General features: G+C 66.8%; 96 protein-coding genes and 1 riboswitch (1 of these 97 cut by a window edge). Of the genes, 44 read left to right on the top strand and 52 right to left on the bottom strand.

Features of this window, described 5'->3' with window-relative positions; genetic code table 11:
* Window positions 1–216: 216 nt before the first annotated feature.
* The 4 genes from DI041_RS07750 to rnfB all read left to right on the top strand — a co-directional run bounded on the left by DI041_RS07750 (window position 217) and on the right by rnfB (window position 3,950).
* Window positions 217–660, top strand: coding sequence for a DUF2147 domain-containing protein (locus DI041_RS07750; RefSeq protein ID WP_136640082.1), 444 nt, complete (start codon window positions 217–219; stop codon window positions 658–660).
* Window positions 661–762: 102 nt separating this feature from the next.
* Entirely contained in the window at window positions 763–2,844 is a 2,082-nt protein-coding gene (metG, locus tag DI041_RS07745) for a methionine--tRNA ligase (RefSeq protein ID WP_136640083.1), read from the top strand.
* A gap of 76 nt (window positions 2,845–2,920) precedes the next feature.
* Entirely contained in the window at window positions 2,921–3,511 is a 591-nt protein-coding gene (locus DI041_RS07740) for an HAD family hydrolase (RefSeq protein ID WP_046985603.1), read from the top strand.
* 25 nt (window positions 3,512–3,536) lie between these two features.
* Window positions 3,537–3,950: an Rnf electron transport complex subunit RnfB gene (rnfB, locus tag DI041_RS07735; protein ID WP_046985602.1), complete on the top strand. Its 414-nt coding sequence runs from the start codon at window positions 3,537–3,539 to the stop codon at window positions 3,948–3,950.
* A gap of 53 nt (window positions 3,951–4,003) precedes the next feature.
* Here the strand turns inward: rnfB and DI041_RS07730 are convergent, their stop codons facing one another.
* On the bottom strand, window positions 4,004–4,351 hold the full coding sequence (locus tag DI041_RS07730; RefSeq protein ID WP_005418155.1) for a RidA family protein: 348 nt from the start codon (window positions 4,349–4,351) through the stop codon (window positions 4,004–4,006).
* Between the two features lie 192 nt (window positions 4,352–4,543).
* Between DI041_RS07730 and mprF the strand changes: the two genes are divergently transcribed.
* Window positions 4,544–7,108, top strand: coding sequence for a bifunctional lysylphosphatidylglycerol flippase/synthetase MprF (gene mprF / locus DI041_RS07725; protein WP_046985601.1), 2,565 nt, complete (start codon window positions 4,544–4,546; stop codon window positions 7,106–7,108).
* Window positions 7,109–7,278: 170 nt separating this feature from the next.
* Here mprF and DI041_RS07720 read toward each other — a convergent pair whose 3' ends face one another.
* The 4 genes from DI041_RS07720 to DI041_RS07705 form a co-directional block, all read right to left on the bottom strand.
* The gene (locus tag DI041_RS07720; protein ID WP_046985600.1) at window positions 7,279–8,625 is read right to left on the bottom strand and encodes a virulence factor family protein; all 1,347 of its coding nucleotides are present in this window, start codon (window positions 8,623–8,625) and stop codon (window positions 7,279–7,281) included.
* 78 nt (window positions 8,626–8,703) lie between these two features.
* Entirely contained in the window at window positions 8,704–9,321 is a 618-nt protein-coding gene (locus DI041_RS07715) for a DUF998 domain-containing protein (protein WP_136639564.1), read from the bottom strand.
* Window positions 9,318–9,491, bottom strand: a complete 174-nt coding sequence (locus DI041_RS07710; RefSeq protein ID WP_046985606.1) for an oxidoreductase-like domain-containing protein — start codon at window positions 9,489–9,491, stop codon at window positions 9,318–9,320. Before DI041_RS07710 ends, DI041_RS07715 begins: the two co-directional genes overlap by 4 nt.
* Window positions 9,492–9,540: 49 nt before the next feature.
* Window positions 9,541–10,143 (bottom strand): HD domain-containing protein, encoded by a 603-nt coding sequence (locus DI041_RS07705; RefSeq protein ID WP_136639566.1) that lies wholly within the window; start codon window positions 10,141–10,143, stop codon window positions 9,541–9,543.
* A 229-nt stretch (window positions 10,144–10,372) separates the two neighbouring features.
* Between DI041_RS07705 and DI041_RS07700 the strand changes: the two genes are divergently transcribed.
* The gene (locus DI041_RS07700) at window positions 10,373–11,515 is read left to right on the top strand and encodes a transglutaminase domain-containing protein (protein WP_136639567.1); all 1,143 of its coding nucleotides are present in this window, start codon (window positions 10,373–10,375) and stop codon (window positions 11,513–11,515) included.
* A 7-nt stretch (window positions 11,516–11,522) separates the two neighbouring features.
* Here the strand turns inward: DI041_RS07700 and DI041_RS07695 are convergent, their stop codons facing one another.
* Entirely contained in the window at window positions 11,523–11,858 is a 336-nt protein-coding gene (locus tag DI041_RS07695) for a zinc ribbon domain-containing protein YjdM (protein WP_046985596.1), read from the bottom strand.
* A 180-nt stretch (window positions 11,859–12,038) separates the two neighbouring features.
* Between DI041_RS07695 and DI041_RS07690 the strand changes: the two genes are divergently transcribed.
* The 3 genes from DI041_RS07690 (at window position 12,039) to DI041_RS07680 (ending at window position 14,118) form a co-directional block, all read left to right on the top strand.
* On the top strand, window positions 12,039–13,400 hold the full coding sequence (locus DI041_RS07690) for an Hsp70 family protein (protein WP_136639568.1): 1,362 nt from the start codon (window positions 12,039–12,041) through the stop codon (window positions 13,398–13,400).
* A 230-nt stretch (window positions 13,401–13,630) separates the two neighbouring features.
* Window positions 13,631–13,924 carry a YkgJ family cysteine cluster protein gene (locus DI041_RS07685; RefSeq protein WP_050559906.1) on the top strand — a complete coding sequence of 98 codons (294 nt, stop codon included), beginning with the start codon at window positions 13,631–13,633 and terminating at the stop codon, window positions 13,922–13,924.
* A gap of 11 nt (window positions 13,925–13,935) precedes the next feature.
* Complete coding sequence (locus DI041_RS07680; RefSeq protein ID WP_012511788.1) at window positions 13,936–14,118, top strand: hypothetical protein; 183 nt, start codon at window positions 13,936–13,938, stop codon at window positions 14,116–14,118.
* A gap of 49 nt (window positions 14,119–14,167) precedes the next feature.
* Here the strand turns inward: DI041_RS07680 and DI041_RS07675 are convergent, their stop codons facing one another.
* The 3 genes from DI041_RS07675 to DI041_RS07665 are packed head-to-tail and all read right to left on the bottom strand — an operon-like array spanning window position 14,168 to window position 16,175.
* Window positions 14,168–15,049, bottom strand: coding sequence for a DUF4097 family beta strand repeat-containing protein (locus DI041_RS07675; RefSeq protein ID WP_136639569.1), 882 nt, complete (start codon window positions 15,047–15,049; stop codon window positions 14,168–14,170).
* An 11-nt stretch (window positions 15,050–15,060) separates the two neighbouring features.
* Entirely contained in the window at window positions 15,061–15,600 is a 540-nt protein-coding gene (locus DI041_RS07670; protein ID WP_136639570.1) for a hypothetical protein, read from the bottom strand.
* The gene (locus tag DI041_RS07665) at window positions 15,597–16,175 is read right to left on the bottom strand and encodes an RNA polymerase sigma factor (protein WP_019337006.1); all 579 of its coding nucleotides are present in this window, start codon (window positions 16,173–16,175) and stop codon (window positions 15,597–15,599) included. The genes DI041_RS07670 and DI041_RS07665 overlap by 4 nt, the downstream gene beginning before the upstream one ends.
* Window positions 16,176–16,300: 125 nt before the next feature.
* Here DI041_RS07665 and DI041_RS07660 point away from each other — a divergent pair, with 125 nt between their 5' ends.
* A complete protein-coding gene (locus DI041_RS07660) occupies window positions 16,301–16,480 on the top strand; it encodes a hypothetical protein (RefSeq protein WP_046988612.1) in 180 nt (59 codons plus the stop codon).
* Between the two features lie 35 nt (window positions 16,481–16,515).
* Window positions 16,516–17,109, top strand: a complete 594-nt coding sequence (locus DI041_RS07655; protein ID WP_136639571.1) for a mechanosensitive ion channel family protein — start codon at window positions 16,516–16,518, stop codon at window positions 17,107–17,109.
* 535 nt (window positions 17,110–17,644) lie between these two features.
* Here the strand turns inward: DI041_RS07655 and DI041_RS07650 are convergent.
* The gene (locus tag DI041_RS07650; protein WP_046985823.1) at window positions 17,645–17,908 is read right to left on the bottom strand and encodes a DksA/TraR family C4-type zinc finger protein; all 264 of its coding nucleotides are present in this window, start codon (window positions 17,906–17,908) and stop codon (window positions 17,645–17,647) included.
* 160 nt (window positions 17,909–18,068) lie between these two features.
* Window positions 18,069–18,626 carry a DUF2058 domain-containing protein gene (locus DI041_RS07645; protein ID WP_046985821.1) on the bottom strand — a complete coding sequence of 186 codons (558 nt, stop codon included), beginning with the start codon at window positions 18,624–18,626 and terminating at the stop codon, window positions 18,069–18,071.
* Between the two features lie 61 nt (window positions 18,627–18,687).
* Here DI041_RS07645 and DI041_RS07640 point away from each other — a divergent pair, with 61 nt between their 5' ends.
* The 3 genes from DI041_RS07640 (at window position 18,688) to DI041_RS07630 (ending at window position 21,671) form a co-directional block, all read left to right on the top strand.
* Window positions 18,688–19,188 carry a M48 family metallopeptidase gene (locus tag DI041_RS07640; protein ID WP_136639572.1) on the top strand — a complete coding sequence of 167 codons (501 nt, stop codon included), beginning with the start codon at window positions 18,688–18,690 and terminating at the stop codon, window positions 19,186–19,188.
* Between the two features lie 47 nt (window positions 19,189–19,235).
* On the top strand, window positions 19,236–19,934 hold the full coding sequence (locus DI041_RS07635) for an RNA pseudouridine synthase (protein ID WP_012511794.1): 699 nt from the start codon (window positions 19,236–19,238) through the stop codon (window positions 19,932–19,934).
* A 147-nt stretch (window positions 19,935–20,081) separates the two neighbouring features.
* Window positions 20,082–21,671, top strand: a complete 1,590-nt coding sequence (locus DI041_RS07630; protein WP_046985818.1) for a phospholipase D family protein — start codon at window positions 20,082–20,084, stop codon at window positions 21,669–21,671.
* Window positions 21,672–21,674: 3 nt separating this feature from the next.
* On the opposite strand, the gene DI041_RS07625 is transcribed toward DI041_RS07630, so the two are convergent.
* Window positions 21,675–22,751, bottom strand: a complete 1,077-nt coding sequence (locus tag DI041_RS07625; protein WP_136639573.1) for an HDOD domain-containing protein — start codon at window positions 22,749–22,751, stop codon at window positions 21,675–21,677.
* A 278-nt stretch (window positions 22,752–23,029) separates the two neighbouring features.
* Between DI041_RS07625 and DI041_RS07620 the strand changes: the two genes are divergently transcribed.
* Entirely contained in the window at window positions 23,030–24,127 is a 1,098-nt protein-coding gene (locus DI041_RS07620; RefSeq protein WP_004153019.1) for a Glu/Leu/Phe/Val dehydrogenase dimerization domain-containing protein, read from the top strand.
* A 44-nt stretch (window positions 24,128–24,171) separates the two neighbouring features.
* Here the strand turns inward: DI041_RS07620 and DI041_RS07615 are convergent, their stop codons facing one another.
* Window positions 24,172–27,015, bottom strand: a complete 2,844-nt coding sequence (locus DI041_RS07615) for an autotransporter serine protease (protein ID WP_136639574.1) — start codon at window positions 27,013–27,015, stop codon at window positions 24,172–24,174.
* Window positions 27,016–27,198: 183 nt separating this feature from the next.
* Between DI041_RS07615 and DI041_RS07610 the strand changes: the two genes are divergently transcribed.
* The 3 genes from DI041_RS07610 to DI041_RS07600 all read left to right on the top strand — a co-directional run bounded on the left by DI041_RS07610 (window position 27,199) and on the right by DI041_RS07600 (window position 29,408).
* Window positions 27,199–28,374: a thiolase family protein gene (locus tag DI041_RS07610; protein ID WP_012511797.1), complete on the top strand. Its 1,176-nt coding sequence runs from the start codon at window positions 27,199–27,201 to the stop codon at window positions 28,372–28,374.
* A gap of 124 nt (window positions 28,375–28,498) precedes the next feature.
* Window positions 28,499–28,840, top strand: coding sequence for a hypothetical protein (locus tag DI041_RS07605; protein WP_004153024.1), 342 nt, complete (start codon window positions 28,499–28,501; stop codon window positions 28,838–28,840).
* 157 nt (window positions 28,841–28,997) lie between these two features.
* Window positions 28,998–29,408 carry a hypothetical protein gene (locus DI041_RS07600; RefSeq protein ID WP_046985815.1) on the top strand — a complete coding sequence of 137 codons (411 nt, stop codon included), beginning with the start codon at window positions 28,998–29,000 and terminating at the stop codon, window positions 29,406–29,408.
* Between the two features lie 279 nt (window positions 29,409–29,687).
* Here DI041_RS07600 and DI041_RS07595 read toward each other — a convergent pair whose 3' ends face one another.
* Window positions 29,688–31,325, bottom strand: coding sequence for an acyl-CoA dehydrogenase family protein (locus DI041_RS07595; RefSeq protein ID WP_136639575.1), 1,638 nt, complete (start codon window positions 31,323–31,325; stop codon window positions 29,688–29,690).
* Between the two features lie 113 nt (window positions 31,326–31,438).
* On the opposite strand from DI041_RS07595, the gene DI041_RS07590 reads away from it, so the two are divergent.
* The 4 genes from DI041_RS07590 to pdeM are packed head-to-tail and all read left to right on the top strand — an operon-like array spanning window position 31,439 to window position 37,128.
* Window positions 31,439–32,437, top strand: coding sequence for a ligase-associated DNA damage response exonuclease (locus DI041_RS07590; protein WP_046985813.1), 999 nt, complete (start codon window positions 31,439–31,441; stop codon window positions 32,435–32,437).
* On the top strand, window positions 32,434–34,041 hold the full coding sequence (locus DI041_RS07585) for an ATP-dependent DNA ligase (RefSeq protein ID WP_136639576.1): 1,608 nt from the start codon (window positions 32,434–32,436) through the stop codon (window positions 34,039–34,041). Before DI041_RS07590 ends, DI041_RS07585 begins: the two co-directional genes overlap by 4 nt.
* On the top strand, window positions 34,038–36,497 hold the full coding sequence (locus tag DI041_RS07580) for a ligase-associated DNA damage response DEXH box helicase (RefSeq protein ID WP_136639577.1): 2,460 nt from the start codon (window positions 34,038–34,040) through the stop codon (window positions 36,495–36,497). Before DI041_RS07585 ends, DI041_RS07580 begins: the two co-directional genes overlap by 4 nt.
* A complete protein-coding gene (gene pdeM, locus DI041_RS07575) occupies window positions 36,487–37,128 on the top strand; it encodes a ligase-associated DNA damage response endonuclease PdeM (protein WP_046985810.1) in 642 nt (213 codons plus the stop codon). The genes DI041_RS07580 and pdeM overlap by 11 nt, the downstream gene beginning before the upstream one ends.
* A gap of 1 nt (window position 37,129) precedes the next feature.
* On the opposite strand, the gene DI041_RS07570 is transcribed toward pdeM, so the two are convergent.
* From DI041_RS07570 to rlmD, 9 genes are all read right to left on the bottom strand, one after another.
* On the bottom strand, window positions 37,130–37,399 hold the full coding sequence (locus DI041_RS07570) for a hypothetical protein (protein ID WP_012511801.1): 270 nt from the start codon (window positions 37,397–37,399) through the stop codon (window positions 37,130–37,132).
* Between the two features lie 182 nt (window positions 37,400–37,581).
* Entirely contained in the window at window positions 37,582–38,850 is a 1,269-nt protein-coding gene (locus DI041_RS07565) for an FAD-dependent oxidoreductase (protein WP_046985808.1), read from the bottom strand.
* A 101-nt stretch (window positions 38,851–38,951) separates the two neighbouring features.
* On the bottom strand, window positions 38,952–39,158 hold the full coding sequence (locus DI041_RS07560; RefSeq protein ID WP_005410590.1) for a cold-shock protein: 207 nt from the start codon (window positions 39,156–39,158) through the stop codon (window positions 38,952–38,954).
* An 88-nt stretch (window positions 39,159–39,246) separates the two neighbouring features.
* Window positions 39,247–39,993: an S-methyl-5'-thioinosine phosphorylase gene (locus DI041_RS07555; RefSeq protein WP_046985807.1), complete on the bottom strand. Its 747-nt coding sequence runs from the start codon at window positions 39,991–39,993 to the stop codon at window positions 39,247–39,249.
* Window positions 39,994–40,075: 82 nt separating this feature from the next.
* Window positions 40,076–40,630 (bottom strand): hypoxanthine-guanine phosphoribosyltransferase, encoded by a 555-nt coding sequence (locus DI041_RS07550; protein ID WP_006382796.1) that lies wholly within the window; start codon window positions 40,628–40,630, stop codon window positions 40,076–40,078.
* Entirely contained in the window at window positions 40,630–41,637 is a 1,008-nt protein-coding gene (gene nagZ / locus DI041_RS07545; RefSeq protein WP_046985806.1) for a beta-N-acetylhexosaminidase, read from the bottom strand. Before nagZ ends, DI041_RS07550 begins: the two co-directional genes overlap by 1 nt.
* 162 nt (window positions 41,638–41,799) lie before the next feature.
* Entirely contained in the window at window positions 41,800–42,495 is a 696-nt protein-coding gene (locus DI041_RS07540) for a DsbA family oxidoreductase (protein WP_136639578.1), read from the bottom strand.
* Between the two features lie 112 nt (window positions 42,496–42,607).
* Window positions 42,608–43,093 (bottom strand): CYTH domain-containing protein, encoded by a 486-nt coding sequence (locus DI041_RS07535; protein WP_046985805.1) that lies wholly within the window; start codon window positions 43,091–43,093, stop codon window positions 42,608–42,610.
* Between the two features lie 33 nt (window positions 43,094–43,126).
* On the bottom strand, window positions 43,127–44,461 hold the full coding sequence (rlmD, locus tag DI041_RS07530; protein WP_136639579.1) for a 23S rRNA (uracil(1939)-C(5))-methyltransferase RlmD: 1,335 nt from the start codon (window positions 44,459–44,461) through the stop codon (window positions 43,127–43,129).
* A gap of 127 nt (window positions 44,462–44,588) precedes the next feature.
* Between rlmD and DI041_RS07525 the strand changes: the two genes are divergently transcribed.
* The gene (locus tag DI041_RS07525) at window positions 44,589–45,317 is read left to right on the top strand and encodes a response regulator (RefSeq protein ID WP_046985822.1); all 729 of its coding nucleotides are present in this window, start codon (window positions 44,589–44,591) and stop codon (window positions 45,315–45,317) included.
* 39 nt (window positions 45,318–45,356) lie between these two features.
* On the opposite strand, the gene recO is transcribed toward DI041_RS07525, so the two are convergent.
* The 9 genes from recO to rpoE form a co-directional block, all read right to left on the bottom strand.
* Window positions 45,357–46,076, bottom strand: a complete 720-nt coding sequence (recO, locus tag DI041_RS07520) for a DNA repair protein RecO (RefSeq protein ID WP_136639580.1) — start codon at window positions 46,074–46,076, stop codon at window positions 45,357–45,359.
* Window positions 46,077–46,094: 18 nt separating this feature from the next.
* Window positions 46,095–46,991, bottom strand: a complete 897-nt coding sequence (gene era / locus DI041_RS07515) for a GTPase Era (RefSeq protein WP_006382863.1) — start codon at window positions 46,989–46,991, stop codon at window positions 46,095–46,097.
* Window positions 46,988–47,668 carry a ribonuclease III gene (gene rnc, locus DI041_RS07510; RefSeq protein WP_046985803.1) on the bottom strand — a complete coding sequence of 227 codons (681 nt, stop codon included), beginning with the start codon at window positions 47,666–47,668 and terminating at the stop codon, window positions 46,988–46,990. The genes era and rnc overlap by 4 nt, the downstream gene beginning before the upstream one ends.
* Entirely contained in the window at window positions 47,658–48,041 is a 384-nt protein-coding gene (locus tag DI041_RS07505; RefSeq protein ID WP_006382889.1) for a DUF4845 domain-containing protein, read from the bottom strand. Before DI041_RS07505 ends, rnc begins: the two co-directional genes overlap by 11 nt.
* 52 nt (window positions 48,042–48,093) lie before the next feature.
* Window positions 48,094–48,888 (bottom strand): signal peptidase I, encoded by a 795-nt coding sequence (gene lepB, locus DI041_RS07500; RefSeq protein ID WP_006382890.1) that lies wholly within the window; start codon window positions 48,886–48,888, stop codon window positions 48,094–48,096.
* Between the two features lie 54 nt (window positions 48,889–48,942).
* Entirely contained in the window at window positions 48,943–50,736 is a 1,794-nt protein-coding gene (lepA, locus tag DI041_RS07495; RefSeq protein WP_046985802.1) for a translation elongation factor 4, read from the bottom strand.
* Window positions 50,737–50,916: 180 nt separating this feature from the next.
* Window positions 50,917–52,452, bottom strand: coding sequence for a DegQ family serine endoprotease (locus DI041_RS07490; RefSeq protein ID WP_136639582.1), 1,536 nt, complete (start codon window positions 52,450–52,452; stop codon window positions 50,917–50,919).
* Between the two features lie 74 nt (window positions 52,453–52,526).
* Window positions 52,527–53,408 (bottom strand): sigma-E factor negative regulatory protein, encoded by an 882-nt coding sequence (locus DI041_RS07485; protein WP_046985801.1) that lies wholly within the window; start codon window positions 53,406–53,408, stop codon window positions 52,527–52,529.
* Window positions 53,405–54,025 (bottom strand): RNA polymerase sigma factor RpoE, encoded by a 621-nt coding sequence (gene rpoE / locus DI041_RS07480; protein WP_006383094.1) that lies wholly within the window; start codon window positions 54,023–54,025, stop codon window positions 53,405–53,407. Before rpoE ends, DI041_RS07485 begins: the two co-directional genes overlap by 4 nt.
* A gap of 234 nt (window positions 54,026–54,259) precedes the next feature.
* Between rpoE and DI041_RS07475 the strand changes: the two genes are divergently transcribed.
* From DI041_RS07475 to DI041_RS07460, 4 genes are all read left to right on the top strand, one after another.
* Window positions 54,260–56,323 (top strand): 3-hydroxyacyl-CoA dehydrogenase NAD-binding domain-containing protein, encoded by a 2,064-nt coding sequence (locus DI041_RS07475; protein ID WP_136639583.1) that lies wholly within the window; start codon window positions 54,260–54,262, stop codon window positions 56,321–56,323.
* A 644-nt stretch (window positions 56,324–56,967) separates the two neighbouring features.
* On the top strand, window positions 56,968–57,831 hold the full coding sequence (locus tag DI041_RS07470) for a pirin family protein (RefSeq protein WP_136639996.1): 864 nt from the start codon (window positions 56,968–56,970) through the stop codon (window positions 57,829–57,831).
* A gap of 124 nt (window positions 57,832–57,955) precedes the next feature.
* Complete coding sequence (aqpZ, locus tag DI041_RS07465) at window positions 57,956–58,675, top strand: aquaporin Z (protein ID WP_136639984.1); 720 nt, start codon at window positions 57,956–57,958, stop codon at window positions 58,673–58,675.
* A gap of 196 nt (window positions 58,676–58,871) precedes the next feature.
* Entirely contained in the window at window positions 58,872–59,330 is a 459-nt protein-coding gene (locus tag DI041_RS07460) for a hypothetical protein (RefSeq protein ID WP_136639985.1), read from the top strand.
* 83 nt (window positions 59,331–59,413) lie between these two features.
* Here the strand turns inward: DI041_RS07460 and DI041_RS07455 are convergent, their stop codons facing one another.
* Window positions 59,414–60,265, bottom strand: coding sequence for a pirin family protein (locus DI041_RS07455; protein ID WP_136639986.1), 852 nt, complete (start codon window positions 60,263–60,265; stop codon window positions 59,414–59,416).
* A 215-nt stretch (window positions 60,266–60,480) separates the two neighbouring features.
* On the opposite strand from DI041_RS07455, the gene DI041_RS07445 reads away from it, so the two are divergent.
* The gene (locus DI041_RS07445) at window positions 60,481–62,562 is read left to right on the top strand and encodes a carbon starvation CstA family protein (RefSeq protein WP_136639988.1); all 2,082 of its coding nucleotides are present in this window, start codon (window positions 60,481–60,483) and stop codon (window positions 62,560–62,562) included.
* Complete coding sequence (locus DI041_RS07440) at window positions 62,562–62,786, top strand: YbdD/YjiX family protein (RefSeq protein WP_006383180.1); 225 nt, start codon at window positions 62,562–62,564, stop codon at window positions 62,784–62,786. The genes DI041_RS07445 and DI041_RS07440 overlap by 1 nt, the downstream gene beginning before the upstream one ends.
* Before the next feature lie 367 nt (window positions 62,787–63,153).
* On the opposite strand, the gene DI041_RS07435 is transcribed toward DI041_RS07440, so the two are convergent.
* A complete protein-coding gene (locus DI041_RS07435) occupies window positions 63,154–64,404 on the bottom strand; it encodes a DUF819 family protein (RefSeq protein ID WP_136639989.1) in 1,251 nt (416 codons plus the stop codon).
* A gap of 134 nt (window positions 64,405–64,538) precedes the next feature.
* Here DI041_RS07435 and DI041_RS07430 point away from each other — a divergent pair, with 134 nt between their 5' ends.
* Window positions 64,539–64,949, top strand: a complete 411-nt coding sequence (locus DI041_RS07430; protein WP_136639990.1) for a VOC family protein — start codon at window positions 64,539–64,541, stop codon at window positions 64,947–64,949.
* 103 nt (window positions 64,950–65,052) lie between these two features.
* On the opposite strand, the gene DI041_RS07425 is transcribed toward DI041_RS07430, so the two are convergent.
* Window positions 65,053–66,336 carry a sensor histidine kinase gene (locus tag DI041_RS07425; RefSeq protein ID WP_136639991.1) on the bottom strand — a complete coding sequence of 428 codons (1,284 nt, stop codon included), beginning with the start codon at window positions 66,334–66,336 and terminating at the stop codon, window positions 65,053–65,055.
* Entirely contained in the window at window positions 66,323–67,036 is a 714-nt protein-coding gene (locus tag DI041_RS07420) for a response regulator transcription factor (protein ID WP_136639992.1), read from the bottom strand. Before DI041_RS07420 ends, DI041_RS07425 begins: the two co-directional genes overlap by 14 nt.
* Before the next feature lie 112 nt (window positions 67,037–67,148).
* Here DI041_RS07420 and DI041_RS07415 point away from each other — a divergent pair, with 112 nt between their 5' ends.
* The 4 genes from DI041_RS07415 (at window position 67,149) to DI041_RS07395 (ending at window position 73,967) form a co-directional block, all read left to right on the top strand.
* Window positions 67,149–68,870, top strand: a complete 1,722-nt coding sequence (locus DI041_RS07415; RefSeq protein ID WP_428710404.1) for an ArnT family glycosyltransferase — start codon at window positions 67,149–67,151, stop codon at window positions 68,868–68,870.
* A 111-nt stretch (window positions 68,871–68,981) separates the two neighbouring features.
* Window positions 68,982–69,749, top strand: a complete 768-nt coding sequence (locus DI041_RS07410; RefSeq protein ID WP_136639994.1) for a phosphatase PAP2 family protein — start codon at window positions 68,982–68,984, stop codon at window positions 69,747–69,749.
* Window positions 69,746–71,395, top strand: coding sequence for a phosphoethanolamine transferase (locus DI041_RS07405; protein ID WP_136639995.1), 1,650 nt, complete (start codon window positions 69,746–69,748; stop codon window positions 71,393–71,395). Before DI041_RS07410 ends, DI041_RS07405 begins: the two co-directional genes overlap by 4 nt.
* 607 nt (window positions 71,396–72,002) lie before the next feature.
* Complete coding sequence (locus DI041_RS07395) at window positions 72,003–73,967, top strand: M2 family metallopeptidase (protein ID WP_125895308.1); 1,965 nt, start codon at window positions 72,003–72,005, stop codon at window positions 73,965–73,967.
* Window positions 73,968–74,086: 119 nt separating this feature from the next.
* Here DI041_RS07395 and DI041_RS07390 read toward each other — a convergent pair whose 3' ends face one another.
* The 3 genes from DI041_RS07390 to DI041_RS07380 all read right to left on the bottom strand — a co-directional run bounded on the left by DI041_RS07390 (window position 74,087) and on the right by DI041_RS07380 (window position 76,815).
* On the bottom strand, window positions 74,087–74,479 hold the full coding sequence (locus DI041_RS07390) for a hypothetical protein (protein WP_046985107.1): 393 nt from the start codon (window positions 74,477–74,479) through the stop codon (window positions 74,087–74,089).
* Window positions 74,480–74,549: 70 nt separating this feature from the next.
* Window positions 74,550–75,446: a siderophore-interacting protein gene (locus tag DI041_RS07385; protein WP_046985106.1), complete on the bottom strand. Its 897-nt coding sequence runs from the start codon at window positions 75,444–75,446 to the stop codon at window positions 74,550–74,552.
* A gap of 142 nt (window positions 75,447–75,588) precedes the next feature.
* A complete protein-coding gene (locus DI041_RS07380) occupies window positions 75,589–76,815 on the bottom strand; it encodes a multidrug effflux MFS transporter (protein ID WP_136639059.1) in 1,227 nt (408 codons plus the stop codon).
* Window positions 76,816–77,113: 298 nt separating this feature from the next.
* Window positions 77,114–77,216, top strand: a riboswitch (glycine riboswitch).
* A gap of 62 nt (window positions 77,217–77,278) precedes the next feature.
* Here DI041_RS07380 and gcvP point away from each other — a divergent pair.
* On the top strand, window positions 77,279–80,146 hold the full coding sequence (gene gcvP, locus DI041_RS07375; RefSeq protein WP_046985105.1) for an aminomethyl-transferring glycine dehydrogenase: 2,868 nt from the start codon (window positions 77,279–77,281) through the stop codon (window positions 80,144–80,146).
* Between the two features lie 92 nt (window positions 80,147–80,238).
* On the opposite strand, the gene DI041_RS07370 is transcribed toward gcvP, so the two are convergent.
* The 3 genes from DI041_RS07370 to DI041_RS07360 form a co-directional block, all read right to left on the bottom strand.
* A complete protein-coding gene (locus DI041_RS07370) occupies window positions 80,239–80,649 on the bottom strand; it encodes a VOC family protein (RefSeq protein ID WP_046985104.1) in 411 nt (136 codons plus the stop codon).
* Between the two features lie 103 nt (window positions 80,650–80,752).
* Window positions 80,753–82,120 (bottom strand): amino acid permease, encoded by a 1,368-nt coding sequence (locus DI041_RS07365; RefSeq protein ID WP_136639060.1) that lies wholly within the window; start codon window positions 82,118–82,120, stop codon window positions 80,753–80,755.
* Between the two features lie 81 nt (window positions 82,121–82,201).
* On the bottom strand, window positions 82,202–82,924 hold the full coding sequence (locus DI041_RS07360; protein ID WP_136639061.1) for an AraC family transcriptional regulator: 723 nt from the start codon (window positions 82,922–82,924) through the stop codon (window positions 82,202–82,204).
* Window positions 82,925–83,041: 117 nt separating this feature from the next.
* Between DI041_RS07360 and DI041_RS07355 the strand changes: the two genes are divergently transcribed.
* Window positions 83,042–85,138 (top strand): catalase, encoded by a 2,097-nt coding sequence (locus DI041_RS07355; protein ID WP_136639062.1) that lies wholly within the window; start codon window positions 83,042–83,044, stop codon window positions 85,136–85,138.
* 21 nt (window positions 85,139–85,159) lie between these two features.
* On the top strand, window positions 85,160–85,651 hold the full coding sequence (locus DI041_RS07350; RefSeq protein WP_136639063.1) for a histone H1-like repetitive region-containing protein: 492 nt from the start codon (window positions 85,160–85,162) through the stop codon (window positions 85,649–85,651).
* A gap of 107 nt (window positions 85,652–85,758) precedes the next feature.
* Here DI041_RS07350 and DI041_RS07345 read toward each other — a convergent pair whose 3' ends face one another.
* On the bottom strand, window positions 85,759–86,052 hold the full coding sequence (locus tag DI041_RS07345; protein ID WP_136639064.1) for a hypothetical protein: 294 nt from the start codon (window positions 86,050–86,052) through the stop codon (window positions 85,759–85,761).
* Between the two features lie 336 nt (window positions 86,053–86,388).
* Here DI041_RS07345 and DI041_RS21425 point away from each other — a divergent pair, with 336 nt between their 5' ends.
* Window positions 86,389–87,012, top strand: coding sequence for a hypothetical protein (locus DI041_RS21425; RefSeq protein WP_136639065.1), 624 nt, complete (start codon window positions 86,389–86,391; stop codon window positions 87,010–87,012).
* A 47-nt stretch (window positions 87,013–87,059) separates the two neighbouring features.
* Here DI041_RS21425 and DI041_RS07335 read toward each other — a convergent pair whose 3' ends face one another.
* Window positions 87,060–89,186 carry a methyl-accepting chemotaxis protein gene (locus DI041_RS07335; RefSeq protein ID WP_136639066.1) on the bottom strand — a complete coding sequence of 709 codons (2,127 nt, stop codon included), beginning with the start codon at window positions 89,184–89,186 and terminating at the stop codon, window positions 87,060–87,062.
* 233 nt (window positions 89,187–89,419) lie between these two features.
* Between DI041_RS07335 and DI041_RS07330 the strand changes: the two genes are divergently transcribed.
* The gene (locus DI041_RS07330; RefSeq protein WP_136639067.1) at window positions 89,420–90,385 is read left to right on the top strand and encodes a L,D-transpeptidase family protein; all 966 of its coding nucleotides are present in this window, start codon (window positions 89,420–89,422) and stop codon (window positions 90,383–90,385) included.
* Between the two features lie 4 nt (window positions 90,386–90,389).
* The gene (locus tag DI041_RS07325; RefSeq protein ID WP_136639068.1) at window positions 90,390–91,046 is read left to right on the top strand and encodes a M23 family metallopeptidase; all 657 of its coding nucleotides are present in this window, start codon (window positions 90,390–90,392) and stop codon (window positions 91,044–91,046) included.
* A 30-nt stretch (window positions 91,047–91,076) separates the two neighbouring features.
* Here the strand turns inward: DI041_RS07325 and DI041_RS07320 are convergent, their stop codons facing one another.
* The 5 genes from DI041_RS07320 to hflK form a co-directional block, all read right to left on the bottom strand.
* Window positions 91,077–91,715 carry a hypothetical protein gene (locus DI041_RS07320; RefSeq protein WP_136639069.1) on the bottom strand — a complete coding sequence of 213 codons (639 nt, stop codon included), beginning with the start codon at window positions 91,713–91,715 and terminating at the stop codon, window positions 91,077–91,079.
* Between the two features lie 161 nt (window positions 91,716–91,876).
* Window positions 91,877–93,169: an adenylosuccinate synthase gene (locus DI041_RS07315; protein ID WP_025877044.1), complete on the bottom strand. Its 1,293-nt coding sequence runs from the start codon at window positions 93,167–93,169 to the stop codon at window positions 91,877–91,879.
* Window positions 93,170–93,493: 324 nt separating this feature from the next.
* Entirely contained in the window at window positions 93,494–93,679 is a 186-nt protein-coding gene (locus DI041_RS07310) for a DUF2065 domain-containing protein (RefSeq protein ID WP_005410640.1), read from the bottom strand.
* A gap of 67 nt (window positions 93,680–93,746) precedes the next feature.
* On the bottom strand, window positions 93,747–94,610 hold the full coding sequence (gene hflC / locus DI041_RS07305; RefSeq protein WP_010482785.1) for a protease modulator HflC: 864 nt from the start codon (window positions 94,608–94,610) through the stop codon (window positions 93,747–93,749).
* Window positions 94,607–95,740: an FtsH protease activity modulator HflK gene (gene hflK / locus DI041_RS07300; protein ID WP_136639070.1), complete on the bottom strand. Its 1,134-nt coding sequence runs from the start codon at window positions 95,738–95,740 to the stop codon at window positions 94,607–94,609. Before hflK ends, hflC begins: the two co-directional genes overlap by 4 nt.
* 153 nt (window positions 95,741–95,893) lie before the next feature.
* On the opposite strand from hflK, the gene DI041_RS07295 reads away from it, so the two are divergent.
* Together DI041_RS07295 and pilH are read left to right on the top strand one after the other, a co-directional pair.
* Window positions 95,894–96,889: a YhdH/YhfP family quinone oxidoreductase gene (locus DI041_RS07295; protein WP_136639071.1), complete on the top strand. Its 996-nt coding sequence runs from the start codon at window positions 95,894–95,896 to the stop codon at window positions 96,887–96,889.
* Window positions 96,890–96,977: 88 nt separating this feature from the next.
* Complete coding sequence (gene pilH / locus DI041_RS07290; RefSeq protein WP_005410644.1) at window positions 96,978–97,349, top strand: twitching motility response regulator PilH; 372 nt, start codon at window positions 96,978–96,980, stop codon at window positions 97,347–97,349.
* 187 nt (window positions 97,350–97,536) lie between these two features.
* On the opposite strand, the gene DI041_RS07285 is transcribed toward pilH, so the two are convergent.
* Entirely contained in the window at window positions 97,537–98,424 is an 888-nt protein-coding gene (locus tag DI041_RS07285; RefSeq protein ID WP_046985089.1) for a DnaJ C-terminal domain-containing protein, read from the bottom strand.
* 261 nt (window positions 98,425–98,685) lie between these two features.
* On the opposite strand from DI041_RS07285, the gene DI041_RS07280 reads away from it, so the two are divergent.
* Together DI041_RS07280 and DI041_RS07275 are read left to right on the top strand one after the other, a co-directional pair.
* Complete coding sequence (locus tag DI041_RS07280) at window positions 98,686–99,168, top strand: peroxiredoxin (RefSeq protein ID WP_046985088.1); 483 nt, start codon at window positions 98,686–98,688, stop codon at window positions 99,166–99,168.
* Window positions 99,169–99,197: 29 nt separating this feature from the next.
* Window positions 99,198–99,773, top strand: coding sequence for a ferritin-like domain-containing protein (locus DI041_RS07275; protein WP_046985087.1), 576 nt, complete (start codon window positions 99,198–99,200; stop codon window positions 99,771–99,773).
* Between the two features lie 113 nt (window positions 99,774–99,886).
* Here the strand turns inward: DI041_RS07275 and pbpC are convergent, their stop codons facing one another.
* Both pbpC and DI041_RS07265 read right to left on the bottom strand, forming a co-directional pair.
* Complete coding sequence (gene pbpC, locus DI041_RS07270) at window positions 99,887–102,268, bottom strand: penicillin-binding protein 1C (protein ID WP_136639072.1); 2,382 nt, start codon at window positions 102,266–102,268, stop codon at window positions 99,887–99,889.
* Window positions 102,269–102,317: 49 nt separating this feature from the next.
* Window positions 102,318–102,405 carry the end of an alpha-2-macroglobulin family protein gene (locus DI041_RS07265; RefSeq protein ID WP_136639073.1) on the bottom strand. 4,820 nt of this gene lie beyond the right edge of the window, so only the last 88 of its 4,908 coding nucleotides appear in the window; its start codon lies off the right edge, out of view; its stop codon occupies window positions 102,318–102,320.

Raw genomic sequence — 102,405 nt, 5'->3', positions numbered from 1 at the left:
CCCATGGATGGGTTTACGGCGTCCCCCGCAACCGGACCCACCCCGCCACCGCACGGAATGCACGCCGTTGCCGTTGCCGTCGCCGTTGCTGTTGCCGTTGCGGGTGCGGGTGCCGGGTGCAACCCGGCCAAAGCCCCCCCTTCCCCATACCCCGCCGAATGGGTATACAGTCGAACCATACCGGCACCGTGCCGGAATGAACCCTGGGAGGGGACCATGCGCAAGACCTTCAAGACCCTGCTGCTGGCACTGCCGCTGTGCCTGGCCGCCCTGTCGGCGCAGGCCGCCGACAGCGCCGCCGGCCGCTGGAAGACCATCGACGACAAGACCGGCAAGGTGAAGTCGATCGTCGAGATCACCCAGGCCGCCAATGGCACGCTGTCCGGCAAGGTGGTCGACATCCTGCACTCGGACAAGGGCCCGAACCCGGTCTGCGACGGCTGTGAAGGTGCCAACAAGAACAAGCCGGTGAAGGGCATGACCATCCTCTGGAACCTGAAGGCCGACGGCGCCAACAAGTGGTCCGGCGGCACCATCCTCGACCCGGCCAACGGCAAGACCTACAAGTCGAAGATGGAGCTGCAGGCCGGCGGCACCAAGCTGGACGTGTCCGGCTGCATCGCCTTCATCTGCCGCGCGCAGACCTGGCAGCGCGAGTAAGCGCCACGTCCCCCGCTTCACACCCGTGACCCGGCCCCGGCCGGGTCACCTCGTTGCGGGCATGCGATACTCTGCGGTTCCCCTCGGCTTCACCCCGCGACCATGACCCGTACCGCGCTCGTCACCACCGCCCTGCCCTACGCCAACGGCCCGCTGCACCTGGGCCACCTGGTCGGCTACATCCAGGCCGATATCTGGGTACGCGCGCGGCGAATGAGCGGCGGCAAGGCCTGGTTCGTCTGCGCCGACGACACCCACGGCACGCCGATCATGCTGGCCGCGGAAAAGGCCGGGGTCACCCCGGAAACCTTCATCGCCAACATCCAGGCCAGCCACGAACGTGACTTCGCCGCCTTCGGCGTGGCCTTCGACCATTACGACTCGACCAATTCGGCAGCCAACAAGGCACTGACCGAGCAGTTCTACCTGAAGCTGGAAGCAGCCGGCCACATCAGTCGCCGCTCGGTGGCGCAGTTCTACGACCCGGCCAAGGGAATGTTCCTGCCCGACCGCTACGTGAAGGGCATCTGCCCGAATTGCGGCAGCGCCGACCAGTACGGCGACAACTGCGAAGTCTGCGGCGCCACCTATGCGCCGACCGACCTGAAGGAGCCGCGCTCGGTCATCTCTGGCGCCACACCGGAAATGCGCGATTCGGAGCATTTCTTCTTCGAGGTCGGCCACTTCGATGCGTTCCTGCGCGAATGGCTGGCCGGCGATGTCGCCCTGCCGGGCGTGAAGGCCAAGCTGGGTGAGTGGCTCAATGCCGAAGGTGGCCTGCGCGCGTGGGACATCTCGCGCGATGCGCCGTATTTCGGCTTCGAGATTCCCGGCCAGCCGGGCAAGTACTTCTACGTCTGGCTGGACGCACCGATCGGCTACCTGTCCAGCTTCCAGACCATGTGCGGCAGGATCGGCGAAGACTTCGAGGCGCACCTGCGCGCCGACACCAGCACCGAGCTGCACCACTTCCTCGGCAAGGACATCGTCAACTTCCACGGCCTGTTCTGGCCGGCGGTGCTGCATGGCACCGGCCACCGCGCGCCAACCCGCCTGCACGTCAACGGCTACCTGACCGTGGACGGTGCCAAGATGAGCAAATCGCGCGGCACCTTCGTAATGGCGCGTACGTTCCTCGATGCCGGCCTGGAACCGGAAGCGCTGCGTTATTACTTCGCGGCGAAGTCCGGTGGCGGCGTCGACGACCTCGACCTGAACCTGGGTGACTTCATCGCGCGCGTCAATGCGGACCTGGTCGGCAAGTTCGTCAACCTCGCCAGCCGCTGTGCCGGTTTCATCAGCAAGCGTTTCGACGGCCTGCTGGCTGCGCAGCTGCCCGACGCGGCCCAGTACCAGCGCTTCGTCGATGGCCTGGCACCGATCCGAGAAGCGTACGAGCGCAACGACCCGGCCGCCGCCATCCGCCTGACCATGACGCTGGCCGACGAAGCCAACCGCTATATCGATGATGTAAAGCCGTGGGTGATCGCCAAGCAGGAAGGCGCCGATGCGCAGCTGCAGGCCGTGTGCAGCCAGGGCCTGAACCTGTTCCGCGTGCTGGTCACCGCACTCAAGCCGGTGTTGCCGGCCACCGCCGCACAGGCCGAAACCTTCCTGGCCGCACAGGTGAACGACTGGACCGAACTGGCGCAGCCGCTGCTGGGCCATCGCATCGCCGATTACACCCCGCTGTTCACCCGTATCGACCCGAAGAAGATTGACGCCATGATCGACGCCTCCAAGGACACCCTGCAGACCACCGCCGCTGCAGCCCCCACCGCCAAGAGCGAAGCTGCCAAGCCCGCCGCGCCTGTCGCCGCCAAACCCGAAGCGAACAACGCCGATGCACCGGCCACGATCGGCATCGACGACTTCGCCAAGCTCGATCTGCGCATTGGCAAGGTGCTGGCGTGCGAGTTCGTGGAAGGTTCGGACAAGCTGCTGCGCTTCGAACTGGACGCCGGCGAACTGGGCAAGCGCCAGATCTTCTCCGGCATCCGCGGCAGCTATGGCGAGCCGGAAAAGCTGGTCGGCCGCAGCGTGGTGTTCATCGCCAATCTGGCCCCGCGCAAGATGCGCTTCGGCCTGAGCGAAGGCATGATCCTGTCGGCCGGTTTCGACGGCGGCGCACTGGCGCTGCTGGACGCCGACAGCGGCGCACAGCCGGGCATGCCGGTCCGCTGATGCCCGCGGCGGGCGTGGCCTATGGCCGCGCCCGCCGGCACCGGCCCGGGGAAGCAACGCGATGGGAGGCAACGCAATGGAACTGGCGCTGTTCGACTTCGACCACACCGTGACCACCTGCGATACCTATGGCCGCTTCCTGCGCCGCGTCGCCACGGCCGAACAGCTGGCACAGGCATGGTGGAAGATCGGCCCGTGGCTGGCTGCGTACAAGCTGAAGCTGATCTCGGCAGAACGTATCCGCGCACGCGTCACCCGCCTGGCCTTCAGCGACCGTCATAGCGATGACATCACCACGCTGGCAGCCGGTTTCTCGCGTGATGTGCTGCCCGAAGTGGTGCGGCCGGAGATGCTGGAGCAGATCCGCTGGCACAAGGAACAGCAGCACACCGTGGTGATCGTGTCCGGTTCGCTGGACCTGTACCTGAAGCCGTGGTGCGAACAGCTGGGCCTGCAGTTGATCTGCAACCGGCTGGAAAGCCAGGACGGCCGCCTGACCGGCCGTTATGCGGGCGGCGACTGCGGCCCGCGCAAGGTCGAGCACATCCGCCGCCAGTTCGATCTGTCGCGCTACGTACGCATCCATGCCTACGGTGACAGTTCCGAAGACAAACCGATGCTGGCGCTGGCGCACGAGCGCTGGTTCCGTGGCAAACCCCTGAAGTAACCCCAACGCGCAGCCTTCGCCACGCATGAGCCTGACCCCGCCCTTGACCGAACGCCTCGACCGCCTGCTGCCGCAGACCCAATGCGGGCAATGCGGCTACGACGGCTGCCGCCCGTATGCGCAGGCGATGGCACGTGGCGAAGCCGGCGTGGACCGCTGCCCCCCCGGAGGCGACGCAGGCGCGCGCGCGTTGGCGCAGGTGCTGGGTGTGCCTGCGGCTGCGTTCGACCGCACGCGCGGCGAACACAAGGCGCCGCAGGTGGCATTGATCGTGGAAGCCGACTGCATCGGCTGCACCAAGTGCATCCAGGCCTGCCCGGTGGATGCCATTGTCGGCGGTGCCAAGTACATGCACACGGTGATCGCCGATCTGTGCACCGGCTGCGAGCTCTGCATCCCGCCGTGTCCGGTGGACTGCATCGAGCTGGTGCGCCTGTAACAGGGGGTCAGATCCCTTTTCCTTCGGAAAAGGGATCTGACCCCGTTCAATGATTACGGTACGGCCGCCGTCACCACGATCTCGACCTTCCACTCGGCGTGGGCCAGCTTGGCTTCGAACGTTGCGCGGGCCGGCGTTGCACCCTCGACCACCCACTCGTCCCACGCCTTGTTCATGCCATCGAAATCGGCGATGTCGGCGAGGAAGACTTCCGCACGCAGCACGTGCTGGCGATCACTGGCCACCAGCGCCAGCAGCTTGTCGATCTCGGCCAGCACCTGCCGGGTCTGCCCGGTGATGTCCTGGCTGGTGTCTTCCGGAATCTGGCCGGAGAGATAGGCGACCTTGTTGTACACGGTCATTTCGGACATGCGCGGTCCGACGTCGTAACGCTCCATCATGGGCGTGGCTCCTGCGGGTGATCAGGCCTGCATTGTCCTCCAAACCAGCCAACGGTGGGTGCATGGACGCTTTCCACGCAATGCCACTACCGGCCCATGACAGTTCTGCTGGTCAAATGCCAGCGACAGGCGCACGATGCGCCACGCCCGCGTTGACACCGCCCTCGCCCCTGCTGCCGCACCCTTGCGCCGATGACCGCCCCCTCCGATTCCATCGCTCCCCCTTCCACGCCCACCTGGAAGCGGGTGGCCACCATCGTCATCCCGCTGCTGATCCTGGCACTGGCCCTGCATGGCCTGGCCGGTGAGTTCGACGAGCATGGCTACCGTGCCATCCGCCAGGCCTTCCGCCAGCTCAGCGGTACCCAGATCGCGCTTACCGTGGTACTCGGCCTGGCCAGCTATGCCTGCCTGATCGGCTTCGACGCCATCGGCCTGCGCCGCAGCGGCATCCGCGTGCATCCGGCGCGCATCGGCATCACGGCTTTCCTCGCGCACACCCTCGGCCAGACCGTGGGCTTTGCCGCACTGACCGGCGGCGCCGTGCGCCTGCGCGGCTACCGCAGCGCCGGCCTGGACCTGGCGCAGATCGGCCAGGTGGTGCTGATGAGTACGCTCGGTTTCGTGTTCGGTGCGTGGCTGTTGATCAGCGTGGCGTTGTGCATGGAGCCTGCAGCGGCGGCATTGGCGTTGCCGTTGAATCCAGACGCGGTGCGCGTGGTCGGCGTGGCCGCCCTGCTCGCATTTGTGGGAACCGTGTTGCTGGTCGGCCGCGAGGGACGGCAGTTCAGCGTGTTCGGCCATGCACTCTGGTTGCCCGACCGCCGCACCATGCTGGGTGTCACCGTACTCAGCGTCATCGAGCTGGTGCTGGCCAGTGCTGCGTTCTATGTGCTGCTGCCCGACTCCACGCCCACCGGCCTGCCCGGCTTCGTCGGCCTGTACCTGGTGGCGGTGCTGGCCGGCCTGGTCTCGACCGTGCCGGCGGGCCTGGGCGTGTTCGAGTGGAGCCTGCTGAAGCTGCTGCCACAGGTAGCCCCGGCAGCGGTGCTGGCCGCAGCGCTGATCTACCGCGTCACCTACTACGTGCTGCCACTACTGCTGGCCACCCTGCTTGCCCTCGCGCCCGCGCTGCGGCAACCGCTGCAGGCCAGTGCTGGGGCAACCCGTGCCGGCTGGAACGCGCTGCGCCCATGGCTGCCGCAGATCATCGCGCTGGCGGTGTTCAGCATCGGTGCCGCGCTGGTCATTGACGGCACGCTGCCAACACCACGTCGTCATCTGGTCGGCGCCTCGCTGCCGATCCTGGAAACCTCGCACCTGATCGGCAGTCTCAGCGGTGTCGCCCTGCTGCTGATCGGACAAGGCCTGGCCAGGCGCAGCCACGCCGCGTGGATGCTGGCGATGGCGGTGTGCGTGATCACCCCGTTGCCGTTGTGGCTGCGCGGTGGCCAGCTGCTGATCGCGGTTTCTGCGCTGCTGGTGGCGATGGCGCTGTGGGCCGCACGCCGCGAGTTCTACCGCCAGGGCGCACTGCTCGATGAAGCCTGGTCATGGCCATGGCTGCGCAACCTCGGCCTGGTGCTGGTGGCGGTCACCTGGCTGCTGTTCTTCACCTACAGCCACGTCGAGTACCAGAACGAGCTGTGGTGGCAGTTCGCAGTGTCGGGCAATGCACCGCGCGCACTGCGTGCGTTGCTGGTGGTCGCGATCGCGCTGGTGATGTTCGGCCTGGCGCGATTGCTGCACAGCACGCGCAGCCCACTGCAACCCGCCGACGAGGCTACGTTGCAGTCACTGGCACCCGTGCTGGCTGGCGCCACTGATACCCAGGCCTGCCTGGTCCTGACTGCCGACAAGGCGGTTCTGCGTGATGAGGCCAAGCAGGGCTTCGTGATGATGCAGCGCTATGGCGGTTCGCTGATCGCGATGGGCGATCCGGTCGGTCCGCCGGACGTGGCGCGCGCCTTGATCTGGCGCTTCCGCGAGGAAGCCGACCGGCTCGGGCTGCGGCCGGTGTTCTACCAGGTCGGTGAAACCTATTGGCAGACCTATCTCGACCTCGGCCTGGGACTGGTCAAGCTGGGCGAAGAAGCGATGGTGCCGCTGCATGATTTCGGGCTGGAGGGACGCGAGCGTGCCGACCTGCGCCAGGCCTGGAACCGCGGCAAGCGCAGCGGCCTGTCCTTCCGCGTGGCATCGGTGGAAGAGATCCCAAGCCTGCTGCCGCGCCTGCACGCGATCTCCAACGCATGGTTGGAAGACAAGGCCGGCGATGAGAAGGGCTTCTCGCTCGGTAGTTACGACCCGGATTACCTGGTCCGCTTCCCGGTGGCACTGGTCGAAGCCGAGGGCCAGATCGTGGCCTTCGCCAACCTGTGGCAGGCACCGGCCGGTGCCGAGCTGTCGGTGGACCTGATGCGCCACGTCAACGAAGCTCCGAAGGGCACGATGGACTTCCTCTTCATCGAGCTGTTCCTGTGGGGCCGCGCACAAGGTTATGCGCGTTTCTCGCTGGGCATGGCGCCGTTGTCCGGGCTGGCCCAGCATCGACTGGCCGGGCGCTGGAACCGGCTGGCCGGTCTGCTGGCGCGGCACGGCGAGCGCTTCTACGGGTTCAGTGGCCTGCGCCGATTCAAGTCCAAGTTCGACCCGCAATGGCGGCCGCGTTATCTGGCCGCACCCGGTGGCATGCACCTGCCCGCCGCGCTGCTCGATGCCACGCGGCTGATCTCGCTGGACCCACGGCGGAATTGAGGCCGCTATCCGCCGGGCATGGCCCGGCGCTACTTGCCACCCGGTAGGTGTCGACCTTGGTCGACACGCTCGACGCTACATGCGCCCGGTAGGTGTCGACCTTGGTCGACACGCTCATCCCCGAGGCGCCCTCAGCCCCAGCGCCGACCAAGGTCAGCATCTACCAAGCGCTACATACCGCCCTTCAGGATCACTTCGGCGAGGCGGTCATAATCGCCACCGAAATGGTGATCGCCGGGCAGCTTTACCTTCTTCACACCATCATTGGCCGGCAGATCCGGGCACAGTGCGTCTTCGTCCTTGTCGCCATACACGCACACGGTCTTGGCTGCCGGCAACCTGGCCACTTCCGGTGCGATCGGCAGGCCGTCGCCACCACCGCCCAGCCAGTTGCTGACGTGGAACTCGAAGTCGGCCTTCTTCCCGACCGACAGCAGCACGATACGATCCAGCGAGTCGCGCGTACTGGCATCGAGCTGGTTGATGGTGGCCGGCAGTACGTCGGCGCCCTGCGAGAAGCCGATCAACATCACCTTGTCGCGATGCCACTGGGTGCGGTAGTGGTCGATGATCTTCTGCAGGTCACCGGCAAAGCCCTTCGGCGTCCGCTCGCTCCAGAAGTAGCGCAGCGAATCGATGCCGACTACTGCCACGCCCTGCTCGTTGAGCGCAGACGCAACGTCCTTGTCCAGGCCGGCCCAGCCGCCGTCACCGGAGACGAACACCGCCAGCGTGTCACCGTTGCCGGAGGCCGGCACTTCCACTACTGGCAACCCCTTCAGCACAGCTGGTGGCGGGGCCAGGCTGATGCCCGCCTGTGCGCCAATCACCCGCGCCGCAGCCACCAGGCCCGGTGATGCATCACCACGTGTGGTGCGCTTGAACTCGCGCGCCATCGCGACCTGCTGCACGAACGCGCTGGCCTGGCCAACCTTGCAGCCGCGGTCGCCAGCGGCGCTCAACCACGGGAAATTCAGTTCGGCCGGTTGCAGCGCGTTGTGCTTGACCCCATCGCCGCAGACCATGCGCTGATGGTTGTGGTCCGGGCAGAAGCCAGTGGTCAGCAGGCCGGCGAACACCTGGGTGTCGGCCTGCGCCGCCAGCGTGTAGGCCATCTCGGCACCTTCGCCATCGCCGCCGACCAGCGGCAGGTGGTAGCCGGGCAGATGCAGGGAAGCCTGCAGCCAGCGCGAGAAATTCTCCACATCGCCGGAGCCGAACGAACAGGTCGGATCACCTTCGCGCTTGAGCACCCCGCGCAGGTGCGCGATGTCCACCGCCGCAACCAGCGCGCCGTCTGCACGCAGGGCCTCGATCGGCAGGCGGCTGGTGTCGCCACCGGCGGCGGGCTCATGGAACCAGATCACCACACGCTGCGGCGTGCCGGCCGGCATGTGCACCGGGATCTGCTCGAAGCGCCCATGACTGAACTGCTGTGCGGTGACCGCCGCTGTCGCCGGCAGTGCAGCCAGCGCCAGTACCACTCCCATTGCCCTGCCCAGCCCTGCATGCTTCATGTCGCAACCCCGGTGGAATGCGCACACGATACGCCGCTGCCGCGTGCACGGCATGTACCGGCGCAGTCCGTTGGGGATTCAGTCGGCTGCGGCCTGACGGCCGCGGCGGTACAGCGCCAGGGCCAAGTACAGCAGCCAGCCCACGATCACCGCGATCACCACCTTCTGCCCCAGCCCGCGCGGCGGCCCGGCGCGCCACAACACATGCAGCCACAGCAGCACGAAGGCCAGCCAGGCCCAGCCCCAGAGCAGGCCGGCGGCGGTCTTCCAGCCCGGTTCGCGGCGCAGGTACCAGGCCTGCAGCAGCATGCCGACGCTGGCGCACAGGAACGCGGTATTGGCCGCCAGCCCATGGATGAAAGGGGCCAGCAGCGGTGTTGCCTCGGGCAACCAGCTGTCACCGATGGCGACCGTGGCCAGGCCCAGCGCGGACACCGTGAACAACAACGGCGCCGCCGAACTGCGCCGTGGGCCGATGCTGCCGCGATACAACGCGATGCCCAGCACGGCGATCGCCAGCGCGAGCAGGCAGTACGCACTTCGCAGCAGCAGCCCCCACGGTCCGTGCAGGTAGAGGCTGAGCGTTGCCCGCACCCAGTCCAGGTCGGTGCGTGCGAACTGGGTCCACAACGCTGTGGCCACGAACAGCAGCAATGCCGCCATCGCCAGCAGCGCCGCAGGCCGCATGCGGCTCATGGCGTCGCCTCCGGATGCCGCGCCTTCCACTCGGCCAGCGCCTTGCGATAGCGCTGCAGCTCGTCGGCATACAGGTCGAGTACGCACAGCGGGCAGCCACTGCCACAGCATTCGTTGGGACCGGGTTCTTCCGGCGGCACGGGGCGGGGATCGGGATCAGTGACGGACACGGTGGCAAACGGCAATCGGTGGAAACAGGCCCCAGTGTAACGGGCGGGCTCAGGCGCCCAACTGGCGGCGCAGGTTTTCACGGGCCGCTGCGTCCAGGCGCTGGTGGAAGAATTCGCTGAGGAAGATGCGCGGCGCGCGCAGCAGGCCCTGCAGGAATCGACGCCGGCCGGCACGATACAGGAAGCCTGGCACCACGCCCTTGTACTCCTCGGCCACACCGCGGTCGTAGGCCGTGAACACCGGTTCCGGCGCGGCCAGGATCGCCATGTCGCAGTCCAGGAACAAGGCCGCTTCGGCGTCGACATCGTCCGGCCCCAGCGCGCCATGGCGTGCGGTCAGCAGGATCAGCTGCTCCACCCGGGCCACATCGACGCCGGCCAGTTCTGGCGCCTGCGCGATGGCCTGCACCGCCAGCTGCGCCGAACGCGCCTCGTTGTCCTTGCGCCCGGCCTGGTAGACCGCATCGTGGTAGAGCACGCCCAGATAGACCTCGGCCGGTTGCTGCCAGCCCGGGCCCTCGGCCACCTCCTGGCAGTGCTGCAGCACCGCGCGCACATGGCCGAAGTGGTGGTAGGTCCGTGGCGGCGTTGCATAGCTGTCCTGCAGCGCCTGCCACTGCGCCGGTGCAAGCGTCAGCGGAGAGAAGTCCATACCCGGATCATCACGCCTGTGCTGGCACCGGGCAAGCTGGCGGTTTTTTCACCACACCCTCACGACGCTTGCCAGGCGCGGCCTGGACGCGGTTGTCCACAGCTTTGTCGAGCGCTGGTCCACACCGGTTGTGGATGGATGGCGCTGCCGACCAACGGTGACGCCGGCGGCCTCCTCGCGGGTCTACACTCGCCGCAGGCGGGAGCGCCCGCCGCTGTCGGGAGCCGTCATGTACCATCCTGCCGCTCGCTTCCTGTTCCTCGCACTGGCCACGCTGGCAGCGCCGCCCACGCTTGCATTGGGCCCCGCCGGGGCCGATGCCACCGCGATCACCGCCTCCCCCACCATTCCGTCGCCGCAGCAGGTATCGGCGATCCCCGCTGAGATGCGCGAGATGCTGCGCACGCAGGTGATCAATCGCGGCTACTCGCGTGAGCAACGCCTGCAGGGACTGGTGGAGATGATCTTCGACCGCCACGGCATGGACCTGCAGTACGACGCCGACGCGACCCTCACCGTCAGCGAGATCTGGCAGCAGCGTCGTGCCAACTGCCTGGCCTTCACCCTGATGTTCGTTGCGCTGGCACGCGAGGCCGGCATCCAGGCGCGCGTGCAGGAAGTGGGCCAGGTGGTGTCCTGGTACCAGGACCAGGCGCAGGGACTGGTTTACAGCGTGGGCCACGTCAATGCCGGGGTTGGATTCGGCGGGCGCTTCGCCACCGTCGACCTGGACCGCAACGTGCTGTACGACCGCCACGGCCCGCAACCGATCAGTCAGGCGCGTGCGCTGGCGCATTTCTACAACAACCGCGGCGCCGAACGCATGGCCGCTGGCGACATTCCCGGCGCGCGTGCGTTCTACGCGGCCGCGCTGGGCCAGGACAGTAGTTTTGCCGCCACCTGGAACAATCTGGGCGTGCTGGAAAACCGCAGCGGCGATGTCGCTGCGGCGCGCCGTTCACTGGAAATGGCCCTGCGCCTGGATGGCCGCCATGACGCCGCGTTGAACAACGCCAGTGCGCTGTACCGCAAGCTGGGGCTGGTGGCCCAGGCGCAGGTGCTGGAACGGCGCCTGCAGTGGGTCCAGCGCGAAGATCCATTCGCCCAGTACATGCTCGGCGCCAAGGCCGAACGCGCGGGCCAGCTGGATGCGGCGATCCGTTATTACCGGCAGGCAGTACGCCTGTACGACACCGCGCACCAGTTCCACTTCGGGTTGGCGCGGGTGTATTTCCTGGCCGGCCAGCTCAGGCGCGCCGACCGTGAACTGCTGCGTGCGCAGGAACTCGGCGGAGCCCCCGAGCAGGCGCGCTACCAGGCCAAGCTGGACAGCCTGGCCCGCTGGCGCGCGCAGCAGCAGGCCCGGCGCTGATCGGCGGTCAGGCCTTCTTGAGGAAGCAGGTCTTCAGGACCAGTCCCTTGATCTTGTCCGAATTGCCTTCGATGTGCTCGGCATCATCCTCGACCAGGCGGATGTTGCGGATCACGGTGCCCTGCTTCAGCGGAATCGAGGAGCCCTTGACCTTCAGGTCCTTGATCACCGTAACGGTATCGCCGGCCTGCAGGGTGTTGCCGTTGCTGTCACGCACGACCAGGGTCGAACCGGAACCTTCTTCGGCGGTCCACTCGAAGCCACAGTCGGCGCAGATCCACAGCGCGCCATCGGCATAGGTGTTTTCCAGGGTGCACTGCGGGCAGGCGGGAACAGAAGACATCGGCAAGTACCTCGAAATGAATCAACAGCCTGCATTGTAACCGCCCGGCCTTTTTTCCCATTTCCACGGGTGGTGCCTGAGGGTGCCCCGGTCCAGCCCGGCCCGCGAGGACGCAGGAACTTGCAGTCGGCCGCGAACTGCAGCAGAGTGCGCGGCCCCTGATCGTCCCCGGAACCCCCCATGCGCCTCGGCATCGACTTCGGTACCAGCAACTCCGCCGCCGCCATCGTGCGTGACGGTGAACTGCTGCCGATCCGCTTCGGTGACGCCGAGCAGTTCCGCACCAGCGTGTACTTCCCCGGCGTGGTCCCCGACCCGGACGACTTCCAGCTCGATGACGGCCAGGAACACCAGCTGCAGCAGATGATCGACAGCGCCGCGCGCGCGGCCCGCGCCGCTGGCCAGGAACGCACGCCGCAGGCGCTGCGTCGCGAAGCCCTGCGCGCCCTGCGTCGCGAATGGATGGAAGCGCGCGCCGGCAAGGAACGCAGTGCCAATGACCTGCTGCAGAACGCGATCTACGGCGATGAAGCGCTGGAAGCCTATTTCGAGGAACACGAGGGCAACCTGGTGCAGAGCCCGAAGTCGATGCTGGGCTACAACCTGCACCCGCGCGCGAAGCAGACCATCACCGGTATCGCCGCGCACATCCTCGAACACATCCGGCTGACCGCCAGCGCCCAGCTCGGCCAGCCGCTGCGCGCCGCCCTGCTTGGCCGCCCGGTGCAGTTCCGCAGCTCGATCGGCGCTGCAGGCAACGACCAGGCGTTGGACATCCTGCGCGAGGCGGCCACCCAGGCCGGCTTCGACCAGATCGATTTCCTCGAAGAACCTGCGGCGGCGGCCATGCACTACCACGCCGAAAGCCGTGAGCGGCACCAGGCGGTGATCGTCGACATCGGCGGTGGTACCACCGACATCGCCCACGCCGAAGTTGGTGGTGAAACCGCTCCGCGCATCCACCGCGCCTGGGGCATCGCACGTGGCGGTACCGACATCGACCTGGCGCTGAGCCTGTCCGGCTACATGCCGCTGTTCGGCCGCGGCATCACCCGTGTGCCCGCCCACCATTACGTGGAAGCGGCCACTGTGCAGGACATGACCCGCCAGCGCGACTTCCGCCAGCACAACTACGACCACGTCGACGCGCCGTGGGGCGCGCGCCTGCAGGCACTGCAGGACACCGGCAACACGGCCCGCCTGTACCGCGATGTCGAGCGCGCCAAGATCGCGCTCAGTACCAGCAGCGAGCACCGCAGCACGCTTGACTACATTGCCCGCGACTTGCACGCCGACAGCAGCGCCGATGGCCTGGCCGCCGCCGCGCATGGCTACCTGGAGCAGATCCGGGAACTGCTGGCCCAGGTCCGCAATGACATTGGCGGCGACCCGGATGCGGTGTTCCTGACCGGCGGCATGTCCCGCGCAGGCTACCTCCGCAAGGCGGTGGCCGAGGCCTTCCCGGGTGCCCGCATGGTCCATGGCGAACCCTCGCTGGGCGTGGTCCAGGGCCTGGCGCTGGCGGCAGCCAGCCAGGATTAACAAAACGTTACGCGGTCTGCGCTACCCTTGGCCGGCTAGAAAACCGCTGCACCGTCCACTGGCCTCGCCGGTGTGTGTACCCATGGTGCAGCCTGGCCCGCCCAGCGGGCCTGGCGACCATGCCCTCTGGCTCGATCATGGTCCGCGTACTACCCGAGCCGCCATCGAGACCCGCTTTGGGCACCCGCCAGGCCCCTGTGGCCGTACAACCTGACGCTGAACCAGCACCCATCGACTGCCGCCGTTGTGACGCGGTCTGTTGCCGGTTGCCGGTCCTGCTGCAGCCCGGCGACCACGTGCCCGGCCAGTTCCTGTCGCGCGACACCCACGGCCGTGCCGTGATGGCGCGCAACGAAGAAGGCTGGTGCGCGGCAATCGATCCGTATCACCTGCGCTGCACGATCTATTCGCAGCGCCCGGCGATCTGCCGCCAGTTCTCGATGGGCGGCGACGACTGCCGCCGCGAGCGGCAGGACTACCTGCGCCAGGCCGAGTCCTGCGCGCTTTCCTCCCCTTCCACCTGACAGGAGCCACCATGCCCCGCAAGGCAAAGACCCCCGCGAAGGCCAGCAACAGCATCCGCAGTGAACGCAAGGGCGCATCCGCCAGCACCGTGGTCAGCAGCGACTCGATCGCTTCGGACCTGGCCGCGTTCCGCAAGAGCGGTGGCAAGATCGAAGTTCTCGGTACCACCTGGGCGCTGAAGAAAGCCAGCTGACCCTCCCCCGACCGCGGCGGCGCTGCCGCCGCGGCCTGCCGGACCGCGCTCAGCGATCCAGGCGTACCTGCACGCTGCCCGAGTGCGACTGGATGCGGATGTCACCATCACCGCCGCCCAGCCGGGTGTCCAGGCGGCTGCCCGGCCCATAGCGCGGCCGCTCGACGTCACCGGCGTCACTGTTGATCGAACCACTGAAGCTGTTCACCGACAGCTGTGCCGACACCGTGCGCGGCAGGCGCAGGTTGACCGATGCACTCACCGATTCGACATTGATGCGGCCACCCGGCGCCAGTCCGGCCGCGGCCAGGTCGATGCTGCCCGACACGGTTTCCACCGCCAGGCGCTGCACCCGCCCCGCATCGACGTCGACCCGACCCGATACGGTCTGCGCACCGATATCACCGGACACGCCGCCGCCCGCTTCGATGCGACCGCTGACCGTGTTCACGTCCAGTCTCGGCGTCTGCAGGCGAGCATTGACGCTGCCACTGACCGTATTGAGCTTGCTGTCGCCACTGCGCCCTGACGCGCTCAGGCTGCCGCTGACGGTGTCGGCCTGCAGCCGGCGAACATCGATGCCGCTGATCTCCTGACTGGCGCTGACCGTGCTCAACAGCAGCTCCACCGAGCGTGGCACATTCAGCACCAGCGTGGCGCCACCGCTGTTGTTGCGGCGCGGGTATTCGATCTCCCAGCGCACGCGGTTTGCACTCTTTTCCTGGCGCAGCTGCAGGCCATCGCTGAGCGTGCCGGTGAGCTGCACGTCGTTGCGGTCCCAGCCGCGCACGGTCACCTTGCCGGCTACGTTGCTCAGCTCGATACGGCCGCCCGGCGCCAGGTTGTGGCGCTCGTCGATCCGCGTATCGGCCAGCGCCACGGCGGGCACCAGCAACAGGGCGGCGCAGCAGGTCATCAGGATTCGGGTCATGGGGGATCTCCTCAGGTCGTCAAGCCGGACTCGGCGGCATAGGCCGCCTGCCGGGTCAGTTCCAGCCGCAGCGCGTAGGTACGCTTGAGCTGGCCAAGCAGGTGCGGGGCGCGCGGGTCCTGCGCCAGTGCGGCACGGATCTGCGCCGCACTTTCATCCAGTTCGTGCAGGGCTGGCTGCCATTCCGGCGCCCGTCCATCGGGCAGCGAAGCGACGGCCTGCTGGTACTGCTCGGTCATTGCCGCCGCCTGCAGCTGCAGCGCTGACTGTGCCGGCATCGGCGCATCCAACTGCGCATGGCGCCACGGCACCACCGCGTAGAGCGCCAGACTGGCGGCCAGTGCAGCCCCCACCGGCAACCACCACCGGCGACGTGGGCGCAGCGGCAGGGCCACCACGTTGTCGGCCGGCGTGGGGTCCACGGGCGCTTCGCGCGGCGGCAACTGCGCCGACAGGCGCGCCCAGCCATCGGTGGGTACGCTGCGTTCGGCTGGCAGCGCGCGCAGGCGTGCCAGCAGGTCGTGGTCGGAATCGTGGTCGCGTGTACTCATGTCATGTCTCCCAGCCGTGCGCGCAACAAGCCGCGCGCACGATGCAACTGTGCTTTGGAACTGCCGACGGCCATCTGCAGCTGTTCGGCGATTTCCTGGTGTTTCCAGCCTTCGATGTCGTGCAGTACCAGTACCGCACGTGCCCGTGGTGGCAGCGTCGACAGCGCCCGTTCGAGGTCGCGTTCGGTGCCGGCGCAGCGGTCGTGTACCGCCAGTTCCTGCAAGCCTCCGTCCACTTCGTCGAGACTGTCGTGATCCTGCCCGGCAGCACGCCCACGCAGTTCCATCAGCGCGGCGTTGACGCCCAGGCGATGCAGCCAGGTCGACAGGCTGCTTTCGAAGCGGAACCCCGGCAGCGCCTTCCACGCCTGCAGGAACGCTTCCTGCAATGCGTCTTCGGCGCGTGCCTGCTGGCCGCCACACAGCCGCCACAGCACAGCAAATACACGGGGCGCATGGCGCCGGTACAGCAGTTCATAGGCAGCGGTATCGCCGGCGGCCGCTGCCCGCACCAGGGCGGGTTCGTCGACGGCGTCGTTGGCGGCAGGCAGCGCGGGCATGGTGGTGTCGAGCATATCGCTTGGATGCACCGGCCCGGGAAAAGGTTTAAGGCAATCGACCGCCAACGCGATGCAACCTTTTCGGCGGCTGCTGCATCCATGGTAGGTCCTTCATGAAAATGCCGTCCGGGAGCCCTGCCATGTCCAGCCCATCCTGCGCCGCCCTGCTGGTGATCGCCGCCTGCGTTGTGCTGCAGGCACTGGGCCTGTCACTGCAGCTGCGTGCGGACAACGGACGCGCCTGCCTGCAGCAGCATCGCCAGGAGCTGGTCTGCCTGGCCTGGACACCCACGGTCGAATCGCCGGCACGCGCCGGGTAACATCAGCGTTTGTTACCGCCACCTGTTGTCGTCCCATGATGTTGTCGCTGAAGGATCACCTGCCCCCCTGGACCTACCCCTGGCTGCATGACGTGGGTATCGCCGTGAAGATCCTGCTGACCCTGCTTGCCGCCTGGCTGGTCAGGGTGCTGGCACGGCGCCTGATCCGCCGCTTCGCCGAGCACTACACACTGCCGCCGGAGATGGCGATGGGCGCGCGCCGGATCAGCAGTTTCGTGGTCTATTTCAGCGCGCTGCTGTACATCCTCAGCCTGCTGGGCGCGTCACCTTCGGTGCTGTGGACTGCGTTCACCGGTTTCGCTGCCGTGGGCGCGGTGGCCTTCTTCGCGGCCTGGAGCGTGCTGTCCAACATTTTCTGCACGCTGCTGATCTTCACCACCCGCCCGTTCCGCCTGCACGATTACATCGAAGTACTGGAGAACGGCGAGAAGCCGGGCCTGAAGGGCCGGGTGATCGACGTGAACCTGATCTACACCACGCTGCAGGAAACCGGCGACGGCCACGAGGGCACGGTGCTGCAGCTGCCGAACAACCTGTTCTTCCAGCGCACGGTGCGCCGCTGGCGTGACCCGGCACAGGCCCCCGGTGGCATCCAGGGCGACGGCTGAGGGTGGTTTTCGGCAGGGCTGCGCCCTGCACCCGCTACGAGCTGGGGCAACAGCACCAGCAACAGCCGAAGCAACAGCAAAAGCTGGCTTCCTGTGGGATGACGGGGTGGGTCCGGTGGCGGGAGACGCCGTAAACCCATCCATGGGGGCTTGGCCGCGGCATCCATGCCGCGGACACTCCCGCCACCGGCCCCACCCCGCCTTCGACAGATTTCCGCGATCTGCCGGGACGGCACGGGGTCGGATCCCGTTGCTACGCAACGGGCTCTGACCCCAATTTGACTATCGATATCTGACAGATTTCATCCATGCATGGCGTGGATCTATCAGATCCAGGAAATCTGTCAGAGGTGGGACGGTGTGGGTAGGCAGGACCGTTGGCGCCATGGATGGCGCCATCGAGCCCCCATGGATGGGTTTACGGCGTGTCCTGCCTACCCACACCGTCCCGCCATCCCACTGAATGCCAGCTGTTGCTGTTGCCCTGGCTTGAAGCATCTGCGGGTGCAGGGCTGCAAGCCCTGCCGAACAACCTTTACCTCAACTGGCTGTCCTTGCTGCCGCGCCGGTTGTAGCCACTGTGCGCCTGCTCTTCGTCGTGCGCCTGCTGGCACGCCACGCACAGACGTACACCAGGCACGGCCTGGCGCCGCGCCAACGGGATCGGCGCGTCGCACTCCTCACAGTGCTCCAGACCCGGGCCCTCACGCAGCTGGCGCCGCGCGCGGGCAATCGCATCGTCAACCGTGGCATCGATCTGGTCCTGGACCGCGCCGTCTCCCGCCCAACCGGTGGCCATGGCCATCCTCCGCACGTGTGTCGCCTGATATGGGGACGATACACCGCGCAGTAAACGGTAGCGCCGGGCCATTCCCGGCGGGCCTTCAGCAAGCTGAGCAGAAGGCAGACGGCCCGGATCAGGTCGATCGCGACTTAATCCCCTCCGTCCCCTTTCTTGCTTACCAGACCAGGTCGTCCGGCACCTGGAACTGGGCGTAGTAGGCATCGTCTTCAGCGTTGCCGGTGGAGATCTCGGAGGTCGAGCCCTGCTGGCCGTGATCGACGATGATCGCTTCCGGGGCACGTTCACGCACCTTTTCGGCGGCAGCGCGCGGCAGCAACGCGTAGCCCTCGCCGTGGGCGACGATGACCAGCACGCCCACCGACAGCGCCTTGCGCAGCTTGGGGTCGATCAACAGGGTGCGGATCGCCGCACCGTCGCTGAAGCGGTACTCGTCGTCGCCCTTGTGGGGCACGGCATGGGCGCTGATGATCTGTTTGGCCTGGGCTTTCTGTTCAGCCTGCTTGGCCTGGGCATTGCGCTCGGCCGCCAGCGCGCGATCGCGCTCGATCTTCTCCGCGCGGGCACGTTCAGCCTCACGCTGGACCTCGGCCGAGGTCGATTCGGCCTTGCCTTGGCGGGCCTTGGCCTGCGCGCTCGCGGCGGCGCTGGCCTGCGACTTCTTGGCCAGGCCGGCCTTGAGCAATTGTTCCTGCAGCGCGTTGGGCTTTGCCATGGTCGATGCGTACCGCGTGTAATCTGGAGGCCCCATTCTACCGACGCCCCGCCGCCCCTGCATGGCAGTCCTGAAGTACCTCACCGGCTATCCCGAACCCCTGGTCGCCCAGGTCAGCGAACTGCTGGCGCAGGGCAAGCTCGGCCCCTGGCTGCAGCAGCGCTATCCCGATCCGCATGAAGTGCGCAGCGACCGCCAGCTGTACGATTACACGCAGGACATGAAGGACCGCTACCTGCGCAAATCGGTGCCGCTCAACAAGGTCTGCTACGACAATACGCTGGAAGTCATCAAGCACGCACTGGGCACCCACACCGCCATTTCCCGCATACACGGTGGCCGCCTCAAGGCCAGCCGCGAGATCCGCATCGCCACCGTGTTCCGGCAGGCGCCTGCCGCATTCCTGCGCATGATCGTGGTGCACGAACTGGCCCATCTGAAGGAGGCCGACCACAACAAGGCCTTCTACCAGCTGTGCCAGTATATGGAGCCGGATTACCTGCAGCTGGAGTTCGATACCCGCCTGTACCTGACCGAGCTGGCCAACCGCGGCCAGCGCTGAACCGGCGTTGCGGCTACACTGCGCGCCCCCTGCCTGACCTTTCCGCCATGGAACCGACCCGTCTCGACAAACGCCTGTCCGCCCTGCTCGGCATCCCGCGCGGTGAAGCCCGGCGCTACATCGAAGGCGGCTGGGTCAGCGTCAATGGCGAGGTGGTCGAGCAGCCGCAGCGCCCGGTCGACGAGAGCGCGGTGATCGTGGTGGCCGAACAGGCCAGCGATGACAAGGCCGAGCGGGTCACCATGCTGCTGCACAAGCCTGCTGGCGTGGCGGCCGAAGCGCTGTGTGCGTTGATCAGCAGCGACAGCCGCAGTGAACTTGATGCCAGCGGTACCCGCCCGTTGCAGCGCCATTTCCATGGACTGCAGCTGGCTGCCGCGCTTCCGGCCAGCGACAGCGGCCTGGTGGTGGTCAGCCAGGATCCGGCGACGCTCGCCCACCTGCAGCGCAATCTCGGCCGCACCGAGCAGGAGTACCTGATCGAAGTGGCTGAAGGCGGACCCGAACGCGGGCCCTGGTTGATGGCGCGGCTGCAGCACGAATCCGGTGGGGCCAAGGTCAGCTGGCAGAGTGAGCAGCGCCTGCGCTTCGCCGGCAAGGGCCTGACGGCCAAGGGCCTGCGCGTGGCAGTCGGCGCCGCGGGGCTGCAGGTTGCCGCAGTGCGCCGCTTGCGCATCGGCCGCGTGGCGCTGGGGCCGCTGCCGCCGGGGCAGTGGCGCTACCTGGGCAGCGACGAGCGGTTCTGAGGCCGTCCAGGGTCGGATCCCCTGCCGCAGGCAAGGGCTCTGCCCCTTCACCCTCGGGGTCGGATCCCTTTCCGCGGGAAAGGGCTCTGACCCCATCCACGCATGGCGTGGATCTACGGCGACAGGTCTGTTGGCTTTCATCCACGCATGGCGTGGATCTACCATCGGGGCATGAGCCCTCCCAAGCCCCTGTGGCGACGCCTGCTGCGCGTCGCTGCGATCCTCCTCGCAATCCTGTTGCTGCTGGTCCTGTCCGGCCTGCTGCTGGCCGACCACCTCACCCCGCAGGCGCGTGGCGTGCCCTCGCAGGTGCTGCCACTGCAGCCGGCGCAGACCCGTATCGACCAGCAGATCGGGCCGCTGCAGGCGGCCCATCCCGGGCAATCCGGCGTGGCCTTCCTCAGCGATGGCATGGACGCCTTCGCGGCGCGCGCGATGATCACCTCGCATGCGGGACGCAGCCTCGACCTGCAGTACTACATCTGGCACGACGACCTGATCGGCCACCTGATGGCCAAGGCGCTGTACGACGCCGCCGAGCGCGGTGTGCGCGTGCGGATCCTGCTCGACGACATGAACGCCAAGGACAAGGACGCGCTGATGATGGCGCTCGATGCGCATCCGAACATCGAGATCCGCCTGTACAACCCGTTCCGCAACCGCAGCGGCATCGCGCGTACGCTGGAGCTGGTGCAGCGCGCTTTCAGCGTGAACCACCGCATGCACAACAAAAGCTGGATCGCAGACGGCCGCATCGCGATCGTCGGTGGCCGCAACATCGGCGAGGAATACTTCAGCGCGCGCGACGACGTGAACTTCCAGGACCTGGACCTGGTGGTGGCCGGGCCCGCCGTGCAGCAGGCCAACCAGATCTTCGACGACTACTGGAACAGCAGCGCGGCCATCCCGATTTCCGCGCTGGCGTCATACAGCGATGAACAGCTGCGACAGCTGGTACGGCAGTCGGACCTGGATGCGATGCATGCCAAGGCGCAGCCCTATCTGCAGCGTGTGGCCGACTCGCGCCGCCTGCAGCGGCCCAGCCCTGAGCCGCTGCACTGGAGCGCGAACGTACGCATCGCTTCCGATCCACCGATGAAGCACCGCGACGATGATCGCCGCGGCTGGCTGGTCAGCACGCTCAGTGAGGAACTGCGCAGCACCCGTCGCAGTGCATTGCTGATCTCGCCGTACTTCGTGCCTGGCGTGGAAGGCGTGGAGGGTTTGGCGGCAATGGCTGCGCGCGGTGCGCAGGTCGGCGTGGTCACCAACTCACTGGCCGCCAACGACGTGGCGGCGGTACACGGTGGCTACATGGGCTATCGCGTGCCGTTGCTGAAGGCCGGCGTGCAGCTGTACGAGCTGAAGGCGCATGGCCAGCTGGATACCAGCCTGTTCGGCAGCAGCGGTGCCAGCCTGCACACCAAGGCGTTCGTGGTCGATGACCGCCGCGGCTTCGTCGGCTCGTTCAACCTCGACCCGCGCTCGGCCTTCCTCAATACCGAGATGGGCGTGTTGTTCGACGACCCAGTGCTGGGGGCGCAGCTGCGCGATGAATACCTGCGCCTGGCCAGCCCCGAACACAGCTGGTGGCTGGCACTGGGCCGGAACGATGCGCTGCGCTGGCTGCAACGGCAGCCGCCGCCGCACTGGGTCGAAGCCGAACCCGGTGCCAGCCTAGGCAAGCGCTGGACCGCGCGGGTGATCAGCTGGCTGCCGGTGGAATCGCAGCTGTAGCGCTCAGGGTGCCGTTCCGGCCTCATCCTGTGCGGCTTCATCCAGCGTTTCCACGCTGCGGCCGTGCAGGCGCCGCCAGATCCAGCGCAGCGCATGCGGTGGTGCCGACGGCAGTTGTTCAAGCAGGGCCAGCATGCGGCCCTGGCTGGCATGGCCATGCCGGCACAACAGGCTGGCCGCAGCCGCCGCGCTGGCCAGGCGGAGGCTGTCGGCCAGTGGTCCGTCCGCCTCCGGCGCCAGCGCCTGGTGCACCGGCTCGGGCAGTTCCCATGCCGCTGCCACGCGCTGTGCCAACGGCAGCGACCACTGCTGCAGCAGCTGCAGGGCCAGCGCCGGCTCCACAGCTTCTCCGCGTGCCTGGGCTTCCTGCAGCAGCTGGCGCATCACCAGCGCCGCACCCAGCCCCTGCACCAGACCCAGCCACTGTGCGGCGAAGGCATCACCGAAGGTGACCGTGCGCGCGTGGTCGGCAGCCGCGCGCGAAGCCAGCAGCGCGTGCTCCCAGATGATCGTGCTGAACTGCGGGAACGCATCGCACTGCATCTGCATCACCGGCTGCACCAGCACTGCACTGATGATCTGCCGCACGCCTTCGGTACCGACCAGGGTCACCGCCCGCTGCAGACTCTCCACCGGTCGCTCGTGCACTTTGTAGGCCGGGCTGTTGGCGATGCGCAGCAAATTGCCGGTCAGCACCGGGTCCTGGCCGATGATCGCGGCCATTACCCGTGCCGAGGCGGCATCGTCGTTCACGGTCTGGATCAATTGCGGCAGCAGCTGCGGACGGCGTGGAAGCTGCCGGGTGGCCCAGTCGCGGTCCTGCAGCGCGCGTGCCACCGCTTCCCCCAACGCCGGATCCTGCACCGGCGCCGGCTCACCGGCCAGCCGAGGGTAGAGCGCCAGCGCATGCAGGCCGCGCTGCAGATGTGCCGCGATCTCCGCCGATGGCAGGGCTTCACCCTGCAGGCTGGCAGCTGCCGCCGCCACTGCCTGTCGCGATACAGCCGCCAAGCGGGACGGTGCGGCCCCGGTCGAGCGCGCCAGCCAGCCGCGCAGCGATCGCCACCAGGCCGGCGTCATCGCCGCCCGCCCTGTCGTTGTGGTGCCCGTGCCGTCACTGACTGCCCTGCCTCTTCACACGAATCCGGCTACCCGCCGTCGTCGCAGCATCGGCCGCACTTTCATCTTCTTTAACCGGAAGGCTGCCGATGTCGACGGCACCGGCCGGGGGAATGGACTAGAATGGCGCCGCGCGACCCGTCCCCCTGCACCGACGACGTCGCTTTTTTTGTTTTGGGACCCTACCGTTCACTGGCCGTTCGCTGCAGTTCGCCGCTGTTCGCGCCATCGGAGACGCCATGCTATTCGAAACCCTCGCCACCACCGGCCACGAACAGGTGGTGTTCTGCCACAACCACGACGCCGGCCTGCAGGCGATCATCGCCATCCACAACACCACCCTGGGCCCGGCCCTGGGCGGCGTGCGCATGCGTCCCTACGCCAGCACCGACGAGGCACTGGCTGACGTGCTGCGGCTGAGCCGGACGATGACCTACAAGAATGCGCTGGCCGGCCTCAACGTGGGTGGCGGCAAGGCCGTGATCATCGGCGACCCGAAGGTGGACAAGACCGAAGTTCTGTTCCGTGCCTTCGGCCGCTATGTCGATTCGCTCGGTGGGCGCTACATCACCGCCGAGGACGTCGGCACCGACGTCAACGACATGGAGAACATCTACCTGGAGAGCCAGTTCGTGACCGGCGTTCACCAGGTCCATGGCGGCTCCGGCGATCCGGCGCCCTTCACCGCCTACGGTGCGCTGCAGGCGCTGATGGCGGCGATGCGCTTCAAGTTCGGCCATGAGGAAGTGGGCAAGACCAGCATCGCGGTGCAGGGCCTGGGCCACATCGGCATGGAACTGGTGAAGCTGCTGCGCGATCGCGGAGCCAAGCTGTATGTCACCGATCTGGACAGCGCGCTGGTTGATCGCGCGGTCAGCGATTTCGGCGCCGAAGCAGTCAAGCCGGACGAGATCCACGAGGTGAACGCCGATGTGTTCGCACCGTGCGCACTGGAAGGCGCCATCAATGCCGACACCCTGCCGCGGATCAAGGCGAAGATCATCTGCGGTACCGCCAACAACCAGCTGTCGAGCCTGGAAATCGGCGATGAGCTGCACGCGCGCGGCATCCTGTATGCGCCGGACTATGCGGTCAACGCCGGCGGCGTGATGAACGTGTCGCTGGAGATCGATGGCTACAACCGCGAACGCGCGATGCGCCTGATCCGCAGCATCTACCACAACCTCACCCGCATCTTCGAACTGTCGCAGCGCGAGAACATCGCGCCGCAGCGGGCGGCCGACCGCATCGCCGAGAGCCGCATCCTGTCGATCGGCAAGCTGAAGATGCCGCTCGGCCGCAGCACCCCGCGCCTGGGCAACCTGCGCGGCGGCTGAGCCTGCCGTGGTCGCGCCGGGCATTCCCCGGCGCGACCCGATCCTCAGAAGCCGGTGCTGTAGCGCAACGCGGCCTGCCGCGCATCATTGCCACCCACGCGCTGGTCGAAGCCCAGGCTCAGGCGTCCATTGCGGCCCCACCACGATTCCAGCGCCACACCGAACAGCGCACTGCCGCGCGGCGCATCCCAGCCGGCCAGTGGCGCCCAGGCATCGACGCCGACGAAACTGGCCTGCCAGTCCGCGTCGCGTCCATCCAAGCGCTGCTGCCATTCGGCGTGACCACGCAGGGTCCAGCGTCCCCACCCGCGTTCACCACGCAGGCCGGCCAGCATCTGGCTGCGTTGCACGCGGTTGGCATCACCGCGCAGGCCGAAGCCGAACCCGCCCAGCTCGTTGAACGCATCAGTATCGACGCGGGTGCTGCTGGCCCCCAGATACGGCGTCAACGATGCCCCTGCGCGACCGAAGCGATAACCGCCTTCGACACTGGCACTGCTGAAACGGCCGCCGTAGCGTGCAGACACGCCATACGCGCCAGCGCCCAGCAGCAGCTGGCGGTCCAGCGCGCGGGTGAACTGGCCGCTGCCGAACTGGGCCAGCGCGTAACCACGCCCGAGGTTCCAGCCGGCATACAGCTGCGCCTGTGCCTGCCGGTCGCGGCCGCGATCACCACCGAAGCTGCTGCCACCGTTGCTGCGGGTCTCGCCGAAGGCCACGCCCATCAAGCCGTTGCGGCCCAGCGGCAGATCCTGGCCCGCCATCCAGCCACGGCTGTCGGCGGTATTGCCGGCGAAGCTGCCCTGCCCGGCCTCGCCCAGCGCGCTCTGCCAGGTGCCGCGCAGCCGCGGTGCCGCCTGCACGCGATCGAAGCGCTCGGCGATCGCGCGCCGCGACATGTCGATGCTGTCGAACGTCGCCGCCTCGGCCCGCGCATGCGCCTGCCCGGACAGGCTCTGCAGGCTGTCGGCGAGACCCTGCTGGCCACCGCCGGTCCACTGCAGCGCAGCGGCTGCCGCACCGAACTGCGATCCCTGCAGGCCGGGATTGCCATCGAGCACAGCGAATGCGCCTTGCACGCGCTGCGCGGCCGCCTGCGCCGAGGTACTCAGTCCACTGGCCGCGGCAGTGACGCTGACCTGGGTCAGGTTCAACCAGGCGTTGTTGCTGTCATAGCCATAAGTGGATGACACCAGGGAGAGTCCCTGCAGACCGGTAGACGTGGCCGGGGTGCTGAAGGTGCCGCTCAGGCTGCCCGCCGCATGGATCAGATCCTGGCGGGCGCCGTTCTGCGGCACGTAGCCGGTGACCATGCCGTGCACGCGTACGCCGCCGTCGATCTTCGCGTTGCCGGTGACCTGCAGCGCATTGGCGCCGAGAGCGATCATCAGCTGCGCACCGGCCTGCTGGGTGTAATTGCCCTCGATGGTGCCGGTGGTATTAGCGGTGGTGAGGAACACACTGCTGCCGTTGGTCACGTCCCCGATCACCCGTGGCGTGCCACCGTTGAACTGCAGCCCAGTGGAGTCCGGATCGGGCTGGCCGAGAATGGTCACGTTGGAGCGGATGACGCCGCCGTTCTGCAGCGACAGGATGCCGCGCTCGATGCGGGTGGCGCCGGCATAGCTGTTGTTGCCGACCAGCACCAGCTTGCCGCCGCCCTGCTTGACCAGGCCACCGCCGCCGGTGATGTCATTGCTCCAGATCGAATTGGTCGAGCCCGCATCCACGTTGGCGACCACATCACCCCAGTCGAAGCGGCCGGGACCGTTGATCGCACGACCGATGTCGAGCAGACCGTAGCCAAACACCGGGTCCACGCCGGGCGCGCCGATGTCCTTGGCGGTGCCCAGCAGGGTCTGCCGTACAAGGTTGTTGTCGAAGTATGGGAAGCGCTGCCAGACCAGTGCGGCAGCGCCGGAAATCAATGGCGCCGCGAACGAGGTGCCGTAGTTCCAGTAGTAGCTGCCGCCACCGGCATCGGGATAGACCGCGCTGCCCGGTGCCGCCAGGCAATAGCGTGCGGCCTGCCCACAGGCATTGGCGTAGCTGGCCAGAGTACCGGGCGCATAGGGATCCACGGCGGTGGCCACCAGCCAGCCGCGCTCCAGATCGGCCGCGGGCAGTGAACCGGCCACGCCCTTCTGGCTGGGCAGCGCGGCCAGGCTGCTCGGCTCGCTGCGACCATCGTTGCCAGCGGCGAACACCACCAGGCCACCGTGACTGATCACGAACGGCCGGTACTCGGCAGCCACCTGCGCAGTGGTCGGCAGGTCGGTCCAGTACAGGCCGCCCCATGAGTTGTTCATCACCTTCACGTTGTAGCTGATCAGGTCCTGGTGGACCTGGGCCACGCCCAGCGGGCCGCTGAAGGAATTGCCCTGGCCACTGCCGTCATCGGTCGGTGGCTTGTCGGAAATGATCCGTGCCGACACGATCTGGGCGCCCGGCGCGATCCCCCCCGGCCACGACCCCACCGCTGCGCCGGCGGCCAGGCTGGCCACCGCGGTGCCATGGCCGACCACGTCGTCAACGCCCAGATTGTTCCTGGCCGGATCGATGTAGTTGAAGTTGGCCAGCACCCGTCCATTCAGCGCCACCGCATTGCGCTGCACGCCCGAGTCAACGATACCGATGCGCACACCCTGGCCAGTCAGTCCGGCGGCCTGTGCGGCACGCGCGTTGGTGACTGCCAGATGCGCATCGAAGGTCGGCTCCTGCGGTTTGGCCGGCGGCGGCGTGGTCGGTGGCGGCGTGGTCGGTGGCGGCACGGGGGGAGCAGGCGGATCGATGCGCACATTGCTGCCGCCACCACCTCCACCACAAGCGGTCAGCGCCAGCGCCAGCGCGGTTGCCAGGACAGACCTCATCATCGTCGTGCGTTCCATCGATTCCTTCCCATGAACGTTGGCCTGCCTTGATCCTGGCAGGCATGCGGCGGCGCCCAGCGGCGGCCCTCCCCGACCCTCTATACTTGGGCCGACCCCCACGCAGTCTGCCGGGAAACCGGGACGCTTCCAACGGCCCCCGGTCTCCTTTCCGAACATTGCTTACGCATCAACGAGATTGCCATGTCCAACATCGTCATCGCCGCCGCCAAGCGCACCGCCATCGGCTCCTTCCTCGGCCAGTTCACCGGTGTGCCGACCCCGACCCTCGGCGCGGCCGCCATCGCCGCCGCCCTGGAGCAGTCGGGTGTCCCGGCCAGCGACGTTTCTGAAGTCCTGATGGGCTGCGTGCTGCCGGCCAACCTCGGCCAGGCGCCCGCCCGCCAGGCCGCGATCGCTGCCGGCATCCCGCTGTCGGTCGGTGCCACCACCCTCAACAAGGTATGCGGCTCGGGCATGAAGACCATCATGCTCGGCCATGACCTGATCAAGGCCGGTTCGGCCCGCATCGTCGTCGCCGGCGGCATGGAATCGATGTCCAACGCGCCGCACATGCTGCCCAACTCGCGCACCGGTAACCGCTTCGGCAACTTCCAGGCGGTCGATCACATGGCCCACGATGGGCTGGTCAACGCATACGACGGCAAGGCGATGGGTGAGTTCGCCGAATGTGCGGTGGACAAGTACCAGTTCAGCCGCGAAGAGCAGGACGCCTACGCCATCGAATCGGTCAAGCGCGCGCAGGCCGCACAGGCCAACGGTGCGTTCGCCGATGAAATCGTCGCGGTGAAGGTCGCCACCCGCAAGGGCGAGGTTGAGGTCGCCACCGACGAGCAGCCGGGCCGTTCGGACATCGCCAAGATCCCGACCCTGCGTCCGGCCTTCAAGAAGGACGGCAGCGTGACCGCCGCCAGCTCCTCCAGCATCTCCGATGGCGCTGCTGCAGTGGTCCTGTTGACTGAGGAAGACGCCGCGGCGCGCGGCATCACGCCGCTGGCCCGCATCGTCGGCCACGCGACCCATTCGCAGGAACCGGAGTGGTTCACCACCGCCCCGATCGGCGCGCTGCACACGCTGCTGGACAAGACCGGCTGGTCGCTGGACCAGGTCGACCTGTTCGAAATCAACGAGGCTTTTGCCGTGGTCGCAATGGCGCCGATGCGCGAACTGGGCATCCCGCACGACAAGCTCAACGTGAATGGCGGTGCCTGCGCTTTGGGCCATCCCATCGGTGCCTCCGGCGCACGCCTGGTGGTGACCCTGGTCAACGCCCTGCGCACGCGCGGTGGCAAGCGCGGCATTGCCACCCTGTGCATCGGCGGCGGCGAAGCAACCGCAATCGCCATCGAATTGATTTAAAAAGATTTAACGATGATTTCGCAAAAATGAATGCGGGATCGCTTGACACCCAATCTTGGCTTGTCATCATGTTGTCGGCGCGCAGCATGCGCGTTGCCTAATTCTAACGACGAGGATTTACACAATGAGCATCAACAAGCTGCTGGTCGCGATGTCCCTGGCTCTGGCCCTGGCCGCCTGCTCGAAGCAGGAAGCTGCCCAGGACGCCGCTGCTTCGGCCAACGAAGCCGCCACCGAAGCCCAGGCTGCTGCCGACCAGGCCGCCGCTGCTGGCGCCCAGACCGCCGACGCTGCCCAGCAGGCCGCTGACACCGCCGCCACCGCTGCTGACGCTTCGGTTGACGCTGCTGCCCAGGCTGGCGCTGCTGCCACCGACGCCGCTGCCGGCGCCGCTGCTGACGCTGCCAAGGCTGCTGAAGGCACCGCTGAGAAGGCCAAGGACGCTGCTGAAGAAGCCAAGAAGTAATAACTTCTTTCTTCACGCTGTTCTGGAAAAGCCGCTGGTTCGCCAGCGGCTTTTTCTTTTCCCGAATGCGCGCGACTGAGCCGCTGCATCGCGACCCCGTCTTCACAACGGCATGAATAGGCTGGCGTCCCCATCCATTGCAGTACCGGAGACCGCCATGAAGATTCGTCCGATCACCACCACCCTGCTGGCCGCCTCCCTGCTGCTGGCCCTGGCCGCCTGCAAGGGCCCGGAAGCCGAACAGGCCAAGCAGGACGCACAGCAGGCCGCCGACAGCGCTGGCGCTGCCGCCCGCGACGCCGTCGACAAGGCTGCGGCTGCCACCCGCGAAGCCGCCGACAAGACCGCCGCCGCCTCCGAGCAGGCCGCCGCCGATACCCAGCAGGCGCTGGACAAGGCAGCAGACGCTACCGCCAACGCTGCCGACAAGGCCAAGGACGCTGCAACCGACGCCGCCGCACACGCCAGCGACGCCACCGCCAACGCCGCGCAGAAGGTTGCCGACAAGGCCCGCGATGTCGCCAACGACGCGAAGACCAACGCGGCCAAGGAAGAAGCCAAGCACTAAGCCCTACCGGCAGCCGAGCATCGACTCGGCGCTACAGGAAAAGCCGCGGCATTGCCGCGGCTTTTCTGCTTTTCGCTCTCCGCTCTTTCTGTTGATTCCGTGGTGGACGGCACGGAAACCGCCCAAGGACGCGCGGGTGGGCTGCGCAGGGGTGTCCGCGGCATGGATGCCGCGGCCAAGCCCCCAAGGACGGGTTCACGGCGTCCCCTGCGCAACCCACTCGCGCGGCCACCGCCGATATCAGCGCCCACCACGAGGGGCTCCGCCGTTGGCCACCTCCTACGGCAGCGCACGCGCCAGCATCGCCGACAGATCCAGCCCCATCGGCAGCGTCCCGAACGCCAGCCCGTGCTCCCCTTCCAACCGGCTGCGTACGAATGCCTCCGCCATCGGGCTGCGCGCACGCAGCAGCAGCGCGGCCTGCAGCAGCAGCGCAGTGCGCTCGCAGAACAGCCGCGCCTGCGACTCGTCCGGCGGCGCCGCCGCTGCCCAGCGCTGCAATGCCGCTGCATAGCGCGCATCCCGGTCGGCCACCGACGCCAGTTCCGTGCGCAGCGCCTCCAGCGCCTCCGGCTCACGCGCCAACGCGCGCAGTACGTCCAGGCACTGGATGTTGCCGCTGCCCTCCCAGATCGAATTCAACGGCGCCTGCCGGTACAAGCGCGGCAGCATCGACTCTTCCACATAGCCCGCGCCACCCAGGCATTCCTGCGCCTCGTTGACGAAGCCCGCCGCACGCTTGCAGACCCAGTACTTGCCCAGCGCCGTACCCACCCGCGCCAGCGCCGCCTCATTGGCGTCCACACCGGCACGGTCCACTGCACGCGCGATGCGCATCGACAGCACCGTGGCCGCCTCCGACTCCAGCGCCAGGTCGGCCAGCACGTTGGCCATCAGCGGGTGCTCCACCAGCAGCTTGCCGAACGTGCGCCGATGGCGTGCATGGTGCAGCGCCTGCGACAAGGCCATGCGCATCTCCGCCGCCGCGCCCAGCATGCAGTCCAGGCGGGTCATCATCACCATGCCGATGATGGTGGCCACGCCGCGCCCCTCCTCGCCCACGCGCCATGCCTGCGCACCGCAGAACTCGACCTCGCTGGACGCGTTGGCCCAGTCACCGAGCTTGTCCTTCAGCCGCATCAACCGGAACGCATTGCGGTCGCCATCGGCCAGCCGGCGCGGCATCAGCAGGCAGGTCAATCCCCCCGACGCTTGTGCCAGCACCAGGAAGCCATCGCACATCGGTGCCGAAAAGAACCACTTGTGGCCAACCAGCCGGTAACGCTCGCCATCGATCGGTTCGGCCCGCGTGCTGTTGGCACGCACATCCGAACCGCCCTGCTTCTCGGTCATGCCCATGCCGAGGGTAATGCCGGCCTTGTCCGTTGCCGGTACATCGCGCGGGTCGTAGACCGGCGCGGCGGCCTTGCGCGCCCACTCGGCCAGGTGCGGCTGCGACTGCAGCACCGCCACCGCTGCGTGGGTCATGGTCAGTGGGCAACTGGTGCCGGCCTCGGCCTGGTGGTGCAGGTAGCTCAGCGCCGCCCGCGCGACATGTGCGCCGGGCTGTGGCTCGTGCCAGGACAATCCAGCGACGCCGTGCGACTTCGCCGTACCCATCAGCTGGTGATAGGCCGGATGGAACTCCACCGTATCGATGCGGTGGCCCTGCGCATCGTGCGTGCGCAGGCGCGGGCGATCGCGGTTGGCATCGAAGCCGAGCCGGTACAGCTCATCACCGGCCAGCGCGCCGTACACCGCCAACCGCGGCGCGAAGCTGCCGGCGCCTTCGCGTTGCACCGCCTCCATCAACGCCACATCGTCGGTCCACAGCTGGCGGCCGGCAAACGGGGGTGGCTGGTTGAGCACCACATGGGTTTCGAAGGGCGCATTGCTGCTGAAGCTCGGTCCACTCATCCGGTCCATCCTGGCGGCAAGAAGTGTGCGTCCCGATTGTGCCGCATCGCCCGCCAAGCCCGCGTTCAGGCCGATTCTCACCCCGTGCACGAAGCGCGCGCCACAGTGATCGCATGGCAGGCAACGACGATCTGGTGGTACTGCGCCCGGAAGGGCTGTACTGCGCCGCGGGTGATTTCCATATCGATCCCTGGCGGCCGGTGCCGCGCGCGGTCATCACCCATGGCCATGGCGACCACGCCCGCCCGGGCATGGGCGAATACCACTGCAGCAAAGGCAGCCTGCCGATCCTGCGCTGGCGGCTCGGTGATGTACCGGTGCAGGCGCATGCCGAAGGTGTGCCCTTCCAGCTCGGCCGGGTGCAGGTGTCGCTGCATCCGGCCGGCCATGTACTCGGTTCGTCGCAGGTGCGCATCGATGACGGCGAGCAGGTCTGGGTAGCCTCCGGCGATTACAAGCGCCAGCCTGATCCCACCTGCACGCCGTTCGAAGTGGTGCGCTGCGATACCTTCATCACCGAGGCCACCTTTGCCTTGCCGATCTATCGCTGGCCGGACACCCCCGCAGTCGCTGCAGAGATCGTCGCCTGGCGCCGCGAATGCGAGCAGCGCGGCGAGGCCGCGATCCTGCTCTGCTATGCCCTCGGCAAGGCGCAGCGGGTGCTGGCTGAACTGCTGCCGCTGGATGATCGCCCGGTTTGGCTGCACGGCGCCATCGCCAATGGCGTGGCGGTCTACCGGCAGGCCGGCGTACCGATGCTGGAGACGCTCGCCGTGGCCGAACAGGGCCGCCAGCCGGACGCGGCGGGCCAGTTGATCCTCGCCCCGCCCTCGGCCGCGGGCACACCATGGATGCGCCGCTTCGGCCGCCACCAGCTGGGTTTCGCCTCGGGCTGGATGCAACTGCGTGGCAACCGTCGTCGCCGCAATGTCGATCGCGGTTTCGTCATTTCCGACCACGCCGATTGGCCCGCACTGCTGCAGACCATCGAACAGACCGGCGCGCAGCGGGTAATCGCCACCCATGGCAATACCGACGCATTGATTCCCTACCTGCGCGAGCGCGGCGTGGCTGCCGAAGCCTTCCGTACCGATTTCGGGAGCGAGGAATGAAGGCCTTCGCCGCGCTCTACCAGCGCCTGGACCGCAGCACCGCGACACTGGACAAGCGTGCGGCGCTGGTCGACTACTTCCGCCATGCACGTGCGCATGATGCGGCGTGGGCGCTGTACCTGCTCAGCGGCGGCAAGGTAGGCGGCGCACGCCGCAAGATCGCCGCCAGTGGCGAACTGCGCGCCTGGATTGCCGAAGAATCGGCGCTGCCACCGTGGCTGGTCGAAGACAGCTATGCCCAGGTCGGAGACCTGGCCGAGACACTGACCCTGCTGCTGGATGATCCAGCGCAGCCTTCGCTCGACCGGCCATTGGCCGAATGGATCGAACAGCACCTCCTGGCGGTGGCCAACCAGCCCGAACCGGTACGCCGCGAGGCGGTGGTCTCGGGCTGGCAGCAGCTGTGCAGCCGCGAACGCCTGGTGTTCAACAAACTGCTCACCGGCGCCCTGCGCGTGGGTGTTTCGCAGCGTCTGGTGCAGCAGGCGCTGGCCGAATGGTCCGGCCTGGACATCGCGCGCATCGCCCAGCGCATGCTCGGCGCCTGGGTGCCCTCACCCGGGCTGCTGGGCCAGCTGTTGTCGCCGGACGAGCTGCCACTGGACCGGCAACAGCCCTACCCGTTCTTCCTCGCCTCGCCACTGGAAGGCACTCCCGGCGATCGCCTCGGTCCCGTCGACGACTGGCTGCTGGAATGGAAATGGGATGGCATCCGCCTGCAACTGCTGCGCCGGCGTGGCGAAGTGGCACTGTGGTCACGCGGCGAGGAGCGCCTGGACGGCCGCTTCCCCGAGATCGAACAGGCGGCGATGAGCCTCCCCGATGGCTGCGTACTGGACGGCGAGCTGCTGGCCTGGGATGAGGCCACCGGCCTGCCGCGCGCCTTCACCGCGCTGCAGACCCGCATCCAACGGCGCAAGCCCGGTACGGCGACGTTGCGCAACACACCGGTACGGGTGCTGGCCTACGACCTGCTTGAACAGGAGGGCGCGGATCTGCGCGGACTGCCGTTGCAGCAACGGCGCATGCGCCTCGCCGAAGTCATCGGCGCACTGGGCGACACGCGTATCCAGCTCTCGCCCGAAGTTCCCGCCGATGACTGGTCGCAGGCTGCAGCACTGCGGGAAGCAGCACGCGAGCGTGGTGTCGAAGGATTGATGGTGAAGCGGCGCGCATCGGCTTACCAGTCCGGACGACGACGCGGCGACTGGTGGAAATGGAAAGTCGATCCACTCACCATCGATGCCGTGCTGTTGTACGCGCAGGCTGGACACGGGCGGCGCAGCACGCTGTACACCGACTACACCTTCGGGGTATGGGACGGCGACACGCTGGTGCCGGTAGCCAAGGCCTATTCGGGTCTGGACGACAAGGAGATCCTGGCTCTCGATCGCTGGATCCGCGCCAACACGCGCGAGCGCTTCGGGCCTGTGCGCAGCGTGCGCGCCGAACAGGTATTCGAACTCGGGTTCGAAGCGGTCAACCGCAGCAGCCGGCACAAGTCCGGGATCGCCGTGCGTTTTCCGCGCATCCTGCGCTGGCGGCACGACAAACCGGCCAGTGAGGCCGACCAGCTGGCCAGCCTGCAGGCGCTGGCGCGATGACCCGCAGCCAGGCGCTGCGCCGGCTGGAAGACTGGTTCGCGACGCGAGGCTGGCGCTCACTGCCGTTCCAGCGCGCGATGTGGCGGCATTACCTGGCAGGAGAATCCGGCCTGCTGCACACACCCACCGGCAGCGGCAAGACGCTGGCGATGTTCGGCGGCCCCTTGCTGCAGGCGATGATCGATCCGCAGCCGGCTCCCCGCCGCGCCAGTGCGGTGCGTCCGCTGCAGGTGCTGTGGGTCACGCCTTTGCGCGCATTGGCCAGCGATACCGCCCACGCACTGCAGACCGTGGTCGATGGACTGGGACTGGGCTGGCGCGTCGGGCTGCGCAGTGGCGACGCCAGCAGCCGCGAACGCCGACAGGCACGCGAGGGTCGCGTCGATGTGCTGGTGACTACGCCGGAATCATTGGCGCTGCTGCTGAGCTATCCGGATACGCTGCCGCGCATGCGCCAGCTGCGCTGCGTGGTGGTGGACGAATGGCATGAACTGCTGGGCAACAAGCGCGGCGTGCTGCTGCAGTTGGACCTGGCGGTGCTGCGCGACGCCGCCCCCGCGCTGCAGCTGTGGGAGCTGTCGGCCACGCTGGGCAATCTTGCCCAGGCGCGCGACGTGCTGCTGCCCGACCGTCCGGACGCACCGATCGTGCAAGGCGTCCGCCCGCGCCCGATCACGGTACGCAGCCTGCTGCCCGAACCAGGAGAACGTTTTCCGTGGGCCGGGCATCTTGGCCTTGCACAGCTGCCGCGTGTGCTGGACGCGCTGATGCAGGCGCGCAGCAGCCTGTTATTCACCAACACCCGCGCGCAGGCCGAACTGTGGCACCAGGCGTTGGCCGCGGTCTGGCCGGAAGATCCACACACGTTGGCGCTGCACCACGGCTCGCTGGATCCGGTGCTGCGCCAGCAGGTCGAGGAAGGACTGCGCGCCGGCGCATTGCGCTGCGTGGTCGCCACGTCCAGCCTCGACCTTGGCGTGGATTTTCCAGAGGTCGAACAGGTGCTGCAGCTCGGCAGCCCTAAGGGCGTGGCACGCCTGCGCCAACGCGCAGGCCGCGCGCGCCATCGTCCCGGTGCCAGCGGCACCGTCCTGTGCATTCCCAGCCACGCGCTGGAACTGGCCGAGTACGCAGCCGTGCGCCGCGCGTTGCGTGAAGGCGTGGTCGAAGCACGGCGACCGCCGACACTGTCGCTGGATGTACTGGCCCAGCATGCGGTCAGCCGCGCGCTCGCCGGCGGCTTCGACAGCGATGCGTTGCTGGCGCAGGTACGTCGCACCCATGCCTTCGCCGCGCTTGCTGATGATCAGTGGCAGGCGGTGCTGACATTCATCGTGCAGGGCGGCCAGGCGTTGGCCCAGTACCCCGATTTCCACAAGGTCGTGCAGGACGCCGATGGCCACTACCGAATGCATGATCGCCGCCAGGCGCTGCGCCACCGGTTGTCAATCGGCACCATCAGCAGCGATGGCAGCGTTCGCGTGCAGTTCCTGCGCGGCGGAGGCCTGGGCGCGGTGGAGGAACAGTTCGCCAGCCGTCTGCGCCGCGGTGATCGTTTCCAGTTCGCGGGCCGCCTGCTTGAGCTGGTGCAGCTGCGCGACATGACCGCCTTCGTGCGGCTGGCGCGCGGAGCTGGCGACGGCGTTGTGCCGCGCTGGCAGGGTGGCCAACTGCCGTTGTCGATGGCGCTCGGGCACGAACTGGAAGCGGTCCTGTCAGGGGCCGACGCGAGTGCCGAATCACGCTGGCTGGCACCGCTGCTGGCACTGCAGGAGCAACTGTCCGCACTTCCGGGGCAGGACCGCCTGCTGGTGGAGGAGGTGCGGCGCCGCGAGGGCCAGTTCCTGTTCGTGTTTCCGTTTGCCGGCCGTCACGTTCACGAGGCACTGGCCGCACTGCTGGCACTGCGCATCACGCGCCGGCAGCGCAACAGCATCGGCTATGCGGTGAACGACCACGGCCTGGTGCTGGCACCGGCACAGGCGGTCGATCTGGACGCGCAGCAGTGGCTGGCCCTGTTCACCACCGATCAACTGCTCGATGACCTGCGTGCAGCGGTGAACCTCGGTGAGCTGGCGCGTCGGCAGTTCCGCGGCATCGCGCGCGTGGCCGGCCTGCTGGTGCCGAGCCTGCCAGGCGGCATGCCGCGTTCGCTGCGCCAGCTGCAGGCCTCGGCGGGCCTGCTGTACGACGTGCTGCGCGAGCACGATCCCGACCATCTGCTGCTGGCATTGGCCGAACACGAAGTGTTGCACGACAGCCTGGACCTTCCCGGACTGCAGCAGGTACTGGCGAGGATCGGCACGAAGTCCCTTTTGGTGCAGCGCCCTTCATCACTCACGCCTTTGGGGTTCCCGCTGTGGGCCGAGCGGCTGCGCGGGCAGTTCAGCAACGAAGACTGGCGGACCCGCGTGCAGCGCGCCGCACACCAGCTGGAACGCCGCCATGGCCGATGAACTTCCGCTACTGCTGGCCGGCGAGCCGATGATTATTGCCGGCACGCGCGCACTGTACTGGCCAGCGCGGCAGGCGCTGCTGATCGCCGACCTGCACCTGGGCAAGGCTGATGTGTTCCGCCGCGCGGGAATCGCGCTGCCGAGCGGCGGCACTTCGGAAGACCTGCAACGACTGCAGGTGTTGCTGGACGAGCATGCCTGTCGCGAACTGTGGATTCTCGGCGACATCCTGCATGGGCCAGCGCATCGCGCAGCGTGGTACCAGCAGTGGCTGGGCTGGCGCGAACGGAATGCCGGGCTGGAGGTGCATGTGCTGCGCGGCAATCACGACCGTCAGCTGCCGCACGCCCAACTGCAGGTGCAGATCCACGAGGAAGCGCGACTGCCGCCATTCCTGCTCCGCCATGAACCAACACCGGATGCGGCGTTGCACGTGATCGCGGGGCATCTGCATCCGCAGGTTGCATTGCCTTCGCTGCGCCGGCGCTTTCCCGCCTTCTGGCTGCGCGAGCGGATCACGGTCCTGCCCGCGTTCTCCGCGTTCACCGCTGGCATCGTTCCTGCACCGGCACGCGGCGAGCGCATGCTGGCCTGCGTGGAAGGCAGCCTGGTGCAACTGCCAGCGCCGTGACTCAGGCCGGGCGGATGTCCAGCTCCTGCATCACGCGGAAATCCGGCGTGTCATCGTCACGCCGCCGCGGCAGTGCCCGGATCGCCGCAAGCATCTCCTGCGCACAGGCGCGGATACGCGCGTGATGCTCCTGCGATGCGTGGCTGATCAGGCTGCCGACATGGAACTCGAACACGTCCTCCAGTACGTCGGGCTGGTCCTCGTGCAGCATCTGCAGCAGACCGCGCAGCTTGCAGATTTCCGATTCCAGCTCTTCGACCGCGAACAACATGGCGTCCTCCTCTTCAACATCGGGCGGCACATCCGGGCCGCAACAGGCTGCAACGGCAGGACCGCCCGGGCCACGCGCGATGTTGATCACGGAAAGGAAAACGGGCGACGCGACGTTTGCGTGCTCCCTTCTTGTCGCATATCCGCGGTGAGGCAACCGTTAATTCACGTGACGACGCGGCTTCACGCGAGTGCTTTTGCCGTGCTGATGCGGTGTGGCTCGGCAACATCGGCCAGTGCATCGATGAAGGCGGGATCGAGTGCCAGCGAACCGAACCAGCCGTGCTGGGTGCCGCTGAGCACACGCAGCATGTGCCCACGGCCACCGGGCAGGCGCCCCATCGGTCCCAGCAGCACGTCGCGTGCCTTCGCCCACACATCACGATCGGATTGGAACAGCGGCGTCAGCCAGCGGCTCCAGCGCTGGTATACGGCCACGTGCGCTCGCCGCTGCGCCTGGTAGGCCTGCAGCGCGATCGCACCGCCGCCGTGCGCGCGCAGCGCATCACGCAGCGCCAACGCATCCAGCAGCGCCATGTTCACGCCCTGCCCCAGTTGCGGGCTCATCGCATGCGCGGCGTCACCGGCCAGCACCATCCGGCCGTGATGCCAGCGCGTCATCACCGCATCGCGATAGACCGCGCGCGCCAGCTGTCCGGCGCCCTGCAGATGCGCGAAGCGCGCACTGGCCTGCGGCCACAGCGTGTGCAGTTCATCCAGCCAGGGGGCCATGCCATCGGCCTGCCAGCGTTCGAAGTCGGCGCGTGGCAGGCTCCAGAAAAAGCTCAGCCGCGGCGTGTCGTCGCCCGGGCGGGTACCCACCGGCAGCAGCCCGATCATCTTGCGCGCAGCCACATAGCGCTGGCGCAGCTCCTGTAGATGCGGCCAATCTTCGGCCGGCAACAGGCACCACAGCGCGCCCCACGGATACACACGATCCAGCCCGGCGCCCCCCTCGATGGTGCCGCGCAGCGAAGACGCTGCGCCATCGGCAGCGATGACCAGATCGAACGGGCCGTGCTGACGCCCTTCGCTGTCGCGCAGGCGGCCGTGCTCGGCATCCACCTCGACGATGGTCGTTCCGGCATGCAACTGGCCCGCGCCGGCGCGGGCTTCATCCAGCAGCGAGAACAATGCCCCGCGCTGCATCCCCAGGCCATGCAGGCGCGCGTCCAGGCCGTCGTAGCGCATGTCCATCACCGCACGCTCGCAGGGCGTATCGCCATACAGGCGATGTACCGGTGCGGCATGCGCACGCACGGCCTCGAGCAGGCCCATCTGCCACAGCACCTGCAGGCCGCTGGGCTGCAGCAGGAAGCCGGCCCCGACCGGCCCGGGCGTGGGCACACGCTCGAAGATCTCCACCTCGTGGCCGTCACGGGTGAGCAGGATGGCCAATGCCTGGCCAGCGGTGCCGTAACCAATCACGGCGATGCGCAGTCGTTCCGTCATGCCCGCATTGTGCCCGAGCCGGGCCGATGGCGAACGGGTCGCAGGCGGCAATGCAAAAAAAACCCCGCCGAAGCGGGGTTTTCAACGCACTGTCGAGTGGATCACTCGGCCGGCGTGATGTTCGAAGCCTGGGCACCCTTCGGGCCCTGGGTCACGTCATAGGTGACACGCTGGCCTTCCTGCAGGCTGCGGAAGCCCTTGGAGTTGATGGCGGAGAAGTGCGCGAACACGTCGGCGCTGCCATCCTCCGGCGAGATGAAGCCAAATCCCTTGGCGTCGTTGAACCACTTGACGGTACCGTTCGGCATGGTGATGCGAGACCTTATGCAATGAATGGGTGGTGTACGCTGAACCCGCGCACAAGCTGAGTATGCAAAGCTTGCTCAGCGAAGACAATCACCCCCGTGCCAATTCGCCCACCAGTTCCGGAAGTCCGTTGCTGGCCGCCTGCACGTTGGCCAGCACTTCGGCCATCGTGATCTCCTCGCCGTCCCCACAGCCGGCAGCCCAGTTGGCGATGATCGCCAGGCAGGCGTAATCAAGCCCCAGCTCCCGTGCCAGCGCGGCTTCCGGCATACCGGTCATGCCCACCAGGTCGCAGCCATCGCGGCGCATGCGGGCGATTTCGGCGATGGTTTCCAGGCGCGGGCCCTGCGTCGCGCCGTAGCAGCCACCGTCATGGACCGTGACACCGGTCACTTTGGCCGCCGCCAGGATCTTGCTGCGCAGCATCGGCGTGTACGGATGGCCGAAATCGACGTGGAGCACGTCGCTGCCCTCTTCTTCACAGAGGGTGCTGATGCGGCCCCAGGTGTAGTCGATGATCTGGTCCGGGCAAGCCAGCACGCGCGGACCGAAGTCGTCGCCGATGCCACCCACCGTGTTCAACGCAAGCACCCGCTGCGCACCGATCTGCTGCAATGCGGCCAGGTTGGCGCGATAGTTGATCTTGTGCGGCGGCAGCGAATGGCCCTCGCCATGCCGTGCCAGGAACGCTACGCGATGGCCGAGCAGCGTGCCCACGCGTACCGGGCCGGAGGGACGACCGAAACGCGTGTCGACCTCATGGGTCTGCACGTCGTCGAGCTTGGCCAGGTTGTAGACACCGGTACCGCCGATCACGGCCAGGGCGATCTGTTGCATTCGAAGCACTCCATGAAAAGACGAACGCCGGCACCCGAGGATGCCGGCGGTGGAAGAAGACACGCCGCGGGCGGCTGCGCCGTTATTCCTTCATCGCGTAGATGGCCGGCACGCAGCGCAGGGTTTCGTTGACGTCCATGCCGAAGCCGAACACGTAGCGGTCCGGCAGTTCGATACCGGCGTAGTCGGCAACCACGTCCGGCAGCGCGCGGTCATGCTGCTTCACGGTCATCGCGGCGATGCGCACGTCGGTCGCGCCCTGCTCCAGGCACCAGGTACGCACGCCCTGCAGGGTGTAGCCTTCGTCGAGGATGTCGTCGACCAGCAACACGCGGCGGCCGAACAGCGAGGTGGCCGGCTTGTGCTTCCAGACCAGGTCGCCGCCAGTGGTTTCACCGCGGTAGCGGGTCGCGTGCAGGTAATCAAACTGCACGTCCTGGCCGCGCGCGCCCAGTTCCAGCGCCAGCTGGCCGGCAAACGGCAGCGCGCCGTGCATGATGGACAGGAACAGCGGCACCTCGCCCTTGTAATCGCGCGCGATGGCGTCGGCGATACCAGCGATGGCCTTGTCGATGGTGGGGCGGTCGACCAGCAGGTCAGCCTGGGCCAGGGCCTGGGAAATGGTGAGGTTGGGCATCAGACGGTTCTTCCAAGGGTTTCAAGCAAATGGGATTGGGTGTCACCATGGCGGGCATCGGCCAACAGGCCGTCCCAACCAAGCGCGCCGCGACCGAGCAGGCCCAGCAGCGCAGCAGTATTCAGGGAGCGTCCCTGCACCGCATGCAGGGCTTCATCGACCAGTTCCGGATGGCAGACCAGCACCACGTCGCAGCCGGCATCCAGGTGCGCATGCACGCGTGCCGGCACACCACCGGCACTGTGCGAAGCGGCCATGCCGATGTCGTCGGAGAACACTACGCCGCGGAAGCCGAGCTCGCCACGCAGGATGTCCTGGATCCAACGCGGCGAGTAGCCAGCGGGTTCCGGTGCCACCTGCGGATAGATCACGTGCGCCATCATCACCGCGTCAGCGCCTGCGGCGATGCCGGCCTGGAACGGCACCAGGTCCTGCGCGCGCAGCTCGTCCAGCGCGCGCGGATCGATCGCGGTATCGACGTGGGTATCTTCCAGCACGGTGCCGTGGCCGGGGAAATGCTTGAGCGTGGCGGCCATGCCGACCGCGTGCATGCCACGCACGTACGCTGCGGTGAACGCCGCCACCACGTGCGGGTCTTCACTGAAGGCACGGTTGCCGATGGCGCGGTTGCCACGACCAAGGTCGACCACCGGCGCAAAGCTGAGGTCCAGGCCGCTGGCACGCACTTCGCTGGCCATCAGCCAGGCATGCTGTTCGGCCAGGGCCAGCGCCTGCTGCGGATCGGTGGCGTACAGCGCACCGATGTCCTGCAGCGGCGGCAGCTCGCTGTAGCCTTCGCGGAAACGCTGCACACGGCCGCCTTCCTGGTCCACGCAGATCAGCTGCGGGCGCGGGGCTGCGGCACGGATCGCCGCGCTCAGATCGGTCACCTGCTGGCGCGAGGCGAAGTTGCGCTTGAACAGCACCACCCCGGCCACGGCATCGTGCTGCAGCCAGTCACGCTCCTGGGCAGTCAGTTCGGTGCCGGCAACGCCGATCAGCAGCATGGTCGATCTCCACAACGCGCGCCCGCATGGCGCAGTGCCGCATTGTCGCAGAACCGGCCGACAGGCGCAGTGGTCAGAAAAGGGGACGGAGGGGATTAAGTCGCAATCGGCCCCTACGGGCTGGATACGTCTTAATTCCCTCCGTCCCCTTTTGGGGTGCGCTCAGACCTTGCAGCCGTCCGGGCCGCAGGCCTCGTCTCCGTCAGCCGAAGCTGCCGGAGCGCCCTGTTCGGCAGCGATCTGGCGCAGCGCGTTGGCGAAGGCCTCCGGCGGCGGTGCCCCGGAAATGGCCCACTTTCCATCGATGACGAAGGTCGGCACCGAGGAAATGCCCAGCGCATGGGCCTGCGCCAGCTTGGCTTCGACCTCGGCCAGGCCGCGGTCGGAGGCCAGCATCTGCGCGATTTCACCAGCGTCGAGGCCGCCAGCCACGCCGGCCTTGATCAGCACCGAGGGGTCCGCCAGGTTCTGGCCATGCTCGAAGTGGGCGCGGAACAGCGCTTCGCCGACCGCATCCTGCACGCCGTGCTGGCCGGCCAGCCACAGCACCCGGTGCGCCGGCAGCGTGGTCACCCGCACCTGGCCCTGGCCGAAATCCATCGGCAGGCCTTCTGCACGCGCAGTGGTCTGGGTCTGGCCGAGGATCTGCTCGGTGCGCTCGACACCACCGAACTTGCGCACGTAGGCCTCGCGCAGCGGGACCGGGGTAGCGTCCGCGTCCGGGTCCAGCTGGAACGGCTGCCAATGGATGTCGAGTTCAGGCGCGTCCGCGCCCAGCAACTGCACGCCCTGCTGGAAACGATGCTTGCCAATCCAGCACCACGGGCAGACCACGTCGGAGTAGATGTCGATTCTCATCCTTTCCACATGGGGGCCGACACCCTCGATAAAAGGGGACGGAGGGGATTAAGTCGCTTTCCGCACAGATGGGGTAAGGGCGGCTTAATCCCCTCCGTCCCCTTTTCAGGGTTCACCACTGTGAATAGGGGTGGTTGGCGAGCGCGACGTTGTAGTAGCGGGCGTCGTCGGTGACTTCGTTACCAACCCAGTCCGGCAGGTCTATAGCCTGGTCAGCGCTGTCCAGCTCAACCTCAGCCACCACCAGGCCGGCGTTGTCGCCGAGGAACTCGTCCACTTCCCAGGTCAGGCCGGCGTATTCGACCAGATGGCGGCGCTTGTCGATCAGGCCACCCACGCACAGCGCCAGCAGTGCGCGGGCATCGTCCACCGGGATCGGATAGTCGAACTCCTGGCGGGTGTGGCCGATGGTGCGCGACTTCAGGTTCAGCGCGGCATGGTCGCCTTCGATGCGCACGCGCACCGAGGCGTTCTGTGTGCCGCGATCGAGCGCGCCCAGGTCGTTGATGTACCCCTGCGCCATCGGGATGACCCGGTGCGCGGCGGCGCGCCAGCCCTCGCTGCTGACGAGGAATTTGCGTTCGATTTCGATGCCCATCGCGCCATTATGCGCGATGGGCATGGCAGCCGTTCAGCGCTTCTCGAACACCGCGATGCTTTCCACGTGCGCGGTATGCGGGAACATGTCCATGGCGCCGGCGCTGACCAGGGTGAAGCCCTGCTCATTGACCAGGTAGCCGGCATCGCGTGCCAGCGAGCCCGGGTGGCAGCTGACATAGACGATGCGCTTGAACTGCTTCAACGGCAGCTGCTGCAGCACTTCGATCGCGCCCGAACGCGGCGGATCCAGCAGCAGCTTGTCGAAGCCCTGGCGCATCCACGGCGTGCTGCGCTGGTCCTGGGTCAGATCAGCGCTGAAGAACTGGGCATTGGGCAGGCCGTTGCGTTCGGCATTCTCACGGGCGCGGGCGACAAGGCCGGCATCGCCTTCGACACCCACCACTTCGCGCACGCGGCGGGCCAGCGGCAGGGTGAAATTGCCCAGGCCGCAGAACAGGTCCAGCACGCGCTCATCCTCGCCGGGCTCCAGCAGGTCGAGGGCATGGGCGATCATCTTCTCGTTGAGCTTGGCGTTGACCTGGATGAAGTCCAGCGGACGGAACGCCAGCTCCACGTCCCACGGCGCCAGCCGGAACGACAGCGGCACGCCCTGCCCGTCCAGCGGCTGCACGGTATCCACGCCACCGGACTGCAGGTAGATCACGAAGCCATGCTGCTGGCCAAAGGCGGCCCAGGCAGCACGGTCGGCATCGCTCAAGGGCTGCAGGTGGCGCACGGTCAGCACCACGGCCTGGTCACCGGCGATGAATTCGATCTGCGGGATGTCGCGCTTGCCATCGAGCGACTCGATGAAGGTCGACAATGCCTCGACCTTGGTACCGATTTCCGGGATCACGGTCAGGCACTGGCTGAGATCGGCAACGAAGCGCGGATCCTGTTCACGGAAGCCGACCAGGGTCTTGTCCTTCTTCTCGACCCGGCGCACCGAGAAGCGGCCCTTGCGGCGGTAGCCCCAGCTCTCGCCGACCAGCGGCGCCAGCACGGTGCCCGGCTTCACATGGCCGATCCGCTCCAGGTTGTCCATCAGCACGCGCTGCTTGGCGACGATCTGCTGGTCTTCGTCCAGGTGCTGCAGCACGCAGCCAGCGCAGGTGCCGAAGTGCGGACACTTCGGGGTGACGCGCTGCGGCGAGGCCTTCAGCACTTCCACCGTACGCGCTTCGTCGAAATGGCGGCTGCGGGCGGTCTGTTCAGCCATGACCACCTCACCCGGCAGGGCGCCGCTGACGAAGGTGACCTTGCCACCCTCGCCTTCACGGCGGGCGACGCCGCGACCATCATGGCTGAGGTCGAGGATTTCGGTCTGGAACGGGGTACGGTCGATGCGGGAACGGGATCGGGCCACGTGGCGACAGGCTGCGGGCAAAAATGGGCGCGTATTGTCGCAGATCCTGACCGGCAGGGTCCGGACCCGCTTGCGCCCGCCGCCGCCGTGCTTGATGATTACAGCAGCTGACATGGAGGCAGCCCTGATGCAGATGACCCCGCGGGCCAGCCGGCCCCGCTTCCTGCTTGTCGAGGACGACATCATCAGCCGCGGTTTTTTCAAAGCGGCGTTGGAAACGTTACCGGCGGACGTGGACACCGCAGACTCGTTGGCCAGTGCCCTGGCCAGCGCCGAGCCCGGCGCGCATGACCTGTGGCTGATCGACGTCAACCTGCCTGACGGCAACGGTGCGCAGCTGTTGCGCGAACTGCGCCGTTCACACCCCGATACGCCGGCGTTGGCGCATACCGCCGACGGTGATACCTCCATTCATGCCCGCCTGCGCGAGGCCGGGTTCAGCGACACCCTGGTCAAGCCACTGGGCCGCGACCAGTTGCTGAAGGCCGTGCGCCGCGCCCTGGTCAACAGCCCCGCCGGGATCGTCATGGCACAGGTGCCGGCGGCGGTCGAGCTGCAGGTCCAGGACTGGGATGAGACGGCGGCGCTGGCCGCGCTCAATGGCCAGCGCAACCATTTGATCGCCCTGCGCGAGTTGTTCCTGGCCGAATTGCCGGGCGTGCGCGATGCGGTCGAGCAGGCGGTGGACCAGCACGACGAGCGCCAGCTGCGCAGCCAATTGCACCGGTTGCAGGCAAGCTGCGGCTTCGTGGGCGCGGCACGCCTGGCCCGTGCGGTGCGCCAGTTGCATCATGCGCCGGAGTCCGGGCAGGCCCAGGCGGGGTTCCGCGACGCGGTAGCTGCCCTGCTGCATTGAGGGTCGCTCGGCAGGGCTGCAAGCCCTGCCAAACACCCCTCAACGCCTGGGAGCGAGCTGCTCGAGCATTTCCCAGGACTTCAGTCCCCGCGGCCCGAGGTGATGGGCCAGCACCCGCCGCATCGGCAGGCGCAAGCTCGCCAGGTCGGCGGCATCAGGCTCTTCATCGGCGGCCAGCGCCAGCAGCGCCGAGCCGGTCGCGGCTGCGCGGCGTTCGCCACCGCGCTCGCTCAGCAGGCGCTGCGCGCCTTCCTGTGGGTCCAGTTCATAGCGCGCGGCCGGGTCGATCGGCTGACCGTCGCTGGCACTGTCCAGCTCAAAACCCAGGCCCAGCGCGGTCAGCAGCTCGCGTTCGAACCGGCGCAGGGTCCAGGCCAGGCCCGCCCCCACTCCCAGTCGCGCACGCGCTTCGCCGTAGGCCAGGTACAGTTCCGGCAGCGGGTCCTGGCGCGGGGCCAGGCGCAGGGTCAGCTCACTCAGGTAGAAGCCGGCCAGCATCGCCTGGCCAACCAGACGCGGTGCCGTGTCCAGCGCCTCGGCGCCACGCAGCTGGGCCAACTCACCGCGCTGCAATGCGCTGAAGCGGATCCACTGCAGTGGTTGCAGGGCGGCGCGCAGCACCTGGCCCTTGGCAGTGGACACACCACGCGCGAGCAGGCCGATGCGGCCATGCTGCGCGCTCAATACCTCGACCAGCAGGCTGGTCTCACGGTAGGCCCGTGCATGCAGCACGAAGCCGGTGTCGTCCTCGATCAGCATCGAAGCGACCGTTCCGGGTTACTCGTAACCGAAGGCCTTCAGTGCGGCCTCGTCGTCGGACCAGCCTTCACGCACGCGTACCCAGGTTTCCAGGAACACCTTGGCCCCGAACAGACGCTCCATCTGCAGGCGGGACTTGGCCCCGATCTCCTTCAGGCGGGTACCACCCTTGCCAATCACGATGGCCTTCTGGCCCTCGCGCTCGACCCAGATCACCGCACCGATGCGCAGCAGGTTGCCATCTTCGGTGAAGCGTTCGATTTCCACGGTGGTGGCATACGGCAGCTCTTCGCCCAACTGGCGCATCAACTGTTCACGCACCAGCTCACCGGCCAGGAAGCGCTGGCTGCGGTCGGTGATCTCGTCTTCGCCGAACATCGGCGGCGCTTCCGGCAGCAGTGCCAGCACGTCGCGCACCAGGGCTTCCAGGCCGTTGCGCTTCTGCGCCGAGATCGGATGCACGGACGAGAAATCGCGGCCGGCCGTGACTTCCTGCAGGAACGGCAGCAGCGCGCCCTTGTCCTTCAGCCGGTCGATCTTGTTGACCACCAGCACCACCGGGATGCCTGCGTCGCGCAGCACATTGAAGGCCAGGCTGTCTTCTTCGTCCCAACGACCCGCTTCGATCACCAGCAGGCCGGCGTCGACGCCTTCCAGCGAGCCGCGCGCGGCGCGGTTCATCACCCGGTTCATCGCCCGCTTCTGCACCTTGTGCAGGCCGGGGGTGTCGACCAGCACCAGCTGGCCTTCCGGATAGGTGGCGATGCCCAGCAGGCGATGGCGCGTGGTCTGCGGACGGTTGGAGACGATGCTGACCTTGGCGCCGACCAGGGCATTGGTCAGGGTCGACTTGCCCACGTTCGGGCGGCCGATGACGGCCACGCTGCCGCAATGATGGGGAGTTTGTTCGCTCACTTGGAATCCAGTTGTTCTAGGACGGCCGCAGCCGCCTGTTGTTCGGCAAGCCGCCGCGAGGCGCCTTCGCCCTCGGTGCTGGCGGCCGGGTCGGCTACGATGCAGCGTACCCGGAAGTGTTTGGCATGGTCGTCACCGGATTCTGACACCAGTTCATACTGCGGCAACGCCTTCTGTCGGGCCTGCAGCCATTCCTGCAGGCGGGTCTTGGGGTCCTTCTCGGGCCGGCCGGAGGCCGGCAATGCCTCGATCGAAGCGCTGAACCAGGGCAGAACCACTGCCCGGCAGGCCTCGAAGCCAGCATCCAGGTAGATCGCGGCCACCACGGCTTCCACCGCGTCGGCCAGGATCGAGTCGCGACGATGACCGCCGGACTTCATTTCGCCCGGCCCCAGGGTCAGCCGTTCGCCCAGTTCCAGAGTGCGCCCGATCACCGCCAGCGCGCCTTCACGCACCAGCTCGGCACGGGCACGGGTCATCGCGCCTTCGTCAGCCTTGGGCCAGCGCTGGTACAACGCCTCGGCCGCCATCATGTTGACGATGCTGTCGCCGAGGAACTCCAGGCGCTCGTTGTGCGGCGCACCGGCACTGCGATGCGTCAGCGCCTGCTTGAGCAGGGCCGGATCGCTGAAGGCATGACCGATCAGGTCGCCACGTTGGATGAATTTACTGGGCACCGCTTCGTGTCAGGTCCTGGGAAGAATCGAATTTGCCAACCACATCGAGGTTGCCGACCAGCGGCCGGCGCACTTCGTAGTTGACCTTGAGGGTCCAGCCATTGTCGCGACGATCAAACTTGACGTTGGCCGGCTTCACGTTGTCCGAGTAGTTGATGTACAGGCGCTTGAAGAACAGGTCCTGGATCCGCGACGGCTCCATGCTGCCCACGCCCGGCTCGTTGGCCAGGCTCTTCATCGCCGAGCGCACCGCGTAGTACTCCTGGTACATCGGGAACAGTTTCATGCCGATGTAGAGGAAGAAACCGACCACGATCAGGACCGCCAGGAACGAGGTCAGGGTCATGCCACGCTGCGTGTTCATCGTCTTCATTGCGTTCTCCCCAGATACGCGTTGGATGTGAAAATACTCAGTTGATGCCCGATCAGTTGATGCTCGAACCGATCCGCGACGGCTCGAAGCCATCCTTGCAGAACCAGCCCTGGCAGTTGAGCCAGATCAGGAATGCCTTGCCGCGCAGGTTCTCTTCCGGCAGCAGGCCCCAGAAACGACCATCGTCGCTGTTGTCGCGGTTGTCGCCCATCACCAGGTACTTGCCGGCAGGCACGGTCCACTGGCCCTGGCCGCGCGGATAGTCGGTCTCCAGCACGGTATGGGTACGGCCCGGGAGGTGCTCGACCAGCAGGTTGGCACCTTCGCCCTGGCCCTTGTGGCCGGCGTAGATACCCTTGTTGTCGTACTTCAGCGGCTCGCCGTTGAGGATCACGCCGTCGCCTTCGAAGACCACGGTGTCGCCCGGCACGCCGATCACGCGCTTGATGAAGTTCTCGCCCTTGGCCGGATCCTGGTCGCTGTGGCCCGGGAAGTGGAACACCACCACGTCACCGCGCGACGGTTCACCGACCGGCACGAACTTGGTGTTGCTGATCGGCAGGCGCAGGCCATAGGAGAACTTGTTGACCAGGATGAAGTCGCCGATCAGCAGGTTCGGCATCATCGAGCTGGACGGAATCTTGTACGGCTCGGCGATGAAGCTGCGCACGATCAGCACGATCGCCAGCACCGGGAAGAACGCGCGCGAGTAGTCCACCAGCACCGGCTCGGAATCGAGCAGGCCCGCGCGCTGGGCGCGGCGCTTGGCGAGATACAGCTTGTCCGCGAGCAGGATCAGGCCCGAGGACAGGGTCAGCACGACCAGGAGGATCTCAAACAGTTTCATTCAGGGTCCTTTGCAACGTCACCAGACGACCGGCCCCGCAGGGCCGGTGCGGGCTTACTTGTTGTCCATCTGCAGCACGGCCAGGAACGCTTCCTGCGGGATCTCCACACGGCCGACCTGCTTCATGCGCTTCTTGCCTTCCTTCTGCTTTTCCAGAAGCTTCTTCTTGCGCGAAACGTCGCCACCATAGCACTTGGCCAGCACGTTCTTGCGCATGGCCTTGACCGTGGTACGGGCGATGATCTGCGAGCCGACGGCAGCCTGGATGGCCACGTCGAACTGCTGGCGCGGGATCAGGTCCTTCATCTTCTCGCACAGCTCGCGGCCGCGGCGGTCGGCGTGACTGCGGTGCACGATCAGCGACAGCGCATCGACCTTGTCACCGTTGATCAGCACGTCCACGCGCACGAACGGGCCGGCATCGAAGCGCACGAAGTGATAGTCCAGCGACGCATAGCCGCGGCTGACCGACTTCAGCTTGTCGAAGAAGTCCAGCACCACTTCGGCCATCGGCAGCTCATAGCTGATCTGCACCTGGCTGCCCAGGTAGTTGATGCCGATCTGGCTGCCACGCTTTTCTTCGCACAGCTTGATGATGTTGCCGATGTACTCCTCGGGGGTGAGCACGTTGGCGCGGATGATCGGCTCGCGGATCTCCTCAACATGGTTCACCGGCGGCAGCTTGGCCGGGTTGTCCATGTTGATGATGGTGCCGTCGGTCTTCAGTACCTCGTACACCACCGTCGGCGCGGTGCTGATCAGGTCCAGGTTGTACTCGCGCTCCAGGCGCTCCTGCACGATCTCCATGTGCAGCATGCCGAGGAAGCCGCAACGGAAACCGAAGCCCATTGCTTCGGAGCTTTCCGGCTCGAAGCGCAGCGCAGCATCGTTCAGGCGCAGCTTGTCCAGCGCTTCGCGCAGGTCCGGGTAGTCTTCGGCATCGACCGGGAACAGGCCGGCGAACACGCGCGGCTGCATTTCCTGGAAACCAGGCAGCGGCTTCGGCGCCGGGTCGGCGGCCAGCGTCAGGGTGTCACCGACCGGCGCACCATGCACGTCCTTGATGCTGGCGGTGACCCAACCCACTTCACCGGCGCGCAGCGCCGGCAGCACCTTGCGCTTCGGGGTGAACACACCGACGTTGTCGACCTGGTGGTTGCGGCCGGTGGACATCACCTGCAGCTTGTCACCGGCCTTGATCTCACCCTGCATCACGCGCACCAGCGAGACCACGCCCAGGTAATTGTCGAACCAGGAGTCGATGATCAGCGCCTGCAGCTTGTCAGTGTCACGCGGCTTCGGCGGCGGGATGCGGTGCACGATGGCTTCCAGCACGTCCTGCACGTTCAGGCCGGTCTTGGCGCTGACCGGCACGGCGTCGGCGGCATCGATGCCGATCACGGCCTCGATCTCGGCCTTGGCGCGCTCGATGTCGGCGGTGGGCAGGTCGATCTTGTTGATCACCGGCACCACTTCCAGGCCCTGCTCGACGGCGGTGTAGCAGTTGGCCACCGATTGCGCTTCCACGCCCTGGGCGGCGTCGACCACCAGCAGCGCGCCTTCGCAGGCGGCCAGCGAGCGGCTGACTTCATAGGAGAAGTCGACGTGGCCCGGGGTGTCGATGAAATTCAGGTGGTAGGTCTGCCCATCCTTGGCCAGGTATGGCAGCGACACCGACTGTGCCTTGATGGTGATGCCACGCTCGCGCTCGATCGGGTTGGAGTCGAGCACCTGCGCTTCCATCTCACGGGCCTGGAGGCCGCCGCAGAGCTGGATGATGCGGTCGGCCAGCGTGGACTTGCCGTGGTCGACGTGGGCGATGATGGAGAAGTTGCGGATGTTCCGCATCGAATCAGAAGACATAGGTGGCGGCGGCGCGCGGCGTCGTCAGGGTAACGGTCGATTATCGCACGCCCGGGGCCCGGCCGCGAAAACGGCCTCATCGGGCCGGGGCCGGAATGCCCGAAGCCCCGCCAGGGCGGGGCTTCGGGGGAGTCGCAATGGCCGCCAGGGCGGCCCCGGCAGGCCTTACTGGCCGGCCTTGACCGCCACGAAGGCACTGTTGCCGTTGCCGGTACGTACCAGCAGCATCACCACATCGTCCTTCTTGTAGCTGGACAGCGCGCGGTTCAGGGCATCCACGCTGCCGACCGTGGTGCGGCCGACCTGCAGGATCACCATGCCCGGCGACAGGCCCGCATCACGTGCCGCCTGGCCCTTGACCCCGGTGATGCGCACACCTTCGTTGCCGTCCAGGCCGAACTGCTTGCGCTGCGGCGCGGTCAGATCACTGACATCCAGGCCAAGCAGTGCATTGGCACCCGCCTGCGGGGCCGCATCGGGCTTCGGTCCTGCGGCCGTGCGGGCATTGCCCTGGCCGTCTTCGCTCAGCGCGGTCAGCGTGGCGCTCAGGTCACGCGGCTTGCCGTCGCGGATCACGCCCAGCGTGACCCGGCTGCCCGGCGCCATCGCACCGATCAGCGGCGGCAGGTCCGACCAGCTGTTGACCGGGCTGCCATTGACCGAGCGCACCACGTCGCCGATCTGCACGCCGGCCTTTTCCGCGGCACTGCCGGCCACGATCTGGTTGACCAGCGCGCCGCGGCTGTCCGGCAGGCCCAGGCCCTGCGCCTTCAGCGCATCGATCGGCTCAACCACCGCGCCCAGCTGGCCACGGGTGACCTTGCCACTCTTCTTGATCTGCTCGACCGCGCTCATCGCCAGGTCGATCGGAATTGCGAAGCTGATGCCCATGTAGCCGCCCGAGGCGGAGAATATCTGCGAGTTGATACCGACCACTTCGCCACGGGTGTTCAGCAGCGGGCCGCCGGAGTTGCCCTGGTTGATCGCCACGTCGGTCTGGATGAACGGCACGTAGCGCTGATCGGCGCCACCGGTGCTGCGGCCAAGCGCGCTGACGATGCCGGCAGTGACCGAGTGGTCGAGGCCGAACGGCGAGCCGATCGCGACAACCCACTGGCCCGGCTTCAGGGTATTGGAATCGCCCACGCGCACGGTGGGCAGGTTCTTGCCGTCGATCTTCAGCAGGGCCACGTCGTACTGCTGGTCGCTGCCCACCACTTTGGCGTTGAATTCGCGGCTGTCACCCAGCTTGACCTTCACCTCGCTGGCGTCAGCCACCACGTGGTAGTTGGTCAGCACGTAGCCGTCGGGCGAAATGATGAAGCCCGAGCCCATGCCGCGGCCCTTGATGCTGGGGCCACCGTCCTGCCCGCCCGGCCCCTGCCCCGGCATCGGGAAGTCAGGCCCGAAGAAGCGACGGAAGAATTCCGGCATGTCATCGTCGCCGCCCATCGGGCCACGCGAGGCCTGGCGGTTGTTGCGCACGATGGTGGTGTCGACGTTGACCACGCCCGGCCCGACCTGTTCTACCAGGTGGGTGAAATCGGGCAGGCCGCTGACCAGCGGCTGCGCCGGCGCGCGCGGGGCTGCCGCAGCGGCGACCTGCGGCGGGGCGGCAGGCGGCGCTGGCTGGGCACAGGCCACCAGCGGCAGGGTCAGGGCGAACAGGCCAATGGCCTGCGTGCGGAGTCGGGGAGTCATCGGACGGCAACCTCCGGGTCGGATGGAAAGAGGAATACGGGCCCCGCCGACGGCGGGGCGTGAAAGCGCCCGGCTCAGTCGCGCGGGCGCGGCGGCACCGGCAGGTCATCCTGCAGGCGCGGCTCGAACGGGTAGAACGCGGCACCACCGGCGTGGGCCGGGAAGCTGGCATTGAGCGCGCCACCGGCGGCGGGCGCCAGGCTGGAGCGCGGCCACGGCCGTGCCTGCAGGCCACCAACCTCGCCGAACGGCAGGTTGCGGCTGGCGTTGGCCGGCACGCTCGGGGTCAACGGCGCCTGCGCGGCAGCCACCGCACGCTGCGGTACATCGTCACGCTGCGCGGCACGCGCGGCCTGCTGGCTGCGGGTCGCACTGGCACGGCGGGTGTCCTGGCGGCGGCCGGCAGCGGCCATCGCCACGGCCGGGGCAGCAGCCACGGCCATCGCTGCGGTATCCACCGAGGCTTCGGTGACCGGAGCCGGGTTGCTCGGTGCCGGCGCCAGCTCGGCCTGGCTGGCGATCACCTGCGGCGCCAGCGGCTCGCCCGGCGTGGCTTCCTGCAGCTTCTCGCCTCCCATGAACAGGGCCACGGCCGCCACCGAGGCGGCCAGTGCGGCACCACCGCCCCAGGCTCGCCAGCCGGTACGCCGCACCTGGCGGCGCGGCTCGGCCTGTGGCGCGGGTTCGGCAGCGATGGCGGCGGCCACAGCGGCTCCGAAGCCGGCAGGCGCCAGCAGCGAGGCCTGGCCGCGCATCACGTCGCCGAGCAGCTGCCAGCGTTCCTGGCAGCCTGCCAGTTCGGGGTCATGTTCCATGCGGCGCAGCAGGAAGCGCGCTTCATCGGCGCCCAGCTCGCCATCGACCAGGGCCGACAGCTGCTCGCGGTGGCGCTGGTCCAGGCGCTGCCCGGCAGGCGATTGATGGTTCTGCGATTCGTTGAACGGATTACTGGTCATACGCGGCTCTTCTCACGGGTGGCGCTGCCGATGTCCAACAGCGGCCGGAGTTCGGTGTCGATCGCCTCGCGCGCCCGGAAGATCCGTGAACGCACGGTGCCGATCGGGCACCCCATTTTCTGCGCGATTTCGTCGTAACTCAGTCCTTCCACCTCGCGCAGGGTGATCGCCAGCCGGAGTTCTTCCGGCAGCGCGTTGACGGCCTTCATCACCGTCTGTTCCAGCTCCTGGCGCATCAACTCGCGTTCGGGCGTGTCGGTGTCGCGCAGGCGCGTCCCGCTGTCGAACTGCTCGGCGTCGCCGATGTCGATGTCATCGGTCGGCGGGCGGCGATTGTGTGAAGCCAGGTAGTTTTTGGCGGTATTCACGGCGATTCGATGCAACCAGGTTGAGAACTGGGCATCGCCACGGAAACTTCCGATCGCGCGGTAGGCACGGATGAAAGTGTCCTGGGCGACGTCCTGACATTCGCTCCAGTCGGCGATGTAGCGACCGACCAGGGCCACGACCCGATGCTGGTACTTGCGCACCAGGACATCGAAGGCGGCACTCTCGCCGTGCTGCACGCGCCGGACCAGTTCCAGATCCAGCTCCTGAGGTGTATCAACATCGGCCATGAGGGGCCGCACTCCTGTCAGCCCAACCGACGTCGGGCAATGAGACTGCCAATCCCGGGAAAAGTTCAGTCGCCGATCACCTGGCGCCGCACCAGCTTTTAACCACCGTTCCGTTAGCGTCCCGGTTCCAGGCTCTGGATCCGGGGGCTGCACCCCCTGCTATTGGGATTTGACGCGGGGGAAACAACCTCTGGATCATAGCCGCTTCTCCATACACAACCGGATGGAACGTCCATGCTCTCAGGCTTCGATGGTCTCCGCTTCAGCCACTGGCTCCCCGAGATCCGCGACGACGGCGTGGTGATCCTCTCCCTGGATCGTCAGGACAGCAGCGTCAACGCAATGTCGCAGGACGTGCTGCTGGAACTGGGCGACCTGCTTGAGCGTATCGCCATGGACCCGCCCAAGGGCGTGGTGATCCAGTCGCTGAAGAAGGCCGGTTTCATCGCCGGTGCCGATCTGAAGGAATTCCAGGAATTCGACCGCCGCGGCACCGTCAACGATGCCATCCGCCGCGGGCAGTCCACCTACCAGAAGCTGGCCGAGCTGCCCTGCCCGACCGTGGCGGCGATCCATGGCCATTGCCTGGGCGGCGGCACCGAGCTGGCGCTGGCCTGCCGCTACCGCGTGGCTTCGAATGACAGTTCGACCCGTATCGGCCTGCCGGAAACCCAGCTGGGCATCTTCCCGGGCTGGGGCGGCAGCGCACGCCTGCCGCAGCTGGTGGGGGCACCGGCGGCGATGGACATGATGCTGACCGGCCGCACCCTGTCGGCCTCGGCCGCGCGTGGCATCGGCCTGGTCGACAAGGTGGTGGCACCTGCGGTGGTGCTCGACACTGCCGTAGCGCTGGCCCTGTCCGGCACCACCCGCCCGTTCAAGCAGCGCGCGACGGCCTGGGCCACCAACACCTGGCTGGCGCGCACGCTGCTGGCGCCGCAGATGGTCAAGCAGGTCGCACGCAAGGCGAAGAAGGACCAGTACCCGGCCCCCTACGCGTTGATCAGCACCTGGCAGCGCAGCGGCGGCAAGCCGATACACGCGCGGCTGGATGCCGAACGCCGCGCCGTGGTGAAACTGGCCAGCACGCCGACCGCACGCAACTTGATCCGCATTTTCTTCCTTACCGAGCGGCTGAAGGGCCTGGGTGGTGGTGATTCGGGCATCCGCCACGTGCACGTGGTCGGTGCCGGCGTGATGGGCGGTGACATTGCTGCATGGGCCGCCTACAAGGGATTCGAGGTCACCCTGCAGGACCGTGAGCAGCGTTTCATCGACCCGGCAATGGAACGCGCACAGGCCCTGTTCGCCAAGAAAGTGCGCGACGACAGCAAGCGCCCGGCGGTGGCCGCACGCCTGCGGGCTGATCTGGAAGGCAACGGCGTGGCCGAGGCCGACCTGGTGATCGAAGCGATCATCGAGAACCCCGAAGCCAAGCGTGCGCTGTACCAGACGCTGGAACCGAAGATGAAGCAGGACGCGCTGCTGACCACCAATACTTCGTCGATTCCGCTGCTGGAATTGCGCGATCACATCCAGCGCCCGGCGCAGTTCGCCGGCCTGCACTACTTCAACCCGGTGGCGCAGATGCCGCTGGTGGAAATCATCCATCACGATGGCATGGCGCCTGAGACCGAGCGTCGCCTGGCCGCGTTCTGCAAGGCACTGGGCAAGTTCCCGGTGCCGGTGGCCGGCAGCCCGGGCTTCCTGGTCAACCGCGTGCTGTTCCCGTACATGCTGGAAGCCGCCACCGCCTATGCCGAAGGCATCCCGGGCCCGGTGATCGACAAGGCCGCAGTGAAGTTCGGCATGCCGATGGGCCCGATCGAACTGATCGACACCGTGGGCCTGGACGTGGCCGCTGGCGTTGGCCGCGAACTGGCGCCGTTCCTGGGCCTGCAGATTCCGGCCGCGCTGCAGACGGTGGAACCGGACAAGCGCGGCAAGAAGGATGGCCAGGGCATCTACACCTGGGAGAACGGCCGGGCCAAGAAGCCGGACGTGGCGCGCGACTATCAGGCGCCTGCCGATCTGGAAGATCGCCTGATCCTGCCATTGTTGAACGAGGCGGTGGCGTGCCTGCACGAAGGCGTGGTGGCCGACGCGGACCTGCTGGACGCCGGCGTGATCTTCGGTACCGGTTTCGCACCGTTCCGTGGCGGTCCGATCCAGCACATCCGCGCGGTGGGTGCCGACGCGATCGTCGAGCGGCTGAAGGCACTGCAGCAGCGCCACGGCGACCGTTTCGCCCCGCGCCCGGGCTGGGACAACCCGGTACTGCGCGAACCGGTGGTGTGAGTTGATCGGCCGGGCCTGCGGCCCGGCACCCGCATAGGCAACAGCAACAGCAACCGCCGAAGCAAAAGCCAGAGCCGGAGCAACAGCCGGCTCTGGCTTTTCTGTTTGTTGGGCGGGGCGGTGTGAGTTGGCAGGACACGCCGTAAACCCATCCATGGGGGCTCGATGGCGCCATCCATGGCGCCAACGGTCCTGCCAACTCACACCGCCCCACCCCTGACAGTTTCCCGGTGACGGTCGGTGAACCGCGAATCTGGTTGATGGCTACTGCGAACTGGTGGGTGGCTACCTTGGTTGCCACCAGGAGCGAAGCGACCGGCGTTTGATTTTGATTTTGATTTTCTTTTTTCTTCTCCGTGGCTGGACAGCACACGGAAACCGTCAGAGGCCGGGCGTGTGGGTGGCGCAGGACCGTTGGCGCCATGGATGGCGCCATCGAGCCCCCATGGACGGGTTTACGGCGTGTCCTGCGCCACCCACCCGCCCGGCCAAGCGCGGCTTCTGCTTTCGCCTTCAGCGACCAACCCACAGCCACGAGGGGCTGCGCCGTTGGCTGGAACAACCTGTTACCCGGACGGGGAATGTCACCGCCACCACCGCATGCGATGCTGACCGCCTTGATCCCTGCCAGCGAGAACGCCCGCATGACCACCATCATCGCTCCGCGCGTGCACGACATCGGCGGACTCGAAGTCCGACGCGCCGTCCCCACCCTGCAGGCACGCAGCATTGGTTCGTTCGTGTTCGTCGATCAGATGGGGCCCGCGCTCATGCACCCCGGCACCGCCATCGATGTGCGCCCGCATCCGCACATCGGCCTGGCCACCGTCACCTACCTGTGGTCGGGCGCCATCGGCCACCGCGACACGCTGGGCTCGGACCAGGTGATCCGCCCCGGTGACGTCAACTGGATGACCGCTGGCCGCGGCATCGCCCATTCCGAACGCACGCCGCAACCGGACCGCGATCACGACAACCCGATCCACGGCATGCAGACCTGGGTCGCACTGCCGAAGTCGCATGAGGAAATCGAGCCGGCGTTCTACCACCATGCCGCGGCCACCCTGCCCGAGCAGCGTCGCAATGGTGTCTGGCTGCGGGTGATCGCCGGCCGCGCCTACGGCGAGGAATCGCCGGTGAAGGTGTTCGCCGACACCCTCAACGTGGCGATCGACCTCGACCCGGATGCGGAAATCGATATCGACAATGGCCACCGCGAGCGCGCGCTGTACATCCTCGAAGGCGACGCGCAGTTGGATGGCGTTGACATCCCCGCCCAGCACCTGGTGATCCCGGAAGCCGGTGCGGTGGGCCGCCTGCGCGCGAAGACGCCAGTCAAGGCGATGCTGTTCGGTGGAGAGCCGCTGGACGGGCCGCGTCACCTGTGGTGGAACTTCGTCTCCAGCTCGAAGGAGCGCATCGAGCAGGCCAAGCACGACTGGGAAGCCGGCCGCTTCGGCACCATCCCGGGCGATGACAAGGAGTTCATTCCGCTGCCGCAGTACTGAACATCGCGTGTTGCACACACCCGTAGGTGTATCCCTGCACCCGGCGTTGACGCTATCGTCACTCGCCGGTCACTGAAATGTGACCGACCACACAGTTCGGACATCTTTCAAAGGAGTGCAACACATGAGCATGGGTAAACGCTTGTCCGCCGAATTCCTCGGCACGTTCTGGCTGGTTCTGGGTGGCTGCGGTAGTGCGGTGCTGGCCGCCAAGTTCGGTGGCGACGGCAATCCGCTGGGTATCGGTTTCCTTGGCGTGGCCCTGGCCTTCGGCCTGACCGTGGTGACCGGCGCCTATGCGTTCGGCCACATCTCCGGCGCGCACTTCAACCCCGCGGTCAGTGTCGGCCTGTGGGCCGGCGGTCGTTTCCCGACCAAGGACCTGATCCCGTACATCATCGCCCAGGTCGCTGGCGGCCTGCTGGCCGGTTTCATCCTGCTGCAGATCGCCTCGGGCGCCAGCGGCTTCGCCATCGATGGCAGCCAGGCTGGTGCGTTCGCCAGCAACGGCTACGGCGCACTGTCGCCCGGTGGTTACAGCGTGGCAGCGGCCTTCCTGTGCGAAGTGGTGCTCACCGCGGTGTTCCTGATCGTGATCATGGGCGCCACCCACGGCAAGGCACCGGCCGGGTTCGCGCCGCTGGCGATCGGCCTGTCGCTGACCCTGATCCACCTGATCAGCATCCCGGTCACCAACACCTCGGTGAACCCGGCCCGCTCCACCGCCGTGGCCTTCTTCGCCGGCAGCGGCGCGATCAGCCAGCTGTGGCTGTTCTGGGTCGCCCCACTGCTGGGCGGCGCGATCGGCGGCATCATCTACAAGTGGCTCGGCAACGACCGCTGAGTCCTGTGCGGACCATTGCGGCCGACCGTCGGCCGCAATGGTTACTCGTGTAACCGCGATTTGTGCGATCGCTCACGTTCCGTTAAGGTTGAGTTGACCGTCCGTGCACATGCCGGACGGGGCGGCATCCGGGGATGGGATGCCAAGGCCGCCGCCCCTGTGGCGGAGCCAAACGACACATCACCTTGGGGGATGCATGAAGTTCGCACCTGTAGTGTTGTCGAGCCTGCTGTTCGCTGCGGCCCACGCCGCCGCACAGGCTCCCACCGAATGCCCTTCGCTGCCGGCCAGCAGTGGCCTGCAATGGCAGCAGCTGGTGCAGACCGATTTCCTGGTCTGCCGCGCCAGCACCGGCGATGGTCGTGAAGTGCTGAGCCTGATGCTCAGCGCACGTGACCCGTCCATTCCCCTGAACCGTTCGCTGCGCCAGGAAAAGGGCAGCTTCGGTGGTGAGTCACTCTACTGGTACCAGCCGGACCTCGGTGGCCAGCAGCCTCCGGGCTATGCCGAGCGCCGCATCAGTGTGGTCAAGCTCGACAAAGGGCGTTACGCGCAGATTTCGCTGTATCCGGACAGCCCGCAGGAACTGGGCTCGCTGCAGCAGCTGGCGCAGGGCATGAGCCTGACCCCGTCGGCCGTGGCCGCCGGTCGCTGACCGTGACGGGGATGACTGCCTGGCAGCATCCCCGCCGCATCCAACGCGCTGGACATCCGCCGGGCATGGCCCGGCGTCCCCCCTCAGAACTTGCCTTCCTGGAAATCGACGAAGGCCTGCATCAGTTCCTGCCGCGTGTTCATCACGAACGGGCCGTGCCGCATCACCGGCTCGCGCAACGGACGGCCGGCCACCAGGATCAACCGCGCGCCTTCGCTGCCGGCCGAAACATGCAGCTGTTCGCCACCGCCCAGCACCGCCAGTTCCTGGCGTGCAACGTCGCGCGCGGCGTCCTGCTCACCCACGGTCATTGCACCTTCGAACACATAGGCAAACGCGTTGTGCCCTTCCGGCAGCGCGTAGGTCCAGGCCCGATCCGGTGCCAGCGTGATGTCGAGGTAGAGCGGATCAGTGGCCGGCTGCACGATCGGGCCGTGGGTACCGTCCACGCTGCCGGCGATCACCTTCACTTCCACGCCGGCTTCCGGCTTCACCACCGGAATGCGCTCCGGCGCGAATTCCTGGTACTTCGGGTCGCTCATCTTCTCCTTCGCCGGCAGGTTCACCCACAGCTGGAAACCGCGCATCTGCCCGCTTTCCTGCTCAGGCATCTCCGAATGCACCAGGCCGCGGCCGGCGGTCATCCACTGCACGCTGCCAGGGGTCAGCAGGCCTTCGTTACCGTGGTTGTCGCGGTGCCGCATGCGCCCGTCGAGCATGTAGGTGACGGTCTCGAAACCGCGGTGCGGGTGTTCCGGGAAGCCGGCGATGTAGTCCTCGGCGCGATCGGTGCCGAATTCATCGAGCAGCAGGAACGGATCCAGGTCGGGCAGCGTCGGGCCACCGATGACGCGGGTGAGGCGCACACCGGCACCGTCGGAGGTGGGCATGCCACGGATGGTACGCAGCACGCGGACCGGCTCGGGAAGGCTCATGGCGACTCCTGTTGTATGGATGCCAGTGAAGATGGACGCCACATGGCCGTACGCCAATGGATGGCACCGCAACCAATTGTTCCATCCCTGATGTTCGCTGCACGTCAGCCCCCCCTGCGTACGACCAAAGTACTAACGCCGATTCGTCCTGTGCCGATTGACCCTGCCGTGGGCAAGCGGGACTCTTTGACAGTCTTTCCGGGAGAGAGCACCTCATGAAAGGGTTTTCCAAACTGGGCTGGGCGGTACTCGCTCTGCTCGGCGCGTTCTGTCTGGGCACCGTGGCATTGCGCCGCGGCGAACACATCAATGCCCTGTGGATCGTCGTCGCCGCTGTGTCGCTGTACCTCGTCGCCTACCGCTTCTACAGCCTGTTCATCGCCAACAAGGTGATGCAGCTCGATCCGACCCGGGCCACTCCGGCGGTGATCAACAACGATGGCCTGGACTACGTCCCGACCAACAAACACGTACTGTTCGGCCATCACTTCGCCGCCATTGCCGGTGCAGGTCCGCTGGTAGGCCCGGTACTGGCCGCGCAGATGGGTTACCTGCCCGGCCTGTTGTGGCTGGTGGTCGGCGTGGTGCTGGCCGGCGCGGTACAGGACTTCATGGTCCTGTTCCTGTCCAGCCGCCGCAACGGCCGTTCGCTGGGCGACCTGGTCCGCGAGGAGATGGGCCAGGTGCCCGGCACCATCGCGTTGTTCGGTGCGTTCCTGATCATGATCATCATTCTGGCCGTGCTGGCGATGGTGGTGGTCAAGGCGCTGGCGGAAAGTCCGTGGGGCATGTTCACGGTAATCGCAACGATGCCGATCGCCATCCTGATGGGCGTGTACATGCGCTACATCCGCCCCGGCAAGATCGGCGAGATCTCGGTGGTCGGCCTGATCCTGCTGCTGGCAGCAATCTGGTTCGGCGGCAAGGTAGCAGCGGACCCGACCTGGGGCCCGGCCTTCACCTTCACCGGCACCCAGATCACCTGGATGCTGATCGGCTACGGCTTCGTCGCCTCGGTGCTGCCGGTGTGGCTGCTGCTGGCCCCGCGCGACTACCTGTCGACCTTCCTCAAGATCGGCACCATCATCGCGCTGGCCATCGGCATCCTCGTGGTGATGCCGGAATTGAAGATGCCGGCACTGACCCAGTTCGCCGCCAGCGGTGATGGCCCGGTGTGGAAGGGCGGCATGTTCCCGTTCCTGTTCATCACCATCGCCTGCGGTGCGGTCTCCGGCTTCCATGCGCTGATTTCCTCCGGCACCACACCGAAGCTGCTGGCCAATGAAGCGCACATGCGCTACATCGGCTACGGCGGCATGCTGATGGAATCGTTCGTGGCGGTGATGGCACTGGTGGCCGCATCGATCATCGATCCGGGCATCTACTTCGCCATGAACAGCCCGGCCGCCGTGATCGGTGCCGATGCGGCCTCCGCCGCGCACTACATCACCAACACCTGGGGCTTCACCATCACGCCCGAGCAGCTGACCGCGACCGCGGCGGCCATTGGTGAGCCGACCATCCTGCATCGCGCCGGTGGTGCGCCAACGCTGGCAGTCGGCATCGCGCAGATCCTGCACCAGGCGATACCGAGCAGCAGCGACGCGATGATGGCGTTCTGGTACCACTTCGCGATCCTGTTCGAAGCGCTGTTCATCCTGACCGCCGTGGATGCCGGCACCCGCGCCGGACGCTTCATGCTGCAGGACCTGCTGGGCAACTTCGTGCCGGCGCTGAAGAAAACCGAGTCGTGGACCGCCAACATCATCGGTACCGCCGGCTGCGTGGCGCTGTGGGGCTACCTGCTGTACACCGGCGTGGTCGATCCGTTCGGCGGCATCCAGACCTTGTGGCCACTGTTCGGCATCTCCAACCAGATGCTGGCCGGTATCGCGCTGATGCTGGGTACGGTGGTGCTGTTCAAGATGAAGCGTGACCGCTATGCGTGGGTCACTGCCGTACCGGCCGTGTGGCTGCTGATCTGCACCACCTACGCCGGCTTCATCAAGATCTTCGACAGCAACCCGGCACAGGGCTTCCTGGCGCAGGCACACAAGTTCCAGGCTGCCCTGGCCAGCGACACCATCACCGCGCCGGCCAAGTCGGTGGCGCAGATGAAGCAGATCGTGGTCAACGCCTACGTCAATACCGGCCTGACCGCGCTGTTCCTGCTGGTGGTCGGTGCGGTGCTGGTGTATTCGATCAAGACCATCCTGGCGGCACGCCGCAATCCGCAGCGGACTGACCGTGAAACCCCGTACGTGGCACTGAAGCCGCATGAAATGGTGGACCTGTGATGAGTACCCAACTGGTTCCCGTCGGCCAGTACCAGGCGCACCGCCGCATCTGGCGGCGCCTGGTGCAGACCGCACGACTGTGCTGTGGCATTCCTGATTACGACAACTACGTCCGGCACATGCTGGAGAAGCATCCGGACCAGCAGCCGATGGACTACAAGACGTTCTTCCGCGAACGTCAGGAAGCGCGCTACGGCGGACGCAACGGCGGACGCTGCTGTTGAGGATTGGGTGCCGGGCTTGCAGCCCGGCGCCCGCAGAGACAACGGCAACGGCCGAAGCGTCGGCTCTGGTTTTCCGTGGATTTGGCGGGGTGGTGTCGGATGGCGGGGACGCCCCGCCATCCGACACCACCCCACCGTCGACAGATTTCCGGTGACGGCAAGAAACATCCGGGGTCGGATCCGTTTCCTCTGGGAAACGGATCCGACCCCTTCTTTGTTCATGGATACCCGTGAAATGCATCCACGCATGGCGTGGATCTACCTGGTGGCAGGCAAAAAGAAAGCCGAGCGTGGGCTCGGCTCTACACGGGGAGCGCGGGTTCACGGCACTTGCCGTGAACCCGGAACATGTCCGTCAGGTCAGAACTCAGGCACCGGCCATCCACTTCAGGATCAGGCCGGTTACATAGGCCAGCCCCGTGCCTGTGGCATAGCCGACCGTACCCAGCAGCACGCCTACCGGCGCCAGTGTCGGATGGAAGGCCGCTGCGACCACCGGGGCAGATGCCGCCGCACCGATGTTGCCCTGCGAACCAATCGCGAAGAAGAACAGCGGTGCGCGCAGCAGCTTGGCCACCACCCACAGCACCAGCACATGGGTCGCCATCCAGATTGCACCAAGCAGGAACAGCCACGGCCGATCCAGCAGCGACAACAGGTTCATCTGCATGCCGATGCAGGCGATCAGGAAGTACAGGAACACCGTGCCCAGCCGCGATGCACCGGCGGCTTCCAGGCGGCGCGCGCGGGTGAAGCTGAGCGTCAGGCCCATCGCGGTGGACAGCAGGATCACCCACACGAACTGGCTGTCCAGGCTGAACTGGCTGGCCCAGCTGACGTTGGACTTGAACCAGCCCGACAGCGGCGCGGCGATCGCATGCGCAAGGCCGACGCCACCCAAAGCCACACCCACAATCACCATCAGGTCGGTCATGCTGGGAATGCGTGCGTTCTGCGCCTCGTAGGCACTGATGCGTGCCTTCATTTCGTCGATGGCACGGGTGTCGGCACCGTTGCGGGTGTCGATCTGCTGCGCGCGGTTGGCCATGAACAGCAGGATTGCCATCCACAGGCTGGCGCAGGCCACATCGACTACGGCGAACTGGCCGAAGGTGGTGGCATCGGTACCGAACACTTCGCGCATGGCGACCATGTTGGCACCGCCACCGATCCAGCTGCCGGCCAGTGCGGCCATGCCGGCCCAGGTATCACCGGCCACCGTTTCCGGATGGATCAGCTTCATCACCTGGAACGAGACGATGGCACCGAGCATGATGCCGGCGGTGCCGGCACAGAACACCAGCAGCAGCTTCGGACCCAGCTTGATGACGCCCTTCAGGTCGATCGACAACGTCAGCAGGACCAGCGCGGCAGGCAACAGCACATCACGCGCGACCGGGTTGTACAACGAAGTGTTGTGGCCATCGATGACACCGGCGGTGTTGTAGATGGCCGGAATGAAGTAACACAAGAGCAGTGCCGGCACCCAGGCGAAGATCTTCTTCAGCAAGGGCGTCGGACCACTGGCAGCCCAGAAGATCAGGGCGAGGGTGGCGGCAATCAGGCCCAGGCCAACGATGTCGTTGCTGATCAGGGCAGTAGCGGGTTCGGTCGGCATGGGATCCTCTGTCGATCGAAAGAGCGGGAAAAAAAAGCGCCGCATGAAGCGGCGCAGGATGAGATTAACATTGTCTTCACGCCGGGTCATGCTGCAGTGCCGACCACGACCACATCCCCTCAGGGAGCCCACTCATGCAGCTTGGCGCCTTTTCGGTCAGCCTCTCGGTGAAGGATCTCGCGGTTTCCCGCACCTTCTACGAAGCCCTCGGCTTTTCAGTCACCGGCGGTGACCCGGCGCAGAACTGGCTGGTGATGCGCAGCAACGGCACGGTGATCGGGCTGTTCCAGGGCATGTTCGAAGGCAATCTGCTGACCTTCAACCCCGGCTGGGACCAGCACAAGCAGGAACTGCCCCGCTTCCAGGACGTGCGTGAGCTGCAGGCCGCACTGGATGCCAAGGGCATCGAACTGGCGGTCCGCACCGATCCTGATGGCCAGGGTACGGGCTATCTGCAGCTGGCCGATCCCGACGGCAACGTGATCCTGATCGACCAGCACGTGGCGCGGCCGGCGGGCGGGGACGCGGACAGCATGCCAACCTAGATTGGCATCTACCGGGACACGGCCAGCCATTGCCTGGGTAAGCGTCGACCTTGGTCGACGGACAGCATGCCAACCCAGGTTGGCATCTACCAGGGCATCTGGATCAGGATGGGCGCGAGGCGCTGAAGTCCAGGCTCGCCCGCGTGCCACGCGGTTCGCAGGGTTGCAGTTGCAGGGTCCAGCCCAGGTGCTCGCACAGCCGCGCGATCAGGTCCAGGCCGATGCCGCCGCGGTCGGTTCGCTCGCCCCGCGCCATCCGCGCATGGATCGCCGCGATCTCTTCGGGGCTCATGCCATGACCGGGGTCCTGCAGGGTCAGCACCGCCGACGCGCTCAGCCGCAGTTCGATATGCCCACGCCCACTGTTCTCGATGGCATTGCGCAGCAGGTTGCCGATCGCCGCCTGCACCACCGCCAGCGGCGCAACAATGTCCACCGGCGCCGCCTGGATACCGATGCTCAGGTCCTTGTCGCCCAGCAGGTGTCGATGATCGTCGACGATCTCCGGCAGCAACTGGTCCAGCGCGATGCGCTCGGCACGCGAGGCCAGGCGATCCGGATCACGGGCCAGTACCAGCAGCAGCTCGATCAGCTGCTCCACGCCCTGTGCGGTGCGCAGCACGCGCTGGATCTGCTGGCGCGCACGCTCGGGCAGGCCCGGCTGCTCCAGCGCCAGCTCGGCGGCACCGGTCATCACCGCGATCGGCGTGCGCAGCTCATGGCTGGCCGTGCTGATGAACACCCGCTCGCGTTCGACGAACTGCTCGTTGCGATCCAGGTAGTCGTTCAGTGCATCGGCAATCGTGTGCAGCTCGGAGCTGCCGCGCGGATCAACATCGATGCGCTGGCCCTGCGCCCCCGGCCGCAACGTGGCAATGTGCTGGGCCAGCAGGCTCAGCGGGCGCACCATCCGTTCCATGCCGAACGAGGCCATCAGTACGGTAACGAAGATCATGATCACGCCCGCCAGCATCACCCAGCGGGTCGCGAACTGCTCCAGGTCGTGGAAGTCGGAGATGTCCAGCGCCAGCGCCACCCGTCCCATCGACTGGGTCTCGCGCACCATCACCGCCATCTCGCGGCCCTTCACCATCACCCCGTCATGCAGTCCGGGATGCAGGGTGCGCAGGCTGTCGGGCAGGTTGATCGCATCGAAGCGGTAGAGACTGAGCGTGTCCGAATCCTGCCAGCGGTAATGCGGCTCGTGTTCAACATGCTCGACGATGCTGTCCAGTTCGGAATTGAGCAGCGCGCGCCACGCCGCGTGCTCGGCATGCTCATGCACGTAGTTGCCAACGCTGAACACCGCCAGTGACAGCAGGGCCAGGTACCCCAGCAACCACCACAGCACGCGCCGGTACAGCGGGCCGGGCTTACGCACCTTCATCAGGATCCTTGCCAGCGTCGCTGCCGGCGGTCACAGCCAACCGATAACCGACCCGCGGCAGGGTATGGATCAGCTTTTCGCCAAATGGCCCATCGACGCTGCGGCGCAGTTCGTAGACGTGTGAACGCAGCAGGTCGCCATCCGGCGGTTCGTCACCCCACAGGGCAAATTCCAGCTGCTGGCGGGTGACCGCACCGGGACTGGCCCGCATCAGCACCTCCAGCAGTTTGCGGCAGGCCGGGTACAGGTGCAGCACCTGGCCCTCACGCTGGGCTTCCAGGGTCGCAAGGTCCAGCACGAGGTCGCCGACCTGCAGCCGCTTGCGCGGGTTGCGCCCCTGTGCGCGCAGCAGCAGGGCCTCCAGCCGTACCTCCAGCTCAGGCAGCGCGAATGGCTTGGTCAGGTAGTCATCGGCACCGGCACGGAAGCCGGCGATCTTGTCCGGCAGTTCGTCGCGCGCGGTCAGCATGATCACCGGCACCTCCGAAGCATGCTCGGCGCGCAGCCGGCGCAGCACCTCGGGGCCCTCCATGCGCGGCAGCATCCAGTCCAGGATCACCGCATCGTAGGGGTGGCTGCCGGCCAGGTGCAGGCCGGTGATGCCATCCGGGGCCACGTCGAGCACGTGCCCGCGCGACTCGAAATAGTCGAACAGGTTGGCCACCAGCTGGCGGTTGTCCTCGATCACCAACAGACGCATGCACGAAACATCCACGGAAGTTCGTAGCATGGTAGCGCTGCTCATGTCGGAATGCGGTCGCCCTGCCCCGTTCTGACGCTTTTTCCACCTTTGTCACCTCAAAGTGGCTGTTTTGCTCCCGGAGCCTGCCGTGCCCGTAGCCTTTCCCCGCCAATGGCGCCTGCCCCTGTTGTGGCTGCTGATCATCGCTGCGCTGGCAGCGGGTATCGGTCTTCGGCAGCCACAGCCACCGGACGAGCCGCGCTTCGTGCTGGCGGCCAGGACCATGGTCGAGAGCGGGCAATGGCTGTTGCCGCACCGTGGCGTCGAGCTGTATGCGGAAAAGCCGCCGGTATTCATGTGGCTGCAGGCGGCCGCCTATGAAATTGTCGGCAGCTGGCAGTGGTCGTTCCTGTTGCCGTCATTGCTGGGTGCCCTGCTCAGCCTGTGGCTGGTGTCGGATCTGGCACGGCGGCTGTGGACACCGCGGCATTCCGTCTATGCCCTGGCCGCGCTTTTCTGCACCCTGCAGTTCGGGTTGATGGCCAAGCGTGCGCAGATCGACATGGCGCTGGTCGGTATGACCACCGTGGCCCTGTGGGGGCTGATGCGCCATCTGTGCGAACGTCGCAACCTGCCTGCACTGTGGTTGGCGGGGTTTGCCGCCGGGCTGGGTACCGTGACCAAGGGCGTGGGCTTCCTGCCGCTGCTGATGGTGCTGCCCTGGTTCGGCTGGTGGCTGTACCAGCGCCGTCGCGGGTACACCGTGGACGGCCCGCATCCTGCCACGCTTCTGTGGCTGATTCCCGCGTTCCTGCTGGGCGTGGGAGTGTGGCTGGCGCCGCTCGGCTGGGCCCTGCTGCATTCACCCAGCGCCGAACTGCAGGCCTACGCACATGAACTGTTGTTCAAGCAGACCGGCACCCGCTACGCCAATGCGTGGCACCACCGGCAGCCGGTCTGGTACTACCTGCAGGTGATTCTGACGCTGTGGCTGCCCGGCAGCCTGCTGCTGCCGATGTTGTTCAAGCCCTGGTGGCGCCGCCTGCGTCGTGGCGACCGTCGGCAGTGGCTGTTGCTGGGCTGGGCCGTACTGGTGCTGGTGTTCTTCAGCGCCAGCCCGGGCAAGCGCGAGGTGTACCTGTTGCCGATGCTGCCGGCGCTGGCCCTGGCCGTAGCGCCGCTGCTGCCGGGCCTGCTGCGCCGCCTGTGCGTACGCCGCTACCTGTTCGGCTACAGCATGGTGCTGATGCTGGCCACCGGCGTGCTCGGCGTGATGTTGATGACCGAACATCCCTGGGCGGTGGCTCAGCTGGAACGCCGTGCAATGCCGGACACCCTGCTGCCAGTGCTCGGTGATGGCCTGCTGACCTTCGCCATCGCCCTGGCCACGCTGATCGTGTGGTTGCGGGTACGTCGTGCTGCAACGCTGGTACTGCTCACCCACGGCATGTTGTGGATGCTCTACGGCCTGGTGCTGATTCCGGCGCTGGATCCGTATGCCTCGGCTTCGGCGCTGATGCGCAGGGTCGGCGCGCGGATCGGCCCGGACGCCGAACTGGCCCTGGTCGCCTGGCGCGAACAGAACCTGTTGCAGGCCGACCGCCCAGTGCGCGAGTTCGGCTTCAAGCGGCCGTGGGCCGAACAGTGGCATGACGCCGGCCCATGGCTGGCCGAGGCACCGGGCAAGCGCTGGCTGCTGGTGCTGGACGATGCAATGAGCCCCTGCGTGGACCCGGCCAAGGTGATTGATATTGGTGTTGCCAATCGCAATCGTTGGCAATTGCTTCCAGGAACGGCATGGGATCCCGAGTGCCATGCCGAACGGACCGGGTCGACCGCCGAAGAAGACTGAACGTTGACATGTGCCGGGCAAACATTAACCCGGCACGAACGAGCGTCCGACCCTTCTCCGACATCCAGATGACGAGCATGACCGCGGATTCCCGAACCGCCCTTTCCCAGCATGCCCGTCCGTCCCATTGATTCGGTAGCACCGCTTGCGACATCGCCACTGGCGTCAAAATTTGCCGTAACTCACCTCTGGCTGCCTGTCGCAATCGGTCTGCCCGTGTTTACGCTGCTGATGGGTTTCGGCGGCGACCAGTGGGTGGCCGATCATCTGTTCCGCCTCGAAGGCGGCCATTGGGCGCTGCAGGACGCCTTTGTCACCCGCACACTGGTGCACAAAGCCGGCAAATGGCTGAGCACGGCAGCTGCCCTTGTGGCGATTCTGCTGTGCTTCCACCACTGGCGTAAGGGTCGCGATCGCACCCTGCGGTGGGCGCTGCTTTATGTCGTAATTGCCATGGCGCTGGGCACGGGTGTGATCTCCCTGCTGAAGTCGCTGGTGCCGATGGAATGCCCCTGGGACCTGCTGCGCTACGGCGGCCACCAGCCTTTCATCGGGCTGTTCACCGTGCGCCCAAGCGGCATGTCGCCCCAGGCCTGCTTCCCCGCTGGCCACGCCAGCGCCGGCTACGCCTGGCTGTGCCTGTACTTCTTCGCGCTGTTGTGGCGTCCTGCCTGGCGCTGGGCCGGGTTGTGGATCGGCCTCGGTGCTGGTCTGGTGTTCGGCATCGGCCAGCAACTGCGCGGCGCCCACTTCCTTTCCCATGACATTGCCACTGCAATGATCTGCTGGCTGCTTTCGCTGGGCCTGTACCTGATCGTCAAACGCGTCCTGATCCGCCGTCAGCTGGACCGTCCCAACCGCCAGGAGGCGAACGCATGAGTGCATCGGTCCAACGCCCCGCCCGCCTCCCTGCGTTGGCGGGTCTTCTTCGCTGGCGTCCCCAGCTGTCCACCGAAGTATTGATCACGCTGACCAGCCTGTTCTTCGCAGTAGCCGGCAACGGCCTGTTCTGGCACAGCGCGATGGCCAGCCATCCGGGCAGCCTGCGTTACGCGCTTTCGTTGCTGCTGTTGCTGCTGGGCGCGCACGGCCTGCTGCTGGGCATCCTGGTCTGGCGCTGGAACGCCAAGGTGGTGATCAGCGTGCTGCTGTTGGTGACCGCGTTCGCTGCGCATTACATGAGCCGCTACCACATCTATCTGGATGCGGACATGCTGCGCAATGTGCTGGCGACCGATCCCAAGGAAAGCCGCGAGCTGATGACGGTGTCGCTGCTGTGGCCGGTATTGCTGCTGGCAGTGCTGCCGATGGTGGTGCTGTGGCGCGTGCAGCTGCGCCGCCGCAGCTGGGGCCGCAGCCTGTTGTGGCGCATCGGCTTCATGGTGGTGGCGGCGGTGACCGCACTCGGCGGTGCGCTGATTTCGTTCCAGGATGTTTCGGCACTGATGCGCAACCAGCGCGAAGTGCGTTACCTGGCCACCCCGGCCAACGTACTGCTCGGCCTGCCGCGTGCACTGCGCGGCGACAACCCGGTGCAGCGCGCACCGAAGCTGCCGATCGGCACCGACGCCAAGGCCACCCCACGCGCAGCAGCCAGCAAGCCGCGCCTGCTGGTGATCGTCATGGGCGAGACCGTGCGTGCGCAGAACTGGGGCCTCAACGGCGGGCGCAACACCACCCCGGAACTGGCACAGGCCAGCGTGGTCAATTTCCCCGACATGCATTCGTGCGGCACCAGCACCGAAGTCTCACTGCCGTGTCTGTTCTCGCCGTGGGGCCGCCACGACTACGACGAGAAAAAGATCCGCGCACACCAGTCGCTGCTGCACGTATTGAACCGCGCCGGCATCGCCCCGTTGTGGCGTGACAACCAGTCCGGCTGCAAGGGCGTGTGCGAGGGCCTGGACTTCCAGTCGCTGTCCGACGCGACCACACCGGGCCTGTGTGCCGATGGCCGCTGCATGGACGAGATCCTGTTGCAGGATCTGGCCGCCCAGGTACGTGCGAAACCGGGCGACCGGGTGGTGGTGCTGCATCAGCTGGGCAACCATGGCCCGGCCTACTTCGAGCGCTACCCACCGGCGTTCCGACGCTTCACCCCGACCTGCGACACCCGTGACATCGGCCGCTGCTCGCGCGAAGAAATCACCAACAGCTACGACAACGCCGTGTTGTACACCGATCACTTCCTGACCAGGACCATCGGCACGTTGCAGGGCATGCAGGACTACGACTCGGCGATGATCTACCTGTCCGACCATGGCGAGTCGTTGGGCGAGAAGGGCCTGTTCCTGCACGGCGTGCCTTACGCGATCGCCCCGGCCGAACAGACCCGGGTGCCGATGACGATGTGGTTCTCGCAGGGCTTCGCCAGCAGCCGCGGATTGAACCTGCAGTGCCTGCGCACACGTTCGGCAGCGTATACCGACCACGACAACCTGTTCCCGTCGGTGCTGGGTCTGATGCAGGTGAAGACATCGCTGTACGAGCGCGACCGCGACGTGTTCGCCAACTGCGAAGGTTGAGGGTTGTTCGGCAGGGCTTGCAGCCCTGCACCTGCAGAGGCAACGTCAACCGCAACGGCCGAAGCAACAGCAGAAGCGGGTTTCCCGAGGGGTGGCGGGGTGGGTCCGGTTGCGGGGGGCGCCGTAAATACATCCATGTAGGCCCGGTCGCCGCATCCATGCGGCTCACGCCCCCGCAACCGGCCCCACCCCGCCTTCGACAGTTTGCCGCGATCTGATGGAACGACCGTGGGGTCGGATCCGTTTTCCTGAGGAAAACGGATCCGACCCCATTTTGATTTTCGATACCTGACAGATGTGTCGACCAAGGTCGACACCCACCAACGGCCGCCGCGATCTGTCAGAGGTGGGGCGGTGTGGGCTTGCAGGACCGTTGGCGCCATGGATGGCGCCATCGAGCCCCCATGGATGGGTTTACGGCGTGTCCTGCAAGCCCACGCCGCGCCGCCATCCCACGGATAGCCCGCTTCTGCTGTTGCTTCGGCCGTTGCCGTTACTTCTGCGGGTGCAGGGCGCAGCCCTGCCGAACCCTACCGACTTCCGCCACTTGCGGTGGCAACGCCTGCCCACTAGCCTTCGGCGGTCGTTCACCACCCAAGGACCGCCCGTGAAACACCGTCATCTCCTGCTGGCCTCGGCAATCGCCGCCGCCACGCTGGCCCTGGCCGCCTGCAAGAAGGAAGCTGCGCCAGGCACCGACACCGCCAGCAGCAGCGCCCCGGCCGGCGAAACCGCCGACCAGTTCGTGGCCCGCATCAATGCCGAATTCAAGGCCGCCTACCCGGAGATGACCTCGGCGCAGTGGCTGTCCTCCACCTACATCAACAGTGATTCGGAACGCATCGCGGCCAAGGCCAACGAGCGCTCACTGACCCAGCTCAACAGCTGGATCGAACAGGCCGCCAAGTTCGATGGCAAGCCGATGAGCGAGGACAGCAAGCGCGCGATCCACCTGCTGAAGCTGATGTCCTCGATGCCGGCACCCCGTGACCCGGCCAAGCTGGCAGAACTGACCCAGATCGCCACCCGCATGGAAGGCAGCTACGGTGCCGGCAAGTACTGCACCGATGCCAACGATCCGAACTCCTGCCGCCAGCTGGGCGAGCTGGAGCAGGTGCTGGCGCGCAGCCGCGATTACGACAAGCAGCTCGACGCATGGCAGGGCTGGCACAGCACCACCAAGAGCATGCGCGGCGACTACCAGAAGTTTGTCGGCCTGGTGAACGAAGGTGCCAAGGGCATGGGCTTCACCGATGCCGGCCAGATGTGGCGCAGCGGCTACGACATGCCGCCGGAGCAGATCGGCCCGGAAACCGACCGCCTGTGGGAGCAGGTCAAGCCGATGTACGAGCAGCTGCATTGCTATGCACGCGGCAAGCTGGACAAGACCTACGGCAAGGACAAGGCCGAAGTGGGCAACGGCCTGATCGCGGCGCATCTGCTGGGCAACATGTGGCAGCAGGACTGGTCGAACCTGTGGGACCAGCTGGAACCGTACCCGGGCGCCGGCAGCCTGGACATCACTGCAGCGCTGGAAAAGCAGTACCAGACCAACCTTAGCGCGGCGCTGGCCAAGGCCGGCAAGGATGCCAACGTAGCGGCGCAGTACAAGGCGCAGCGCGAGGCCGAACTGCGCACCGCCAAGCAGATGACCGAGCGCGCGCAGGACTTCTACGTGTCGCTGGGCATGCCGTCGCTGCCGCAGTCCTACTGGGAAAAAACCCAGTTCATCAAGCCCGATGACCGCGATGTGGTCTGCCACGCCAGCGCCTGGGACATGAACATGGAAGGCGACGTGCGCACCAAGATGTGCATCAAGCCGAACGAAGAGAACTTCACCACCATCTACCACGAGCTGGGCCACATCTATTACGACCTGGCCTACAACCCGCTGCCGCCGCTGTTCCAGGGCGGTGCCAACGATGGCTTCCATGAAGCAATCGGCGACACCATCGTGCTGGCGATGACGCCCAAGTACCTCAGCTCGATCGGCCTGGTCGATGCGCCGACCGAAAGCCGCGAGGCGGTCATCAACAACCAGATGCGCATGGCGCTGTCGGGTGTGTCGTTCCTGCCGTTCGGGCTGATGATCGACCGCTGGCGCTGGGGTGTGTTCGATGGCTCCATCACCGCCGACAACTACAACAAGGCGTGGTGGGACCTGAAGGCCAAGTACCAGGGCGTGGCCCCGGCCAGCACCCGCGGCGAAGAGTTCTTCGATCCGGGCGCGAAGTACCACGTACCGGGCAACACTCCGTACACCCGCTACTTCCTGGCGCGCATCCTGCAGTTCCAGTTCTACAAGGGCCTGTGCGATGCCTCCGGCTACAAGGGCCCGCTGCATGAGTGCACCTTCTACGGCAACAAGGAAGCCGGCCAGAAGTACTGGGCGATGCTGAGCAAGGGTGCCAGCCAGCCGTGGCAGGCCACGCTGAAGGAACTGACCGGCACCGACAAGCTCGATGCCGGCCCGATGATCGAGTACTTCAGCCCGGTCAACGAATGGCTGAAGCAGCAGAACGAAGGCCAGATGTGCGGCTGGCAGGCCAACGCGGCACCGGCGGCGAAATGAAAAAAGGGGCGGATCCGCGAGGATCCGCCCCTTTCTGGTAGTGCCGGCCGCTGTCCGGCAACTACGCGATGAAGACCCAACGGGCAGCCGGCCAGCGGCCGGCTCTACCGAAATGCCTGTCAGCTGTTCTTCTTCGCGGCCATCGCTGCGGCCAGTTCGGCCTTGAATTCCTCGAAGGTCTGGCCCTTTTCCTTCGCTTCGGCCTGCGCAGCATCACGCAGTGCATCCGAGTACACCAGGCGCACCGGCGTGCCGTTGCGTTCGTGCAGTTCGCCGGCCTGCATGATCAAGGCCAGCACCTGGGCAGCACTCTCGCTCTGGCCGGCGATGCGGCCATCCATGCCCAGCACCCATTCGCCATCGCGCCGGACGATACCGGCCAGCAGCGTACGCTGCGGGTCGCGCAGTTCGGCATGCGGCTCCACCGGCGAGGCCTGCGCGGCTGCCTTGTTGGCGGCCTGCTTTTCCTGGCGACGGCGCTGGTCGCGGCGGATCTTGGAGCTGGTGGACATGATGCGGTACCGCTGCGAGGGGGGCGCAAGGATAACGCACCCCGCCCGCAGCACCGCTTCACGCCAACGCTCAGTCCAGCACTTTGCCGTGCCGCCAGTAGCCCATGAAGGTGATGGCGCGGCGGTCCAGCCCGCAGTCACGCACCAGATGGCGGCGGATCGCCATGACCGCACCCGCCTCGCCGGCCACCCAGGCATACAGCGGTCCGGCCACGCTGGCATCGGCCTGCTCCCACAGGATCTGCGCGTCGACATCGATCTCTTCCAGCGCATCGCCGGCAGCCACGCTCGAGGTCGCTGCCAGCCGTTCCTGGACCGCCTGCAGCAGCGGCTGGCCATAGGCGGCCTGCCCACGCGGCAACCACACCAGCTCGGCGGTGCCCGGCGCTTTCAACGGCACCGCGTCGCCGGCCTGGGCCACTTCCAGCAATGCCAGCGTGCGCGGCGGATCAGGCATGGCCGCCAGTTCCTCCAGGATGCCCGCCACCGCAGGCAACGCCGTCTCATCGGCCACCAGCAGTACCTGGCCGACACCGGCCGGCGGCTTCCATTCCCAACCTTCGCTGCTGTCGGCACAGTCGGCATCGGGGGCCAGCAGCACGACACGGTCACCCGGCCGCGCATGCATGGCCCAGCGCGAAGCGGGCCCGGTCACGCCGTGGATGACGAAATCAACGTCGACCTCGCCCTGCTCGGCACGCAGCTGGCGGATGGTGTAGGTGCGCATCGGCGGCCGCAGCTCATCAGGCAGGGCCCGGTAGCGCGGATACCAGTCCTCGCCGCTGGGCACCTGTGGCACCTCCTGGCCGGGCAAGGGGAAGAACACCTTGATCCGCTGGTCCGGGCCTTCGGTCTTCATCCGCGCCACGTCGGCACCGGTGAACACCATGCGGTCCAGGGAAGGGGAAAGAACGCGGCGCTCCTTCAGCGCCACCTCGAACAGGCGGTAGGTCTGCTGCGCAGCCATGGGGGTACCTCATGCGACGACATCGGATTGGCTGGCTGTCGTGCATCCACGCACCGGCTGGCTGGAATGCTCAGCCTAGTCCGGTTGTCCGCGGCTGCAAGGATGTGCCGGCATCCCCACCAACCCTACCCCTGCACGCTGCTCAATGGCCCGTGCAGGCTGCCTGCGCCGCGCGCTCGCGCTGGTGTTCCCAGTACCAGAACACAAAGCCGGCGCCGAAGAACGCGGCCTGGCCCAGTGCCAGGTGCAGCGGGCTGGCGCTGAGCAGCGGCGACACCACGCCGGCCACCACGGTACTGATCATCAGCTGCACGAACGCCTGCAGCGACGAGGCCAGGCCGCGCTGGTGCGGGTACATGTCCAGCACCGCCAGCGCCAGGATCGGGAAGATCAGCGCCATGCCCATGCCGCCCAGGAAGATCGGCATCACCGCCCACGGCAGTGCGAACTGTGGTGCCAGGCCGACGTAGCCGATGTTCAGCAGCACCGACAGCGCACACAAGCTGAAACCGATGGAGACCTGTCGCGTGTGGCTGCTGTGCCCGGCCATGCGCCCGGACAGGAACGAGCCGGTGGTCATGCCGCCGATGGTGGGAATGAACAGCCAGGCGAAGCCGCCCTCGCCCAGGTGCAGGTGCTGCATCACGAACACAGGCGCCGAGGAGATGTACAGGAACACGCCACCGAAGCCGATGCTGCCGGCCAGCGCCAGGCGCAGGAAACGCGGATTGAAGCCGATGCGCACGTAGTCGCGCAGCAGCACGCGCGGTGACAACGGCACGCGCGCCTCGACCGGATGGGTTTCCGGCAGGTAGCGTGCAGTGGCCGCCAGCAGCACCAGCGCGAACACCACCAGGAACCAGAAGATCAACGGCCAGCCAGCGCCGCTGAGCAGGATCCAGCCACCGATGATCGGGGCGATCGCCGGGGCGATGCCGAACAGCATCGACACCTGGCTCATCAGCCGCTGTGCGTCATGGCCGTGGTACAGGTCGCGGATCACCGCGCGGCCGACGATCATGCCCACGCCGGCGGACAGGCCCTGCAGTGCGCGGAACGCCAGCAGCGTGGTCAGGTCGGTAGACAATGCACAGCCAACTGAGGCGCCGACGAATATCACCAGACCGCCGAGGATCACCCGCTTGCGGCCCCAGGCGTCGGACAGCGGTCCATGGGCCAGGCTCATCAGGCCGTAGAACAGCAGGTACACGCTGATGGTCTGCTGCACCGCCACTTCGTCCACCGCCAGGCGCTGGGCCAGCTGCGGGAACGCCGGGAAGATGGTGTCGATCGAGAACGGACCGAACATGGCCAGGCCAGCAAGCAGCAGGGCCATGCGGCGGGTGGAAGGAGCAACAGCGGCGGTCATGGAGAGGCGTCCGGCAGGGCCATGCGCGGCACGCACGGCGGGCGCCAGTCCCCTGAAACAGGGACAGCGCCAGATGAATTCGGGTATCCGCCCATCATAGGTGGGGATTGCGCCCCGCGCCATGCACGGATGCACAAAACGCACGGCCGGGCCATCGGCCATTCAGGCGCAGCGGCGCCTCCCGGGAGCGGCCGGCCGGCGCGCAACGGGCTATAATCGGCGGGTAACACGGTGGGAGAAGCGGAACACCGCTGCCGAAGGCGCAACGCCCGTAATCGCTCAGGCCCGATACCACCCGTAACAGAACTCTGGAGAGACCGGTTCAATCCGGCGCCGAAGGGGCAAGAAGCAGCGGTCCGCCGCGCTTTCAAACTCTCAGGCAAAAGGACAGAGGGGCGCCCCGCAGACCGCCGACCGGCGGCTTGTGCCCGTGCGTGTGCCCTTTCCTGACGGATCCTTCGCCATGTCCCAGAACACCCCTTCCCTGCGTGAGCTCGAGCATCATTCGGCCTTCGTCGAGCGCCACATCGGCCCCAACGATGCCGAGATCGCGCAGATGCTCGGCGTCATCGGCCACGCCTCGCTGGATGCGATGACCGATGCCATTGTGCCGGCCAAGATCAAGTCGCCGGCACCGCTGGCGCTGCCGGAGTCGATCACCGAAGTGCAGGCGCTGGCGAAGATCCGCGCGATCGCCGACAAGAACACCGTACTGCGCAGCTTCATCGGCCAGGGCTACTACGGCACCCACACGCCGAACGTGATCCTGCGCAACATCCTGGAAAACCCGGCCTGGTACACCGCCTACACCCCGTACCAGGCGGAAATCTCGCAGGGCCGCATGGAAGCGCTGATCAACTTCCAGACCCTGTGCGCCGACCTGACCGGCATGGAAATCGCCAACGCCTCGCTGCTGGACGAAGCGACCGCCGCCGCCGAAGCGATGACCCTGGCCAAGCGTTCGGCCAAGTCGAAGTCGGACACCTTCTTCGTGCACGACGCCGTACACCCGCAGACGCTGGAACTGCTGCGCACCCGCGCCGAACCGATGGGCATCGTGCTGCGCGTGGGCACGCCGGCCGAAGCGCTGGAAGCGGACGGCTTCGGCCTGCTGCTGCAGTACCCGGATACCTTCGGCCAGGTGGGCGATTACAAGGCACTGGTCGATGCCGTGCACGCACGCGGCGGCCTGGTGGCGGTTGCCACCGACCTGCTGGCGCTGACCCTGCTGGCCGCCCCCGGCGAATGGGGCGCGGACATCGTGGTCGGCAACAGCCAGCGTTTCGGCGTGCCGTTCGGCTTCGGTGGCCCGCATGCTGCGTTCATGGCCTGCCGTGACGCCTACAAGCGTTCGATGCCGGGCCGCCTGATCGGCGTCTCGATCGACGCGCAGGGCAACCCGGCCTACCGCCTGACCCTGCAGACCCGCGAGCAGCACATCCGTCGCGAGAAGGCCACGTCCAACATCTGCACCGCGCAGGTGCTGCTGGCGGTGATGGCCTCGATGTATGCCGTCTACCACGGCCCGGAAGGCCTGACCCGCATCGCGCGCCGCACCCACCGCCTGGCTTCGATCCTGGCTGCGGCACTGCGCAAGGCCGGCGTGCAGGTCGGTGGTGACTTCTTCGACACCCTGCATGTCACCGGCGTGCACGCCGATGAGATCCACGCCAAGGCCCGTGCCGCCGGTTACAACCTGCGTGCGATCGACAGCGACTCGGTCGGCATCAGCCTGGACGAAACCACCACCCGCGCCGACATCGTGGCCGTGGCTGCCGTGTTCGGTGCTTCGCTGGACGTGGACGCACTGGATGCCAGCACCGCCGACGCCCTGCCGGCCGGCCTGCTGCGCCAGTCTGAATTCCTGACCCACCCGGTATTCAACACCCACCACAGCGAGCACGAGCTGCTGCGCTACCTGCGCTCGCTGGCCGACAAGGACCTGGCGATGGACCGCACGATGATCCCGCTGGGCTCGTGCACCATGAAGCTCAACGCCACCGCCGAGATGATTCCGGTGACCTGGCCGGAGTTCTCGCAGATCCATCCGCTGGTGCCGGCCGACCAGGCGCTGGGCTACAAGGAACTGATCGACTCGCTGGAAGCGATGCTGGTCGAATGCACCGGCTACGACGCAGTGAGCCTGCAGCCGAACTCCGGCGCGCAGGGCGAGTATGCCGGCCTGCTGGCGATCCGTGCCTACCACCGTTCGCGCGGCGAAGACCATCGTGACATCTGCCTTATCCCGGACTCGGCGCACGGCACCAACCCGGCCTCGGCGCAGATGTGCGGCATGAAGGTGGTGGTGACCAAGACCGACGCCAACGGTAACGTCGACGTCGAGGACATCCGCCTCAACGCCGAGAAGTACAGCGACCGCCTGGCCGCGATCATGATGACCTACCCGTCCACGCACGGCGTGTTCGAGGAAGAGGTGGTGGAGATCTGCGAGATCATCCACAAGCACGGCGGCCAGGTGTACACCGACGGTGCCAACATGAACGCTCTGGTCGGCGTGGCCAAGCCGGGCAAGTGGGGTTCGGACGTTTCCCACCTGAACCTGCACAAGACCTTCTGCATCCCGCACGGCGGCGGCGGCCCGGGCGTTGGCCCGTGCGCGGTCAAGGAGCACCTGGCGCCGTTCCTGCCGGGAAAGCTGGGGGACCACGGCCCGGTCGGCATGGTCAGCGCGGCCAGCTTCGGCAGCGCCTCGATCCTGCCGATCAGCTGGATGTACATCGCGATGATGGGTACCGAAGGCCTGCGCAAGGCCACCCAGGTCGCCCAGCTCAACGCCAACTACATCGCCAAGCGCCTGGCTCCGCACTTCAAGACCCTGTACACCGGCCGCAACGGCCTGGTGGCACACGAGTGCATCCTGGACGTGCGCCCGCTGGAGAAGACCAGCGGCATCGGTGCCGAAGACGTGGCCAAGCGCCTGATCGACTTCGGCTTCCATGCCCCGACGCTGAGCTTCCCGGTGGCCGGCACGCTGATGGTCGAGCCGACCGAGAGCGAATCGCTGCATGAGCTGGATCGCTTCATCGACGCGATGATCCAGATCCGCGAAGAGATCACCGCGATCGAAGACGGCCGCCTGGACCGCGAGGACAACCCGCTGAAGAACGCGCCGCATACCGCGACCGCGGTGACCGCCAGCGAGTGGACCCACGCCTACCCGCGTGAACTGGCTGCGTTCCCGCTGCCGAGCCTGAAGCTGCAGAAGTACTGGCCGCCGGTGGCTCGCGTCGACAACGTGTACGGCGACAAGAACGTGATGTGCGCCTGTATCCCGGTCGATGCCTACAAGGATGATGAAGTCGAGGCTTGATTCCTCGCTGCATCGGTAAAGAAAACGGCCCGCGCAAGCGGGCCGTTTTCATAAGGGCGTATGGACCAAGGCCCACACCCACAAACATCCGGTCACGGGTCCGGCATCTGCCCCAGGCTCAACTGCCACGACACGCCGAAGCGATCCTGCACCCAGCCATAGCGGTTGCTGAAGTCATAGTCGCCCACCGGCATCAGCCAGTGGCCACCCTCGCCCAGCACCCGCGCGGCACGTTCGAACTGTTCGGCGCCGGAGCACTCCACGAACAGCGAGATCGACGGCGAGAAGGTGAAATCGTGCACGTCCAGACTGTCAAAGCACAGGTAATGGGTGCCGCCGAGCAGGAAGATGGCCTGGCGCACCTGCCCCGGCACGCCCGCTCCCGGGCCTTCCGGGTGGCGCTGCAGGGCCAGCAGGCGGAAATCGGCGAAGGCTTCGGCGTACAGGGCCAGGGCGGCCTCAGCCTGGCCGGTGAACATCAGGAAGGGGCGACTGCGCAGCATGCGGTACTCCTGGTCGACGGGCCGCTGGCGGCCCACGCGATCAGGATGGCACGGCGGATGTGCAGCCCCCGTGGTAGTGCCGGCCGCTGGCAGGCAGCTTCAGTCACGCCTCGCGCATGCGCCGTGCGATGGCACTGCCGGCGGCGATCGTGGCGGTCAGCGCCACCATCGACAGGAACTGCAGCCGGGTATGCGACTCGCTCAGCAGCAGGCCGAAGATCAGTGCCAGAATGCCCAGCGCACAGACGGTCAGCCATGGGAAACCGGCCATGCGGAACGGCAGGCGGGTGCCGAGGCGGTCGGCGCGGCGGCGCAGCACCAACTGCGAGACCAGCGACAGCGTCCACACCAGCAGGCAGGTGGAACCGACGATGTTCAGCAGCACCGGCAGTACGCGGTCCGGGAACAGCAGCTCCATCACCGTGGCGGCAAAGCCGAACAGCACGCTGGCCAGCACGGCGATCACCGGCACCTGGCGCGGGTCGGTCCAGCCGAGCACGGCCGGCGCTTCACGACGCTGCGCCAGCGAATACATCATGCGCGAGGCGCCGTAGAGGTTGGCATTGAGCGCCGACAGCAGCGCGATCACGGCGATCAGGGTGATGGCCGTACCTGCGCCCGGGATGCGGGCGATATCCAGCACCGCAGCGAACGGCGACTTCAGCGCCTCGCTGGTCCACGGCACCACGGCGATGATCACGCTCAGGGAACCGATGTAGAACACCAGGATGCGCCAGGCCACGGTGCGGATGGCACGGGCGATGCTGCGCTCGGGATCTTCGGTTTCGGCTGCGGCGACCGCCACGATCTCGGTGCCGCCAAAGGCAAAAACGACAACCAGCAGTGCCGCGCCAATACCGGCCAGCCCCTTCGGCGCGAAGCCGCCATGCTCGGTGAAGTTGCTCAGGCCCGGCGAGGTCGCCTGCGGCAGCCAGCCCATCAGCAGCGCCACGCCGATGGCGATGAAGGCCAGGATCGCCGCCACCTTGAGGATGGCGAACCAGAATTCGAACTCGCCGAAGTTCTTCACTCCGAGCAGGTTGATCGCGGTGAAGAACAGCATGAAGGCCAGCGCGGCCATCGGCACCGGTATCACCGGCCAGACCGAGGCCAGCAGCCCGGCTGCGCCGACGGCCTCGGCGGCGATCACGATCACCAGCTGCACCCACCACAGCCAGCCCACGGTGGCGCCAGCGGTAGCGCCCATGGCGTCGGCCGCATATACCGAGAACGCACCGCTGGTCGGTTTGGCCGCCGCCATCTCGCCCAGCGCGTTCATCACGATGATCACCAGCGCGCCAGCCACCAGATACGACACCAGCACCGCCGGACCGGCCGCCTGCACACCCACGCCCGAGCCGAGGAACAGGCCGGCGCCGATGGCGCTGCCCAGCCCCATCATGATCAGCTGGCGGGGCTTGAGCGAGTGCCCGAGGCGGGACGGCGAAGCGGTCGGAATCGAGTTGGGCATCGGCAGGGCTGGCGGCGGCTACAGGGGCGACACCTTACCCTGTCCCATGCCCACGGGGATAGGCACAGCGCAGCAGGCGGCTCAGGCCAGCGCTGGCTCGCCGACGTTCCCACCAATACGGGCCCGGTAGGCTCGCGGCGAGAAGCCGGTTTCAGCCTTGAACTTGCGGGTAAAGGCGCTCTGGTCGCTGAAACCGCAGGCCTGGCCGATGCAGGCGATGCTGTCGTCGCCATGCAGCAGGTGCATGGCCATCTGGATCCGCAGCCGGGTCAACACCTGCTGCGGGGTCATCTGGAACACTTTGCGGAAACTGCGCTCCAGCTTGGACAGCGAGAAGCCGGTGATGTCCAGCAGGGTCTGCATGCGCACGTTCTCGGCGTAGTGCGCATTGAGGTGGGCCAGCGCCAGCCGCAGCTGCTCGTACTGGGCGCCCAGGCTGTCCTTCTGGCCAAGGTCCCGGGAAATGCCGATCAGGCCCTCGATCGCCCCGTCGACCACCAGCGGGCGCTTGCAGGTCAGGCACCAGCCTGGTTCGCGGTTGGCGAACAGGTGCAGCTCCATAAGGTTCTCGATCACCTCGCCGGACAGCACACGGGCGTCCTGGTCGACGTAATCCGCACTGAGGCCGGTCGGGTAGATCTCGGCCGCGGTACGGCCGATCACGTCCTTGCGCGCGCGCAGGCCCAGCCGCCGCAGCATGGTCTGGTTGACGTAGGTGTAGCGGCCCTGGCGGTCCTTCATGAAGAACAGCACGTCCGGAATGGCGTCGAACAGGGCTTCGATGTCGGCGGGTTCGACTCGCATGCGGCAAGCATACCCGAGCCGCCGATTTCCCTGCGCGTTCACCCCCAGGGGACTGTGGATTAACGCCACCCGCGCCAGTGTCCGGAGTCTGCCCCTACCCGCTCCAGGAGAACCTCCATGGCCGCCAGCAAGCCGACCGGCAAGCGCGCTCCCGCCACTCCCTCCGCCGACCGTGACAGCCGCGGCCAGGGCGATGAACTGCATCAGCTGGCAGGAGGCGCCCATCCGGTACTGACCAGCAACCAGGGCATCCCGGTCGCCGACAACCAGAATTCCCTGCGCCAGGGGCCGCGTGGGCCGACCTTGCTGGAAGACTTCCTGCTGCGCGAGAAGATCACCCACTTCGACCACGAACGCATTCCCGAGCGCATCGTCCACGCGCGCGGTTCGGCTGCCCACGGCTTCTTCGAACTGACCCGCTCGCTGGGCAAGGTGACCCGGGCGAAGATCCTCACCGAGGTCGGGGTGAAGACGCCGGTGTTCACCCGCTTCTCCACGGTTGCCGGCGGCGCCGGCTCGGTCGACACCCCGCGCGACGTGCGCGGCTTCGCGGTGAAGTTCTACACCAGGGAAGGCAACTGGGACCTGGTCGGCAACAACATTCCGGTGTTCTTCATCCAGGACGCGATCAAGTTCCCCGACCTGATCCATGCGGTGAAGATGGAACCGGACCGCGCCTTCCCGCAGGCAGCCAGCGCACACGACACGTTCTGGGATTTCGTCTCGCTGATGCCCGAATCGATGCACATGATCATGTGGGCGATGAGCGACCGGACGATTCCGCGCTCGCTGCGCACCATCGAAGGCTTCGGCATCCACAGCTTCCGCCTGCTGGATGAGGAAGGGAACTCCACCTTCGTCAAGTTCCACTGGCGGCCGAAGCTGGGGCTGCAGTCCACCGTCTGGGACGAGGCGCTGAAGCTGCAGGCCGCCGACAACGATTTCCACCGCCGCGACCTGTTCGAGGCGATCCAGCGCGGCGACTTCCCCGAGTGGGAGCTGGCCGTGCAGCTGTTTACCGAAGAACAGGCCGATGGCTTCCCGTTCGACCACCTGGACCCGACCAAGATCATCCCCGAGTCGCTGGTGCCGCTGCAGGTGATCGGACGCATGGTGCTGGACCGCTGGCCGGACAATTTCTTCGCCGAGACCGAGCAGGTCGCCTTCTGCCCGGCCAACGTGCCGCCGGGCATCGATTTCAGCAATGACCCGCTTCTGCAGGGGCGGCTGTTCTCCTATCTGGATACCCAGCTGATCCGCCTGGGCGGACCGAACTTCAACCAGATTCCGATCAACGCACCGAAGTGCCCGTTCGCCAACCACCAGCGCGATGGCCACATGCAGATGCAGGTGCCGAAGGGGCGCGTGGCCTACGACCCCAGCTCGCTGCAGGAAGACAGCCCGCGCGAGACGCCCACCGGTTTCCGCAGCCACGCCAGCGCCGATGATGGGCGCAAGGGCCGCACCCGCGCGGAGAGCTTTGCCGACCACTACAGCCAGGCGCGGATGTTCTTCCGCAGCCTGGAAACACCGGAACAGGCGCACCTGGCCTCGGCGCTGGTATTCGAGCTGTCGAAGGTGGAAACCGAGAAGGTGCGCGTGCGCACCGTCAGCCATCTGCGCAACATCGACGAAGGCCTGGCCAAGCGCGTGGCCGACGGGCTGGCACTGGGCACCCTGCCCGCCCCGGCACCGACGGCAACCCCTGCACAGGACCTGCCCGCCGCACCCGAGGTGCGCGTGATCGGCCGCAACAAGCCCCTGCTGCAGGGGCGCTGCATCGGCATCCTGTTCGACGAGGGCTCCGATGCACGGGTGATCGCCACTCTGCGCAAGTCCGCCGAAAAGGCCGGCGCCAGCGTCAAGCTGGTCGCGCCGAAAATTGGCGGTGCCACGCTCAGCGACGGCAAAACGCAGGCCGCCGATGGACAGCTGGCCGGTACCCCGTCGGTGGTGTTCGACGCAGTGGCGGTCGTGCTGAGTGCCGACGCCGGCAAGGCCTTGGCCAAGGAAGCGGCAGCCGTGGGCTTTGTCAGCGATGCCTGGGCGCACCTGAAAGCCATCGCCAGTGACGAAGGCGCACAGGCCCTGTTGAAGGCAGCGCGCGTCGGCAACGATGCCGGCACCGTGGAGGCCGAAGACAGCAAGGCCTTCCTCGCCGCTGCCGCCACCCGCCAGTGGGCCCGCGAGCCGAAGCTGCGCCTGCTGGCCTGACCATCCGACAGGAGAATCCCCATGCCCCGTGGTGACAAATCCGCCTATACCGACAAACAGAAGCGCCAGGCCGAGCATATCGAAGAGAGCGAGCGCGAACGTGGTGCCAGCGAAGGCACCGCCGAGCGCATCGCCTGGGCCACCGTGAACAAGCAGGATGGTGGTGGCAAGCGCAGCGGCAGCGCGCGCAAGGCGGCGGAAAAGGCGCCAGCGAAGAAGGCCGCTGTGAAGAAGACTACTACGAAGAAGTCGACTGCCAAGAAACCGGCTGAGAAAAAGTCGTCCGTGAAAAAGTCGCCTGCGAAGAAGTCTGCTGCGAAAAGGACGGTTGCAAAGAGGGCGCCTGCATCCAGCACGGCGAAGAAAGCCGCTCCCAAAAAGGCGCCCGTCAAGAAGGCTACCGCCGCAACCCGCAGCGCCGCCGCCAAGAAGGCGGCGGCTACCCGTACCCGAAAGACAGCGGCACGCAAGACCGCAGCGAAAAAGGCTGCCCGAACGCGGAGCAGAAATTGATCGTCCCCGAAAACGGGGAGCAGCCCGCGCCCGCATCACAGGCGCTGGATCTGTGGCGCAGCGCCTACTTTCGCTGGATCGGTCCCAAGCGACCCACGCACCCTACCTCAGCGGGACGGCCCCACCGTCACTGCGGCTGAGGGCACCGGCACGGCAGCCGCCTGCAGCGTGCGCAACGCCGCGATCGGAATGGTCTCGGCACGCCGCTGCTGCGGCCACCAGACGAACAGGAACGCGCTGCTGGAACCGAGCAGGCGCGCAGTGCCCGGCAATGGCGCGCGGTCGCCGTTCAACTGCAGGCGGATCACTTCGCCGCTGCCGGCGTTGTGGATCTGCTCCCCGCGCACCGTCACGTAGTTCGCCGCGCCCAGCGCCATGAAGGCGGCCACGGCCAGGGTCATCGCGATCAGCGGGCGCAGGCCTACGCCCTCTCATATGGAGGAGTGAAGACCGAGCGGCAACGGCCGTACGGCATCGGTGATAGCGCGACTCACCTGCTCTGCCATCCAGAGACACTCGTAGCTCAGGCACACCGATGAAGGCAGTGCACGTCGCGCAGTTTGTCGTAAACGGCTATATCCCGTGCAGAGCAATCCGGAAGTCATCTGGCACTGCTGATCGCCGCCAGGGCATCCTCGCTGGGCTCCCTCAAGGACAGATCATCGACATCCACCACCCTGTAGCTTCGCTCGGTGGTAGCGGCTACGCTGATTGACCCACTGACAGGGATAGTTGAGATGAAGAATGTGAACCGAGTTCTGGCGACCAGCGCGCTGATGCTCGTACTGGCGGCATGCAGCAGTTCCCAGACCGCCAACAAGGGCAATTTCGGCAAGGCTATTCAGAAATATCTTGATACCAAGAACGGGCTCTGCGCTGCTTTGCCCGCGCGGGAACTCCCCTTCAAACTGGCCAACGATGGCAGCTTGGGAGAGCGCGCGCGCCTGCAGGCCAACGCCTTGGTCGAGGCCGGGTTGCTGAGCCGCCAAGCATCTGAAATGAAGTCGATGTTTGGCACATCGACCGTACCGGCTGGCGAGTACGCGCTTACATCCAAAGGAAAGAAGTTCCTCGTAGAAGGCGGGGCAGAAACAATTGCAGGTCAAGCAGCGTTCTGCACCGGCAAGTTCAGGGTGACAGAGGTGGACACCTTTACCGAGCCCAGCGAGATGATGGGCGTGAAATTGTCTCAGGTGAACTTCCGCTACAAGGTCGAAGATGCGGACAGTTGGGCCAGATCGAAAGAGGTCCAGGCCAGCTACCGTAACCTCGCGGATCAAGCTAAGGACGAAATCGATGGCAAAGCGACGCTCGTGCTGACCAACGACGGCTGGATGCACGAGCGCTTGTTCAAGCGCTGAGGTCTTCTCGGTCGGCACGGCACTTTGCCGTGCCGACGCGGTGACGATCAGGCCGCGCGCGCCACCACGGCGCGGGCTGCACCGTCCTGCTCGATCTGGAATACCGACACCGACGTGGTCAGCGCATGCGCCTGCTCTTCCAGCGCGCGGCTGGCAGCGGTCGCCTCTTCCACCAGCGCGGCGTTCTGCTGGGTTACCTGGTCCATCTGCACCACCACCTGGTTGACCTGCTCGATGCCAGCCGCCTGTTCCTTGCTGGCGGCGGCGATGTCGCTCATCAGCTGGGTGGTACGCGAGCTCGCCTGGGCCACGCGGGCAATGGCGGCTTCCGATTCCACGGTCACGGCCAGGCCACTCTGCACCTTGGCAGCGGCGTCCTCGATCAACTCCTTGATCTCCTTGGCAGCGACACCGGCACGCTGTGCCAGCGTACGCACTTCGCTGGCCACCACCGCAAAGCCGCGGCCCTGTTCACCGGCACGCGCCGCTTCCACTGCAGCGTTCAGCGCCAGGATGTTGGTCTGGAAGGCGATGCCATCGATCACCGTGGAGATTTCCGAAATGCGCGCCGAAGACTGGTCGATCTCGCCCATCACCGTGGCCATCTGCGCCATGGCCTGCTCGGTCTCGCGCACGGCAACGCCGGCCGCGTGCGCTTCGCTGTCGGCCTGGCGTGCCAGCTCGGCGTTCTGGCGCACGGTCGAAGTCAGCTCTTCCATCGAGGCGGCGGCCTCTTCCAGATTCGCCGCCTGTTGTTCGGTACGGCGCGACAGGTCATTGTTGCCGGCGGCGAGTTCCTGTGCCGCGTTGTTGATGCTGTCGGCGGCCACCTGGATGCCACGCACGATTCCGGTCAGCTGCGTGGTGGTGGCATTGGCATCGTCACGCATGCGCGCGAACACGCCCTCGTACTCGCCCTCCATGCGCGCGGTGAGGTTGCCATGCGAGATGGCGCGCAGCACGTCGGAGACATCGGCGATGCTGGCCTGCGAACTGGCCATCATGCCGTTGAGGTGGTTCACCATCGCCTGGAACTGGTACTGGAATGCCGCGGCGTCGCCACGCACGCTGAAATCGCCAGCGCGCGCGGCACGGGCCAGTTCATCGATCTGCGCGTTGATCGCCATCAGGCTCTGCTTCACCGCCGCCAGGGTACGGGTCAGCGTGCCCTTCTCACCTGGGTACTCGGGCAGATCGCGACTGAGGTCGCCGATGGCATAGCGCTGCATCACCTCGGCCATCAGCAGCTGCACCTGCACGTGCGATTCGACCAGGTGGTTGGTGGCCTGCACCATGCGGCCGAAGTCGCCGGGGAACGCACTGGCGTCCATCCGGTAACGGATCGCGCCGGCTTCATGCTGCTCGGCCATCTGCAGCTGCGCGCCGATGGCGGCCTGCACGCTCTGGCGAACGCTGGCCATGGCCTCGCCGAGCTGGGTCAGCTCGTCACGGCCACCCAGGCGGAATTCCTGGTCCAGCTGTCCCTTGGACAGACGCTCAGCCAGGTTCACCGCGCGGGCCAGCGGACCGGTCAAGCTGCGGCCGATCATCATCGAGGCACCGATGCCGACCAACAGCGCGACGCCGCCCAGCACCAGCAGCTGCAGCAGGCTGCGCTCGCCCAGGCGGATCGCCTCGGCGGCGGCATCACGGCTTTCCTTCTCTTCGAAGGCCACGCCATCGGCCAGTGCCTTGTTCCAGCCATTGGCCGCTTCTTGGACCGGGCCCAGGGTCAGCGCTACGGCGCCGGGGAAATCGCCCTGTTCCATCAGTTCGCTGGTCTGCTTGTTGAGCGGACGGGCGATCGCGCGCTTGGCGGCGATGGTCTCGCCGATCACCTTGCCTTCGGCATCGCCGGGCAGGGCCTGGTAGGCCGTCCAACTGGCCTCGTAGCGCTTGACCAGAGCGGCGATGCGCTGCTCGTCGTTGGCACGGTCTTCGCCCTGGCGGATCAGCATCTCGCGGCGCACGACCATCATCTGGTTGTTGGCATCAAGCATCTCCGACAGCAGCCGCACCTTGGCTACGCCGACCTCGACCACCTGCTCCATCGCGCGCTTCTGCACCATGGTGGCGGTGGCACCGGTAGCGACCACGGCGGCAACCAGCAGCAACAACAGGCCAAAGCCAAGCCCAAGACGCCAGGCGACCCTGACGTTCCTCAAGTAGTTCATGGGGTGAATCCAAAACGGGGGGATGCGCCCATATCGGCCCGCCAGCCGGGAATCTTGATCGCCTCCCGCTCTACTGCGTCGGAAGCCGTTCACCTTGGTGAGACCCGGCCTCCCGCTTCTGCCGCGGGAGGATGGCCCGGCGGCCCGGCCCCACTGCTCATGCTGGCATCAGTTTTCTTTCACGGCGGCTGCGCAGCGTCTACGGGCAGGGTGGAGGCGTGTTCTGCCTGGAGATGCCCATGCCCGTATGCCGCCCCGCTCTGCTCGCCCTGTCGCTGCTGATGTCGCCCGCCTTTGCGCAGACGCCCCCGCCCGCCGGCCTGCCAGCACCCATCGCCGAGAAGGCCGGCCCTGACACGGCGGCGCACTCGCCCCTGCACGCCCAGGTACTTCTGGACCGCGCCAATTTCTCTCCGGGCGAAATCGATGGCGAAGTGGGCAGCAATCAACGCCGCGCGGTGTCCGGCTTCCAGGCAGCGCACGGGCTGACGGTCAACGGCGAACTGGACGACGCCACCTGGAAGGCCCTGCAGGCCGACTCGGTCGGCCCCCTTGCCAGCTACACGCTGACCGCAGAGGACGTGGCCGGTCCGTTCGTTGCGGTTCCCAAAAAGCCCGCCGACCAGGCCAAGCTGAAGGCACTGGGCTTCAGCAGCGTGGAGGAATCGCTGGGCGAGCGCTTCCATGCCGCACCGGAGCTGCTGAAGGCGCTCAATCCCGGTGTGGATCTGAGCAAAGCCGGCAGCCGCATCCAGGTGCCCAACATTGCGCCCGCTGCATTGCCCAAGGCCACCAAACTGGTGGTCGACAAATCCGACTCCACCCTGCAGCTGCTGGACGCGCAGGGCAAGGTGATCGCGCAGGTACCGGTATCGTCGGGCAGCGAGCACGACCCGCTGCCGATCGGGGAGTGGAAGATCCTCGGCGTCTACCCGGACCCGCCATTCCACTACAACCCGAAGCTGTTCTGGGATGCCAGGAAGGGCGATCGCAAGGCCACGATTCCGCCCGGCCCGAACAATCCGGTCGGCCGGGTCTGGATCGACCTGTCCAAACCCCATTACGGCCTGCACGGTACGCCGGTGCCCGGCCATGTCGGCAAGACCGAATCGCACGGCTGCGTGCGCATGACCAACTGGGATGTGCTGCGCGTGGCTGCAGCCGTGGATACGTCGGTACCGGTCGTCATGCAGGAGTGAGCCGATGCGACTAGCGCAACTGATCGTACTGGGGCTGGTGATGGGCGTGGCAGCCGGATGGTGGCTGCAGCGTGATGGCGAGCCGTCTGATGAAACGGGTGCCCGCCCCCTTGCAGTGGCGCAGACCTCCGCTGCGGCCGACAGCGCCCGTGCCGTACCCGTGGAGCAGGCGACAACGGCAATCGCTGCGCCCGCCCCAGCAGCAACGGGCGACACACCCTTCGGTCTGCTGCTGCCGGTACAGGGCATTGCACCGTCGCAACTGCAGGACACCTTCACCGACGCACGCAGCGAAGGCCGCGTGCACGATGCGATCGACATCATGGCTGCTGCCGGCACACCGGTGCTGGCGGTGGCCGATGGCCATGTCGAGAAGCTGTTCGACAGTGAGCGCGGCGGCCTGACCGTCTACCAGTTCGAACCCAGCGGCCGCTGGTGCTACTACTACGCGCACCTGCAGCGCTACGCCGACGGCCTGGCCGAGAAGCAGACCATCAAGCGCGGCGATGTGATCGGTTACGTCGGCAGCACCGGCAACGCCAACCCCGAAGCCCCGCACCTGCATTTCGAAGTGCACGTGCTGGGCCCGGAGAAGCAGTGGTGGAAAGGCGAGTCGATCAATCCCTATCCATTGCTGACAAAAGGGGGCGGAGGGCATTAAGTCGCAACCCGCATGGTCTGGTCGTGGCGCCTAGGCAGCGCGTGGACGCTGCCTGCGCAGCGCGATGGTGAAGATCACCAGTGCGATGCCTGGAACCAGCAGCAACAACGCCGCCACCTTCCAGAAAAAGAACGGCCACAACCACACATAGTCCAGGTCGGTCAGCTTCAGCACGTCCATCGGCGGCAGCAGTTCCACCGAGGCCGCGCGACCGGCCAGCGCCGGGTCGACCTCCAGCACAGTCAGCCGCAGCCAGGAACGACCGCGCGGCAGCGCATCCCCTCGGCCATAACCGAAATACGAGGCGGCAAATCCACCAGGTTCAACCGATTCCAGCGCGCGGGTGATGTCGGAGCACGGCGCGCCCGAACGCGTGTCGGCGCGGAAGTCAGTCTGATCTGTCGGGGTTTCCGCGCGCAGGCGTACCTCAGGATCGATCACCGTGGCAGTACCGTCATCCGCATAACGCAGGCGCAGCCGAAGTTGGTCATCAATGAAACGGTAGACCGTGATCTCGGCCGTCGTACCCGGGTTCAGTACCAGAGGCAGGACCTGCGTGCGTGAGGCCATGTGATTGGCGATCGCGCCCAGCACCAGCACCACGCAGGCAAGCGCCCACAGGCTCCACAGCACCCACAGGGTGATTCGCACTACTGTTTCGCCCTTCACGCTGACATCCTGGTCATCGCGTCGCTTCCCCGCTGGCCTTGGCGACACAGTAACGAAAAAGCCCCGCTTTCGCGGGGCTTTTTCTTCCAGCGGTGCCAGGCATGGCCCGGCACTACCAGTGCGGCAACGTTGCCGGGCAGAACCCGGCATCGCCGCATCACTCAGGCGAACGGATCCTGCAGGACCATGGTGTGGTCGCGGTCCGGGCCAGTGGAGACGATGCTGATCGGGCAGCCGGCCAGCTCTTCCAGCGAACGCAGGTAGGCGCGTGCGGCCGGCGGCAGGTCGTCCCAGTTGGTGATGCCGTGGGTGTTTTCGGTCCAGCCCGGGAACTCCAGGTACACCGGGGTGCACTCTTCCCAGCCCTGCGCGTCCAGCGGCGCGTACTCGGTACGCTTGCCGTTGTATTCGTAGGCGATGCAGACCTTCAGCTTTTCCATGCCGTCCAGCACGTCCAGCTTGGTGATGCACAGGCCGCTGATGCCGTTGATGGCCACGGCGCGCTTCAGCGCGACGATGTCCATCCAGCCGCAGCGACGCGGGCGGCCGGTCGAGGCACCGTATTCGGCGCCGCGGTCGCGGATGCCCTGGCCGATTTCATCGTCCAGCTCGGTCGGGAACGGGCCGCCGCCAACGCGGGTCGCGTAGGCCTTGGCAATGCCCAGCACGTAGTCGATCGCATCGGCGCCGACGCCGGCACCGGCCAGCGCACCACCCACGGTGGTGTTGGAGCTGGTGACGTACGGGTAGGTACCGTGGTCGATGTCCAGCAGCGCGCCCTGCGCACCTTCGAACAGCACGCGCTTACCCTGCTTGCGCAGGTCATGCAGGATGCCGGCAACGTCCGACTTCATCGGCTGCACGTACTCGCCGAAGGCCAGCGCCTCGTCGAAGGTCTTCTGGAAATCGACCGCGTCGGTGTTCAGGTACTTGGTCAGCACGAAGTTGTGGTAATCCAGCGCGGTGCGCAGGAGTTCTTCCAGCTGCTTCGGATAATGCAGGTCGGCGATGCGGATGCCGCGACGCGCCACCTTGTCTTCGTAGGCCGGGCCGATGCCACGACCGGTGGTGCCGATCGCCTTGCCGCCGGCAGCGCGTTCGCGCGCCTGGTCCAGGGCGATGTGGTACGGCATGATCAGCGGCGCGGCCGGGGAGATCTTCAGGCGCGAACGCACTTCCACGCCGGAGGTTTCCAGCTCGGCGATTTCCTTCTGCAGCGCGGCCGGCGAGATCACCACGCCGTTGCCGATCAGGCACAGCGCATCGTCACGCAGGATGCCCGACGGGATCAGGTGCAGGACGGTCTTCTTGCCGTTGATGACCAGGGTATGGCCGGCATTGTGGCCGCCCTGGAAGCGCACGACAGCGCCGATTTCCTCAGTGAGCAGATCGACGATCTTGCCCTTGCCTTCATCGCCCCACTGGGCACCCAACACTACGACAGACTGACCCATGACGGGCTCCTCGATTTTGTAGCGGCCATCGGGGCCGCGGACGGGTAAACCGTGGCGGGGCTGCCCAGCACCTGGATGGCGGCTCCAAACGGGGAGCAGCCGGCGATGGAAGGCCCAGACACAGAAAAAGCCGAACGGGGAGGCCCGTCCGGCTTTTGTGCATTATCCGGGTTTCCGGGGTCCGGTGCCACCTTTCCGACGGGCGGCTTCACCGCCCGGTCAGGCGCCTCATCCGGTCGTGCCGGCCGCTGGTCGGCAATGCCAACCAAGGTGGCATCTACCAGAGCCGGGCCACCCACGTAGACGCCGCCGGCCCCGGCGCGTTTAGTGCCGCGCCCACCACAGCAGGCTCAGGCCAGCCAGCAGCACCAGCCCGCCGAAGCTGCGCAGGGCCGGGCTGGGCAGGTCAAGCAGGCGCTCGGCCATGCGCTTCCAGGCGAACGGGGCGACGAACAGGAACAGGCCTTCCAGCACCGCCACCAGGCAGACGGCGGCGAACAGATCTTTCATGGGGGACTCCGGAAAAAGCACGGGGCCCGGCATCTGGCCGGGCCCCGTGGGGTACTGCCCTGCGACCTCAGCGGTCGTTCTTCAGGTACTGCAGGAACGGGTCGTTCTTGTCGAGCACGATCACGCCGTTGCCGTCGGTCATGGAGCCACGGTAGGCCTCCAGGCTGCGGTAGAACGCATAGAACGACGGATCGGCCGAGCCGGCCTTGCCGTAGATCCGGGCCGCATCGGCATCGCCTTCACCGCGCAGGCGCTGCGCATCACGCTCGGCTTCGGCGATCAGCACGGTGCTGTCACGGTCGGCCTGGGCGCGGATGGTCAGCGACTGCTCCTCGCCTTCGGCGCGCAGCTTGGCGGCCTCCTGCTTGCGCTGGGCGCGCATGCGCTCGTACACGTCGTTGATCACCTGGCTGTCGGTGGGCAGGTCCACCTGCTTGATGCGCAGGTCGATCATCTGCATGCCCAGCCCGGCCACGGCCTCGTTGATCCCCTTCAGCTGCTCGGCGATCAGCTCGCTGCGGTCGCCGGAGACCAGCTGCTGCAGGGTGCGCGAGTTGATCTGGTTGCGCAGCGAGTCGGTGATGATCGGTGCCAGGCGGGCGTTGGCGATACGCGGATCGCCGCCGGTGGCACGGAAGTAGTCACCCACGTTGGAGATGTAGCCGATGGCGAAGAAGTCGACGCTGACGTCCTTCTGCTCGGCAGTGAAGTAGCGCGCCGGAGCGGTGTCGAGCACCTGGAAGCGGCGGTCGAAGACCTTCACCGTTTCCACCACCGGCACCTTGAAGTGCAGGCCCGGCTTGATGTCCGAACGCACCACCTTGCCCAGGTTCAGGACCATGGCAGTCTGGTCCTCACGGACCACGTACACCGAGCCGAGCAGGCCCAGCACCACCGCCACGATCACGGCGATCCAGATAGGACTCTTCATCGGCTGCCCTCCTCACGGCCGCTCGGTCGCCCGGTCGGGCGGCCCACCGGCCGGCCCGGATCACGGGAAGCTTCCGCCGCTGCACCCGGCAGCGACGGCATCACCACGTCCGGGTTCGCTACTGCGGCCGGAGCCGACGTGCTGGGACGGGTATCGCCGGTCATCGGCACATAGATCAGCTGGCGACCATCGCCACCGATCACCTTGCGGTTCTCGCTCAGCACCTGCTGCACGGTCTCCAGCCACAGGCGCTTGCGGGTCACTTCCGGGGCGTCCTTGTACTGGGCCTGCAACAGACTGAAGCGCTGCGCGTCACCCTCGGCCTTGGACACCACGGCCTGCTTGTAGCCTTCTGCGGTGGTACGGGCACGCGAGGCCTGGCCTCGGGCTTCCGGCACGACCTTGGCGGCGTAGGCCTGCGCTTCGTTGATCAAGCGTTCCTTGACCTGCTGGGCACCGTTGACCTCGTCGAAGGCCGGCTTGACTTCCTCCGGCGGACGGGCGTCCTGCAGGGTCAGGCCGGTCACGGTCAGGCCGGTCTTGAACGCCTTCAGCAGCGCCTGCAGGCGCTCCTCGGCGGCCACGGCCAGCGGGCCACGGTTGTTCAGCACCGCGTTGAGGTCGGCGCGGCCGACTTCCTCACGGACCGCACTCTGCGCCGACTGCTCCAGCACCTGGTTGGCATCAACCGTGCCGAACAGGTACTGCTGCGGGTCGTCGATGCGGTACTGGACGTTCAGCGAGACGTTGACGATGTTCTCGTCGCGGGTCAGCACCGGTACCTGGATCGAGAAGGTCTTGATCTCGGTGGCGTTGACCTTGGTGACCGATTCGACCGGCCACGGCAGCTTGAAGTTCGGGCCGGGCTGCAGGATCCGCGAGAACTGGCCGAAGCGCAGCACCACGCCACGCTGCTGTTCGCCGATCAGCTGGAAGCTGGAGAACAGCACCAGCAGCACCACGGCCGCCGCGACCCAACGCAGGATGCCGCCGTCGAACAGGTCCTTCAGCGGCCCGGGCAGTCCGCCCCAGCCACCACCATTGCCACCACCGCGCGACCCGAACGGCCCGCGTCGATTGTTCTCGGGGCCTTGTCCGCCCTTGTTGCCGCCGGGTGTATTCCAGGCCATGCACGCTCCATCAAGATGTGGGCTGCGGCGCGGGCCCTTCCCGCAACGCCAGCCGTGAAACCATTACCGATCATACAAGATGGGGCGGACCGGCAGGATTGAAAGGGGCTCGACGGGGTAAGGTGGCGTTTTCCTCGAAGTCAGGCAGCGCCGATGGCCCCCACCACCCCGTTTACCGCCTTCCGCATCGAAAATGACGATGCCGGTTACCGCGCCGGCCTCGCCCAGCTCACTGTCGACGACCTCAACCCCGGCCAGGTGCTGATCCGCGCGCAGTGGTCTTCGGTCAACTACAAGGACGCGCTGGCGGGCACCGGCAAGGGTAGGATCCTGCGCCGCTTCCCGCTGGTCGGCGGGATCGATGTGGCCGGCACCGTGGTGGCATCCACCGACCCGGCCTGGCGTGAAGGCGATGCGGTACTGGCCACCGGCTGCGGCCTCAGCGAAACCCGCGACGGCGGCTACAGCCAGTATGTGCGGCTGGAATCGAGCGCGGTGATCGCGCTGCCGGCCGGGCTGAGTGCCCGCGAGGCAATGGTGCTGGGCACCGCCGGCTTCACGGCGGCGTTTGCCCTGCTGCGCCTGCAGGACAACCGGCAGACCCCGGAGCTCGGCCCGCTGGCGGTCACCGGTGCCAGCGGCGGTGTGGGCGCGCTGGCGCTGTCCATCTTCAGCCGCGCCGGCTACACGGTGCACGCGGTCAGCGGCAAGCCAGAGCAGTCGGACTTCCTGCGGGGCATCGGCGCCGCCGAAGTGCTGCCACGTGAGGCGTTGGCCGATATCGGCCCACTGCAGTCCGCCCGCTTCGGCGGGGGCCTCGACAATGCCGGAGGCGACATGCTGGCCAGCCTGCTGGCGCAGACCGTGCCCTATGGCAGCGTGGTGAGCGCCGGCCTCGCGGCAAGCCCGAAACTGGACATGACGGTGATGCCGTTCATCCTGCGCGGCGTGTCACTGCTGGGCGTGTCCTCGGCCAATGCACCGCGCGGGCTGCGCGAAGCGGTGTGGGCGCGACTGGGCAACGAGTGGAAGCCGCAGCACCTGGACCGCATCTGTACCGCCGAAGTCGGCCTGGACGGCCTGCCGGCGGTGTTCGAGCGGATGCTGGCCGGCGGTTCGCTGGGCCGCACCGTAGTGCGGATCGACTGAACGTTGCAGGCAGGCGACGGACGGCAGATGGGCCCCTCCCACCGGTAATGAGCCCGCACTACACTGCGGGCATTACATGGGGAACAACATGGCACGCATTCTGATCGTCGACGACTCACCGTCGCAGCTGTTGGGGATACAGCGCATCGTCGAGAAGCTCGGGCACCAGATCCTGACCGCCACCGATGGCGCGGCCGGCGTGGAAACCGCCAAGGCCGAGCTGCCTGACCTGGTCCTGATGGACGTGGTGATGCCCAACCTCAATGGCTTCCAGGCCACCCGCACGCTTGCGCGCGACGAGGCGACCCGGCACATCCCGGTGATCCTGGTGACCACCAAGGACCAGGACACCGACCGCATGTGGGGCATGCGCCAGGGTGCCAAGGCCTACATCACCAAGCCGTTCTCGGAAGACGAACTGTCCGAGGTGCTGGAGCGGGTGTTCGCCGGGCAGGGCTGAGGCTTCCTGGCGGTGCCAACCGTGCTTGGCCCACCGCTCTGGCAGGTGCCAACCTTGGTTGGCACGCTTTTGTAGTGCCGGCCGCTGGCCGGCAACCACGCATCACCATCCAGGCCAATGAAATTGCCGGCCAGCGGCCGGCACTACCGGAAGGCGTGGGGGCCAGGAACCGCCCCCGCCCTATCACTCAGATCGTCTCGCCGAAGGCCTTTGCCAGGTTCCGGTACGCCTTCTTCTGCGCCTCGTCGGTCGCGGCCGGGGCCACGATCTCGATTTCAACAATCTGGTCGCCATCCGGGCTGCCTGGCAGCCCGCGGCCGCGCAGGCGCAGCTTGCGGCCGGCATCGGAATCGGCCGGAATCTTCAATTCCACCGCTCCACCCAGGGTCGGCACGCTGATGCTGGTGCCCAGCGCGGCCTGCCACGGCGTGACCGGCAGCGTGTAGAGGATGTTGCGGCCATCGACCTCGAACTGCGGGTGGGCAGCGTATTCCACTTCCAGCAGCAGGTTACCGCCGTGGTTGCCCTGCCCCGCCAGGCGGATCACCTGGCCCGGGCGGATACCCTTGGGCACGCGTACATCCAGCTGCTTGCCGTTGACGGTGATGCGCAGGCTGTCGCCGTTGTAGGCCGCTTCCAGCGGCACCGACAGCTTGGCGCGGGTGTCGCGGTTCGGCGCGTGGCCCTGGCTGCTGAAGCCCGGGCCCGGACCTGCACCGCCACGCTGGCGCGCGAACAGGCTCTCGAAGAAGTCGCTGAAGCCGCCATTGGGGCCACCGCCGCCGAACACTTCCTCGAAGTTGAAGCCACCGGCACCGCCGTAGTTCGGCGGTACGTTGAATTCCTCGCCCGGGCGATAGCCCTGTGCGCGCAGCTGGTCGTAGGCCGCGCGCTTCTCCGGGTCACGCAGCGCCTCGTAGGCCTCGTTGACCGCCTTGAACTTGTCCTCGGCCCCGGCCTCCTTGCTGACGTCCGGGTGGTACTTGCGTGCCAGCCGGCGGTAGGCGGTCTTGATTTCCGCCTCGCCCGCGCTCGGTTCCACCCCCAGGGTGGCGTAGTAATCCTTGAATTCCATCCAGCTACCTCGATCTGCTTCGGCCGCGCCGGTGGCGCCGCCCCGGGTTCATTCTACGCGCCGGCGATGCTACGCCGCCCCTCGTGCGGCCCCGGTGAGGCCGACTGATCCTGCGCAATGCGGCTGCCATCCCCATGCCCCACGCTGTGGCTGGAAGCCCCTGCCACAAAGCCTGAAGATGGGGCCTGCACACCGGGTTTCCAATGTCTTGACGCGTCTGTCCCATCCGGCCCACTAGCCTGCCCCTGCAAGGAGTTCCCCATGACCATCCATGTCGGCGACCGCATTCCGGAAGTGACCCTCAAGCGTATCCGCGAGGGCATCGAAACACTCGATACGCATTCGCTGTTCGATGCGCGCAAGGTGGTGTTGTTCGCCGTGCCCGGCGCGTTCACCCCGACCTGCTCGGCACGCCATCTGCCCGGCTTCGTCGAGAAATTCGATGCATTCCGCAAGCGCGGCATCGACGTCTACTGCATGGCGGTCAACGATCCGTTCGTGATGAAGGCCTGGGCCGCCGACCAGAGCGTGCCAGACGGCCTGCTGATGCTGTCCGACGGCAACGCCGAACTGACCCGCGCGCTCGGCCTGGAACTCGATGCCAGCGCCTCGGGCATGGGCATCCGTTCGCGCCGCTTTGCCCTGTACGTGGTCGACGGCGTGGTCCGCGCAGCGTGGATCGAGCAGCCCGGCCAGTTCGAGGTGTCATCAGCCGATTACGTGCTGGAGCACCTGCCCACCTGATCTTCCACCGCAAGAGGAAACGGCCAGCCATGTCCACCAAGCCAGCCAAAGCTCCCAAGCCTGCCGCCAAGGTACCCGGCATCAGCGATCGCAAGACCCTGCGCGAGCGCGCCCGGCGCAACATCGAAGATGGGGCGATCACCGACAGCTATAGCGCCGATCGCAAGGCGGTGATCAAGCTGCTCAACGATGCACTGGCCACCGAGTACGTGTGCGTGCTGCGCTACTACCGGCACTACTTCATGGCCAAGGGCATGCTGGCCGACGCGATCAAAGCCGAGTTCCTGGAACATGCACAGCAGGAACAGGCGCATGCCGGCAAGTTGGCCGAGCGCATCGTCCAGCTTGGCGGAGAGCCGGACTTCAACCCCGATACGCTGACCGCGCGCTCGCATGCCGAGTACAAGGAAGGCAGTGACCTGCGCGACATGGTCCGCGAAAACCTGGTGGCCGAGCGCATCGCCATCGACAGCTACCGCGAGATGATCAACTTCATCGGCGACCGCGACACCACCACCAAGCGCATCCTTGAAGAGATCCTGGCGCAGGAAGAGGAGCACGCCGACGAGTTTGCCGACCTGCTGGATGGGTGGATCGGGGAATGATCCGGTAGATGCCCACCTTGGTGGGCGCTTCGCCGCGTGCCAACCAAGGTTGGCACCTACCAGAGCACGAAGGTGTCATTGGCGCTGGACCGAGCGCCAACCGAGGTCGGCACCTACCGCAGGACGTTGAACCGCACCTGCGTCCACGCGCCATCCGCCGCCAGCGCGGTCAGCGTATGTGTGCCCGGCTCGGCGAACTCGCGCTGCATCAACTGTGAGCCGTGGGTCTGCGCGATCCAGCGGCCATCCAGCAGCCAGTCCACCGTCTGCTCGCTGCCCAGCGCGCGCAGTTGCAGGCGCACGCCGTGTTCGGCATTGGGGGCACGAGCCAGGGTGGCACCGTTGTTGAGACCGTCGATGTGCAGCGCCACGCTGGCATCGCGCCCGTCATCACGGCAATCCGGTGACAGCGCTGGCAACTGCGAGGCCTCGCGCGTGGCCTTGGGCAACCACGGCGACAGCAGCGCCGGCCAGCGCGCGATCTCCCGTGGCACTTCCTCATGTGGCACGCGGCAGTCCGCCGACACACGCAGGCCGGTGTGCGCGTCAGCGAGGTAACGCTGCCGGCCCGGCTGCCAACGTCGTGCTTCGCGCTCGGGGAAGGTTGGCGGTGCGGCACCATCCAGCAGGTAGGCCGGCATCCGCCGCTGGCACAACGCTGGAGGCAGGCCTTCGGCGCGTTCGCCGGTCGGCCAGCAGATCTCTTCCTCACTGACGCTGGACGGCATCGGTGCGGCCGCCGAGTCGCCACGCTGGCGCGGCAGGCTGTCGACCACTTCGAACATCAACGGCAACGCGGTGACCGCGCCGTACTGGCCGGGTAACGGTGTGCCGTCCGGCCGTCCCACCCACACGCCCACGGTGTAGTGGCGCGTGCTACCGATCGCCCACGCATCGCGATAGCCATAGCTGGTGCCGGTCTTCCAGGCTACGCGCGGGCGACCGCCAACATCGAAGGTGCCAGCGCTGTAGCCTGGGCGCGGGTTCGATTCCAGCATTTCGCGCACGATCCAGCTTGCGCCCGGCGAGGCCAGGCGCCGCTCGATCATCGGTTCGTCATCGGTGTAGCGCACACGTCCAGCAATGCCGTTGCGGTTGAGCGCGGCGAACGCGCCGACCAGATCTTCCAGCCGCGCACCGGTACCGCCCAGAATCAAAGACAGGTTGGGCGTGCTGCCCGGCGGGAAGCGCAGCTGGATGCCGGAGTGTGAAAGCCGCGCAGCAAAGCGCGCAGCCCCGACCCGCTGCAGCAGGTCCACCGAGGGCACGTTGAGCGACAGGCGCAATGCGCTGGACGCGCCGATCGGCCCATTGAAGGCCATGTCGAAATTGCCAGGTCGGTAGCTGCCGAAACTCTGTGGCGCATCAACCAGCAGGCTTTCCGAATGGATCAGGCCGTCATCCAGTGCCATCGCATACAGGAACGGCTTCAGCGTGGAGCCCGGCGAGCGCCAGGCCTGCACCATGTCCACGTGGCCGAGGCGCTGACGGTCTCCGAAGGACAACGTGCCGACATAGGCACGCGCCTGCAGGGTCTGGTTGTCGACCACCAGCAACGCGGCAGAGGTGCGCTCGGGCAGCGTCGAGAAATAGCTGGCCACGCGTTCTTCCAGCGTGCGCTGCAGGCCGATGTCGATGCTGCTCTGGATGCGTGCCTGTCCTGGATGCGCCGAATGCAGGCGCTGCGCAAGCAATGCGGCGTGCAGCGGCGGCCGCAGCGAGCGCGCCACCACGTTCTCGATACGCGCGTCTTCCACCTCTTCCGGCGTCCACGCCCCCAGTTCGGCCATGCGTGACAGCACCTTGTCCCGCGCTTTCTGCGCCGCTTCCGGATGACGGTCCGGACGCAGCCGGCTCGGCGCCTGTGGCAGCACTGCCAGCAGCGCGGCCTCGGCATGCGACAGCTGCGCCGCCGGCTTGCCCAGGTAGGCCCAGCTGGCCGCTTCCACCCCCTCGATGGTGCCGCCATATGGCGCCCGTTCCAGATACAGGGCCAGGATCTGCTGCTTGCTCAGGTGCGCCTCAAGCTGCACTGCGCGCAGCATCTGCTTGAGCTTGCCCCAGGGCGTACGCGTATGCGGGTCGAGGATGCGTGCGACCTGCATGGTCAGGGTCGAGCCACCGGACACGATGCGGCCACCGCGCAGCAGCTGGCCGCTGGCACGCAGGATCGCCAGCGGATTGATGCCCGGATGGCGCCAGAACCAGCGGTCTTCGTAGGTCAGCAGCGCCTGCAGGTACAACGGCGAGACGCTGTCGATCGATGCCGGATAGCGCCACACGCCCTCGGCGTCGGCGAACGCACGCAACGGTGTGCCGTCTGCAGCCACCACCAGGGTGCTGGTATCGCGCTGCTTCGGCAGCGGCGGCGGAAAAGCGAAATCCAGCACCAGCAGCAGCGCCAGCGTGGCGGCCGTGCCCCAGCGTAACCACGGCCACAGCGGCCGCAGCCGGCGGCGCAGGGCCGCCAGCCGGGTCTTCATTGCGTCTTTCATTGCAGGTTGCCAGCGGGACGGGCCGCGCCGTCGCGGCCCGTCCGCGTGGTCACGGCTGTACCACCGTGATCGTGGTCGGGTTGCTGCGGCCAACGCCGCGCAGCTGTGGCCGGTACATGTCCTCCACCAGCGGCGGC

Origin of the sequence: Stenotrophomonas maltophilia, from assembly GCF_004920835.1 — a bacterium.
Lineage (GTDB): Bacteria > Pseudomonadota > Gammaproteobacteria > Xanthomonadales > Xanthomonadaceae > Stenotrophomonas > Stenotrophomonas maltophilia_AQ.
Note: the sequence above shows the minus strand (reverse complement) of the source record. Positions and strands in the feature narration are given on the sequence as shown.

Coding starts and splice junctions, on each gene's coding strand:
- DI041_RS07750 (WP_136640082.1), top strand. CDS start 217: ATGCGCAAGACCTTCAAGACCCTGCTGCTGGCACTGCCGCTGTGCCTG.
- metG (WP_136640083.1), top strand. CDS start 763: ATGACCCGTACCGCGCTCGTCACCACCGCCCTGCCCTACGCCAACGGC.
- DI041_RS07740 (WP_046985603.1), top strand. CDS start 2,921: ATGGAACTGGCGCTGTTCGACTTCGACCACACCGTGACCACCTGCGAT.
- rnfB (WP_046985602.1), top strand. CDS start 3,537: ATGAGCCTGACCCCGCCCTTGACCGAACGCCTCGACCGCCTGCTGCCG.
- DI041_RS07730 (WP_005418155.1), bottom strand. CDS start 4,351: ATGATGGAGCGTTACGACGTCGGACCGCGCATGTCCGAAATGACCGTG.
- mprF (WP_046985601.1), top strand. CDS start 4,544: ATGACCGCCCCCTCCGATTCCATCGCTCCCCCTTCCACGCCCACCTGG.
- DI041_RS07720 (WP_046985600.1), bottom strand. CDS start 8,625: ATGAAGCATGCAGGGCTGGGCAGGGCAATGGGAGTGGTACTGGCGCTG.
- DI041_RS07715 (WP_136639564.1), bottom strand. CDS start 9,321: ATGAGCCGCATGCGGCCTGCGGCGCTGCTGGCGATGGCGGCATTGCTG.
- DI041_RS07705 (WP_136639566.1), bottom strand. CDS start 10,143: ATGGACTTCTCTCCGCTGACGCTTGCACCGGCGCAGTGGCAGGCGCTG.
- DI041_RS07700 (WP_136639567.1), top strand. CDS start 10,373: ATGTACCATCCTGCCGCTCGCTTCCTGTTCCTCGCACTGGCCACGCTG.
- DI041_RS07695 (WP_046985596.1), bottom strand. CDS start 11,858: ATGTCTTCTGTTCCCGCCTGCCCGCAGTGCACCCTGGAAAACACCTAT.
- DI041_RS07690 (WP_136639568.1), top strand. CDS start 12,039: ATGCGCCTCGGCATCGACTTCGGTACCAGCAACTCCGCCGCCGCCATC.
- DI041_RS07680 (WP_012511788.1), top strand. CDS start 13,936: ATGCCCCGCAAGGCAAAGACCCCCGCGAAGGCCAGCAACAGCATCCGC.
- DI041_RS07675 (WP_136639569.1), bottom strand. CDS start 15,049: ATGACCCGAATCCTGATGACCTGCTGCGCCGCCCTGTTGCTGGTGCCC.
- DI041_RS07670 (WP_136639570.1), bottom strand. CDS start 15,600: ATGAGTACACGCGACCACGATTCCGACCACGACCTGCTGGCACGCCTG.
- DI041_RS07665 (WP_019337006.1), bottom strand. CDS start 16,175: ATGCTCGACACCACCATGCCCGCGCTGCCTGCCGCCAACGACGCCGTC.
- DI041_RS07660 (WP_046988612.1), top strand. CDS start 16,301: ATGTCCAGCCCATCCTGCGCCGCCCTGCTGGTGATCGCCGCCTGCGTT.
- DI041_RS07655 (WP_136639571.1), top strand. CDS start 16,516: ATGATGTTGTCGCTGAAGGATCACCTGCCCCCCTGGACCTACCCCTGG.
- DI041_RS07650 (WP_046985823.1), bottom strand. CDS start 17,908: ATGGCCACCGGTTGGGCGGGAGACGGCGCGGTCCAGGACCAGATCGAT.
- DI041_RS07645 (WP_046985821.1), bottom strand. CDS start 18,626: ATGGCAAAGCCCAACGCGCTGCAGGAACAATTGCTCAAGGCCGGCCTG.
- DI041_RS07640 (WP_136639572.1), top strand. CDS start 18,688: ATGGCAGTCCTGAAGTACCTCACCGGCTATCCCGAACCCCTGGTCGCC.
- DI041_RS07635 (WP_012511794.1), top strand. CDS start 19,236: ATGGAACCGACCCGTCTCGACAAACGCCTGTCCGCCCTGCTCGGCATC.
- DI041_RS07630 (WP_046985818.1), top strand. CDS start 20,082: ATGGCGTGGATCTACCATCGGGGCATGAGCCCTCCCAAGCCCCTGTGG.
- DI041_RS07625 (WP_136639573.1), bottom strand. CDS start 22,751: ATGACGCCGGCCTGGTGGCGATCGCTGCGCGGCTGGCTGGCGCGCTCG.
- DI041_RS07620 (WP_004153019.1), top strand. CDS start 23,030: ATGCTATTCGAAACCCTCGCCACCACCGGCCACGAACAGGTGGTGTTC.
- DI041_RS07615 (WP_136639574.1), bottom strand. CDS start 27,015: ATGGAACGCACGACGATGATGAGGTCTGTCCTGGCAACCGCGCTGGCG.
- DI041_RS07610 (WP_012511797.1), top strand. CDS start 27,199: ATGTCCAACATCGTCATCGCCGCCGCCAAGCGCACCGCCATCGGCTCC.
- DI041_RS07605 (WP_004153024.1), top strand. CDS start 28,499: ATGAGCATCAACAAGCTGCTGGTCGCGATGTCCCTGGCTCTGGCCCTG.
- DI041_RS07600 (WP_046985815.1), top strand. CDS start 28,998: ATGAAGATTCGTCCGATCACCACCACCCTGCTGGCCGCCTCCCTGCTG.
- DI041_RS07595 (WP_136639575.1), bottom strand. CDS start 31,325: ATGAGTGGACCGAGCTTCAGCAGCAATGCGCCCTTCGAAACCCATGTG.
- DI041_RS07590 (WP_046985813.1), top strand. CDS start 31,439: ATGGCAGGCAACGACGATCTGGTGGTACTGCGCCCGGAAGGGCTGTAC.
- DI041_RS07585 (WP_136639576.1), top strand. CDS start 32,434: ATGAAGGCCTTCGCCGCGCTCTACCAGCGCCTGGACCGCAGCACCGCG.
- DI041_RS07580 (WP_136639577.1), top strand. CDS start 34,038: ATGACCCGCAGCCAGGCGCTGCGCCGGCTGGAAGACTGGTTCGCGACG.
- pdeM (WP_046985810.1), top strand. CDS start 36,487: ATGGCCGATGAACTTCCGCTACTGCTGGCCGGCGAGCCGATGATTATT.
- DI041_RS07570 (WP_012511801.1), bottom strand. CDS start 37,399: ATGTTGTTCGCGGTCGAAGAGCTGGAATCGGAAATCTGCAAGCTGCGC.
- DI041_RS07565 (WP_046985808.1), bottom strand. CDS start 38,850: ATGACGGAACGACTGCGCATCGCCGTGATTGGTTACGGCACCGCTGGC.
- DI041_RS07560 (WP_005410590.1), bottom strand. CDS start 39,158: ATGCCGAACGGTACCGTCAAGTGGTTCAACGACGCCAAGGGATTTGGC.
- DI041_RS07555 (WP_046985807.1), bottom strand. CDS start 39,993: ATGCAACAGATCGCCCTGGCCGTGATCGGCGGTACCGGTGTCTACAAC.
- DI041_RS07550 (WP_006382796.1), bottom strand. CDS start 40,630: ATGCCCAACCTCACCATTTCCCAGGCCCTGGCCCAGGCTGACCTGCTG.
- nagZ (WP_046985806.1), bottom strand. CDS start 41,637: ATGCTGCTGATCGGCGTTGCCGGCACCGAACTGACTGCCCAGGAGCGT.
- DI041_RS07540 (WP_136639578.1), bottom strand. CDS start 42,495: ATGAGAATCGACATCTACTCCGACGTGGTCTGCCCGTGGTGCTGGATT.
- DI041_RS07535 (WP_046985805.1), bottom strand. CDS start 43,093: ATGGGCATCGAAATCGAACGCAAATTCCTCGTCAGCAGCGAGGGCTGG.
- DI041_RS07525 (WP_046985822.1), top strand. CDS start 44,589: ATGCAGATGACCCCGCGGGCCAGCCGGCCCCGCTTCCTGCTTGTCGAG.
- recO (WP_136639580.1), bottom strand. CDS start 46,076: ATGCTGATCGAGGACGACACCGGCTTCGTGCTGCATGCACGGGCCTAC.
- DI041_RS07505 (WP_006382889.1), bottom strand. CDS start 48,041: ATGAAGACGATGAACACGCAGCGTGGCATGACCCTGACCTCGTTCCTG.
- lepB (WP_006382890.1), bottom strand. CDS start 48,888: ATGAAACTGTTTGAGATCCTCCTGGTCGTGCTGACCCTGTCCTCGGGC.
- lepA (WP_046985802.1), bottom strand. CDS start 50,736: ATGCGGAACATCCGCAACTTCTCCATCATCGCCCACGTCGACCACGGC.
- DI041_RS07490 (WP_136639582.1), bottom strand. CDS start 52,452: ATGACTCCCCGACTCCGCACGCAGGCCATTGGCCTGTTCGCCCTGACC.
- DI041_RS07485 (WP_046985801.1), bottom strand. CDS start 53,408: ATGACCAGTAATCCGTTCAACGAATCGCAGAACCATCAATCGCCTGCC.
- rpoE (WP_006383094.1), bottom strand. CDS start 54,025: ATGGCCGATGTTGATACACCTCAGGAGCTGGATCTGGAACTGGTCCGG.
- DI041_RS07475 (WP_136639583.1), top strand. CDS start 54,260: ATGCTCTCAGGCTTCGATGGTCTCCGCTTCAGCCACTGGCTCCCCGAG.
- DI041_RS07470 (WP_136639996.1), top strand. CDS start 56,968: ATGACCACCATCATCGCTCCGCGCGTGCACGACATCGGCGGACTCGAA.
- aqpZ (WP_136639984.1), top strand. CDS start 57,956: ATGAGCATGGGTAAACGCTTGTCCGCCGAATTCCTCGGCACGTTCTGG.
- DI041_RS07460 (WP_136639985.1), top strand. CDS start 58,872: ATGAAGTTCGCACCTGTAGTGTTGTCGAGCCTGCTGTTCGCTGCGGCC.
- DI041_RS07455 (WP_136639986.1), bottom strand. CDS start 60,265: ATGAGCCTTCCCGAGCCGGTCCGCGTGCTGCGTACCATCCGTGGCATG.
- DI041_RS07445 (WP_136639988.1), top strand. CDS start 60,481: ATGAAAGGGTTTTCCAAACTGGGCTGGGCGGTACTCGCTCTGCTCGGC.
- DI041_RS07440 (WP_006383180.1), top strand. CDS start 62,562: ATGAGTACCCAACTGGTTCCCGTCGGCCAGTACCAGGCGCACCGCCGC.
- DI041_RS07435 (WP_136639989.1), bottom strand. CDS start 64,404: ATGCCGACCGAACCCGCTACTGCCCTGATCAGCAACGACATCGTTGGC.
- DI041_RS07430 (WP_136639990.1), top strand. CDS start 64,539: ATGCAGCTTGGCGCCTTTTCGGTCAGCCTCTCGGTGAAGGATCTCGCG.
- DI041_RS07425 (WP_136639991.1), bottom strand. CDS start 66,336: ATGAAGGTGCGTAAGCCCGGCCCGCTGTACCGGCGCGTGCTGTGGTGG.
- DI041_RS07420 (WP_136639992.1), bottom strand. CDS start 67,036: ATGCGTCTGTTGGTGATCGAGGACAACCGCCAGCTGGTGGCCAACCTG.
- DI041_RS07410 (WP_136639994.1), top strand. CDS start 68,982: ATGCCCGTCCGTCCCATTGATTCGGTAGCACCGCTTGCGACATCGCCA.
- DI041_RS07405 (WP_136639995.1), top strand. CDS start 69,746: ATGAGTGCATCGGTCCAACGCCCCGCCCGCCTCCCTGCGTTGGCGGGT.
- DI041_RS07390 (WP_046985107.1), bottom strand. CDS start 74,479: ATGTCCACCAGCTCCAAGATCCGCCGCGACCAGCGCCGTCGCCAGGAA.
- DI041_RS07385 (WP_046985106.1), bottom strand. CDS start 75,446: ATGGCTGCGCAGCAGACCTACCGCCTGTTCGAGGTGGCGCTGAAGGAG.
- DI041_RS07380 (WP_136639059.1), bottom strand. CDS start 76,815: ATGACCGCCGCTGTTGCTCCTTCCACCCGCCGCATGGCCCTGCTGCTT.
- gcvP (WP_046985105.1), top strand. CDS start 77,279: ATGTCCCAGAACACCCCTTCCCTGCGTGAGCTCGAGCATCATTCGGCC.
- DI041_RS07370 (WP_046985104.1), bottom strand. CDS start 80,649: ATGCTGCGCAGTCGCCCCTTCCTGATGTTCACCGGCCAGGCTGAGGCC.
- DI041_RS07365 (WP_136639060.1), bottom strand. CDS start 82,120: ATGCCCAACTCGATTCCGACCGCTTCGCCGTCCCGCCTCGGGCACTCG.
- DI041_RS07360 (WP_136639061.1), bottom strand. CDS start 82,924: ATGCGAGTCGAACCCGCCGACATCGAAGCCCTGTTCGACGCCATTCCG.
- DI041_RS07355 (WP_136639062.1), top strand. CDS start 83,042: ATGGCCGCCAGCAAGCCGACCGGCAAGCGCGCTCCCGCCACTCCCTCC.
- DI041_RS07350 (WP_136639063.1), top strand. CDS start 85,160: ATGCCCCGTGGTGACAAATCCGCCTATACCGACAAACAGAAGCGCCAG.
- DI041_RS07345 (WP_136639064.1), bottom strand. CDS start 86,052: ATGACCCTGGCCGTGGCCGCCTTCATGGCGCTGGGCGCGGCGAACTAC.
- DI041_RS21425 (WP_136639065.1), top strand. CDS start 86,389: ATGAAGAATGTGAACCGAGTTCTGGCGACCAGCGCGCTGATGCTCGTA.
- DI041_RS07335 (WP_136639066.1), bottom strand. CDS start 89,186: ATGAACTACTTGAGGAACGTCAGGGTCGCCTGGCGTCTTGGGCTTGGC.
- DI041_RS07330 (WP_136639067.1), top strand. CDS start 89,420: ATGCCCATGCCCGTATGCCGCCCCGCTCTGCTCGCCCTGTCGCTGCTG.
- DI041_RS07325 (WP_136639068.1), top strand. CDS start 90,390: ATGCGACTAGCGCAACTGATCGTACTGGGGCTGGTGATGGGCGTGGCA.
- DI041_RS07315 (WP_025877044.1), bottom strand. CDS start 93,169: ATGGGTCAGTCTGTCGTAGTGTTGGGTGCCCAGTGGGGCGATGAAGGC.
- DI041_RS07310 (WP_005410640.1), bottom strand. CDS start 93,679: ATGAAAGATCTGTTCGCCGCCGTCTGCCTGGTGGCGGTGCTGGAAGGC.
- hflC (WP_010482785.1), bottom strand. CDS start 94,610: ATGAAGAGTCCTATCTGGATCGCCGTGATCGTGGCGGTGGTGCTGGGC.
- hflK (WP_136639070.1), bottom strand. CDS start 95,740: ATGGCCTGGAATACACCCGGCGGCAACAAGGGCGGACAAGGCCCCGAG.
- DI041_RS07295 (WP_136639071.1), top strand. CDS start 95,894: ATGGCCCCCACCACCCCGTTTACCGCCTTCCGCATCGAAAATGACGAT.
- pilH (WP_005410644.1), top strand. CDS start 96,978: ATGGCACGCATTCTGATCGTCGACGACTCACCGTCGCAGCTGTTGGGG.
- DI041_RS07285 (WP_046985089.1), bottom strand. CDS start 98,424: ATGGAATTCAAGGATTACTACGCCACCCTGGGGGTGGAACCGAGCGCG.
- DI041_RS07280 (WP_046985088.1), top strand. CDS start 98,686: ATGACCATCCATGTCGGCGACCGCATTCCGGAAGTGACCCTCAAGCGT.
- DI041_RS07275 (WP_046985087.1), top strand. CDS start 99,198: ATGTCCACCAAGCCAGCCAAAGCTCCCAAGCCTGCCGCCAAGGTACCC.
- pbpC (WP_136639072.1), bottom strand. CDS start 102,268: ATGAAAGACGCAATGAAGACCCGGCTGGCGGCCCTGCGCCGCCGGCTG.